Origin of the sequence: Alteromonas sp. KUL17, from assembly GCF_006538305.1 — a bacterium.
GTDB lineage: Bacteria > Pseudomonadota > Gammaproteobacteria > Enterobacterales > Alteromonadaceae > Alteromonas > Alteromonas macleodii.
The window spans coordinates 1-115,343 of record NZ_BJKJ01000015.1 but is presented as its reverse complement, the minus strand read 5'-3'; the positions used below and the strand labels follow the sequence as shown (position 1 = coordinate 115,343).

Annotated in this window: 88 protein-coding genes and 2 pseudogenes (1 of these 90 running past the window's edge); 55 read left to right on the top strand and 35 right to left on the bottom strand. The window is 42.1% G+C overall.

Annotated features, from left to right (window positions below):
• The 18 genes and pseudogenes from KUL49_RS13920 to KUL49_RS13835 all read left to right on the top strand — a co-directional run.
• On the top strand, positions 1–14 hold the end of the coding sequence (locus KUL49_RS13920) for a ParB N-terminal domain-containing protein (protein ID WP_131137694.1). Its footprint begins 1,117 nt before the window's first position; the window shows 14 of its 1,131 coding nt (coding positions 1,118–1,131); the start codon falls outside the window, past its left edge; it ends in the stop codon at positions 12–14.
• A 417-nt stretch (positions 15–431) separates the two neighbouring features.
• Positions 432–2,141 carry a cytosine permease gene (locus KUL49_RS13915; protein WP_131137693.1) on the top strand — a complete coding sequence of 570 codons (1,710 nt, stop codon included), beginning with the start codon at positions 432–434 and terminating at the stop codon, positions 2,139–2,141.
• 69 nt (positions 2,142–2,210) lie between these two features.
• Complete coding sequence (locus tag KUL49_RS13910; RefSeq protein WP_131137692.1) at positions 2,211–3,659, top strand: sulfatase-like hydrolase/transferase; 1,449 nt, start codon at positions 2,211–2,213, stop codon at positions 3,657–3,659.
• Positions 3,660–3,825: 166 nt separating this feature from the next.
• On the top strand, positions 3,826–4,791 hold the full coding sequence (locus KUL49_RS13905) for a sugar kinase (protein ID WP_131137691.1): 966 nt from the start codon (positions 3,826–3,828) through the stop codon (positions 4,789–4,791).
• A 2-nt stretch (positions 4,792–4,793) separates the two neighbouring features.
• The gene (locus tag KUL49_RS13900) at positions 4,794–5,789 is read left to right on the top strand and encodes a TRAP transporter substrate-binding protein (protein ID WP_131137690.1); all 996 of its coding nucleotides are present in this window, start codon (positions 4,794–4,796) and stop codon (positions 5,787–5,789) included.
• Positions 5,786–6,289: a TRAP transporter small permease gene (locus tag KUL49_RS13895; RefSeq protein ID WP_131137689.1), complete on the top strand. Its 504-nt coding sequence runs from the start codon at positions 5,786–5,788 to the stop codon at positions 6,287–6,289. Before KUL49_RS13900 ends, KUL49_RS13895 begins: the two co-directional genes overlap by 4 nt.
• Positions 6,286–7,577 (top strand): annotated as a pseudogene (locus KUL49_RS13890) (TRAP transporter large permease). Before KUL49_RS13895 ends, KUL49_RS13890 begins: the two are co-directional and overlap by 4 nt.
• Before the next feature lie 26 nt (positions 7,578–7,603).
• Positions 7,604–8,377 carry a glucose 1-dehydrogenase gene (locus KUL49_RS13885; RefSeq protein WP_131137688.1) on the top strand — a complete coding sequence of 258 codons (774 nt, stop codon included), beginning with the start codon at positions 7,604–7,606 and terminating at the stop codon, positions 8,375–8,377.
• A 44-nt stretch (positions 8,378–8,421) separates the two neighbouring features.
• Complete coding sequence (kduI, locus tag KUL49_RS13880; protein ID WP_131137687.1) at positions 8,422–9,252, top strand: 5-dehydro-4-deoxy-D-glucuronate isomerase; 831 nt, start codon at positions 8,422–8,424, stop codon at positions 9,250–9,252.
• Positions 9,253–9,384: 132 nt separating this feature from the next.
• Positions 9,385–10,182: a DeoR/GlpR family DNA-binding transcription regulator gene (locus tag KUL49_RS13875; protein WP_131137686.1), complete on the top strand. Its 798-nt coding sequence runs from the start codon at positions 9,385–9,387 to the stop codon at positions 10,180–10,182.
• 360 nt (positions 10,183–10,542) lie between these two features.
• A complete protein-coding gene (locus KUL49_RS13870) occupies positions 10,543–11,931 on the top strand; it encodes an FGGY-family carbohydrate kinase (RefSeq protein WP_131137685.1) in 1,389 nt (462 codons plus the stop codon).
• 164 nt (positions 11,932–12,095) lie between these two features.
• On the top strand, positions 12,096–14,288 hold the full coding sequence (locus KUL49_RS13865) for a bifunctional rhamnulose-1-phosphate aldolase/short-chain dehydrogenase (RefSeq protein ID WP_131137684.1): 2,193 nt from the start codon (positions 12,096–12,098) through the stop codon (positions 14,286–14,288).
• Between the two features lie 9 nt (positions 14,289–14,297).
• Positions 14,298–15,593 (top strand): L-rhamnose catabolism isomerase, encoded by a 1,296-nt coding sequence (gene rhaI, locus KUL49_RS13860; protein WP_131137683.1) that lies wholly within the window; start codon positions 14,298–14,300, stop codon positions 15,591–15,593.
• A gap of 117 nt (positions 15,594–15,710) precedes the next feature.
• Positions 15,711–16,856 (top strand): alpha-hydroxy acid oxidase, encoded by a 1,146-nt coding sequence (locus KUL49_RS13855; RefSeq protein ID WP_131137682.1) that lies wholly within the window; start codon positions 15,711–15,713, stop codon positions 16,854–16,856.
• 283 nt (positions 16,857–17,139) lie between these two features.
• Complete coding sequence (locus KUL49_RS13850) at positions 17,140–17,760, top strand: hypothetical protein (RefSeq protein ID WP_131137681.1); 621 nt, start codon at positions 17,140–17,142, stop codon at positions 17,758–17,760.
• A gap of 149 nt (positions 17,761–17,909) precedes the next feature.
• Positions 17,910–18,437 (top strand): RNA polymerase sigma factor, encoded by a 528-nt coding sequence (locus KUL49_RS13845; RefSeq protein WP_131137680.1) that lies wholly within the window; start codon positions 17,910–17,912, stop codon positions 18,435–18,437.
• Positions 18,438–18,489: 52 nt separating this feature from the next.
• Positions 18,490–19,509 (top strand): FecR domain-containing protein, encoded by a 1,020-nt coding sequence (locus tag KUL49_RS13840; RefSeq protein WP_131137679.1) that lies wholly within the window; start codon positions 18,490–18,492, stop codon positions 19,507–19,509.
• 72 nt (positions 19,510–19,581) lie between these two features.
• The gene (locus KUL49_RS13835) at positions 19,582–22,449 is read left to right on the top strand and encodes a TonB-dependent receptor (protein WP_165477909.1); all 2,868 of its coding nucleotides are present in this window, start codon (positions 19,582–19,584) and stop codon (positions 22,447–22,449) included.
• 44 nt (positions 22,450–22,493) lie between these two features.
• On the opposite strand, the gene KUL49_RS13830 is transcribed toward KUL49_RS13835, so the two are convergent.
• Positions 22,494–25,238, bottom strand: coding sequence for a TonB-dependent receptor (locus KUL49_RS13830; protein WP_131137677.1), 2,745 nt, complete (start codon positions 25,236–25,238; stop codon positions 22,494–22,496).
• Positions 25,239–25,249: 11 nt separating this feature from the next.
• Positions 25,250–26,317: a Ca2+-dependent phosphoinositide-specific phospholipase C gene (locus KUL49_RS13825; RefSeq protein WP_131137676.1), complete on the bottom strand. Its 1,068-nt coding sequence runs from the start codon at positions 26,315–26,317 to the stop codon at positions 25,250–25,252.
• Positions 26,318–26,514: 197 nt separating this feature from the next.
• Here KUL49_RS13825 and KUL49_RS13820 point away from each other — a divergent pair, with 197 nt between their 5' ends.
• Together KUL49_RS13820 and KUL49_RS13815 are read left to right on the top strand one after the other, a co-directional pair.
• Positions 26,515–27,498, top strand: coding sequence for a metallophosphoesterase (locus KUL49_RS13820; RefSeq protein WP_131137675.1), 984 nt, complete (start codon positions 26,515–26,517; stop codon positions 27,496–27,498).
• Positions 27,499–27,518: 20 nt separating this feature from the next.
• Positions 27,519–28,304, top strand: a complete 786-nt coding sequence (locus KUL49_RS13815; RefSeq protein ID WP_131137674.1) for a hypothetical protein — start codon at positions 27,519–27,521, stop codon at positions 28,302–28,304.
• 123 nt (positions 28,305–28,427) lie between these two features.
• Here the strand turns inward: KUL49_RS13815 and KUL49_RS13810 are convergent, their stop codons facing one another.
• The 3 genes from KUL49_RS13810 to KUL49_RS13805 form a co-directional block, all read right to left on the bottom strand.
• Entirely contained in the window at positions 28,428–28,721 is a 294-nt protein-coding gene (locus tag KUL49_RS13810) for a hypothetical protein (RefSeq protein WP_131137673.1), read from the bottom strand.
• A gap of 626 nt (positions 28,722–29,347) precedes the next feature.
• A complete protein-coding gene (locus KUL49_RS20830) occupies positions 29,348–29,524 on the bottom strand; it encodes a hypothetical protein (RefSeq protein WP_165477908.1) in 177 nt (58 codons plus the stop codon).
• A gap of 36 nt (positions 29,525–29,560) precedes the next feature.
• The gene (locus tag KUL49_RS13805; protein WP_131137672.1) at positions 29,561–30,742 is read right to left on the bottom strand and encodes a glycoside hydrolase family 105 protein; all 1,182 of its coding nucleotides are present in this window, start codon (positions 30,740–30,742) and stop codon (positions 29,561–29,563) included.
• A gap of 476 nt (positions 30,743–31,218) precedes the next feature.
• Between KUL49_RS13805 and KUL49_RS13800 the strand changes: the two genes are divergently transcribed.
• The 5 genes from KUL49_RS13800 (at position 31,219) to KUL49_RS13785 (ending at position 39,163) form a co-directional block, all read left to right on the top strand.
• Positions 31,219–32,727 (top strand): sulfatase-like hydrolase/transferase, encoded by a 1,509-nt coding sequence (locus KUL49_RS13800; protein WP_131137671.1) that lies wholly within the window; start codon positions 31,219–31,221, stop codon positions 32,725–32,727.
• Positions 32,728–32,836: 109 nt separating this feature from the next.
• Complete coding sequence (locus tag KUL49_RS20825) at positions 32,837–33,046, top strand: hypothetical protein (RefSeq protein ID WP_165477907.1); 210 nt, start codon at positions 32,837–32,839, stop codon at positions 33,044–33,046.
• Positions 33,030–34,361: a BNR-4 repeat-containing protein gene (locus tag KUL49_RS13795; RefSeq protein ID WP_165477906.1), complete on the top strand. Its 1,332-nt coding sequence runs from the start codon at positions 33,030–33,032 to the stop codon at positions 34,359–34,361. Before KUL49_RS20825 ends, KUL49_RS13795 begins: the two co-directional genes overlap by 17 nt.
• Before the next feature lie 57 nt (positions 34,362–34,418).
• Positions 34,419–37,781 (top strand): glycosyl hydrolase, encoded by a 3,363-nt coding sequence (locus KUL49_RS13790; RefSeq protein WP_131137669.1) that lies wholly within the window; start codon positions 34,419–34,421, stop codon positions 37,779–37,781.
• Positions 37,782–37,903: 122 nt separating this feature from the next.
• Positions 37,904–39,163, top strand: coding sequence for a glycoside hydrolase family 88 protein (locus KUL49_RS13785; protein WP_131137668.1), 1,260 nt, complete (start codon positions 37,904–37,906; stop codon positions 39,161–39,163).
• Between the two features lie 306 nt (positions 39,164–39,469).
• Here KUL49_RS13785 and KUL49_RS13780 read toward each other — a convergent pair whose 3' ends face one another.
• From KUL49_RS13780 to KUL49_RS13755, 7 genes are all read right to left on the bottom strand, one after another.
• On the bottom strand, positions 39,470–40,108 hold the full coding sequence (locus KUL49_RS13780) for a hypothetical protein (RefSeq protein WP_131137667.1): 639 nt from the start codon (positions 40,106–40,108) through the stop codon (positions 39,470–39,472).
• Positions 40,109–40,116: 8 nt separating this feature from the next.
• The gene (locus KUL49_RS13775) at positions 40,117–40,638 is read right to left on the bottom strand and encodes a hypothetical protein (protein WP_131137666.1); all 522 of its coding nucleotides are present in this window, start codon (positions 40,636–40,638) and stop codon (positions 40,117–40,119) included.
• Between the two features lie 98 nt (positions 40,639–40,736).
• Positions 40,737–41,123, bottom strand: a complete 387-nt coding sequence (locus KUL49_RS13770) for a hypothetical protein (RefSeq protein ID WP_131137665.1) — start codon at positions 41,121–41,123, stop codon at positions 40,737–40,739.
• Positions 41,114–41,644 (bottom strand): hypothetical protein, encoded by a 531-nt coding sequence (locus tag KUL49_RS13765; protein WP_131137664.1) that lies wholly within the window; start codon positions 41,642–41,644, stop codon positions 41,114–41,116. The genes KUL49_RS13770 and KUL49_RS13765 overlap by 10 nt, the downstream gene beginning before the upstream one ends.
• A gap of 517 nt (positions 41,645–42,161) precedes the next feature.
• Positions 42,162–42,953, bottom strand: coding sequence for a hypothetical protein (locus tag KUL49_RS21240; RefSeq protein ID WP_242633843.1), 792 nt, complete (start codon positions 42,951–42,953; stop codon positions 42,162–42,164).
• A 113-nt stretch (positions 42,954–43,066) separates the two neighbouring features.
• Entirely contained in the window at positions 43,067–43,585 is a 519-nt protein-coding gene (locus tag KUL49_RS21235; protein WP_242633842.1) for a cellulase family glycosylhydrolase, read from the bottom strand.
• A gap of 171 nt (positions 43,586–43,756) precedes the next feature.
• On the bottom strand, positions 43,757–45,259 hold the full coding sequence (locus tag KUL49_RS13755; RefSeq protein ID WP_242633841.1) for a BNR-4 repeat-containing protein: 1,503 nt from the start codon (positions 45,257–45,259) through the stop codon (positions 43,757–43,759).
• A 289-nt stretch (positions 45,260–45,548) separates the two neighbouring features.
• Here KUL49_RS13755 and KUL49_RS13750 point away from each other — a divergent pair, with 289 nt between their 5' ends.
• The 7 genes from KUL49_RS13750 (at position 45,549) to KUL49_RS13720 (ending at position 55,383) form a co-directional block, all read left to right on the top strand.
• Entirely contained in the window at positions 45,549–47,012 is a 1,464-nt protein-coding gene (locus KUL49_RS13750) for a BNR-4 repeat-containing protein (protein WP_373995659.1), read from the top strand.
• Positions 47,013–47,270: 258 nt separating this feature from the next.
• Positions 47,271–48,719, top strand: coding sequence for a BNR-4 repeat-containing protein (locus tag KUL49_RS13745; protein WP_131137663.1), 1,449 nt, complete (start codon positions 47,271–47,273; stop codon positions 48,717–48,719).
• Positions 48,720–48,790: 71 nt separating this feature from the next.
• Positions 48,791–49,654: a DUF1961 family protein gene (locus tag KUL49_RS13740; protein ID WP_131137662.1), complete on the top strand. Its 864-nt coding sequence runs from the start codon at positions 48,791–48,793 to the stop codon at positions 49,652–49,654.
• A gap of 186 nt (positions 49,655–49,840) precedes the next feature.
• A complete protein-coding gene (locus KUL49_RS13735) occupies positions 49,841–52,636 on the top strand; it encodes an alpha-L-rhamnosidase (protein WP_242633840.1) in 2,796 nt (931 codons plus the stop codon).
• Positions 52,629–52,874, top strand: a complete 246-nt coding sequence (locus KUL49_RS13730) for a hypothetical protein (RefSeq protein WP_131137660.1) — start codon at positions 52,629–52,631, stop codon at positions 52,872–52,874. The genes KUL49_RS13735 and KUL49_RS13730 overlap by 8 nt, the downstream gene beginning before the upstream one ends.
• 3 nt (positions 52,875–52,877) lie before the next feature.
• Complete coding sequence (locus KUL49_RS13725; RefSeq protein WP_131137659.1) at positions 52,878–53,873, top strand: alginate lyase family protein; 996 nt, start codon at positions 52,878–52,880, stop codon at positions 53,871–53,873.
• A 49-nt stretch (positions 53,874–53,922) separates the two neighbouring features.
• Positions 53,923–55,383 carry a tetratricopeptide repeat protein gene (locus tag KUL49_RS13720; RefSeq protein ID WP_131137658.1) on the top strand — a complete coding sequence of 487 codons (1,461 nt, stop codon included), beginning with the start codon at positions 53,923–53,925 and terminating at the stop codon, positions 55,381–55,383.
• A 250-nt stretch (positions 55,384–55,633) separates the two neighbouring features.
• Here the strand turns inward: KUL49_RS13720 and KUL49_RS13715 are convergent, their stop codons facing one another.
• The 6 genes from KUL49_RS13715 to KUL49_RS13700 all read right to left on the bottom strand — a co-directional run bounded on the left by KUL49_RS13715 (position 55,634) and on the right by KUL49_RS13700 (position 64,347).
• Complete coding sequence (locus tag KUL49_RS13715; protein ID WP_308805571.1) at positions 55,634–57,034, bottom strand: arylsulfatase; 1,401 nt, start codon at positions 57,032–57,034, stop codon at positions 55,634–55,636.
• A 54-nt stretch (positions 57,035–57,088) separates the two neighbouring features.
• Entirely contained in the window at positions 57,089–57,955 is an 867-nt protein-coding gene (locus KUL49_RS21230) for a sulfatase-like hydrolase/transferase (RefSeq protein ID WP_347400303.1), read from the bottom strand.
• Positions 57,956–57,990: 35 nt separating this feature from the next.
• The gene (locus KUL49_RS21225; protein WP_258312655.1) at positions 57,991–58,557 is read right to left on the bottom strand and encodes a sulfatase-like hydrolase/transferase; all 567 of its coding nucleotides are present in this window, start codon (positions 58,555–58,557) and stop codon (positions 57,991–57,993) included.
• 80 nt (positions 58,558–58,637) lie between these two features.
• Positions 58,638–61,733, bottom strand: coding sequence for a glycoside hydrolase family 2 TIM barrel-domain containing protein (locus KUL49_RS13705; protein WP_131137657.1), 3,096 nt, complete (start codon positions 61,731–61,733; stop codon positions 58,638–58,640).
• Positions 61,734–61,786: 53 nt separating this feature from the next.
• A complete protein-coding gene (locus KUL49_RS21220) occupies positions 61,787–62,050 on the bottom strand; it encodes a polysaccharide lyase (protein WP_258312654.1) in 264 nt (87 codons plus the stop codon).
• Positions 61,990–64,347 (bottom strand): heparin lyase I family protein, encoded by a 2,358-nt coding sequence (locus KUL49_RS13700; protein ID WP_258312653.1) that lies wholly within the window; start codon positions 64,345–64,347, stop codon positions 61,990–61,992. The genes KUL49_RS21220 and KUL49_RS13700 overlap by 61 nt, the downstream gene beginning before the upstream one ends.
• A 204-nt stretch (positions 64,348–64,551) precedes the next feature.
• Between KUL49_RS13700 and KUL49_RS13695 the strand changes: the two genes are divergently transcribed.
• The 4 genes from KUL49_RS13695 to KUL49_RS13680 all read left to right on the top strand — a co-directional run bounded on the left by KUL49_RS13695 (position 64,552) and on the right by KUL49_RS13680 (position 74,389).
• Positions 64,552–67,773 carry a glycosyl hydrolase gene (locus KUL49_RS13695; protein WP_242633839.1) on the top strand — a complete coding sequence of 1,074 codons (3,222 nt, stop codon included), beginning with the start codon at positions 64,552–64,554 and terminating at the stop codon, positions 67,771–67,773.
• On the top strand, positions 67,766–71,359 hold the full coding sequence (locus KUL49_RS13690; protein WP_131137655.1) for a glycosyl hydrolase: 3,594 nt from the start codon (positions 67,766–67,768) through the stop codon (positions 71,357–71,359). The genes KUL49_RS13695 and KUL49_RS13690 overlap by 8 nt, the downstream gene beginning before the upstream one ends.
• 1 nt (position 71,360) lies before the next feature.
• Positions 71,361–72,884 (top strand): BNR-4 repeat-containing protein, encoded by a 1,524-nt coding sequence (locus tag KUL49_RS13685; protein ID WP_131137654.1) that lies wholly within the window; start codon positions 71,361–71,363, stop codon positions 72,882–72,884.
• A 65-nt stretch (positions 72,885–72,949) separates the two neighbouring features.
• Positions 72,950–74,389: a sulfatase gene (locus KUL49_RS13680; RefSeq protein ID WP_131137653.1), complete on the top strand. Its 1,440-nt coding sequence runs from the start codon at positions 72,950–72,952 to the stop codon at positions 74,387–74,389.
• A 237-nt stretch (positions 74,390–74,626) separates the two neighbouring features.
• Here KUL49_RS13680 and KUL49_RS13675 read toward each other — a convergent pair whose 3' ends face one another.
• The 7 genes from KUL49_RS13675 to KUL49_RS13650 all read right to left on the bottom strand — a co-directional run bounded on the left by KUL49_RS13675 (position 74,627) and on the right by KUL49_RS13650 (position 82,553).
• The gene (locus KUL49_RS13675) at positions 74,627–75,412 is read right to left on the bottom strand and encodes a polysaccharide lyase (RefSeq protein ID WP_131137652.1); all 786 of its coding nucleotides are present in this window, start codon (positions 75,410–75,412) and stop codon (positions 74,627–74,629) included.
• 38 nt (positions 75,413–75,450) lie between these two features.
• Positions 75,451–76,320, bottom strand: a complete 870-nt coding sequence (locus KUL49_RS13670; protein WP_131137651.1) for a hypothetical protein — start codon at positions 76,318–76,320, stop codon at positions 75,451–75,453.
• On the bottom strand, positions 76,317–77,321 hold the full coding sequence (locus tag KUL49_RS13665; protein ID WP_131137650.1) for a hypothetical protein: 1,005 nt from the start codon (positions 77,319–77,321) through the stop codon (positions 76,317–76,319). The genes KUL49_RS13670 and KUL49_RS13665 overlap by 4 nt, the downstream gene beginning before the upstream one ends.
• Before the next feature lie 298 nt (positions 77,322–77,619).
• On the bottom strand, positions 77,620–79,242 hold the full coding sequence (locus KUL49_RS13660; protein WP_242633838.1) for a GH116 family glycosyl hydrolase: 1,623 nt from the start codon (positions 79,240–79,242) through the stop codon (positions 77,620–77,622).
• A 122-nt stretch (positions 79,243–79,364) separates the two neighbouring features.
• Complete coding sequence (locus tag KUL49_RS21215) at positions 79,365–79,970, bottom strand: alpha-L-rhamnosidase N-terminal domain-containing protein (RefSeq protein ID WP_242633837.1); 606 nt, start codon at positions 79,968–79,970, stop codon at positions 79,365–79,367.
• 121 nt (positions 79,971–80,091) lie between these two features.
• Entirely contained in the window at positions 80,092–81,252 is a 1,161-nt protein-coding gene (locus KUL49_RS13655; protein WP_131137649.1) for a DUF1501 domain-containing protein, read from the bottom strand.
• A 2-nt stretch (positions 81,253–81,254) separates the two neighbouring features.
• A complete protein-coding gene (locus tag KUL49_RS13650) occupies positions 81,255–82,553 on the bottom strand; it encodes a DUF1800 family protein (RefSeq protein WP_242633836.1) in 1,299 nt (432 codons plus the stop codon).
• A 467-nt stretch (positions 82,554–83,020) separates the two neighbouring features.
• On the opposite strand from KUL49_RS13650, the gene KUL49_RS13645 reads away from it, so the two are divergent.
• The 3 genes from KUL49_RS13645 to KUL49_RS13635 all read left to right on the top strand — a co-directional run bounded on the left by KUL49_RS13645 (position 83,021) and on the right by KUL49_RS13635 (position 88,582).
• Complete coding sequence (locus tag KUL49_RS13645; protein WP_131137647.1) at positions 83,021–86,167, top strand: TonB-dependent receptor; 3,147 nt, start codon at positions 83,021–83,023, stop codon at positions 86,165–86,167.
• Positions 86,168–86,369: 202 nt separating this feature from the next.
• Entirely contained in the window at positions 86,370–86,921 is a 552-nt protein-coding gene (locus KUL49_RS13640) for an RNA polymerase sigma factor (protein ID WP_131137646.1), read from the top strand.
• Positions 86,918–88,582, top strand: coding sequence for a LamG-like jellyroll fold domain-containing protein (locus tag KUL49_RS13635; protein ID WP_131137645.1), 1,665 nt, complete (start codon positions 86,918–86,920; stop codon positions 88,580–88,582). Before KUL49_RS13640 ends, KUL49_RS13635 begins: the two co-directional genes overlap by 4 nt.
• Before the next feature lie 1,100 nt (positions 88,583–89,682).
• On the opposite strand, the gene KUL49_RS13630 is transcribed toward KUL49_RS13635, so the two are convergent.
• Positions 89,683–90,153, bottom strand: a complete 471-nt coding sequence (locus tag KUL49_RS13630; protein ID WP_131137644.1) for a DUF4113 domain-containing protein — start codon at positions 90,151–90,153, stop codon at positions 89,683–89,685.
• A 268-nt stretch (positions 90,154–90,421) separates the two neighbouring features.
• Between KUL49_RS13630 and KUL49_RS13625 the strand changes: the two genes are divergently transcribed.
• From KUL49_RS13625 to KUL49_RS21210, 3 genes are all read left to right on the top strand, one after another.
• Positions 90,422–90,628, top strand: coding sequence for a hypothetical protein (locus tag KUL49_RS13625; RefSeq protein WP_131137643.1), 207 nt, complete (start codon positions 90,422–90,424; stop codon positions 90,626–90,628).
• Positions 90,629–90,876: 248 nt separating this feature from the next.
• Positions 90,877–91,227, top strand: coding sequence for a hypothetical protein (locus tag KUL49_RS13620; RefSeq protein WP_131137642.1), 351 nt, complete (start codon positions 90,877–90,879; stop codon positions 91,225–91,227).
• Positions 91,228–91,349: 122 nt separating this feature from the next.
• Positions 91,350–91,481 carry a hypothetical protein gene (locus KUL49_RS21210; protein ID WP_258312652.1) on the top strand — a complete coding sequence of 44 codons (132 nt, stop codon included), beginning with the start codon at positions 91,350–91,352 and terminating at the stop codon, positions 91,479–91,481.
• 39 nt (positions 91,482–91,520) lie between these two features.
• Here KUL49_RS21210 and KUL49_RS13615 read toward each other — a convergent pair whose 3' ends face one another.
• From KUL49_RS13615 to KUL49_RS13605, 3 genes are all read right to left on the bottom strand, one after another.
• Complete coding sequence (locus KUL49_RS13615) at positions 91,521–92,804, bottom strand: type II toxin-antitoxin system HipA family toxin (RefSeq protein WP_131137641.1); 1,284 nt, start codon at positions 92,802–92,804, stop codon at positions 91,521–91,523.
• Positions 92,805–92,806: 2 nt separating this feature from the next.
• Complete coding sequence (locus KUL49_RS13610; RefSeq protein WP_131137640.1) at positions 92,807–93,181, bottom strand: helix-turn-helix domain-containing protein; 375 nt, start codon at positions 93,179–93,181, stop codon at positions 92,807–92,809.
• 254 nt (positions 93,182–93,435) lie between these two features.
• Positions 93,436–93,660 (bottom strand): hypothetical protein, encoded by a 225-nt coding sequence (locus KUL49_RS13605; protein WP_131137639.1) that lies wholly within the window; start codon positions 93,658–93,660, stop codon positions 93,436–93,438.
• Between the two features lie 356 nt (positions 93,661–94,016).
• On the opposite strand from KUL49_RS13605, the gene KUL49_RS13600 reads away from it, so the two are divergent.
• Both KUL49_RS13600 and KUL49_RS13595 read left to right on the top strand, forming a co-directional pair.
• Entirely contained in the window at positions 94,017–94,322 is a 306-nt protein-coding gene (locus KUL49_RS13600; protein ID WP_131137638.1) for a hypothetical protein, read from the top strand.
• A gap of 859 nt (positions 94,323–95,181) precedes the next feature.
• Entirely contained in the window at positions 95,182–95,400 is a 219-nt protein-coding gene (locus KUL49_RS13595; protein ID WP_131137637.1) for a hypothetical protein, read from the top strand.
• A 455-nt stretch (positions 95,401–95,855) separates the two neighbouring features.
• Here KUL49_RS13595 and KUL49_RS13590 read toward each other — a convergent pair.
• Positions 95,856–96,968, bottom strand: a pseudogene (locus KUL49_RS13590) (IS3 family transposase).
• A 322-nt stretch (positions 96,969–97,290) separates the two neighbouring features.
• Positions 97,291–98,184, bottom strand: a complete 894-nt coding sequence (locus KUL49_RS13585) for a DNA replication terminus site-binding protein (RefSeq protein ID WP_131137636.1) — start codon at positions 98,182–98,184, stop codon at positions 97,291–97,293.
• Positions 98,185–98,328: 144 nt separating this feature from the next.
• Between KUL49_RS13585 and KUL49_RS13580 the strand changes: the two genes are divergently transcribed.
• On the top strand, positions 98,329–99,132 hold the full coding sequence (locus KUL49_RS13580; RefSeq protein WP_131137635.1) for a GIY-YIG nuclease family protein: 804 nt from the start codon (positions 98,329–98,331) through the stop codon (positions 99,130–99,132).
• Between the two features lie 211 nt (positions 99,133–99,343).
• Here the strand turns inward: KUL49_RS13580 and KUL49_RS13575 are convergent, their stop codons facing one another.
• The 3 genes from KUL49_RS13575 to KUL49_RS13565 form a co-directional block, all read right to left on the bottom strand.
• Positions 99,344–100,324, bottom strand: coding sequence for a hypothetical protein (locus KUL49_RS13575; protein WP_131137634.1), 981 nt, complete (start codon positions 100,322–100,324; stop codon positions 99,344–99,346).
• A gap of 186 nt (positions 100,325–100,510) precedes the next feature.
• On the bottom strand, positions 100,511–101,221 hold the full coding sequence (locus KUL49_RS13570; RefSeq protein ID WP_242633835.1) for a hypothetical protein: 711 nt from the start codon (positions 101,219–101,221) through the stop codon (positions 100,511–100,513).
• Positions 101,211–101,834, bottom strand: coding sequence for a hypothetical protein (locus tag KUL49_RS13565; protein ID WP_131137633.1), 624 nt, complete (start codon positions 101,832–101,834; stop codon positions 101,211–101,213). The genes KUL49_RS13570 and KUL49_RS13565 overlap by 11 nt, the downstream gene beginning before the upstream one ends.
• Positions 101,835–101,995: 161 nt before the next feature.
• Here KUL49_RS13565 and KUL49_RS13560 point away from each other — a divergent pair, with 161 nt between their 5' ends.
• The 6 genes from KUL49_RS13560 (at position 101,996) to KUL49_RS13535 (ending at position 110,481) form a co-directional block, all read left to right on the top strand.
• Positions 101,996–102,967, top strand: a complete 972-nt coding sequence (locus tag KUL49_RS13560; protein ID WP_131137632.1) for a tyrosine-type recombinase/integrase — start codon at positions 101,996–101,998, stop codon at positions 102,965–102,967.
• A gap of 473 nt (positions 102,968–103,440) precedes the next feature.
• Positions 103,441–106,611, top strand: coding sequence for a TonB-dependent receptor (locus tag KUL49_RS13555; RefSeq protein WP_131137631.1), 3,171 nt, complete (start codon positions 103,441–103,443; stop codon positions 106,609–106,611).
• Positions 106,612–106,768: 157 nt separating this feature from the next.
• On the top strand, positions 106,769–107,770 hold the full coding sequence (locus KUL49_RS13550) for a DUF4118 domain-containing protein (protein ID WP_131137630.1): 1,002 nt from the start codon (positions 106,769–106,771) through the stop codon (positions 107,768–107,770).
• Positions 107,767–108,459: a response regulator gene (locus KUL49_RS13545; RefSeq protein ID WP_131137629.1), complete on the top strand. Its 693-nt coding sequence runs from the start codon at positions 107,767–107,769 to the stop codon at positions 108,457–108,459. The genes KUL49_RS13550 and KUL49_RS13545 overlap by 4 nt, the downstream gene beginning before the upstream one ends.
• Positions 108,460–108,463: 4 nt before the next feature.
• The gene (locus KUL49_RS13540) at positions 108,464–109,117 is read left to right on the top strand and encodes a TrkA family potassium uptake protein (protein WP_131137628.1); all 654 of its coding nucleotides are present in this window, start codon (positions 108,464–108,466) and stop codon (positions 109,115–109,117) included.
• Complete coding sequence (locus tag KUL49_RS13535; RefSeq protein WP_131137627.1) at positions 109,117–110,481, top strand: TrkH family potassium uptake protein; 1,365 nt, start codon at positions 109,117–109,119, stop codon at positions 110,479–110,481. The genes KUL49_RS13540 and KUL49_RS13535 overlap by 1 nt, the downstream gene beginning before the upstream one ends.
• 54 nt (positions 110,482–110,535) lie before the next feature.
• On the opposite strand, the gene KUL49_RS13530 is transcribed toward KUL49_RS13535, so the two are convergent.
• Positions 110,536–111,174, bottom strand: a complete 639-nt coding sequence (locus tag KUL49_RS13530) for an RpiB/LacA/LacB family sugar-phosphate isomerase (protein ID WP_131137626.1) — start codon at positions 111,172–111,174, stop codon at positions 110,536–110,538.
• 317 nt (positions 111,175–111,491) lie between these two features.
• Between KUL49_RS13530 and KUL49_RS13525 the strand changes: the two genes are divergently transcribed.
• From KUL49_RS13525 to KUL49_RS21525, 4 genes are all read left to right on the top strand, one after another.
• A complete protein-coding gene (locus KUL49_RS13525) occupies positions 111,492–113,549 on the top strand; it encodes a cytochrome c3 family protein (RefSeq protein WP_165477905.1) in 2,058 nt (685 codons plus the stop codon).
• A gap of 63 nt (positions 113,550–113,612) precedes the next feature.
• Complete coding sequence (locus KUL49_RS13520) at positions 113,613–113,927, top strand: cupin domain-containing protein (RefSeq protein WP_131137624.1); 315 nt, start codon at positions 113,613–113,615, stop codon at positions 113,925–113,927.
• 279 nt (positions 113,928–114,206) lie between these two features.
• A complete protein-coding gene (locus KUL49_RS13515) occupies positions 114,207–115,040 on the top strand; it encodes a hypothetical protein (RefSeq protein ID WP_131137623.1) in 834 nt (277 codons plus the stop codon).
• On the top strand, positions 115,041–115,247 hold the full coding sequence (locus tag KUL49_RS21525; RefSeq protein WP_131137696.1) for a S41 family peptidase: 207 nt from the start codon (positions 115,041–115,043) through the stop codon (positions 115,245–115,247).
• Positions 115,248–115,343: the final 96 nt, after the last annotated feature.

The window sequence follows — 115,343 nt, the reverse complement described above, 5'->3', positions numbered from 1 at the left end:
CTCTCTCGAAATAGTTTCTGTTTCCGCGGGAACTTTAAGCTTTATAGACGCTATACCTCTTATAAAATAAGGGGTGTAGCGCTTTTTAATATGCTGTTTAACTGTTGTTGAACTTATAGTTTATATTTCTTTCGCGTATTCAATCCGGAAAGACTGTAACTAAATTTCCCCCCAATATTACTTTTATAGGATGCAATATATCTTTAATACTCCCTAGTTAACGCCTATGAACAAAATTCGAGCCTGCTCTTAATATAAGATTTTTCTTATTGTTGATCTTAACTTCTACCTATTGGTTGCCAACACAATTTTATAACAATTTAATTGATTGCTCATTACAATTAGGTCATAATCGCTCAAAAGTAATCATCTTTACTTCCTTTTAAGCGGCTTTAGATATATAAGCCTAGAATGAAAATAATGGAGGAAATGTGTCGAGTTCAGATGAGTTTGAAACACAACCAATAAGCCCGAATAAGTTACAGCCAGCTCGAGCATTTGCAGGGAGTTACGCAGGTGAGCATGTTGCCGGAACTGAATTTGTAATTGGAGCACTTTTTGTATCGTGGGGAGTTGGTGCTGGTGACATTCTAGTTGGTCTTCTCTTAGGTAATTTACTCGCAGTACTCACGTGGGGCTTGTTAACCGCGCCAATAGCCACCGAAACTCGTCTAACCCTATATGCCTATTTAGAAAAAATAGCAGGTAAAGGCACAATCAAATTATATAGTGTTGTTAATGGTATTCTTTTTAGTGTGCTTGCAGGAGCAATGATTACAGTATCCGCATCAGCGGTAAGAATATTGTTAGACATCCCTCCCCAGGTAGACTGGTTTCCATCTGACCTACGGTTCGTTTTAGTCGCCCTTTTTGTAGGAGCGGTTGTCGTGTTTATGGCCGTGAAAGGCTTTAAGAAGCTAGCTGCTTTTGCCGAAGTTTGTGCGCCATGGATGATTTTGATGTTTATCGTTGGAGCGTTATTTTTACTTCCTGCTCTTATCGAATCTACACCTGGAATAACAAATATCTCCTCGTTTTCAGATTTCTACACAATCGCTAATGAATCTATATGGGTAAAAACCAGTAGCGAAGTGGGCTTCTGGCATGTTGCTGCGTTTGCTTGGGTAGCGAACTTAGCGATGCATGGAGGAATGGGAGACATGACGTTATTGCGCTTCGCTCGCTATTCTCGATACGGCTTTTTCTCTGCACTAGGTATGTTTATTGGCCACTATATGGCATGGATATGTGCGGGCATCATGGGAGCCGGTGCAGCAATAATTTTGGGCACAGCTATTACTAATCTAGACCCTGGTGCAGTCGCCTATCAGGCATTGGGTACATGCGGAATCATTGCAGTTATTATCGCAGGGTGGACAACGTCTAACCCTACTATTTACCGCGCAGGATTGGCGTTCAGCTCTCTTAATCCAAAATGGAGTAGAGAGAAATCTACGATAGTCGTTGGTGTTGTAACAACCATTATCGCGTGTTTCCCTTTCGTGTTCTCTCAGCTTCTTGGTTTCGTTGGAATCATGGGTTTAATGATGGCGCCAGTAGGTGCAATTATTGTGGCTGAGCATTGGCTCTTCCCTAAAATGGGCTTAACTCGTTACTGGTCTCAATATAAAGGAAACAATACAAATTGGGCGGCTATTATCACATGGCTTACAGCACTAGGTTTAAGTTATTTACTGGAGCAGTCAGGCGTACTTCACTTGTTTTTCCTTCTAATCCCCATATGGGTTTACTCTACGGTGCTGTATTGCCTACTATCAATTGCTATGGGCGCTAAGAAAAGTTTTCCTGAAGCAGCGATTGCAGAAGCCGCGGAGTCAAACCGTAGATTGGAAGAGAAACACTTCTTGGAAAGCCTTTCCAGAGAATCAATAAAAGTCCCGAATAAGAAATTGTCGCCAATAGTTACTCTAGCTTCATTTGTAGCTATTGCCTCACTTGTCACTTGTCTGGTTATTGGCGTTATAGCTTACTTCGATAACGGAAACAGCGCTTTGCATTCCCCGTTATTAACAGCAACGATAATTTATTTTGTAACGGCTACATACGTGTATCTTGCAAATACCAATGCTGCTGAAACCGATGAAGTACCTATCGTTGAAGCACAAGCTTCTGACAATTAGTTTTCCGATGTAGGCTTTCCCCTCTGGCACCGTGAGCTAGAGGGGCTTTTTTTTTACAGGACGATTATTGTGAAAGTACCGATCTCATTTCTAATAATACTTCTGAACTGCTTCCAAGTGTGTTTAGTCAAAGCTGAAACTGACGAAGAAAGCGCTGCATCCATTGATAATCGACCTCCCAACATACTCTTTATATTAGCTGACGACCATCGTTGGGATTTGTTAAGTAGAAATTCGTCTCAAGTACAAACGCCTAATCTCGATGCTCTAGCTAATGAAGGTGTAGTGTTTGAAAACGCTTTTGTGACAACTCCGATATGCGCTTCTAGTCGAATCAGCATTTTGACAGGTTTAACTGAGCGCACTCACGATTTTACTTTCGGACGACCTCCTACGGGCAAAGAAGAATCATCAAACGTGTACCCAGCGTTATTAAAAAGAGCAGGGTACACCACAGGATTTGTCGGCAAATATGAAATAAAACTGTCGGGAGAAGATGATGAACGATTCGATTATTTCAAGCCCCTTCTTCAATCAAAAACTAATGAGTGGGAAGGAACGCAAATACCACAGACACATTACATTAGAAATCTTGCGAGTAAATTTATAAAGCAAGCATCAACAGGGGATAAGCCGTGGGTTTTGGCTGTTAATTTTTGGAATCCCCATGCACATGATACGGACAAGGAAGACCAGTTTCATTATCCACCAGAATTTGACTCTATGTACTCTGATGTTGATATAGCAAAGGCAAATATTTCTGATGACAAAGATTTTGAGACGCTCCCGGATTTTCTAAAAACTTCTATGGGAAGAATTCGCAGGGAATATCGGTTCGCAACTGAAGAAATGTATCAACGAATAGTGAAACGACATTATCGAGCTATTAGTAGCGTCGATGACGCAGTCGGCTCTTTAAACGAGCTTCTTAAGTCTCTTCACTTGGATGACAACACGATCATCATCTACACCGGGGATAACGGGTACGCATTGAATGAGCGCCAATTGGCAGGTAAGTGGTTCGGCTGGGATGAAGACCTACGAGTACCTCTTATTATCAAGGACCCTCGCAATCCAAAGCACAAGGAAATAAGCGAGTTTGCACTTAACATTGATATTGCACCTACAATACTTGATTTTGCCGGTTTACCTATTCCAGCCGGTTATCAAGGAAGCAGTTTAATACCATTGATTGGCGCAGAGGAAGTCGATGAATGGCGAGATGAGTTCTTCTTTGAGCATATGTACCAACCGAAACGTGCTCCTATTCCGCCCATGTACGGTTTACGAACAGCACACTGGAAATTTGTGAATTTCTATAAAAACGACTACGTGCAACTTTACGATTTGGAAAACGACCCGCTCGAAACTACTAATCTTGCGTATGAAGAAAAATACCAGTACTTAACTAATGGGCTTTTGCAGCGAGCAAATGTGTATATAGAAAAGTACGAAAATGCGCGAAGTGAAGAAGTTAAATCAAGAAAAAGTTTCGAGAATACTCTCCTGTCTAATTAAATCCTTAATGCTTAGGGCTCTTCCTCGTTATTACGGGGGGGGGAGCCATCACTTAATAATTTCCAACTTTCCAAAATATCAAAATAGGCCTTTGTGATTGATTTTGAGTGTTGATGATTGCTTTATGTTCATATACAATCATTTTACATTTATTTAAAGGCTCTTGATGAGTGTAACAGCCTGTAAGTTTCATTACACAGAGTTTAAGGGATGGAGAGAAAGAGAAGTGAAGTTAGCTATTATTGGCGAATGTATGATTGAGTTATCTAACAGTGATAGTGAGCTTTATAAACTCAATTATGGCGGAGATACACTTAATACCGCTATTTATCTTTCTCGCTGTGGGGGGAACGTCGAGTATGTAACGGCACTGGGCGATGACTCGTTTAGCAGTAAAATGCTTTCGCTTTGGCAAGAGGAAGGAGTCGGCGTTAAGCATGTGAAGATATTGGAAAACAGTGTGCCGGGTTTGTATTTGATTGAAAATGAGCCCAATGGCGAACGTCATTTCCACTATTGGCGTTCTAACTCCCCAGCAAAATACCTAATAGATAAATTTCCAGAAAGTTTAGACGAGATTAAAGATTACGACGCTATCTTTTTGAGCGGTATAACGCTTTCAATCTATTCTGAATCAACCCGAAAAGCACTTTATGATTTTCTCAGTGAATTCCGTGTGCGTGGCGGCATGGTTATTTTTGATAATAACTATCGGGCAAGGAACTGGTCTTCGCTGAGCGAAACCTCAAAAGCGTTTAACCAAATAATGAATCTTACAGATTTGGCTCTTCTGAGTATGGAAGATGAGGTCAGCCTACATGGAGAGCACTCAATGGAATATTGTATTGAGCGCTGGCTAAAATGCGGTGTTTCTGAAGTCATTGTTAAGAATGGCGCTAGCGGCATTCTTGCGGCTAATAAAGATGGGAAGTTTGAGTTTGACGTTCCTAACGTTGTAGAGCCTGTCGATACTACAGCAGCTGGTGACTCTTTTAACGGTGCATTTTTAGCGGCCAAGGCGAAGGGAGAAAGTCTAGAAAAATGTATCCGTGATGGTCAGTTTTGCGCAGCACAAGTGATCATGCATAAAGGAGCGATAGTTCCTAAAAGCATTTCACTCAAAGGAGCGTAAGAATGAAAATTAAACATTTGCTAAAAATTCTCCTATTGATTCCAGTTATAGCGTTACAAGGGTGCGACACTGACGCTGAAGACGAGACTTATGTTATTCGTCTTGGGCATCAGTTAGATATAAACCATCCTGTACACAAGGGACTCGTTTTTCTCAAAGAGGAACTCGAAAGAAGGTCTAATGGGTCAATGTCTATTGTCATTTATCCATCATCACAGGTCGGTGACGAAAGGGAGGTCCTTGAACTCATTCAAATAGGCAGTATGGGAATGACAAAAGTTTCGGCGAGTGCGTTAGAGAGCTTTGTGCCTGAAATGAAAGTGTTTAGCCTTCCTTACCTTTTCAATAACCAAGAACACTATTGGAATACTCTCAACGGCAACGTTGGTAAAGAGTTACTATCCGCCGGCGAACCATATCGCTTCAAAGGACTAGGCTATTTTGACGCCGGCTCTAGAAGCTTCTACACAACAAAGAAGCAAGTAGTCACGCCTGATGATCTACAAGGGCAAAAAATAAGAGTAATGAATAGCCAGACTGCTGTGTCCATGGTTAATACGATGGGCGGTGCAGCCACACCAGTAAGTTGGGGGGAACTGTATACATCGCTCCAGCAGGGGGTGGTGGATGGTGCTGAAAATAACCTCCCAAGTTTTTACTATTCAAAGCACTACGAAGTTAGTCAGTACCTTATCTTAGATGAACACACCTCAATACCTGACGTGATAATCATCGGTACCCATGTCTGGGAACAGTTAAATACTGAACAACAGAAGTGGTTGGAAGAATCGATGTTGGCTGCTACCGACTTTCAACGGGCGCTGTGGGCCGAATCAACACGAGAATCCTTAGAAGTAGTAAAGAAAGCCGGTGTGGAAGTTATTGAGGCCGACAAAAGTGTATTTCAAGAGAGTGTACTCCCCGTCTACGAATCTTTAAAAGGTAGCGATTTGGAAGCGCTTGTTAAGCAAATAAAGTCGTTAGGAGTAGAACAATGAAGACACTTTCAGGAATCATTCCTACGCTAAATAAAGCGTTGCGAGCATTATTAGCAACAATGATGGCTCTGTTAGTTTTAAATGTAACTTGGCAGGTGATAACGCGTTTCGTTTTACCTCACCCTAGTTCCTTCACGGAAGAGCTTGCCCGCTTTTTCTTGATATGGATTAGCTTGCTTGGCAGTGCCTATGCATTTCATACCCACAGCCATTTGGGGTTCGATTACTTAACTAAAAAGATGCAGAGTAACGCTGCGATTACAACGGCAAAGTTAGGATACGTGCTAGTAATCTTGTTCGCTCTGGGCGTTCTAGTCATAGGTGGAGTCAATCTTACTTACATCACATTTTTGCTAAATCAAGAATCCCCTGTACTTGGCATCCCTATGGGGTACGTTTATTTAGTAGTACCGTTAAGTGGGTTTCTGTTCATCTTATACGGGGTATGGGGATTTTTGGAATTGAAAGATCCTAACAATCTTAGGGAGCACGCGCTATGACTTCACTTGTACTTTTTGGTGTGTTTTTTATCCTACTTTTGATAAACGTTCCAATCGCAGTGAGTATCATTGTAGCGACTTTAGCGACTATGCTCTTAACGATTGATACGCTTCCTGCATTAACCACATTAGCGCAAAGGCTAGCAGTAGGAGTTGATAGTTTTGCGTTATTAGCGATTCCTTTTTTGTCTTATCTGGGTACCTGATGGGGCAAGGCGGGATCGCAGTTAGGCTGATTGAATTTGCCAAGGTGCTAGTTGGGAAGCTCCCAGGGGGGTTAGCTTTTGTAAACATTATTTCCTGTGCTCTTTTTGGTTCGATTTCGGGCTCTGCTGTTGCTGCAACATCCGCAGTCGGCGGCTTTATGATCCCTGCAATGGAGAAAGAGGGGTACAACAGACCATTTAGCACCGCCGTCACTGTTACCGCAGCAACGACAGGCATGCTAATTCCCCCTAGTAACATTCTCATCATTTATTCACTCGCTAGTGGCGGAGTATCAATAGCAGCACTGTTTATAGCTGGATATTTGCCAGGTCTATTGGTCACTGCACTTTTAATGGTAGGTGCAGGCATCTATATCAAACGGACTGGAATTGCAACGGGCAGTAATATTGAAGTTGGGAAGTTTTGGCCAAGTTTGTTTGGCGCTATCCCCTGTTTATTCTTAATCGTGCTAATCATTGGTGGGATTATAGGGGGGCTATTTACACCGACAGAGGCTGGGGCGATAGCCGTACTGTATTCCCTTTTATTGGCTCTTGGTGTGTATAAAGAGTTGTCAGTTAAAGATCTTTACCCAATTTTATTAAAAACGGTAGGTACGACAGCGATCGTCATGTTTCTAATCGGTGCCTCTGCCTCAATGTCGTGGCTAATGTCCTACGAAGAAATACCGCAAGCCATAAGTAATTCACTATTATCAGTATCCGAAAATGCCATCATTATACTACTTATAATGAACCTAATTTTGCTCGCTGTAGGCACATTTATGGATGTTACGCCAGCGGTACTGATATTTACCCCTATATTTTTACCCATTGCTGAAATGCTGAATATATCGCCTCTCCATTTTGGGATAATGATGATTCTGAATTTATCTATCGGGCTATGCACACCTCCAGTAGGAAGCGTTTTATTCGTAGGGTGCAGTATAGGAAAGGTATCTATAAGCAAGATGATGAAACCTATATTCCCTTTATACGTCGCAATGATTGTTGCACTTGCACTTACCATTATTTTTCCAGAAATCAGTGAATTTTTACCTAAGCTTCTGGGGCTCATTTAATTACAAATAAAGTTAGGAGACATGACGTGTCTGATTATTTAAGTAGACAATTTGGCTTACACGGAAAAGTTGCAGTCGTTACAGGCGCTAGTCGTGGGCTAGGGCAGGGCATTGCTCTCGCTCTTGGAGAAGCTGGTGCGACAGTAATAGCGATTGGTTCTTCAACTAAAAGTGTAGAATCGACTATTGAAATGTTATCTAAGAAAGATGTTGTATGTGCAGGTTATGGATGTGATCAATCAGATACGTCTCAAATAATCGATACTGTAAACAAGATAGTCGAGAATCATGGCCGAATTGATGTTTTAGTAAATAACGCGGGGACAATTAAGCGTTCACCAGCGCACGAGTTTTCCGATGAAGACTGGAATGAAGTAATAAATATTAACTTAAATGGCGTATTTACATTTTGCCGAGAAGCCGGCAAGCAGATGCTTAAGCAAGGTAGCGGGAAGATAATTAACATTGCATCATTACTGAGTTTCTCTGGTGGAATAACAGTACCAGCCTATGCAGCGAGTAAAGGCGGCGTGGCCCAGTTAACTAAAGCACTTGCTAATGAGTGGGCTAACAAAAACATTCAAGTTAATGCAATCGCCCCTGGCTATTTCGAAACAGACAATACTTTCAATATCCGTCAAGACAAAGAGAGGTTTGAAAGTATTAGTAGCCGAATTCCTGCGGATAAATGGGGGCAACCAGATGACCTGGCAGGTGCAGCTATTTTCCTTTCTTCAAAGGCCTCATCATATGTTAACGGGCATGTATTGCTTGTTGACGGTGGCTGGATGGCTCGCTAAAGCGAGCCCATTCAAATTTTTACCTCACGATAAAAAGGTATCGCATGAATTTTCTTTTCTCTACAAATAAACGCAGCTACCCAAGTATGACCAATGAAGAACTTAGAGAGGCTTTCTTAACTGAACCTCTTTTTGTTCCCGGTAAGCTTTCACTTACGTACACGGATGTCGACCGGGCTGTTATCGGTGGCGCGATGCCGACTGACTCACCTATTGAGCTACCTACACACAAAGAATTAGCGGCCGATTATTTTTGTGAAAGGCGAGAACTTGGCATCATTAACATTGGTGGTAACGGGGCTGTTAAAGTTGATGGCACTAACTACACAATGGCGCAAAAAGATAGTTTATACGTGTCGAGAGGGAGCCAAGAAGTTACCTTGTCATCGGATGACCCAAATGTACCTGCAAAATTCTATATGGTTTCATACCCAGCACACCGTGTAACTAAAACAGTTCATGTGCCTAAAGTTGACGCAAAACATATTGAACTTGGTTCTCAAGAAACATCGAATGAGAGAACGATCTTTCAGTCAATTCGTCCAGGAATCGTGGACAGTTGTCAGTTAGTGATGGGGATTACAGAGTTAAAAACAGGTAGCGTTTGGAATACAAAGCCACCTCACACGCATTTTCGTAGAACTGAAATATATATGTACTTCGACCTTGACCCGAGCGAACGTGTGTTTCATATGCTTGGAGAGCCTAAAGAAGTTAAAACGCTACCATTAGCACCTGAAGTTGCTATTGCTTCACCCAGCTGGTCTATTCATAGTGGAGTTGGTACGACTAACTATAGTTTCATCTGGGCTATGGGCGGTGAGAACCAAGAATTTGATGACATGGACCATATCGAAATTTCTTCTCTAAGCTAGATAATCTACTGAAAATAGCTATCAAGTATATAAATTTTATCAAAATCAATCATGAAATGAGTTTTTTGATTGATTTTGGTTGCTTTGATCCTTATATTAATGTCTATAACGCTAAATTAGGACAGATAAGTAATGCTTGAAAAGCAGCGACAGCAGTTAATTCTAGAGATACTAGAAGAGTCAACATTCGCTAGTGTTCCCGAGTTGTGTAGCCAACTCGGAGCGTCAGAAGCAACAATCAGACGAGACTTAAAGAAGCTATCAGCCCAGAAAAAGATCAAAAAAATTCGCGGTGGCGCACAAGTTGTTGATAGTGGCTCTACTTCAAACTTTTATCTTTCTGGAAACGCCTTTTTAATCGATAAAGAGAAAAACGCAGACATAAAACGCGCTATCGCTAAAACCGCATGCGAGCTTTGCAATGATGGTGAATCAATTATCATTAATGGCGGTAGTTCGACATTTATGATGGCAGAATTTTTGAGAGATAAGCGACTCAACGTACTCACCAACTCGTTTGTTCTTGCTCAGGACCTAGTGGAAAACAGCCAAAATCAGGTGACGTTACCTGGCGGCGAGGTTTACCGAAAACAGAGTATAATTTTGAGTTCGTTTGAAAATGATACAACTCAAAACTACCGCGGAACTATGATGTTTATGGGAACGCCAGGAATTAGCAAGTATGGAGTAATGGAATCTGACCCCCTCTTAATCTTGGCGGAAAAGAAGTTGCGTAAGCAAGCGGACAAGTTAGTTGTATTAGCTGACAGCAGTAAAATTGGTTTACAGAGCAATCTGGTTTTCTGCGAATTAGGTGCGGTTGACATAGTGATTACGGATAATCGCGCGGACAAAGCACAGCTTGATGAAATCAAAAGCTACGGTGTAGAAGTCATTGTTGTGGATGTGGAGACCCTCGCGGCTGCATAAGTGTTAATGCAGCGTTTGAAATTGACAACTTTGCACGCTTGATTTTGCGTCTGACCTATTCAAAAAGTTAACAGTTCTTCGAGGTCTCATGTATTTTGAGACCTCTTTCACTTTATTGTTTAATAAAAAGTTCGTTTCCTCAACAAGGGTATGCCACTCACGCAAACCCTCTATTCAATTATCATTAATCAAAAGCTTTCATTTTCAGTCACATTTTGTTATACATTGCGTTAACAATTTGGAGTATCCAAGAAATAATCAAAATTATCGATTGAATAGAGCGTTACCGTAGTTTCCTTTGCTATTCATTGGGTACTTTCGGATATCTCCTTCATTTCAAACATTGGAGTTAGCGTTAGAGTGAAAGCTGTTTTAGATATTGGTAAAACTCATATAAAACTATTGTTTGTGTCAAATCATGAGCAGGTAGCGAGTTTCAGTTGCAAAAACGCCCCTATAGCGGGCCAATACCCTCAAGCAGATGTCGACAACATATGGGACTGGATTGTCGAGACGCTAAAGTCATGCACCCACACTAAAAATGTCGAAGGGTTCGTTGTGACTACCCATGGGGCAACCGCTGCGCTTATTGATAGCAATGTTACAGATAAATCAAGAGCGCTCACGCTTCCCATCTTAGATTATGAATATCAAGGTATCGATGAATGCGCTGAGCTATACAAGTCAGAACGCCCAGTTTTCAAAGAAACTTACTCGCCTTATCTTCCAGCAGGTTTAAACCTAGCCAAGCAATTATATTGGTTACAAAGGAAGTATCCAGAGCCGTTTTCGAATGCGGATACAATCTTATTGTATCCGCAGTATTGGGCATGGAGGCTAGGTGCTGAGCTAAGCTCTGAAGTAACGTCATTGGGCTGTCACACAGACTTATGGAAGCCTATAGAGGGTGAATACTCTTCTCTTGCAAATAAGAAAGGGTGGTCTAACTTGTTTCCTCCTTTGAAGAAAGCATGGGATTGCGTCGGAAACGTGACTGATGATGTTTCTAAACAGACCGCTCTACCGACATCGTGCAAGATTTACTGTGGTATTCATGATAGTAATGCGAGCTTTTTACGATATCTGAATAGCGGCGAACAAGATGATGAGTTCACCGTCATATCTACTGGAACTTGGACTATCTTAATGCAGTCTGGTGGGACTGTAAGCTCTCTTCACAATAAAACAGATACGCTTGCCAATGTTGACATTAATGGTAACCCAGTTTCCTGTGCAAGATTCATGGGAGGGAGAGAGTACGAAAGGATATGTACAACTTTGGGCGGTAATATAAAGATGAATCCGACCGAGAGCGCAATTCAAGATGCTCTGAGTAACTTTTGGCTTGTTACTCCGGATTTTAGTGAAGGTAATGGGCCGTTTCCGGGTATTAAACCTCGCTTGCTATGTCCAGAAAAACCAAGCTCTCCGCAGGCCATTGCTACTCTTTACTGCGCACTAATGATCAATCAGCGTCTGAGTGATTTAAACGCTGAAGGTCCGATTTACATTGAAGGGGCTTTTTTAAAGAATCCTTTACTCTGTCGCCTTGTTGCTCAATTGAGACCAAACCAAACCGTATTCGCATCTTCAGACAATACCGGAACTGTACTAGGAGCGGCTGCACTTATTAAATATGGTGAAAAAGCACACAAGCTTGACCTAGAAACCGTTGAGCCTTCTTATTTCTTTGGTCTGAATGCGTATGTAAAAGAATGGCATAGGTCAATCAAAGGCGCTCAAAACTAAAAGAATTAATCAATTTAGTACACACTTCATGACACTAACAATCAAATATCAATCATAGATGATTGAAATTGATTGACAAGGATTGGAAGTGGCGTGTATTGTGGGCGTATTAATCGACGTTCACATTTGTGATACATATTCAACTAATAACTTAGGACTCGGCCATGGCTTTTAATCCCAGCGAATTCAAGCATGTTAACTATCTTTGGAACGACGAAGAGGCTAGTAAACTATCTCCAGTAGAAAATCTGGTATATCGCTCTAACATACTTGGTGACGATCAAAGAATCACAAATACTGGTGGCGGTAACACGTCAGCTAAAATCATAGAAAAAGATCCACTATCGGGTGAAGAAGTCGAGGTTCTTTGGGTAAAAGGCTCTGGTGGTGATTTAAGAACGTCAAAAGTTGAAAACTTTTCATCACTATACATGGATAAGTTAATAGCTCTTCAAGACATCTATAATTCTGCAGACGAAGTGGGTGTAAAAACCCAGATCGAAGATGACATGGTGGCTATGTATAAGCACGCTACTTTTAATCTTAATCCGCGAGCAACCTCTATTGATACGCCTTTACATGCGTTTATTCCCTTCAAGCATGTTGACCACATGCACCCTAATTCAGTCATTGCAGTTGCGGCTAGCAAAAATTGTAAGGCCTTGACCCAAGAGATTTTTGGCGACGAGTTAGTGTGGACTGAGTGGCAGCGCCCGGGCTTTGACCTTGGTCTTAAACTACAGCAGATTTGCAGAGACTACCCAGACGCGAAAGGTGTGATTCTCGCCGGTCACGGCGTGATTAACTGGGCGAACGATAGTAAAGAGTGCTATCAGTTGAGCTTAGACATCATCGAAAAAGCAGCGCGTTACATTGAGAGCCACGACAAAGGCGAAATGACCTTTGGCGGTCAAAAATACGCGAAGTTGGAAAAAGAAAAGCGCGACACAGTTCTTGCGGAAGTATTACCTTATCTACGTGGCTTGGTTTCAGGCGAGAACAAACTAATTGGCACAGTACAGGACGATGACGATGTACTTCGCTTCGTAAACAGTGAAGACGCAGCTCGTCTAGCTGATCTTGGCACATCATGTCCTGATCACTTCTTACGCACAAAGATTAAGCCTTTATATGTTGATTGGAATCCAGAAACGGATTCAATTGATACGCTTAAGACTTTATTAGAAGAGGGTGTAGCAAAATACAAAGAGGACTACAGCGCCTACTACGAAGCCTGCAAGCATGATAATTCACCGGCGCAACGTGCTTCATCACCTTCTATTTGCTTAATTCCAGGTGTTGGTATGGTCGCGTGGGGCAAGAATAAATCTGAGTCTCGTGTAACAGCTGAATTCTACAACTGTGCGATTGAGGTTATGCGCGGTGCGGAAGCGATTGATGAATATGTTGCGCTTCCACAGCAAGAAGCGTTTGATATCGAATATTGGTTGCTAGAAGAAGCAAAATTACAGCGCATGCCTAAAGAAGCGCCACTTGCAAGAGACGTAGTTGTGGTTATCGGTGCCGGTGATGGAATTGGCAAAGCTACTGCGCACCGAGTAGCTAAAGAAGGCGCCCATGTTGTATGTGCTGACCTGCGACTAGAGAATGCTAAAGCAACTGCTGAAGAATTAGAGGCCATCTACGGAAAAGGTATCGGTGTTGCGGGTACGGGGATTTCTTCGTGCGGTCCGGCAATAGCACTTGAGGTAGACATTACTAAACGTGAAACAGTAGAAGCTCTATTCAAGAATGTTGCGCTGGCATACGGCGGTATCGATAACGTTATCGTGACAGCTGGGGTTTTCATTGCAGAAGGCGCTGATTTGGCCAAAAACGATGAAGTTTTTGAGTTAAGCTTTAATGTTAACGTTAAAGGTGGTTATGTTGTTGCCTCTGAAGCTCAAAAGCTTTGGGAGAAGCAAGGGCTTAAAGGAAAAATGGTTTTAACTACAAGTGTGAATGGAGCTGTATCGAAGAAAGGTTCACTTGCTTACGATACAAGTAAGTCTGCAGCAAACCACTTAGTGCGTGAGCTTGCAGTAACACTAGCACCGCTTGTAAACGTTAACGCGCTGGCACCTGCGACTGTTGTACAGGGTAGTAGCATGTTCCCACGCGACCGCGTTATATCTTCGCTAACTAAGTATGATATTCCGTTCCAAGAGTCAGACTCCACTGAGGAACTTCGTACACGTTTGGCAGAATTCTACGCGCAGAGAACACTTACGAAGTCGCCTATTACGCCTGAGGATCAAGCAGAGGCAGCCTATCTTCTTGTATCTGGTCAGCTTAATAAAACCACAGGCCAAATTATTAGTGTAGACGGCGGTTTGCACGAAGCCTTCCTACGCTAGGAGTATATTATGTTACGTAGAATAGATTCAGCTTTAATAAGCGAAAAAAACGAAGAGCTATATAGCAACCTTAAAACTGACTATGACGCACTTGCTGAGAAGCTAGCACGTGATGGTATTGATATCGAGAAGTTCACCAAGGCTGCTGAAGACTTTCAAATTGCTGTTCCTTCGTGGGGAACTGGTACAGGCGGTACAAGGTTTGCCCGTTTTCCTTTACAGGGTGAACCTCGCAACATTTTTGAGAAACTCGAAGACTGCGCGGTGATTAATGAACTTTCTGGCTGTACAGATAGTGTGTCTCCTCACTTTCCTTGGGACAAAGTGGACGACTTCAGCGAATTGAAACAAGCGTCTGACGAATATGGGATAAAGTGGGTTTCTGTTAACTCGAATACATTCCAAGATCAGAAAGGTCAGACAGCGTCTTATAAATACGGTAGTTTAAGCAATACGCAAGAAGCATCTCGTGAGTTGGCCATTCAACACAATCTAGACTGTATTGAGTACGGTAAAGCGCTAGATGCCAAAAGTCTTACGGTGTGGGTAGGTGATGGCTCTAACCATCCTGGTCAACAGCATTTCCAACGTGCGTTTGAACGCTATTTGTCTAGCATGGAAAAAATCTATGCAGGACTTCCAGACGACTGGGAAATGCACATCGAACACAAAATGTTTGAACCAGCATTTTACTCAACAGTAATTCAAGACTGGGGCTCGAATATTCTTGCTGCTATGCACTTAGGTCCAAAGTGTAAATCACTTGTTGACCTAGGCCACCATGCACCGAATACAAACATTGAAATGATTGTTTCTCGCCTGATTCAGTTTAAGAAACTTGGCGGTTTCCATTTCAATGATAGTAAGTATGGCGATGACGATCTAGATAGTGGTTCACTGCATCCATATCAACAATTCCTAATTTTTAATGAATTAGTCGATGCTGAATATCGTCAGCAGGCAGAGTTCAATCCATCTTATATGTTGGACCAATCACATAATGTTACTGATCCTATCGAAAGCTTGATTATTTCTGCAATCGAAGTGCAACGTTCTTACGTTAAAGCACTACTAGTGGACAGAGAAGCGCTATACGGTTATCAAGAAGACAATGATGCGATGATGGCCTCGCTTGAGCTTAAGAAAGCATTTAACGTTGATGTTACGCCTATCTTGGCCATGGCTCGCTATCGTCAATCAGCGGCGATTAACCCTATCGGCGCTTACCGCTCTGTCGACTACAGAGAAAGAATGGATAAAGAACGTCCGCGTGACCCTAATGCCACTGGCTCAGGGATTGTGTAGGTAAAAATTGGTAGCCGCTTTCTACCTGTACTCTACAAAAAAGCGATTGAAGAAGAATAAAAAGAATAAGAATAATATAAGTAGCTGTTGTCAAACTATCGGAATAAGAAAACGCATATGTTATTGAGTAATTGTCATAACTATCATGATTTTAGAAAGTTAGCGCAAAAAAGGCTTCCTGGTCCTATATTCAATTATATCGACGGGGGAGCTGACGACGAGGTAACTATGCGTCGTAACTCTGAAGCCTTTCAGAGTTGCGATCTTATTCCAAACGTTCTGACTGGTGTAAAAGACATTGATTTAAGTGTTGAGGTGATGGGGCAGAAGTTGGCTCTTCCCGTTTATTTATCTCCTACGGCGCTACAACGCTTGTTTCATCACCAAGGTGAGCGCGCGACCGCGGGAGCAGCGGAAAAATTTGGAACGATGTTTGGGGTTTCTTCTCTTGGTACAGTGAGCATGGAAGAAATCGCTAAAAAATATAACACACCGCAAGTTTATCAGTTCTATTTCCACAAGGATCGTGGCTTAAACAGAGCTATGATGGAAAGAGCTAAAGAATCTAATATTGAAGTTATGATGCTAACAGTCGATTCTATCACTGGTGGCAACAGAGAGCGCGATCTACGGACAGGTTTTGCTATTCCCTTTCGACTCAACCTCAAAGGTTTATGGCAATTCGCAACACGTCCAATGTGGGGGATCAACTATGTTACCCACGAGAAATTTTCACTTCCTCAGTTGGACGCCCACATCGATATGGGAGGCGGTGCTAGCTCAATAGGTGACTATTTCACTAATATGTTGGACCCCTCGATGAATTGGAAAGATGTTGAAGAGATGGTCAGGTTCTGGGATGGCCAGTTTTGCTTGAAGGGCATAATGAGTGTCGAAGATGCAAAGCGAGCTGTGGATATCGGTTGCACAGGAATCGTTATTTCTAATCACGGTGGTCGTCAGTTAGATGGTTCGAGAAGTTCGTTTGATCATCTGGCTGAAATTGTTGACGCAGTCGGCGACAAAATAGATGTTATATTTGATAGTGGTGCTCAAAGAGGCACTCACGTTTTAAAAGCATTAGCGCTTGGAGCAAAAGCTGTTGGCTTAGGGCGTTATTATCTATTTGCTTTAGCCGCGGCGGGCCAAAAAGGTGTAGAAAGAGCGATGCAATTAATGGTTGCGGAAATCGAGCGCGATATGCGACTAATGGGCTGTTCAAAAATTAGTGACCTTAACCGCGATCATATTCGATTTAGATAAGTTCTAATATCACGTACTATTTTCGTCCCCGTCTTGATTATTCATTAGTCTTCATAGTTGTAGTTTTAAATTAACTGCGAACTAACTTAACCTGATTGGATTAACTATGAAGACTATCGCTGCATTAATTATAGCTATCTTATCTTTTCCATCTTTAGCTAGTACTTCAGAAGTACAGGATTATAGGCCTGTTTTTAAACTAAGAAACGATCTACAGTGCTGGCCAACTGAACCCGCTCAGGGGCTTAACTCTGGTAATTGCAATAGCAAATCGTCATTTCAGGTGTCACCTCCTTCTGTTTATGTAGAAAGCTATTCCGAACTAGTACGCGGAAATAGTCATTCACTCATTACTTACTGGGCTTACTACGGTAATCAAAATGGTTGTACTACTTTTGACAATGGTCACTCAGATGATTGGGAGCCAGTAACTGTGCACACTGTAAATGGCTCGATAAAGCACGTCACTTACTGGCAGCACAATGGTAGGTACACCAAACCAGTCTCAGAAATCGAAACCGATGGTAGTCACCCAGTAGTTTATGTAGGAAAGTACTCTCACGGTAATTATCACGACCAGCGTAGTAGGGCATCTTTCGACAGTTGGGCATTTGGGACGGGGAACTACTGCTACTATTGGAAAGATCCCAGAGGGCCGGGTCAAACATGGGCTCCGAGAGTTCAAGAACTTTCTAGTATTGGACAAAATAGTGTTTTCCCTGGTTCTACAAACCCAATTAACAGGGATCTTAGGCCGCATGAAAGAACGGTGTGTAGAACTGATGGAGGAAGGGTTTTAGCTGGAGTCATTGACGGAACAGAAAATACTTGTGACCGAAACCCTTCTTATTTAAAAGGTGAAAACATGATGCTCAAAGATATGTTTTATCTAGATATCTATTAATTTTCAGTGAGGTGAATTTTCTCACCTCACTTCATTTAGTCTTTGAGGCGTACAGTTAGATTTTAAAAGGTGTTCCGTGGCTTCTGAAATCATAGTGTCATACAAAAGATATATGATAATTTCATGGAATTTCAGTAAATTAACGAATAATGAAACCATCGGCAGAATTACATTGGGATGAGCTAGAAAATAACGACGTAAAAGATTTACTCACGTCGCTTAAAGCATTCATCCGAAGCTTAACAGTCGATCAAAGCCAAGCTGACGATATCTTTCAAGAGACAGTGTTAAGGACGAAGAGGAGCAAGCAGTTATCTGATTTAGAGTCTCCACTTGCCTATATGATCACTGTGTCGAAAACAGTCTTATACGATTTTCAGAAAAAAAGTTTTCCGCAGTACGTCGATATCGAAGAAGTAAGTATTCAATCTGACGACTATTCGCCAAGTAATACTTATCTTAATCAACAGAAACTGGCGTTAGTAGATAATATACTCCTAAACATGTCACCTATCAGAAGAGAAATTTTTCTGCTTCGAAGAGTAGAAGGCTTGGCGCGAGATGACATCGCAAGAAGGTTAAATGTAAGTGTTGAGGTGGTCAAAAAGCATTTAACAAGAGCGATGGTAGAAATTACTGTGAAACTTGAAGAAGCTGGATGGCTTGAGGATAACTAAAGATGAAATTCTACCTCTTGGTTTTACTGTACAGGGTTAACGGCGTAATAAGATGACATCAATAGTTATAGAGGAAGCAGCAGACTGGTTTGATCGCATTGATGAATTAAGCGAAAAAGAGCAGAGTGATTTCGCAAACTGGCTTGCTATAGAAGAAAATGAGGCTGCTTTTCGCAAGATAGCTACCGCAATGGGGCAGCCCGAGCTCGCTGCACGGTCAATCGCTCTCTCTACAAAATTCACAACAAATAAAGCGCCGCTAGCACAAAATGATCTAACTGATAATAAAAGTGCAGAGGCTAAAGTGGCTCGCAGTCGCATAGCTACTTGTTGGTCAATTGCTTCGGCAGCCTGTATTGCATGTGTGGTCGTGTTTTTTTCTTCGGGTAATGTCGATATAACGGCGAACTCTGAGGAACAACTGTCTGCCCTTGCTGACCATGAAACCAGTACTTTCACCGTTATTTCAACTTCTACAACAGAAGAAAGGTCCAACGTATTAGATGACGGCTCAATTGTTTATCAAGGTGGTGATAGTCAAATAAGTGTAGCGTTTAGCGCTGAAAAGAGAGAGGTTAACCTCACTAAAGGTCAGGCATATTTTGACGTAACGCATGCGCCACAAAGACCGTTCATTGTCGATTTAGATGAAGCAACAATCACAGTTGTAGGAACTGCTTTCGACATTGATAGGCTAAAAGGTCAGACTATTGTAAAAGTTTACGAGGGTACGGTAAGAGTTAGCGCCGACCGCGAAATTCTCTTAAATAGAGGTCAAGAAATTACGCTCGAAAACGGGGTTATTACATCAAACTCGGCATTTACGCCACAGCAGCTCCCAAGTTGGAGGATGGGGTGGTTAAGTATTGAAGACACACCTATAAACGAGGTGATAGCAAGATTGAACCGTTATTCATCACGACACGTCAACTACATTGGCGACCCAGATGTAATAATCTCAGGGCGGTTTAGTTTACGTGATATTAGTGAGTCTCTAAACTTATTATCTTCAATGCAAGAATTCTCGGTCGAACGAACGAGTTCGGATTACATAGTGAGACAAATAAAGTAGCCACTCACCATGCTTAAACACGTCTCGTGTAGATGTAGAGTAGTATTTGTTTTGTCACTATTGGTCAGTGACATGAGCTCTTTCACTTATGCATCTACCGTTGACCGTGAGAGACTAGAAAGTATAACGCTGACTTCAACATCACTGAGTCAAAGCTTAGCGTTAATTGCAGAAAAGTTCGGCGTTGGTTATATCGCATCGCCCTCCCTGATTAAAGAAGTAATGTCGCCGGCTATTTCTGGCAGATATACGCTTGAAACCGCGATACAAAAAGTGCTAGATGGAACAGGATTAACTTATAGCATTACGAGTAGTGGGGTAGTCATCCGAAAGCCTGAAAGTAAAATTGACGAAACCGTTATAGAAGAAATAAACGTTAACGGAATTCGGGGCTCACTAAACCTGTCTAGACAAGAAAAGCGCAACGAGAAACAGGTCGCAGATGTTATCGTCGCTCAAGACATTTCAAGATACCCAGACAGAAATCTTGCAGAATCGATGCAACGAATTCCAGGAATGAGCATAACGAGGGAAGCTGGTGAGGGGCGGCAGGTGGTGCTTCGAGGTCTAGACCCCGACTTTACCTTGGTAACGATTAATGGAATGCCTGTACTTTCAAACAATGACTCTCCTATGGATAGCAGGACACAGAGAGATAGAGATCGTTCCTTTGACCTCAACTTGTTTACTTCAGAACTTTTTAATCAGATTAAAGTTTTTAAAAGCTACTCTGTAGGGCAACCAAGCGGCGGCGTAGCTGGTATTGCCGCACTAACCACAGCAAAACCTTTCGATTCACCAGGACTACATTGGAACGTTTCTCATCAAATCGATACGAACCAATATGCTGAAGGTCTTTCAAACCGCTCTTCATTTACTCTGTCTTCAACCAACCAGCATTGGGGCATGTTGATTTCTGCAGCCTACGGACAAAGGTCGTATCAAGAGCAAGGCGCAAATACCTTTAGATGGAGGCCACTTGCTCCCGAAGGGGCGGATGTCTCTGCTTTAGAGCCTGAATTGGTTGACGCTTGGCAGGATCAAGAAATTAGGGTTCCAAGGGGAAATCGTTATTCCGTGTGGCGAGGAGACATGGACCGCCTAGGTATCGGGGCGACTATAGAGTATCAAACTGAGCCAAGTCACTTCACAATCGACTGGATCTACGGCCGACTCGATAGCCAACGACAAGAGAATCATCTTTACCCACGGGGTTTTCAGTCTACGCCAATAATCGAGGGCAAAACTTTTTTAACTGATGCAGAGGTTAACTCAAAGAACGAACTCGTTTACGCGAATTACCGAAATGCTCGTGTTGGAACAGAAAGCCGTCATCAGGAGGTATCAACACAGTTTCAACAAACCGTACTGAACTTTAAGCATAGACTGTCGAGCAGTCTTGTATTTGATGGCGTGCTAGGTATGCAAAGTGCTAGGTATAGAATGCCTCAGAGTATTCGAGCTTACATGAGAGGAGAAAGTGATATTTCTATTGACTACAGAGGCGATTATTACTTCCCTGATATAAAATATAGTGCGGGGTTGACTCAACCCGATATGTGGCAAATGAACGAACTCGACTCTGAGCAGTTTATCTCCACGTCTAATTTTACTTACGCGAAAGGTCAGATACAGGTAAATGCAAGCCACCGAAGTAGTTGGGAGCTGGGTTTGGAATTCGTGCAGTTTGAAAATACGGCCAAATATACGGATATTCAAAACATCCTAAAAGAACGCTGGTCATCTACACGAGAATCAGTACCCCAAAGCACAGCCTATGTTTTTGATAGTCATCAGCATTTAAATTGGTTAGCCCTTAGACCAGAAGAGGTATTCTCTTTTTACAACAAACCTTCTTCGGTGGATTCACTGTTATTGTCTTATGCTCCCGATAGAGTTATTGACAACCTGATAAAAGAAAAAAGAACGTCTTTCTTTACTCAATACTCTGTCGAAGGTCGTGATTGGACATTCGATGCGGGACTACGAGCAGAGCGTGATGCGTCTTTTATTTCTGTGTTTCAGTCTAGTCATAGAAACCGCTATGACTTAAGCAATATTGCGTTTCTTCCCTCCATACAATTTAATTACAGAAAAGGTGAGCAAGTAGTTAAAGTTGGAATGAGCAGAACGATAGGCCACCAAGAATTGGATACTTTGACAAGAAATATTCAGCTTATCGAAGACGAAAATGTATTCATTCTTCCCAATGATAGGCTTAAGCCTATAAGTGCTTACAATCTCGATCTAAGCTTCGAAGCCTATCCGGGAGAAACCGATAGATACTCAGCTAATATATTTGGTAAATGGATAAAAAACAGTTTAGCTTCCACTAGTCAACGCTTGCTTTTGAGTGATGTAGCTAGCGATTATCCTGAACTATTCTCTAGTGATTTTGACCGTGTCTACATAGATGTTGTAACTCCAACGAACCAAAGCACTTATTTTTTATATGGCGTAGAAGGGAGTGTGCAATTAGAGTGGTCACTGGGCGACTATATGTCGCGCCTTAACGTGTTTCACTTTGGGGTAGTGGCAAATGCTAGTTATACATTTGGAAATGTTCAGTACTACAACACTAATACTGGTGACCGCCTAGATAAAAAGACTGCGCCTTATCTTTCTCCGCTATTGGCCAATCTTACCGCCTATCTTGAGGGATACGCATTGAGCCTAAGGCTTTCAGCCACCTATCGCGATGAGTATATTGCAAGAGTAGATGGAGGAACCTTGGTTGATGAAAATGAGACAGGATTTCTATCAACGCTATATATGGATGCGGTAGTCGCTTATCAAATATCGGACAGTGTAGAGCTAAGGATTGAAGCAACTAACCTCACTGATGAACGAGAAATTCAGTACTCCGATTCTTCTTATCGTCCATACAATACTACGGTAAGTGGTCGTAATTACTCTCTTGCCATTTCTTATCGCTATTAAAAGCTCGAAGGGCTTATTCATATAGGCCCTTCGAGCACATTCATTTACATTGAATAAGTAAAACCTAAGTAAAAGGTTCTTCCACTTACCGTTGTGTTGTACAAACGGTCATCCGAATCGCTGTATTGCTCTTCGCGCTCATCAGAAAGGTTGATTCCTTCTAGTGTCACCTTGAGGTTATCATTTACATTATAAAATGCTGAGAAGTCCCAGTAAGTGGTGCCGTGAAAGCCCGCCTCATCTTGGTCACTGCTCGACGTTTCAACCTGCGTTAGGTAATCATCACGATAGGCTGCAGAAACGCGCATTCCCCAATTATCAGTCTCGTAATACATCGTTGCATTGTAGATATTTTCAGACAATCCATAAAAGGGGCGGTAAACCTCCACGCTTTCACCGTCGACCAAAATATTGTGTAAAGACTCGCCATCAGAATAGGTATAGTTAACAATAGCGCCAAGATTATCGAACGGTGCTGGCAGAAAATCGAAATCACGCTGGAACGCTATTTCCCAGCCTGAAAAGTCGCTTTCTGCTAGATTTTGAGGCTGTGAGAAGGTGTACAGTGTATCTGGCGTTTGTGCATTTCCATTTTCGTCTACCATGCCTTCAATTAACGAAAGCGGATATCCTGTATCACCATAGGCTATTGGAGATACATTAGTAGCGATAAAATTATCAATCTCTTTTTGGAAGTAAGTGATAGAGGCATAACCGACTTCATCAAAGTAGTACTCAACACCTGCCTCCATATTGATTGTTTCAAAAGGCTGAAGACCAGGATTACCTGCATTGATACTCAAACCACTTGAACCAAATAATGGGTCAGTATTTACCGTACCTGATACAGATAAGCTTCCCAATGTAGGTCGCGTTACGTTTTTCCCTGCGCTCGCTCTTAACACAAGGCTCTCAGTGGCATACCATGCAACATTTAGCGTGGGCAACAGTCCATCATAGTCCCTCTCTACAGTGACGTATTCACTACCATTTACTATGCCACTCGATTGAATGTCGGTATCAAAATAGCGTAAACCAAAACTAGCTCTTAGCTCAGAATCAGGCAAAAGAAAGTCATATTCATATGTTGCGTATAGCGCCATGGTCTCTTCTACCACTTCATTAGGCGCATCGCTATACATGATGTCGCGCTCAACATCGAACGCATTTAGTACAGCCCCAACGTCAGTACTTAGCCAATCTTGTTTCTTGTGAATTGAGTTTACATAAACAAATTCAGGATTAATCACATCGCTTACTTCGCCACTTTGCCATTCACTCCTTAATGCATTGCCGACTTGTTCTCTGTTGTTGCTATGTTCGAACTTTTTAAATGAGCCACCAAGTTTCAAAGAAGCGTTATCAGACAGCAAGTAATCCGCATCAAGCTTAGCGATATCAAAGCTATTTTCTACTTCGTCCTCTTGAAGGTCTATCTCGTGATAACGGAACTCATTGATATCTGTTGGATCAAAACCGTTGATGTAAGAATTGGTACCGTAAAAGCGGTCTTCTCTGAAATCTATGGTCATATCCGCGAAAGATTCTAGGTAGACTTTTGCACTATTACTTTCGTATTCACTTTCCATATGCCCGAGTAAGCCTGAAACCGTGAATGCATCGGTTACTCGCCACTGAGCGTTTAACACCAACTGTGAAATGTCTGTCGTTGCTTCTTGGTCGCGACTTTCTGAGTGCAGAGCGGTATTTTCCCACGACGAATAGATAACTTCGTTGTTTTGGTTATATTCTATTTCAGTCAAGGCAGAGCAAAAATTGCGTGCCCCTTGATAATCCGCACCTGTGCAGCCAAGTGCGGTAGAACTAGAGCCTCTGCTTTGTAAGTGAAACTCTCCGCGATCGTTATCAAGTGTGCCGTATAGCGCATCAAGACCAAGTGAAAATGCATCAGACGGTCTGTATTGGAGCGCTAACGTAGCGCCAACCCTGGTTTGTTCACTATTAAATTGGGAGTATCTACTGCCTCGTGAGAAGCGCAGGTTGCCGCTATTTACAGCATCTTGATCTGCTTGTGATAGTGAAGATATATCTGTGCCTTGGGCATTGCGAGGTCGCCAACGATAGGTGTTATAACCTTGTTCAGCCGTATCACGCTTGCTAAGTGCTAGTGAGACAAGAGCGCCGAAATCACCCCATGTGTTTGAAACTAAGGCTGCGACTCTCGGGGCTACGTCGTTTGTTAACGAATTATCGCCTGCTTGCGCACTTATTACACTTTTGAAGCCATCATAATCAAATGGCTTTGCGGTATAGAGTTTGACGGTGCCGCCTATGCCGCCTTCATCCATTTCTGCAGAATAACTCTTCTGAACGTCAATTTGATTAAATAGCTCAGATGCAAAAATGTTAAAGTCGAAAGAGCGAGATAGGTTAGTTGTACCTCTACTGTCCATTGCAGATGAGGATGTACCCAGTGCTTCCATGCCGTTTAATTGCACTTGAGTAAAATCTGCGTTTAGGCCCCGTAGAGATATTTGTCTACCTTCACCGGCTTCACGAGTTATGGTTACGCCTGGTATTCTTTGAATAGACTCGGCTAAATTGAGGCTTGGGAAGTCAGCAATATCTTCAGCAAGGATTGAATCTTGCGAACCTAGCGCGTCCTTTTTTAAATCTTTAGCTTTTATCAGCGAGCCACGAAAACCACTCACTACAATTTGTTCTATCATTTCATCTTCAGTCTGCTGTGCTTGAGCAGGAAATTGCGTCATGCAGGTGGCTGATAGGACAGCTGTAGCTAAGAGTGTTTTTTTAAAGTTAGTATGCATAGGTTTACCTTTTAATTGATTAAATTTTGATGTGTAAAAGCGTTAAATCTTTTCAAGCAATCATTCTCGAAAGACACTGAATGACTACGATTAGCGGATTGAGGAGACTGCTTATAGAAATCGCTAGAGATGAACTGAGCCCCACTGGCAAAAGCCGCATCTCTTTGCTCTCGCAAACTTTCTGTCGAAGCCGATAAATCAGCATCTGCGCGTGTTCTCACTAGAAAGCCATCTTTGACTAGCGCTTGAATTTCTTGTTGATTTTTAACTGGATCATTTCGAATGAATATTGCGGCAGCGTCGGAATTTCTGGGTACAGAGAGAAACATGCTTTTCTTTTGAAGGGTTGAACCCTGTTGAAGATATATCTCTTTTTGAGCTTCATTAGCATCGAATAAAAATAAGAACTTACCTCGAAGTGCCTCAACACTTGGCCAGCCAGCCTCCGCTATTGCTGCCCTTAACGTGTGGTAACGACCCCGAACGCGATCTGGCGTAATTAACTTACTCCCAAATAAACGCGCAATTTCATTGTCTAAGCGTTTGTAGTCTGAAAAGGAAAAAGCGACGGGGGCAGCCTTATTTACAAACGATGGCTGAGATTCTTTCGCATTCAAAAGAATGGTAATAGGGAAATGGTTAGGGTTCGCTTCTGACCATTCTAGAAGTTGCCTTCCACAAAGCTGCAGGGTCGAACAGTGCGTCATTACATCGACGTGTGGAATATGTAGAACCTTAAACCCAGGTTCTGCCAACACTTGACGTTCGCTCTTTGTAAACCAGTTGCTATTGGAAAGCGTTTCTATTTCTGGTGTGTCATATTGATGTCCATTCGGATCGTTAACCACATCAATTTCAATTTGGCGAATTCCTAAATTCAACTGTTCTTGAAGCGAGGGATGACTATAAGAAATCTTCTTTAAAAGTTCAGGAGACGTACCTGCTAAGAATTGCTCTGCCTCTGGTGGTAGCGCCTTTTTGTAGCTATTGTGAGAACCAATAATTTGATACTGGTTCAGTGATTTCGCGCAAGATATAGCGCTAAAAACCAGAGTTAAAGAAAGTAAGAAATAACGCATAGGTACACATTCAAAGACTATTTTTAAGGGTAGAGCGGTGTTGTTTGCAAAAGGGGACAGGAAATTTTTGCGAAGCGCTAAACTTCACAAAAGTGTCATACTCCAAAACGTTTTAAATTAGATTTTGTTAACCACTGTCCCCACTGGGGGCGAAGCGCAGTTATTACTATTAGTGACTTGCTGAACAGGACTGCGTTGTGGGTAAAAATGAAAAGAGAGCGAAAGAAATAAGAGCATGTGACGCTAGCATATTGAATGTAATGTCTGGCGCGTTGCTAGTTATTTGTTACTCCTTTGCACTTATTTCTACTAGTATCGTTGCCCAAAACGACATTCCGCCGGTAAAAATCGCCTTCATAGCAGATATCCATCTTCACGCACCTGAAGCCGCTGCAGCAAGGCTTCCCAAAAATGCCTTGCCAAAAGACCCTGTAAGCCACGCTCCAATATTACTGAGAAGTATGCGGGCTCAATTGGGTTCTACTCGACTGTTTAATGAAAATATTATTGTGTTTAAAGAGGCGCTTGATGATGTAGTAGAAAAAAATATCAAGTTAGTAGCGTTACCGGGGGATTTTACAGACGATGGTCAGCCAGTAAACATCCATGCATTAAAGGAAATACTAGACGAATACCGACAAAAGTACGGACTACGTTTTTTCGCTATCAACGGAAACCACGACCCAGTCAGGCCCTTCACGCAACCAGGTGGTAAACGCGACTTTATAAACCGAGAAGGTGCAGAAATCAGTGTTATGAGCCCATCACATCAAGAGTGCATGTCTGGGAGAAGTGATTTTTGCTCAGAACTACTGAAAGAGTGGGGGTATGAAGAGATTACACAATCACTATCTGAACATGGTTTTTTACCTTCGCCTGCAGACAAGTTGTACGAAACGCCATTTAATACAGCGAATTTAGATGAGCGCCACTGGCGATGGTGTGACGAGGAAGAATTTTGTGTGGACATGCCTGATATGAGCTATTTAGTAGAGCCAGTGGAAGGCCTTTGGCTCTTGGCGATAGATGCCAATGTTTACAGGCCAAAAGGTAGCTTGAAGGGCAAGCAGTTTTATGGGTCGAGCAATGCTGGCTACAATGCGCTAGTAAAGTACAAGCCAAAACTGTTGGATTGGATCAAAGATGTTGTTGTACGCGCTAAAAAGCAGAACAAAAATTAGTCAGTTTTAGCCACTTTCCTATGGCTGAATTCTCAGACCAACAAACACCAAGTATTGCTGAACTACTTGGCGAAAATTCACTGCAAATGTCACGTCAACCCAGTGAAGATACTACAGCTGTGCTAGCGGCAACAGGTTTGAAACTGCATCTTGGTGGTCACATGCATCTTTTTGATGTAAGCCAATCTTCAAGGCACGGTTTAACCAATGTTCAGGTGCCATCTTTGGCTGCTTACCAGCCTGGCTATTCAATTGTGACGATTAATACAGAGGGGCATTCACTAGTAGAGACAGTCATCGTTCGTGAGGTTAAGAATTTTTCAAAATGGTTTTCGATATACGAAAAGGAGTGGGGCTTTCTTCATAGAAGTCAGCAAGCTACTTGGGACAACAGTATTTTGTCGTCAAAAAATTATTTGGATTTCACCGACCAGCATTTACAGCAAGTGGTCAACGGTAGATATTTAAATGAGTGGCCTTCAGACTTAGTAGAGCAACTTTCGTCAAATACGGTAAAAGAGATCGTTGACCTCTGCCATTGCGCTTCAAGTTTCAAGAGTATGGAAAATAGTAGTGAGCTGAATGCGACAAACCTCGTTATAGATTTCTACAGAGCGAGAAATGCGGGAAGTTTTGCCCGTTTAGCTTTACCCCGTAACTTCTATGACCAACTTTCGCTTTGCTTAAAGAGCCAAGCTCCACAAACTTTAGACGACAGCGACGCTCTTAAAAGAGCATTGGTCTTAATAACTAACGCGATCTTGTCCTCGCGTGAGGACAAGGCTGCTATTAGTCTCGTGTTATGACTAATTTAGTCAAACAAATTAAATGCTGAGTATGAGTTGGAGGGTGAGTTTGTAGTAGGGTGACTACGTCAAACTCGCTTGGTAGTTGGACCGTCAAGTTTCCTTGATAATCCACTAATTCAGCTAATTGATAAATATAAGCGATTTAAATCGGTGGCTGCCAGGGTATAGAGTGAATGCTCGTCCTGTTTCAATCAACCGACCCTGCTCGTACAGTTTTTCTACGGTGGCTCGATAAAGTGGAAAAAATTTGCTTAAAGGTGAGCTATCAGAATTGCCCATTCCTGCATAATAACTAACATGGAACGAGCCATCCTCAAGTGAGACTAACAGCGAAGGAGTAGGAATGTTTACTTTTTTCTCTGTCCAATTTTTTATAGTACCCATTACTTTTTCGAGCGATACATCATCTTTCATTTTCTTATCCTTTTTTTATGCTTATCTATAAACAAAGTTCACCATCGTTAAACAAAGTTCACCATCGTTAAACAAAGTTCACCATCGTTAAACAAAGTTCACCATCGTTCCGAGTGAGAATTATCTCGCATTAACAGTATAAAAAATAGACATCAAAATGATTTGTGCACTTATCCGTATGCTAGTGTTCGGTGCTTTGTCATTGGGGGGCGTAACGTAATTTGGTTTACGTTACTTAGTAGGTTGTGCGACTTAAAGTAGAAAATTGAAGTTGACTGATTAACCTTGGGGTAAAGCTTGTCTATGCGAGGCGTTGAAGGCATGCTCCGAAGGTCAGTAGTAAAAACACTGTGCCTTCGGTACCTCAATAGATCAAAGCAGTTAGAGGTACTTGCTCAATTTGTGTAGATTTGAAAATGTATTGCTAGATTTATTGGTATTTTTAGTGTCTGAGCCTTCATAGCTGCGATGAACAGTGCCCCACGTAGTAGTGGTGTCTTATCTCTAGCTTTGGTAATGCCTATTAATGATGCTTATTCCTTGAACGCCATTAAGCGTTGAAACTAGCTTTGCTAGTTGAAGTTTGACTTGCAACAACGTCTCCCAATTTGCTTATATCGTTGTCTTCAACTTTTACATTTGCCGGTATTCGTCGCTTGCTGTAACGCGTTCTGGAGCTTAGATGCCTTACCGTTTGGATTTGCTGGGGTACTGCTGCAGTCTGCTGCGAGCCCCTGCCCAGCAAAAATCATAGCGCCGCATGCGGTTAATAGCCGTAACGAGGCTTTTAGATTTCTTTTCAAATTTATTTCCTGATTTTACACCAAAATAGATAAACACTATTGAGATTCTAAAAGGTCATACATTGCACTTCCAGCAAGCAAAAAGGCACCCACACCAAATAGCTGAGAGTCATTTTTTGTTACTACATCGGGCTTTTCATTGACTCCCTGTACCCACCCAAACTTTCCATCAGGATGTACGGCTGAAGAAAGTACCCCCCATCCTTTTTTTACGTTAGGTAGATATGTGTTTTTATCTAGTAAGCCGTTATTAATTCCCCATGCAATTCCATAAGTGAAAAAGGCCGTTCCACTGGTTTCTGGCTCAGCATACTTTTCTCCTGCCAGCAGAGACATAGGCCAAGCGCCATCTTGTTTTTGCAGCTCTACGATAGCTAATGTGAGCTCTTCGTAGAGCGACTCATAATAAGAACGGTATTGGTGATCGCGAGGGAGGTTTTCCAAAACATGTACAATGCCTGCGTATACCCAGCCCATTCCTCTAGACCAGAAAACTTGCTCACCAAATTTCCCCTGTTTGTCAAAATAACGAGAATCTCGGAAAAGTAATTTGGATTTCGGATCTTGCAGATAGGCGATGGTTGCTTGGAACTCTTTGTGAGCGTAATCAGCGTATTTGGGATCGCCTGTAATAGCAGAAAGTTCGAATAGTACGGGCGGCCCCATAAACAAGGCGTCAGCCCAGCACCATCTCCATTGGCAGTCGTGTACGTTATCTTTATTTCTGCCTGCGACGAACTCAAGGCTGTTGTCTGGCGCTTTCTCAATGAGCCAGTCAAACGTATCTTTTACTGGCGCAAGCGCTTCTTCGTTTTTGTGTCTGCGATAATACCAAAGGTTGGTTTGCCCAATCACATGGTCATCGGCAAAGTATTTAACTTTACCCATTTTCCAGTTGTGAGCATTACCCACGTACCCAATCCAAGTTTCGTAAAAGGGGTTATCTGATCGTTCGGCAAGTTTAGTGAGGCCTTTATAGAAGGCGCCTTGAATCCATCGTCCATACGCTTCAGAGCCAGCCCGAGCACGGCCGACATGAGTCATATGTTGAGTGCGCGCAACTTGCCAGTTCGCGACTTTTTCCATTTGTGCCATCACCTGTTCTTGTGTTGGTAACACGGCCTTAGCTTGTAATGAAATTAGTGGGATATAAGCAATAGCGAACAAGCACATTCTTATTCCGATGAACCGACTTATTTTGTGTATGTGGGTTTCCATCGTGCATCCTTTAAGTTAATTGATTTAACGAAATATAGGTAGTGAGAGGCTTAACTGTGAGCCTGATAGGTGCTCAATGTTACATTGAAGTAAATCACCAATACAATCATATTCATTCACATCTATTCTTTATTGTGCTTATATGTGTCGTAAATTTTGTGTTCAACGTATCAAAAATTATTTATGCAGATAACAAATTAGCTATTGATTTTATTGTTTTTTATGCGTTTTCTTTGACATCCTTATTGGCAGTTATGGGTATGTAAAATATTTGTTTGTAAAATAGAATAATGCTTTAATGGTCAAATTCAATCATTGTTGGGTTGTGAACTGTTTTTCATATCTGGCGAGTTTGAAACGCGAGTATGTGTACTTGCCATCTGTTAAGAGTTTGGAAAGCGTAAAGCAGTTCAATGCTCTTGATTTTCTTAAGCAGGCATCACCAATAAACACTGATTTTGGAAGGGAAAAGGAAAATGCTGGTTTACTTATTGCGACTTTTGGCGTTAAGCATACTGATTTGGAGCGGCTGCGGGAATGTAAGTGGTGAGACTGTTCCAGTAAGGGACATCACGCACGAAAGCGAAAGTATAGGCCCGAACATTCTTTTCATTTATACAGACGACCAAGCACCATGGGCTATTGGAGGCAAAAGCCCTAATGCCGTTACGCCTAACCTAAATGCGTTAGCAGAACAGGGAATGTCGTTTCCAAATGCCTATACCACCACGCCAGTTTGTAGTCCTTCCCGAGCAGGCTTACTCACTTCGCGCTATGGCTTTGAAGTGGGTATTGACGATTGGATAAATGACCACCTTAAAAGTAAGACCCTAACAGGGCATCAACTAGACTTAGGACTTTCAGCAGAACTGGATTCCTGGCCCAAAAGATTGCAAGAAAACGGCTATTACAATGGTTTGATCGGAAAGTGGCATTTAGGAAAGCAACCTGAACATCACCCTAAAAATTTCGGCTACGACGAGTTTACGGGCTTTCTAGGAGGCGGAACTTCACCCATAAACCCTCAACTTCTAGTAAATGGTGCCCCGAAGAATGAAAAGGGATTAACCGTGGACCTTCTCACTGACCATGCCATGGACTTTTTAAGTAGGAATAAACACAGGAAGTTTGCTTTATCACTGCACTATAGGGCACCTCACTATCCATTTGAGCCTGTTTCAGAGAGTGATTTAGATGCTATTAGTAAAGATGTAGATTTAATACATCCTGATTACCCGGATTTAAATACAGAAAGAGCGAAGAAATTATTACGCGGCTACTTAGCTTCTGTGAAAGGTGTAGATAGAAATGTCGGAAGATTGTTGGGTCATCTAGACGAGTTGGGGCTATCTGAAAATACTGTAGTCATCTTTACGTCTGACCATGGATACGTTATTGGACAGAACGGTATTTGGCATAAAGGCAATGGCTTTTGGCTGTTAAACACTCCACCTAAAGGCACAGGAAATATACCCAAAGGCCAGCGCCCAAATCTATATGATGCTGTGCTTAAGGTACCTCTTATTGTTCGTTGGCCTGGTAAGGTGCCTGCAGGCACAGAAAATGCCTCTACCGTATCAAATCTTGATTTCTTCCCTACGCTTATGGATATCACCAAACTGGATATACCTAGTGAAGCAGTCATTAGAGGGCAAAGTGTAATCAAAGCGTTAAAAGATGAAAACGTAGTAGTGAGTACTGACTATTTTGCCGCTTATTCAACGCTGCATCAGTCAATCACGGGTATGAGAATGTATAGCGATGGTCAATACAAATTAGTTAGAGATTTCAAAAACAACGAGCGAGACGAGTTTTATCACTTAGTTGCCGATCCTCATGAGACTCACAATCTGCTTGAGAGAGAAATGACTGCTGCTGAAAAGGTGACGTTGAAAAGGCTGGATGACACTATCAAAAAGAAAATGCTCGATTTGGACGACCCACTTACAACGAGCTTCACCCCAGTGACTTTTAAAACGCCTTAAAGCTCGGTGCTTCTCATAAGAAATTGAGCGGTCAGTTATTGACTAAACAGGGTTGCGTAGTCGATAGACCATCGGTCTTCCAATTGAACAAAATATGGAACATAGAAACATGAAAAATAAGCTGCTTTTAGCTATGGTAATTGCTCACCTATTTGGCTGCACTTCTTTTGCGAATGATAAAGAAGCTACAACACGTCAAGATACGCAGACCTCCGTACCTTCGTTGTCTCTCTACTCGACGCCAATTTTGCTGGGGAGTAGTCTTTTGGTTGATAAATCTCATACTTCAGATGGCTCAGATCGTGCGCAAAAATGGTAAACCTCTCTTTGCGGGTGTTATGGGAGCTCAAGCAGTTACTTATAAAGGTTATCAATATGTGATTTATTACACAGCAAAAGACAGGGGAGGTTACGGTGACCTTTTTGCTGAAGTTGTCGTCGCACGTAGAAAAGTAACAGGGCACGACTGGCAACACGCCACCTTGCCGGTATATCGACTAACTTCTGATGACGCACATAACCGCCAAGCCATCGAGATATCAAAAGGCGACGGCGCAATTCATATTTCCTTCGATCATCACAACTTAGATCGCATCAACTACGCACGCACTGCTTCGGGAGTCGCAGATCATCCAGAAACCCTAGATTGGAATAATGAAGTTTTTACGTTTCAGCGTAATCTCGGTTTTCCTAACGAAGCGGTAGAGCGCGTTACTTACCCAAAATTTTATTCGTTAGAAAGCGGTAATGTACTTATGTATTTTCGGGAGGGTGGGGCAGCAAAAGGTGAAATGCAGCTTGCTCTTTATGATGCCAAGAATAGTGAGTGGCAGTATATTCGCAATATATCGTCAAGTGATGGTGTCTACGTTCAAAACGTAAACGGCAATAAAGAACCTTCAACAAGAGGGCCCTATTTAGCCGGTGGTGGACCAAAATTTGATGCTAATGGTCGCATGCACATTAGCTGGGTATTTAGAGAGAGACCTGTCAACTGCAATCCTGGTAAGGTTAATGGTTTTGACTGCAACCACGGTATCTACTACACCTACAGCGATGATGAAGGCCTCACGTGGTACAACAATGCGGGCAATCTAGTAGCTGATACCCGAAAAGGCGAGGTGTTATCTGTTGAAACGCCTGGATTAGAAGCTGTCCATGTGCCTACAGCATTGAGGCCATCAAATGTTTCTCACAACTCCGTCATAGACACGAAAACAGGTGACTACCACCTTTTACTTAGTCATAACGTATCCCCAGACGGCCCAGCCCGCGTTCATCACTATGTTCGTAATACATCCGGCAACTGGCAGAAACGAGTCTCTGGTTTTACCGCTTCAAATGTGACCTTAACGTTTTTAGGAGATAGGTTGTTTGCTTTTGCTGGTAGAGAAAGTGCTGAGATTTACTATTCTGATCGAACCGATAACTTTACCGAGTGGCATGAAGTAGAAATGCCGAACGCAGGTAGTAAGTTTGGCAAAATAGAAGGAGGATATATTACATGGGATCTTAGTTTATTGAACGAGGGCAGAGCTAGTGTCATTTGGCAACATGCACCAGCCTCAATTGGTAAGCCCAGCCCTATTTATGTTTATGACTTTGAACTAGGTAAAGTCTCACGCGGTGAATAGTGGAAAATATACGGTGTCGGTGCACTTTCATCTATCAACTTAGAACTGGAGTATGCTTTGCGCAAAATACTATTGATTATTGTTGTGGCTTTTTTGTCATTCAATGTTAGTGCAGCATCTCTGAAAGAAGCTTTTGACAATCCAGGAGATGCTCACAAGCCATGGGTATTCTGGTATTGGATAAATGGAAATATCACTGAAGAAGGTATAAAGGCAGACCTCGAATCCATGGCTAATGCTGGATTGAATGGGGTAGTGTTAATGCACATTAATGAGCATCATGCCATCCCCACAGGGCCTGTAAAATTTCTCTCTGAAGATTACCAATCACTACTCGCTTTTACCTTTGAAAAAGCGTCAGAGCTAGGCTTAAAAGTGAACCTCTACAATAGCGAGGGATGGTCCGTCGCTGGTGGTCCATGGATAAGCCCTAAAGACGGAATGAAAGAGTTGTCTTGGAGTGAAAAACAAATACGAGACCGTTCTCAGTTTATCACTTTTCCCGCTCCTCACGCTCCGTTAAATTTTTATGAAGACATAGCAGTTCTTGCCTTTCCTACACCTGAAGCGCACATTGAGCCGAAATTTCATGAGCGTGTCGCCAGCGTCAACATCTCTGGTAATGCGCCGCAAAGAACGGTAGCTGCTAAAAATGCTATTGACGGTGATTGGAATACATTGGCGTATCCCAATGTTGATGATGAAACCAAACAGCGTTTTATTCAAATTGATTTTTCTGAGGAATACACTTTCCGCAACGTCTTTGTGAAATACGCTGCCTACGGCATGATGGGTAGAAATCGCCTTTTAGTTTCAGACGATGGGAAGAATTATCGGGAAGTTGCTTTTTCAAAACGTGGGCAGATTTATGACGACTTAAGCTGCTTCCAGTTTGAGCAAATTAAAGCAAAACACGCAAAAATAGTGTTCGAGCCCACTGATAATAAACTCTTGTACACGGCGATGCCAAAAGTCGATGTCGCGGTGCGTGAGGTAATTTTCGACAATAAACCGCGAATCGCGAACTGGTGTCAAAACGCAGCGCATATATTTCCCTTTCATATGCAACAGACAGAGCGCGAAGCAACGAATGCCGCAATTGAAAGTAATGCAAGTATCAACCCCGACTCCATTATTGACGTTACCCAATATCTTGACGAAAACGGTCGTCTTAACTGGACACCGCCTAATGATGATTGGACAGTAATTCGTTTTGGTATGTCGTCTACCGAAGCGGTAAATAGGCCTGGTTCTGAAGGCGGAGAAGGGCTTGAAGTTGATAAATTAAGTGAAAGGGCCCTTGATGGTCACTTTGAGCATTATATTAAAAGAATTGCAAAGCGCTCGCAGAAATACGTGGGTGACTCATTTGTATCTACTCATGCTGATAGTTGGGAAGTAGGGCGTCAAAACTGGACGCAGGGATTTGAAAAAGATTTCGAAGAGAGGCGAGGTTATCCACTCATTCGATTGCTTCCTGCCACGCTGGGATATGTTGTTAAGGACGAAACGTTCAGCGAGAGAATTCTTTGGGATTTCAGAAAGACACTGGCAGAACTCATTGCAGAGCGCTTTTACGGGGGCATGCGGCAGCGAGCGAACGAGTTAGGGTTAACATTTTCAGCCCAATCGATGAAGCCTTTCATCGATAACCTTCACGCGTTAGGCCAAGCAGATATCATTTATGCCAACAGTGCATTTCGTTCCATTAATCCGTCAGAAAATAAACCTAATCAAGAGTTTGCCTTTCTTACTGCAAAAATGGCAGCCTCGGCAGGCTCTATTTATAACAAACCTGTTCGCTCAGAATCATTCACTTCATTGCCTCAAGCGAATAGGTGGCTGAGTCACCCGCTAACTTATAAGTCGCAAGCTGATACCGATCTTGCAGCAGGGGTGACGTTGACTACACATCATCTTTTCACTCACCAACCCTGGACAACGTTAAAACCGGGTATGACGCTTGGTTACTGGGGAATACATTTTGAACGCACACAAACATGGTGGCATGAGATAAATACATGGAATGAATACTTAGCACGCTCTCACGCCTTGCTCAGTAAGGGGCAGCCGGTGCTTGACGTACTGCACCTGTTAGGCGATGACTCAGCGACGACATTTGATAGGGACTTTGCGTTTAAAGAGCTGCCCGAGGGTTATGATTTTGAATTTATCTCAACAGATGGGTTGATGAATCACGTTAACGTCAATGAGCAAGGGCAACTCGTTCTTGAGTCGGGAAGAACCTACAACATCCTATCGATATCGCCGGATGTGAGTATGCGAGTAGAGGTACTGGAGCGAATAAAATCGCTAATAGAAAAAGGGATAACGGTTGTCGGTTTATCCCCGACTTTCTCACCAAGTTTGGAAGGTTCCTTTGATACCATGAGCACTGACGAGAAAGTTCACCAACTTGTTAAAGACATTTGGGGCGCGCGATTCAATCACCAAGTGTTCGAAGACTTGGAAGCTGCATTTAACTACAAAGATATTAAACCGGATGTACTGATTTCAGCCACCGAAAACAGATTTGTTTGGCGACACCACCGTATATCGGATGAGAACACGGATGTTTATTTTATTAGTAACCTAGATCAAGAATCGGCTGAAGTAGAAGTCAACCTTAGAGCTGAAGGTCAGGTGGTTGAAATCTGGGACCCGCTTTCTGGTAAACGGTTTATTATGGATGATTACGTCGTTGAGCAAGGCCGTACACGGTTGACATTATCTTTTGAACAAGCACAGTCTTTGTTTGTTATTGTGTCAACACAAAAAAGCACTGCACAGGTGCTCAACAACAATCCTCTTCGCCATTTACAAGTGTTAGATTCACCGTGGAATGTGAGTTTTATTAGAGGAGTAAAGAAGGCTACGCCACTAGTGCTTGACGAGCTCATCGATCTATCCGCACACGAGAGTGAAGACGTAAGGTATTTTTCAGGTACGGTGCACTACAAGACCGAATTTGAACTGACGAAAGATTTACAAAAGTCTCAAAACTATTTCCTCGACTTAGGTAATGTTTTTCAATTTGCTCGCGTAAGACTGAATGGCGAAGACCTTGGACTTAGGATGTGGGCCCCTTATCACTTTGATATCAGCAATATAATACGAGATGGGAACAACCGTCTGGAGATAGAAGTGACCAACCTTTGGCCCAATCGCCTGATTGGGGACGAGCGTTTATACCCTGAAACGGCGTCTTGGAAGAAGAATGGCTATCAAGGCTTTCAATTAGAGAGTTTTCCAAGTTGGCTTTCAGGTTCGGCTTCTCAACAACCTGGGTCACGCAGCACCTTCGCTACATGGAAACATTGGAGTAAAGATGACGAATTACTTCCATCAGGCTTGCTAGGGCCTGTGAGTATTATGGTTCAAGACAAAAATGAAACACGAAATAGGGGACGAGTCGATTAATTAGAAAATAATCATAATGTGTGGTCAGAACCATTTTGACTAATAATGATTGAATTTGATGAAATGGTTTAGATTTTTGTTTATCCTACAAAGCTATATTAGCTACCGACGGTTTGTATTGAATGAACAAAAAACAACAAATGATTACCTCCATGTTAGCCGCGTGCATTATATCTGCATGTAGCGCTACGGATAAGCAAGCTAGCGCGCCGACCATAGAAGAAAAAGTGCCTAACACAGTGACTTATTCTAAAAAGATTGATTGGCCTGAAGACAACGCTAAGTTTTGCGAGGCAGCATTGGATCACGCAACTATTCAGTATGACGGATTCAGAAAAGCGTATACCGACCCTAAGAAAGTTCCTAGGTCTTTTAGCCAAGGTAAGCCAAGGCTAGAACCCATGCTAGGTTGGACTACCGGTTTTGTTGCTGGCAGTTTCTGGAATCTATACGAGCATAACCAAAATCAAAGTTGGTTAGATACGGCAAACGAGTGGACGCTCGCATTAGAAAAAAATCAATTTAACCGTAAAACCCATGATATTGGGTTTATTATCTACGACAGTTTCGGAAACGGCCTTCGCCTAACAGACAACAAAGAATACGAAACAGTAATCGTAAACGCGGCAAAAACATTAATGGAACGTTATAACCCCAAAATCGGTGTAACGTATTCTTGGAGTTGGGGAACATGGGAATTCCCAGTCATTATAGACAGCATGATGAATCTAGAATTGTTGTACCGTGCATCTGAAATTACCGGTGATCCTGTTTACCGTAACGCTGCCATCAGTCACGCAACAGTCACTATGAAGCATCACTTCCGCGATGACTACAGTTCTTTTCACTTGGTGAATTACAATAGAGATACGGGTAAACCTAATTGGAAGCAAACTTTCCAAGGCATTGCTGACGATTCGTCATGGTCACGAGGACAAGGGTGGGGTTTATATGGCTACACCATGTCATATCGATTTACTCAAGATGAAAAGTTCCTAGAGCATGCTCGAGGTATTGCTAACTATATCCTCAGCCACCCGAATATGCCCGATGATTTAGTGCCTTATTTTGATTACGATGCACCGCATCATGAAGGAACGACGTTGTACCGAGATTCATCGGCAGCTTCATTGGTTGCTAGTGCGCTACTAGAGCTATCAACGTTTGTTGAAGGTGCTGAGTCAGAGCGTTATTACGATGCCGCTATGAAAATGCTAAGGACATTATCGTCACCTGCGTATTTGGCTGATATAGGCGAAAACGGCCACTTCTTGTTAAAACAAGCAACGGGTAATTTCCCTGCAAATGATGAATTAAATTCTGCCTTAAATTACGGTGATTATTATTACCTGCAAGCGTTGAATCGCTGTAAGGCGATTTGAAACAAAGAACTTTAATTCATGCTATAACACCCGTGCTTTTTGCACGGGTTTTTAGGATCCCTACTTGATTTAATCAGCGTTTGATTAAAAGAGCTCTGTCAAAGCTGGGTTTCAATAAAGTGCTATATTACGGTCATTCATGCTGTAGAGTTTAAATGGCTGCAGTTTACGTTGTAACCTTGATCGGTTACTAATGCCGCTGCTTCTTGTTTAAATTCTGCGGTATAAACTCTGTTTTATAAATGCAGATGAAAATTGGCTACAGTCTCCAATACCTACACCGTTTAACTGCTAATCGATTTTTTCTCAAGGTTCGCTTGAAGATTCGGTTTCCTGATAATTGTTAATCGCTTCTTCACCTCCTTCTTGGGCCTGGTTACTAGGAGAGTTTATAAGCCATAGTCGATACTCTTCTAAAGGTAACTTCCCGCTTAATGCTCTCTCAGCAAGTGCCGCAGATGCGGCATAATGCATATGTAGCGGAATCTCTGTGAAATTACTCCATATCCAATGGTCAGCGCGCTTTACTAAACGGACTACCGCTTCTGTAAAGCTTTGTTCATTGTTCGCCATGACTTCTGTAACTTGGGTCAATAACCGAAAAGCACCTTCGGGATCTCTCTCTACTCTTGCGTTTGCCATTGCGATATAACTAGTATTTTGAACATGCACAGGTTGAGTAGACGCAAGCCAATCAATTGTTGTAGTCAAGTCTTTTTCTGCTTGTTTGACTGCGAGTTCAGGAACGATTTGCTCAGTGTTAAAAATTCCTTCCGACTCCATCAAAATAATGAAAGCTAAATTAGGTGCATGATTGAGATAGTGCGACATGATTTTTGCAAAAGCATCATTGATTGTGGTTTGTGGCACTGATCCTAGGGCTGCTATTTCTCTCAGCCAGGCTATTGATTGTTCAGGATCATTATTTGCCCAACCGTCAGCCACAGCGACAATTACTTCTGAGTGATGCTCAGCTGGGATATACTTCTGAAGATCATAAAATCTTCCTGAGGCGAGTGTTTAGCGTAGCGCAGAAGCAAGGCTCTCATGCCAGTTTCATACTCGGACTCTGACAGAGTCTCCTTTCGAGTTTGATACCAACTAAATGCATTTTCTGGCTCTGTTAAACTCCAATTCTTAACTAAAGATAAAGTAAGAGCACCTTTTGAAGTCAGTTTCATGCTGTCCAAAAGAACAGCTGCTTGTTGAGGATTGGACTCAATAAGCTGATATAAGTTTTCTAATATCGCTGTGTCGTCGGACTGTTCTGTTGGCGCAGCTAATGAAACGTGCTTTGATCCTATATCTTTGCCTGAATCAGTGCTGGAGTCATGTGGAGGGCCAAGAGAAAAAGCGGGACGAACTGGGTCTACCGCTTGCTGAGTGTTACTAGGTATAAAGTATAAAGTGGTTACTACTATACCAATGCAAGCGATTACTAAAGAAAGTATTAATTTTTCACGAGACCACTTCATATATTGAATGAGTAGGTTGGTAATATTCCATCCTTAATATTTACATATCGCACCCTTGGTGCATGATACGACAAGGGTGCAATGTAAGTTGGTTAGAGTTAATTAACGGTCACCCTTGCTCCACTAACGAATATGATTTGGGCGTCACTTACGAGCCCGTCAAGCACGCCTTCTTCTCCACCCTGAACGTAAGCGCCCCAACGTGATACAGACTTTAAGTTACCGCGATCCCACGAATCGTCAGCCATCTCAACGTTATCAATAAACACCTTGTAGTTGCGACCATCATCGGTCACGCGGAAGTTGAAGCTATCGCCAACATTTTTGCCTGTATCGATCTTAACCCAGTCCGACTTTCTCTGTCTGCGTTTAACGATCACCACGTCACCGTCAGCCTCTACCCAGAGCGCTACACCCCACGCCGGATCAAAAACCTCCCTCTGCGGTTGCCTTTGACTGATAAATTTTGACGTCTTTACTGCCATTGTGGGCATGAACCCCGGTAACGTGCAGAGAATGTCATAGTCTTATTATCGTTAAATCGGATACCGTCGTTTGGAGCGAAAGCTTCACTACGGCCTGCACCCTCACGAGACGTAGCCAAATTCTCGTCGCCAGGAAAAACACGAAAAACCTGTGTATTTCCATCTTTCTGATACCAACGACTACTCGTAGGGTTGTTAAAGCCAGTACTAAAAGGGTTGTGCCAGCGAAGTTTGCTATTCGACATTGGAGAGCGAGTCCCAGTACTTGTCCTCTCAACGTCTGAATTATTCACGTCAATACGAGTGCCGCGCGTATCAATTGTGCCGTTTTCTACAGCTTCCTTTAGCGCATTTCTCTCTTCGTTGGTTTGCGGACGAGAGATACCTGATGATAGAACCGACCATCTGGGATCCCAGCTTTTAAATGACTCTTGAGCGAATGCTGCCGGTGTAGTTAGGGACAAGGAAATTGCCGTTGTAACTATGGCAGTGGTATAGCCGAACATTTTTGGTGTTTTCATTTATGCTAATCTCTTTTTGCTAAACCTAGATTAAATCTGAAATACGTTAACTGACCGATTTGTTTGATACTGGTAGGGAGTTTATTTAAGAAGCGGGTATGGCCGAGCAGTTACCAAAGAGTAACAACAGGCTATCGTGACGTCAGAAAAACCATCATTATCAGCACTAAAAAACGATCAATATCAATCATATTAGCGTCAAATTAAATCATTTGAAGCTGGTTTGCAACGAATATTTAACAAAAATATAACGTTATACGCGATATATAATATTGAATCTTTATGCTGTACCAGTAGTTAGGCAATGACGAAATAGCAGCGGTTGAAAAGGAGATACTAAATTTTTTAAATCGCTTGCGTTTTAGATAATGTTTATAAGATAGTGGGTCGCATTTCATTGCCACTATCCGCTCGATTGTTTTTTGTTAAAAGCCTTACAAGCCCAATCAATCTAAGTGACAGCTTAAATTGTAACTTTCTCGCCCAAGCTGTAATAACCATGTATTTGCTACTATGCCTAATTCTTTGCAGCCGGATCTGGCTCCCGGTAAATTCCTGGCTCTATTCTTACATTCACTATCTCATCGTTTGTGGGCCATGCGAGTACAACTAGCTGCTGCCTATCAGCATCCCAGATAAAATCACTGGGTTTTGTATTGGCTTTAGATGAATATACGCGAAAACCGGTTCTCACTGGACTGTGTGTAAGAATTATGTCGTCGCCTACGTGAATGGAGAATCCATCAGGGTAGTGACGATCTGCGCCAATAAATATTCTCGATGCACCTTTACTGTTGTCGGTTTTTATATTGAGATCTAGCGTGCGGGTGGCGAAATGAAACATAAAGTTTTTAATATCACCGGCAATATACTGCGGATATGGGCGGGCAATAATATCGGTGATGTATTTTCGTTCTACCGTACCGTCGGCGTGTTTATCCGAAAAAATCGCCCAGGTCGATTCACCTCCAGGCAAGAAATTCTGATAGCTACGATTACCTAAAAACCAAGCTTTTATTGAACCCACACCCATTTGGTCGAAAATTTCTGCTGTGCGAATATAAAACTTAATGTAATGGAGTTGCTCGCGTACAGACTTATCGGTGGTAAGTAACGTGGGAAATCCCCATTCCCCCACCAGAATTGGCGCTTGAAGTAAGTCTGCTTCTTTATCAAACCGCTCCATAGTTGGTGCGATGTAGTCAATATACTCTTGGTAAATGTGTGGTGCGAAAACAATGTTTTTCCGGTTTACCCTTTTCTTTATTTCCGCATACTGATTTCTATTTATTGCTTCACCTTTGTTCATAAAAACAGTTTGAATTAGGAACAATTTTTCATCGCTGTAGGGCAGTGCGGCATCGATAATTTTTTCGTAGAGCGGAATTAAATAATCGCTAGTTAGCTCATCATAAGATTGCGTTAGCTCTTTTTTCTCGGCTCGTTTACCAAGTCATAGCCGATAACTGCATCATTGTCTTTAAATGCATCCCAAATATGTCGCCAGGCATTAATGTACTTTTCCTGCGCATTATTTTGATTGAAGTATAGGTCTGGCCATGAAAAACCTTTGGCACCATAGACCGTTAACTTAAACACGGTTTTAATTCCCGCTTCTCTTCCAAGGCGAACAGCACGTTTTAAACGCGCTAAGTATTCAGGTTGGAACGTTGAATTACCGAAAGTGCTTAATTTACCTAATTCTAATCTTACCACCTGTACATTGGCGCCCATTCGTACCATGCGCACATAATCTTCTTGTGCGAAGTTAACTTCTCCACCCGCATCGTTAGTGTTTACAACAAAGCCGCGCGGGATCATATGTCTTCCAACGTCGTCGCGCAGACCATGCTTAATGTCTTGTGCAAATACTACATTATTTGCAAACAGTGGAAGCAGCAAAGTAAATAGCAGTGTTCTCAACAGGGATTGTTTCATCATAAAAACCTCTTGTTGTTTTTATTTGTTGCACGATGGCAGAGCACAAATGAACAGGTTGTTCTCCATCTAGGTGGTGCTATCGGTAATAAAATTTACTTCTCGTCTCAAAAGATCTGTTTCTATAGTGTTCACACATCTGCTGGGCGAACTTTGAAATGAGCTAACCCACCGCTATTTCAATGAAAACACTTGTAGATACAAACTACGCATGTCGTCTGAACCTTCCGCGTCTTTCAGGTAGTAGTAGGCCTTATTATCTTTAAAAAAGACCACGGCTTTATCGAATACCGGACCTTGCTTGTGTTCGTAGATAGTAGTGAAAGCTTCTGAGTTGTCCTCAGCCTTTGCGATTACTACATGCCCATTTTTCAACCCGGTAAGATAGACATCGTCCCCGTTACTAAACAGTTGACCACCAAAGGGTACCCGAACAGTGGCAAAGCTTTTTTGCCCAGATTTACGAAATGTATGCAGATTTATCTCTTCGTTAAACTCAAGGTCTTCTACTTTACTTATGAAGTGCTCATCGCCACTGTTTGTTACTGTGAAGTCAAACCCGTGAACAATGGAAACATGGTTCTTTTTCTTTGTTTTCGCCCAATTTCCGGGCTCTTCGATTTGGATTTTCTCAGAAATAGCTAAGGGAATTTTAATCGGTTCAGCGTATGCATTTTTCCAGTCCGAGACGCCATGCGGGTCTTCGGAATACGCGTAGTAAATACCGTTTTGATATAGGTATTTGTCTGAGGTGTTTTTTGACCGGCGCTGAAACGCTATACGAAATTTACCGCCGGTGTACTTGAAGTCACCATACAAACCCCAGTTGTATTCGCTACGATGCTCTGAGGCTAAAACCTGGTTGAAATCATAATATCCATGCCATTTTTTACCGTCATAACGCGCGAAAAGCATTTTTCCATTTGCTGAAAACCCGTAACGCATTTTCATAAACAAATCTCCATCCTTTCCTGTGAAAAAAGCAGGGTAGGTAAGAAGTTTTGTTGTATCGATGTCGTCAATGCCATCGAAGGCTAAATGCTTATAGTGGTCAGCGGGTGAGTTGACGAATTGTTCCAAGGTAAACTTGTCGTCTGGCACTGAGGCTGCGCCCTCAAGAGAATAAGAGTATCGCAGATAATCTTGAGAAAAGGCTTCCACTCTACCATTGCGATGCATATCGTATAACAAGTGAATGGTGTCGTTTACGGGGCTTATCCCCACTGCAATCGTGTTATGTGTTTCGCCCAACCACCATTTGCCTTTAAACCCTGTGTGCTGGTGGGGAAACTGAATAGTTTTAAGCACACCAGTTTTCGTATTGAGGCGTGAAAGCATTACATGACGATTGTTTTTGCCGCCTTGATACCACGTCATAAACACAAAGTGTTTGTACACCTTAATACAGTCACCGTGAGGCGATAATGCATTGCCGAAGATATAATCATAACCATCTGGGTTATTTTCTGTATAAGAGCCTTTAACCTTATTCCCATTGAAAAAGAGTGCGTTGTCAGTGACAAGTAATTCAGTCTCTAACTTTACAGAAGCGTAGATATTAATACTGAAAGATATAGAACTAATAAGAAGTAGAGGAGCAAGGTTGTTCTTAACGAAAACATCCCATTTTTTAAACTTTTTGCGTGATGTACTAGCAAATTTCGGCCCTCTCTTCAAAAGCTTGTAAGCATAATAAGCTTAACGGTTTTGCGTTATTTGGATACCCTTCAGTCTTTCCTATATTGCATTAATTGTTTGTTGGTTGACTGAATTTGGTTATTAATGAGTGAAAATGGTTTTAATTAAATGTACACTGCTTGTAAGTGTATAGCGAGTAATTCCGATGAAATTAAAACTAAAAATACGTAGCGCAACGCAGCAAATTTGCGCTTTTGTAAAAGCTGTAGTTGCTCTTTCAATGTTAACAGCCTGCACCTCGAGCGATACTGTGGATGTATCTTCTGGTATGTACAAAGAGAGTGGGGTATTTCTTGAGAGCCAGACAAAAATAACGGATGGCGCGCTCCATTTTGATGGCAAGAAGCTCAATCATAAAACCTTTGAAAGCCCTTCGTCAGGGCGCGAGTACGATTATTTCTTTGGAAGAAATATCTCGGCTCATGGTGATGCCGTAAAACCTTACAAGCATTATGTTTTTATGACCTGGTACAAAGGCGGCAAGGAAGAACGCAATGTTATGCTTTCAAGGTTTAATGCCAAAACTGGCGTTGTTAAGACCATCCAGTTTCCTCATCGACACACAGGTTTTCGTGGCGATCCACTGGTAGGAGAGTCTCACAACACAATAGGTTTAGCCGTGAGCCCGTTAAATGGCACCATTCATATGGTTTACGACATGCATGCATATGTCGACGACGATGCAAGTGGCAGGTTCAAAGGACGGTTTGTTAACGACTTTTTCCGCTACTCTTATTCAGTGGTCGGTGCAGCAGATGTACCGGATGACGAATTTACATTAGAACAGTTCGTAAAAGATACCAGTGAAGTGAGTCAAGGCGCCGATGATTACAAACATTTGACCATGACAGGTAACTTAGAAGACAAAGAAAATTTCTCTGCGCTGACATACCCTAAGTTTTACAAAAGTAAAGATGGTGAACTGTTGCATTACATGCGATGGGGAGGCAACAACAATGGTGCTTATTATTTCAATAAATACGACGCCGAAAAACAAGTGTGGACTCGCTTTACGCCTTTCAATCATAAAGACCAAAAAAATCACGGTAACCCTTACAACTGGGGTTTATATGGTCAAATGAAGTATATAAACGGTAAGTTACGTGTAGGGTTTCAACAACGTAGTGCAAATAACAATGACCGTTATAAGTACCAGAATGGTGTTTACTATGCTTACTCTGATCATCCGAATGGCTTAGGTGAATGGAAAAATGTAGATGGCGAAGACATGACATGGCCTTTGGTTAACTCAGATGAAATTAAAATCTTTGAGCCTGGCGATTACATCGGCCATAAAGAGCCTAACTCTGTACACATTGTAACGGGCTTTGATTGGACGGTTACTGAAAACAACGATATTCACTTTATAACTCACGTTCGTTCTACAGATACAAAGCGAAGTGACTACCAAGAAGTCTCGATACATGCCTTCAAACCTGCCAACGCAGAAGACTTTACGATTACTACTGACTTCACCGGAGCTGATTCAATCTACACATCGGGTGATAGTATTTTCATCATCGGACTCAAAAACGGTTATCCGTTTGTAGAAAAAGCGAAAGGTGGCACGAACGATTTTGAGGTAGTTTATCAGCAAACCTCAGGCGTTAAATTTGACCATGGCACTATACACATTGAAAACGGCAAAGCGTACTACTATTTAATGGAAAAAGGCGCTGGAAATGCGCTGCCGCTTTATTTACAAGTCATTGATTTAGATGTTCAAATATAACCTAAGCGCTATGCTTATTACTACGTTGCAAAAGTTAGGTTAGAGGGTGCCATCCCTCTTACCCCTGCGGTTGCGTGTTATTTAGTTGTACGTAAAAGCCAAATTTACTTCTCGTAGCTAGAGCGAGAATATAAGAAAGCTCTGCTCGACTGTCTGTCCTCATATTTCCCTTTCAATTGTAATCAAAATATGTCAAATTGCTGCATAAATTTTACATTTATAATCAAAAAATAACGTATTTTTGCAAGAGATTCTACGATGTTGAAGCTTTCAAAATGTGCTTTTTCACTTACAGTGATTGTTGTTGCTTTATCTGGATGTGTAAGCGATAGGCATAGCTATCCTTCTCAAAATCAAACGGCCGATGCAGATACTGTTGCGTATTTTACTGACACTGGCCTCAGTAACCCTGTTTCTATTCTCCAGCACCCAGCAGGTGAACATGCTAACGGAGTCACGTACATAACATACCAAGGGGTATTAGAAGACCCTTACGTTGCTTCCTATAACCACAATACTAAAAGGTGGTCAGGGCCCATCAAAGCTGGCACAAGCGAAATGGGGAAAAACCCTTCGCGTAAAATCGACAATCACGGCAAACCTGCACTCATTATTGACGACCTTGGGTATATTCACATCGCATTTGGGGGGCATGGTGGCACACCGGAGCTTGGTGTAAATAAATTGGGTAATTATAACTATGGAAAAATGAAGCACGTGGTCTCTAAACGACCTTATGACATTACTGAGTGGGAAGAGCGCGATAACATATCACCTTTCGGCACCTATAATCAGTGGTTAAAAATGCGTAATGGCGATCTTTATCTTTTCTATCGGCACGGTGCACATCAGAGTAATTGGGTCTATCAAAAATCGACAGACAATGGAGCAAGTTTTGGTGAACCTGTTTCGGTAATGTTGACGAAAGAACGTGAAGATGGGCTGGGCGTCGACTCATGGTACGGCTATTTTAGCGAAGCCGGCGATAATACCATCGCCTTCGCATTCAACTACCATCGTTGCGGTAATTCCCACAGTAGCGGAAGTCATCTTGGGGAGCGCACCAATGGTTACTATATGCAACTAAATACAAACAGTGGTGAATGGACTAACGTTCAGGGCGAATCACTGACTATACCCTTAACCCGCGAAGCTGCTAACGATAAAGCATTAGTGTTGAATACCGACGGGAGTGACCATTGGACGAGTTATAGCAGCGTCCATTTAGATGAGTACGGGTACCCACATATCCGCTATTCTCGCGGTCCGCATATGGGCCGCAAGCATGGCGGACCTAAGAAGCCAAATTATTATCGGTGGAATGGAACCGACTGGCTAATAGGGAAAGATAATCAACTCCCTATTGGAAAGGGGGATGTTTTTGTGAGATCGGCAATGAAAATTGATGCGCTCCTTGCTAGCCGAACGAAAGACAAAAAAAGCCTCATTTCGTGGTGGAGTACTGATAACGGCGGCAATAGCTTCAAACAGGGTGACGTTGTGTTACTGAGCGAAGAGAACGGCTTTGAGGTCTCGTCCTTCATTCGCAATGCACATCCAGACGCTTTAATGCTTGTTGCTGAAAAGGCTAAAGGAACTCCCCTGAGAAAAATGTATTTAGTGGGTGAGAAAGGTCCCGTAGTTCGAAAAAGGGGCGAAGCGCATCATGCCAGCGACGCAATTTTAGACCGCTACAGAGTGCAATAATGCGGTGTCTTCGACTGTCTGATGTAATTGCGCTTAAACGTTCCATACTTAGCCAACATACGGATTTAAACATGAAAAAATTTAAAAGCTTACTACTGCCGGCTATCGGGGTAAGTATTGCATTCTGTCTTACTGCTTGCCTTCACAATTATGAGAATAATGAGAGAGCTTCTATTGGTGAACGGGCGACACTTTCCACCGCAGATAGCTCAGAGTTTGAAGAATTGCGGAGCCTTAATTGGCAACAGGTATTTTTCGATTCAGGAACGGACAACTGGCGAGAAAATTGGATAAAAGACGGCTTAATGGGAACCGTTGAAAATTCGCCCGAGGGTATGCATGTTAAGGCTGGGCCTGAGGCGGATAATCATGCGCACCACATGGTGTTATGGACTAAGCGCTCATTTGAAGGTGATGTAAAAGTCAGTTTCGAATACACCCGCACCGACAGTGCCGAATTATACGTAACCATATTGTACTTACTAGCTTCTGGGGAAGGCACAACAGAGTTTCCCACAGACATAATGGAATGGGCAGAATACCGCGATGAACCCTACATGCGTCACTATTTCGACAATATGGATACTTATCATATTAGTTATGCAGCATTTGGTTTAGGTGAAGAAGATGCGCCTGATGACTACATTCGGGCCCGCAGGTACCTTCCACTTGCCAACAATCGCCTAATGGGCACTGCACTGGAGGGCGACTACACCAACACAGGGTTCTTTAAGACCGGGGTTCCACACCAAATAACGGTTATCAAGTATGACGACACACTATGGATGAAAGTGTCTAACGAAGAGCAAACCCAACTTTATAAATGGTCGACGGCTAGCCACCCCAATATTAATAAGGGGCGTATAGGCCTTCGCCATATGTTTACGCGAAGCGCTTTGTATAAAAACGTTCAAGTGTCGGCTCTGTCTTCATAACAAACCACATTTTACAGATCATATAAGCAACCGTTCTGGAGCTGGAACTAATGTTAAAGAACGAAAACTACAGTGCTAAAAAATGTTTAATTGAGAATTAACCCTATGTTCAAGCTCCCATTATTTAAACGCCCAACTTCTTATCTGCGTGACTGGCGAACTTTTTCATTTGTATGTTTGGCAACTGTGTTATCGTTTTCTTGTGCTAATAAAGAAAAAGACATTCAAACACCAGCGCAACCTGAGCAACTCACGATCAGTGAAGGCTTTGTAGAGCCAGTTGGTTTTTATGATGCTCAGCCTTCATTTTCCTGGAAGCTTCCTGTTGATGCTGCTGTAAAAGCGCAATCGCAATATCGGATAGTCGTTGCCTCATCGCCAGACCTTTTGCCTGGCAACCCGGATTTGTGGGATAGTGGTGTCATTAATAGTGACACAACGAACTTCGTGCGTTACGAAGGTACTGAGTTAAAATCCCGACAACGGGTTTTCTGGCAGGTTAAATATTGGAATGAGCGTGGTTTCGACTCTAAATGGAGCGCAGTAGCTTCTTTTGAACTCGGATTGCTATCTAGCAGCGACTGGAACGCAAAATGGATTGAGATAGAGCAACCCGCACCGCTTATGCTGGATAAATTTGATACGCCTATCCATATTCCTCAATATTTGCGAACGACGTTTACAGCAGATAAGAGTATTAAGTCGGCACGCTTGTATATTACTGCTAAAGGGCTGTTCGAATCATTCATTAATGGCAACCGCGTTGGAAACGATGTACTGACACCCGGCTATACCCCTTATCACAAACGTATTGAAACCCTTACTTACGACGTAACAAAACTGCTTGTCTCTGGTGAAAACGCCATCGGGATTACCCTCGCTGAAGGGTGGTACGCGGGGCGGTTTGGACCAAAACGTCACTGGCACAAAAAACGGGACATCACCCCAAAAGCGCTAGCGCAGTTAGAGATTGAATATACAGACGGCACGCGCAAAGTTGTAGTGACGGATAACAATTGGCAAGCGACTCAGCAAGGCCCACTTAGGCGTTCTAGTTTGTACGATGGTGAAATGTTTGATGCTAACTTTTCGCTTAAAAACAACAACGCCAATTGGCATGAACCTCAATATGAAACAGAAAACGCTCCTGAAAAATGGCGTTCAGTACAGTCTTTAAGTATTGAGAGCGATGTTTTGCTGGAGCCCAAACGTCATTTTACCCCTAAGAATAAACAAGTGTTGACCCCCGTTTCTCTTCACAAAGTTGATGGCAAGATTATATTTGATTTAGGGCAGAACATGGTGGGTGTCGCGCGCGTTAACCTGCCGATGATTGAAGGGGAAAAACTCAAAATACGATTCGCTGAGGGTATTAACAGTGACGGTAGCCTATACACCAAAAACCTGGGAAGCGCGGCTCAGGAAGACACCTATATTGCTGCCAAAAGCGGTGTTGTTGAATGGCAACCTCAATTCACATTTCATGGTTTCCGATATGTTGAAGTGAGTGGCTTCGATGAAAAAGAAACGCCCCAACTTAATTGGGTACAAGGTATTGTTCAGTACACAGATTTTGAATTAACCGGGCAATTTACCTCGTCAGATCCCAGATTAAACCAATTACAGTCAAACATAGAATGGGGACTTAAAGGTAACTTTTTGGATATTCCCACCGATTGTCCGCAGCGTTCTGAAAGGTTGGGGTGGACCGGTGACGCGCTTGCTTTTGCACCTACATCGCTATTTATAGCTGACAGCCATGCATTTTGGAGCGCCTGGTTACAGTCGATAAGAGAAGAGCAGTTTGAGAATCATGGTATTCCTGTCGTAGTGCCTAACGAAGTGGGCGAGATTGTGCAGGCGGGTTGGTCAGACGCTGCAGTGACCATTCCGTGGGACATATATTGGCGTACGGGAGACGAACGCGTTCTTAGAGAAAACTATGAGATGATGAAGCGTTGGATCCTTTATCATCAAAGCCAACTTGAGAATGGCGTAAGCAAAATGTGGACAGTAGGGGACTGGCTGCAGCCTTATTCGACACGTGAGGATTCGCGGCGTGGCGAAACTGATCATGGGCTTATTTCGACAGCTTTTTATGCCCGCTCTCTCGATATTGTTGCACGCACAGCTAAAGTGTTGCAGAAAACAGATGACGCAAAGCATTACGCATCTCTGTTGGAAGAAGCAAAAGCGAACTTCCAAGCTTCGTTCTTCGACCAACAAGGCAATATTAAACAAGGTCAACCCACGCAAACCTCCTATTTGCTGGCCATAGGTTTTGACCTACTTTCTGATGAAATTTTGCAAGCTGCTGAAGCTCGTCTCATGAAGCAATTTGAAATTGCCGGCGGGCACCTTAGAACCGGGTTTCTAGGTACTCCTCTAATAGCGCCTGTGCTTGAAAAAATTGGCCGACAAGATATTGCATTAGAACTCTTGTTCAAAGAGTCTTACCCATCATGGTTGTTTCCAGTATCTCAGGGAGCTACCACAATGTGGGAACGATGGGATGGGTATACGCATGACAAAGGCTATGTGAAAAAGGCGGGCTCGCTAAATCACTATGCTTATGGCGCTATTGGGCAATGGATGTACGACCGGTTGGCAGGTATAACTCCGTTAAGCGCTGGTTATAAAAAAGTTCGTATTTCCCCTGTTGTGACGACTCATTTGTCACACGCTGGCGCGACATATCAATCACCTCATGGCGAAATCAAATCCTATTGGTTTTTAAACCAAGATGAATTACGCATGGAAATAACAATACCGCCGAATGTCACTGCTACAGTTGAAGTGCCGTCGGTTGTTTACGTTAAAAATACCGCTGAAACAACAAGTAAAACTCAGAAATTGAATGGCTTAATTACGGTAAATGGTTCAGCACTGGACGTTCAGTCAAAAAATAAAATGCAAATCAACAAAAACCTTGAGTTTTCGGCTGGGCATTACGTTATCAGAGTAAGTACAAACAATGAATAATCGGCATTATTTGATCAAAAATGTAGCGTTCTTTTTATTTCTTTCTTTACTTGGTTTTGTTATCGCTTCTGAGAAAAAAGGCGCAAACGAGCCACTTATTTACTTAAATGAAGAAAGGTTACTTGTATCAAAGCAAAGACTTTCAGAGGGTCATAAAGCCTATGAATCTGCTTATAAAGAATTACTCAGCCTTGCTAATACTGAACTACAAAAAGCCGTAGACCCCGTCACTAACTAAACTATGTTGCCTGCCAGTGGCGACATCCATGATTATTATACATTGGGCTCGTACTACTGGCCAGATGAAACCAAGGAAGACGGCTTGCCCTGGATTTATAAAGATGGGCAGTTTAATCCTATTTCTAATGGACCAGAAACTGATTGGCTTAGAAGAAAGTCGATGCTTAACTCATTAGAAATACTCGCTCTTGCTTTCTATTTCTCCGAAGATATCGTTTATTTAGAAAAAGCAAAAGACATCGTGGAGACCTGGTTTATCAACAATGACACAAAAATGAATCCAAACGTCGATTATGGAAAGGCAATTCCAGGTAAGTCAGCGGGCACCAACTTTTCTATCATCGATTGGACTGACATCGGCAAAGTAGCTACGGTCGCTCAGTTGTTGAAACGTACAGGGCTATGGCAGGAGAAAGAAGCATCAAAAATACGGTTATGGTTTGAGGAATACTACGTATGGTTGACAACAAGTGAGTTCGGAAAGTTAGAAGAAACAAGAAAAAACAACCACGGAACAAACTACGATTATCAAGCGATAGGTTTAATGATCTATTTAGGCAAAAAAGGTGATGCTATAGAGAAGTTGAATGCCGTAAAAACAACACGGATAGCAGCGCAAATAGAACCGGATGGAAGTCAGCCATTAGAATTAGCGAGAACTAAATCGGTTAATTACAGCGTTAATAATCTGTGGGCTTTAGCGCGAATTACTGATTTAGGCCGTCGCCATACTCCCGTTGATCTAATGGACTTCGAAAGCAAACACGGTGCAAGCATTGAGGCTGCAATGAGTTTTCTGGTGCCGTACATTTTGGGAGAAAAAATGTGGAATTGGAAACAGATTACTGGCGGCGGCGCTGAAAAGCAGCTTCAGAATCTTGCTGCGCCGAAAATCAATAAAATCGCCTTATTGCTGGGTGAGAAACCTTTAATCGACACTATTTCTGTATACGAAAAACTATCCGCGGCAGATGTAATGACGTATGCGCCCTATTAATTCCCAGATTGATCAACCAAGTCATTCACTTTAGAAAGGAAGCACTGTTATGCGCCTCAGGAAATGTTTTGCGATAGTATTAGTTACATTGGTATCTCACAGTAGTCATGGAGTAAATGTCCTAAAAGCCAATACAGAGTTTAAAAAAGGGAACCATACGCAAGCATTCTCACTTTATGAAGAAGGCGCTAAATTAGGTAACGCGCATGCGCAGTATCAACTTGGTGTGATGTACTCGAAAGGACTAGGTGTAGAGCCAAGTGCGGTTTCATCCATGATTTACTTTTCTCTGGCTGCAGAAAAGGGGTATCACAATGCGCAGCTTATTTTAGAAAAGATGAAATCGTCTTTAGACGAAGCGGAACTTTCACTTCTTATGAGGACAATAGATGAGGAAAGAACCGCTCATACTAGTTTTCAAAAGCAGTTTCTAGCTGAAATTAACCAGCATACTATTAGTCAAAAAGTAACGTTTAGCGGCGAAAGCAACCTAGAACAAAGAGTGTATTTTGAAGAATTAAGTGAGTTTCAAAACTTTGATAATGAACTTCAGAATTTCGATAGTGGCTTTGACGATTTGGAGGGTGGGGAAGTACTCGATGTTGCGATAGTGGTTAACAACCCAGGCTTTTTGGTAGTAGAAAATGATGTAGCAAGCGACGGTTCTGTGAGATACGTTCGTGTAATCCAAAAATCCGGAAACACTAAACGCTTTCTTGATGCATACAAATTGTTTCCGCTTAAACAGCCTGAGTTAGGTCAAAAACAGACCGAATTTATTCATCGCGCCTTCATGGGGGCAGCAATAGATGACCAGTTTTATTTGAATGACAATTTACCCCGCCTCTATAAAGAAACCCGTCGCGTTCTGAGAGAAGCTAAGAACAATCCGACACTTGAATCGCTTTACCAATTCGCAATGGCGATGGTCATTTTCCCTTGGATGGAGAGTGAGGATAACGAGGCAGAAAATTTGCTCAAAGATCTTGCTGAAAAAGGGCATCCGGGCGCTATGTATGAGTACGGCTTACAGTTATATATGCAGCAAAAAGATATACCTAAAGGAATAGAATGGATAACTCAGGCAAGTAAGTATGGACTTTCTAGGGCTGAATATCGTTTAGGCAAACTACTTCTCACAAGCCCTTGGATAATTCACGATGAGAAAAAAGCACTGTATTGGTTTGAGTCTGCAGCAGAGAAAGGTGATGAGGCAGCCAGCCTGCATGTTGCTAAAATAAAACTTACCGCTAATGATAAATCGCTAGTGGATGTTTCTGGCGCAATAGAGCATTTAGACGCTATCTCTAGTTCTCAGAACCTAAATCCAGAATACCACTACTTGCTTTCTATTTCTTACAGACTTCGTACAGAGCGCGACTTTAAAAAGTCTGTTGAGTTGTTAGAAAAAGCGATTTCGATGGGAATGCGGAGCAATTGGGATACGTCAGAGTGGCAGGCATTATTGGCTAAAATGCTTGAGGGAAACATAACAGTAACTGATTTTTAAAAAGGTGATCGAGTAATAATCGCTGTCTGTCTGGTAGTCTTAACTTTTGGTCAATTTAACGCTAAGTTAAGCAACTGCCAGACCATATTAATGACAGCCTCACAGCCCCATTAAAAGTCAAAATTCCAAGCATCAAACTCAGATTGGGAGCGAGAGGTTTCGAAAAGCTGCTTTGCTCTTTTCACCACGTCTGGGTGTAAATGAGCTATGTTGTTTGTTTCGGAAACATCAGTACCTAAGTGATATAACTCTAATTTTGGTGACGTTTTTTGTTTTTAAAATAAAAGCGAATTGCTTTCCAGTTAGGGTCGTTGTCAACAGTAAACCTAATTGCTTGCGTATGCTCTCCGTTTGGACGATGAAACTCCCAATACAAATAGTCGTGTTGTTCTTGTGGCCCCACACCAGTGAGTGTAGGTAAAAACGAGATCCCATCTGTTTGTAGCTCTGCGCCAGAGCCACTTAGTTCCGCTAAGGTAGGAAGCACATCCCAAAAAGCGGAAATATGGTTTGTTTGGGTTCCCGCTTTAATCTTGCCTGGCCATTTTGCTATTGTAGGCATTCGAATGCCACCCTCATACAGGTCGCGTTTATAACCCCTAAATTGCGCATTGCTATCAAAAAAGTCCAAGTCGGCACCACCTTCAAGGCTTGGCCCATTATCACTTGTAAAAATAATTAGCGTATCATTCTCCAATTCAAGGGTAGCTAGCAATGTCGCTATTTTGCCTATGGCTGTGTCAATATTGGTAATCATGGCAGCTCGCGCAGCTCTTGGGCGGCGCTGAGGCAGATAACGTGAATCAACACCGTAAGGTCTTTCCTCGAACTTATAGTTATCTATCTCCGTCTCGGGTGCTTGGAGCGCTGCATGGGGGCCGGCATACGCTAAATAAAGAAAAAATGGCGCTTGCTTTTGTTGTTCGATGTACTTTAATGCTTCATTCGTAATTCGATTTTGGGCGTAATCTTCCCTGATGTAGCTTTGGTAACTTTGAGGGTCGTTTGGGTCGACGCCATCAGGTAGCGATTGATGGGGATGCAACCACTCATTTTCTAACGGAAACTTCTTGTCATTCTTCCAGAGATGTGTGGGATAGTGGTTATGCGCTTGCTTCTGATCTAAATATCCAAAAAAATAATCAAAGCCTTGTTTTGTTGGTACTCCGTATGAATGGGGGCCGCCCAGCCCCCATTTTCCAATCAGTGCAGTGTGATACCCGGCATCTTTCATTACAGTGCCGAGCGTTGTAGTCCCTGGAAGCAATGGCATTTGACCATATTCTTTTTCATCTGTGAAATCTCCAAGTTCGTAATTGCCTCTAATTTGGTTGTGTCCCGAATGCCTCCCTGTAACAAGTGCTGCTCGAGAAGGCGCGCAAACAGTGTTTCCCGCATAATGTTGTGTAAAGGTTAAACCGTTTTTAGCCAGGTTCATCAGGTTTGGTGTACGTATCTTCCTCTGCCCGTAAGGTTCTATGTCGCCAATGCCCATATCGTCCACAATTATGTAAATGACGTTTGGCTTCCTTTCTGAAATTTTTTGGCGTTCTTGTGATTGTGAAAAACTACTAGATCCTATAAAAAGTATAGGGCCTAAAAGCATCGCGAAAGTCTTGATAGTTCTGTAGCTAAACGTTTTGTTTTTCATAATGATCCCACAGTTTTACTAATCGGTCGGACAACAGCTTAAGTCAGATAATTGTTATTTCTTGCTAAGGTGCTTTTCTGTTAGCTCAGCAGAAAAGACTTCGTCAAACTGGGGGTTTGCAGTTTTAGGTATCGGGGCGTTTATTGAATCTTGCCAATGTTGAAGTTCTGCAGAAAGCGCTTGTACTATTTTGGGGAGGTATTGAGCTAAATTAACATGTTCACCCTCATCATTTTCTAAGTCGTAAAGTTCATAGCTGTCATCCTCAAAGTAATGATGTAATTTCCACTTGCCTTTTCTCATCGTAGAGCCTGGACGCGTTCTAAACAGAGGGTCACGGGATTGATCTGCGCTAGGATTGTAGCTCTGCAAATAAATGGGAAAATGCCAAAAGAGACTGCGCTCCTCAATGGATAAATTGCTCAAAAGAAGCGGCGACAAATCAATACCATCAAGTGGATAACGGAACTCTATCTTCCCTAGTACAGAAGCTAAAGTGGGGAAAAAGTCCGCGTTTATGACGGGAATATTTACTTCTTTAGCAGGAATTTTGTTTTGCCAATGGATTAAAAGAGGAACTCGCGTTCCTCCCTCATAGTAACTGCCTTTACCACCTCGCAGAGGGTCTTGATAAGAGATCGACCTTATACCACCATTGTCCGAAGTAAAAATAATGAGAGTATCGTTACTTATGTTGAATTCTTTTAATGACGTAATTAAGCGACCAATATTTATGTCCATCAATTCAACCATAGCCGCATAGGTTGCGTGCCTTTCGTTTCTTACCTTAGGGTGGGATAAGTACTTCTGCTTAAATGTATCAATAGTTTCCAGTGGGGTATGAACGGTGTAGTAGGGCACATATGCAAAAAAAGGTTGGTCTCGTACCTCGGAAATCCAATCTATCGCTTCGGTTGTTATCCTATTCGGAAGGTATTCGCCTTTTGGTCCATCTTCTAAAAAAAGGCATGTTGTAGGGGCTGAAGTAGGACTTTGGGTGACCTTTTTAAATGGCCTGCTACATTGTGATCGAAGCCCTGGCTTTTAGCGTCTTGACCTAAATGCCATTTTCCAAAAGAGCCAGTGGTATAGCCTTGTGATTTAAACAGTTCAGCTAACGTAACAACCGAATCGTCTAAAATATCCGTATTTTTTGTTGCAATTAGTCGACGTGTTTTCGGATGACCACGATCAGACGGTGATACGGTATAAATTCCGTGTCTTGGTGTGTACTGGCCGCTCATTAGCACCGCTCTGCTAGGGGCGCAGTTTGAGGCTCCCGCGTAGGCATCCGTGAAGACCATACTCTTTGATGCAAGTGCGTCAATGTTGGGTGTTTGAAAAACATTATTGCGGTCGTTATAGCCAACATCCGCCCACCCTAAATCATCCACGACAATAAGAAGTACGTTAGGAGGACTCTCATTACAGATTGCAGCACACGGTATAAAAAGTAGGGTAAAACATAGTTTACTCAGGGTATTAGCTGCATTTAATAGTGCGTTGAATGTTTTACTAATCATAAATCAGAACCCCGGAGTCAAAAAAACGGCTACTTCAAGCTTGTACAATTAATTTAGTTTGAAGTAGCGTTTTAACAGATTTACTCAAGTGTAAATTGGTCGATGTTGGGACCGCTTTCACCGACGGTTCTAAATTCTATATGGTTGGCACCTTTTACTAGCGTAAAGCTTACGGCTTGTTCGTCCCACTTACTGTCCCAACTTCCGGTAGGTTCAAATTCAACCATGGCCGCTTTCTTATCATTTACATAGATAGCAATAGGCCGTTTTGAGCTCTCGTCGTTGTGCGTATAACGGAAAACAGCAGTGTATACGCCCTCAGCACCGTCGTTTTCGTGGTACCAATACATGGTGCCTTCTTCGCCGTTAAATGTTCCATAAGCCCCTCCGTGGACTCCATGAGCGCCGCGCACTGCAGCGGCGCCTTGACCATATTCCGCGTCTTCGCCCTGTAATGATAAGCCGCGACCTACCCACATATCGGCTGAGTTTTCATCGCCCCAGAAAAGGCCCACACCCTGTCCGAATTGTTGCTTCATTTGAAAGGCAAGTCGGCCATTGATAACCACATTCGCGTATACTGTGTCACCATTGTTCACTGCGAAAGGGGTAAGATAAGGTTTCATTTCTTCTTCATTTGGAGTGTTCACGCTATAGCGAACTTGAATTTGTTGAGACGCGATATTTGCAGTTTCAGTGATAGCAATGGTTTGGACATCAATAGCCACCTTGTTCGAGAGCCTTAACGCTTCGTCACCCACGATAGCAGCTATAGTGACAAATTCGCGAGCATCAGGATAAGCAACTTCAACAAACGCGCGGTTTTTTCCCATAAATAAATGTCTGTAATTAGATTTAACACGATTGGTGTGTTCGTAAGGAGAGCCGTTTTCAAGTGCTTTTACTTTTAATCCTTCACTAAAGTGATAATGGGTCTTATGACTCCCATAGGGGTAAAAGTTGTTATCCTTATCTACGGTTTCAGTAGTGATTACTTTCGCAGTATTGAAACCATCTTCAGCGGTGTAAGTGTCTATGCTGTGTCTTAGACCAACAGGTGAGCCAGCGGTTTTAATTTCTTTCTCTAAGACCTTTTTACCGTTCTCATAACCCACTGCGCGTATTGAGCCCGGCGTCCAGGGTACGAACCATTCTGCTTGCATCTCATCGGCTTGTTTTCCCGGTTTATCACGGCCAAGGGATTTACCATTTAGAAATAGCTCGACCTCATCGAGATTAGAATAAACCCATACTGGCACCAACGTACCTTCCTTCATCGTTGGATGTGTCCAACTAGGGAGAATATGAAGTGAAGGTTCATCTAGCCATTGGCTTCGATAAAAGTGGAAAAGGTCTTTCTTAAAGCCTGCCAAATCCAGTGCACCGCCCATAAAAGCAATGTAAGGCCAACCTCCGTGGGCTAACCCAGCTTCTCCATGGTAGTCGAAACCGGTCCAACGAAAGTGCCCCGCATGGTGAGGCAAGTCACGTGCAAGCTCCCAGTTTTTACGCGCATTAATCCGAACTGTTGCGTTATCGTAAGATGAGTTAAGGTGCTGTTTTTGATTCGACCACTCTTTGGGATCCTTCCAATCGTAAAAGAAAATTTCCTTCTCTGTGATATTAGGCAACTCGAACGTGTCTCCCTTAGGACCGTCTCTCCACCATGTTTGGGTACGATAGTATCCACGAGTTTGCCACGTGTGAGGGGCTTCCGTTGATACGAAAGGGCGATCAAACCGTCGTTCGAAGAAACTCTTGCTTTCTGACCCTCCGTTAATGCCTATTACATCTAATCCTTCTTTATTGGTAGAGCCAGAGGTAACAAGTCGAGTTGGGTCATGCTTTTTCACAGCAGCAGCAAGCTCAGTGACAATCTCACCGTGAGTCTCATTACCTACACTATAAATAATGATTGAAGGGTGATTTCTATTGCGTGTAACCCACTCGGTCAAGTCTCTCTCCCACCACTCATCGAAATGATATCGGCCGTAGTCGTGACGTGCTTTTTGTTTCCAACCGTCAAATACTTCATCCATCACCATTATGCCTAGTTCATCACAAAGCTCATAAAACATGGTGGGATAGGGGTTATGCCCGGTACGAATGGCGTTAACGCCCATTTCTTTTAGAAGGTTTAGTTTCCATCGTAGAAGCGGTTTTGTCCAAGCCCCTCCAACAGGCCCCCCCTCATAATGTTCGGCTACGCCCTGAATCTTTACGTTTTCGCCGTTTATCCAAAAGCCGGTATCTGTTTTCCATTCGATCTCACGAACGCCAAATTTCACGCTCTTTCGATCAATCTCAATGTTGTCTTTAACCAGCTTTAAGTCTAGGTCGTATAAATATGCGTTATGGGGCATCCACATCTGTGCGTTTTCTAAATCAAAAGTAAACGAATAAGAGGCGTCTTCTCCCGTTATCTCAAGAGGCGTCTTCTGAGAAAAAAGCTGTCTACCTTCTTGATCGTAAACTCGATACTGAATCGCGTAATTGTCACTGTCGCCAGGACGCGTATTTAACTGGAAGCTGGCCTCAACCTTTGTCTGTTCGCCCACTTTTGGTGTGCGGATAAATAGAGAGTTATGTTTTATGTGCGTAGAATTCAATATGGCAAGCTTTACTGGGGCAAAAATACCCCCAGGGTGATACCAACGCGTGGAAGGCTGCAGTTCATTATCAACGCGGACGCTTATAACATTGTTTTCTTTTTTCAGATATTTACTTAATTCATACTGAAAACTGATGTAGCCGTATGGACGTTTACCTAAAAAGTGGCCATTTATCCACACCTCGCTGTTCATATAAACGCCTTCAAATTGAAGCCAAACCTGCTTATCTTTCCATGCATCGTCAAAGGCAAAATGCTTTCTGTACCACGCCGTGCCCCCACCATGATATCCGCCAGACTGGCCTTGGGAACCCGCTTCACTAACACCTTCTTCGTAGATGTAGTCGTGCGGTACCTCCACGGTAGTCCACCCGCTGTCATTGAACGTAGGTTTTTTATAAATATCGTTGTCACTTAATGTGAATTTCCATCCACCGTTGAAATTTATATACTGTCTGGTGTCACTTTCGGCACGAGCGCCGGCAGCGGTCATCAGTACGGTTAGCGTAAGTAGAGCAAGCAGAAGATAGTCATGAATAAAGGGTTTTCGTGTCATGAGCAACATGTTGAGTAGTCCTTGTTAGAAATCAAATATGTTTTTACGCGCCATTTATGGGGCTATCTGGAGGCAACATCGTTGTACGATGCTTCACCTGAGTCAGTCATTCGTATTTCATCTAAATACAGGTAGTGGTCATTTTGCATACCACTAAGATCGCCGTTGAAATACATGCCCCACGATGGATAAATTCCTTTGTCGTCGTTATATCCAAATTGAATATTTTGTTTATCTAGTACCTTTTCTTCATCAACCCAAAGTTCTATAAAACCGTTTTTTTGTCTGAATAATCCACTTTTACATGTAGGACGAAATCTACCCACCGATCTAAATAGTCCGATTTTAATCCGGGTACTTCGAAATGCTCTGTGCCGTGGCCATTTCGAGTTGGACTTAGTTCATGTGGGTCCCATTTCCATGCGCCTCGCAGCCCGTCTGGGGTTAGCGTTAAACTGAATGGTGGATTTCTAGAATGTTCCTTCAGACGCTTATCTGCGCTTCCGTGTATTTGAAAAAATAGCCACGGATTAGGTTCATCACGCGTTCCTTCGCTAGGAAAAAAAACACTAAAGCCATACCACGCCTCTGCGCCCGCTACTTTCTGTGTTTTAAACCCGTGAAACATCGCCTTGCGGTCAACGTTGTCAATCTTTGTGTCGTCACCATTAAAAGCCGCAGGGTTATTATGGTCCCAAAACAGTTTAGCGGCATATTTCCCGCTTCTGACTATGCCTTCCTCAATAGAAAAGGCACGTTCGCTTTGGAGCTGATTAAACATGAAATTTTGCGGTGCTGTCTTTTTTAACCCAGGAGTAAAGCCTCGTGGGGATGCTGCATTCCAACCCTGATTTTCAAAAGATTCATAGGTAATATCCATATTACTTTCACTGACACTCGGAGCTTGAAATTTGCCATCGTGCCATAGATAGAGCCGCTGAGATGCGCCCTTTCTCAAATTCAAAATGACACCGTGATGGTTGCCCTTTTCGTCTTTGATCGGATCCATTTGCATACGCGTGTTTTCGAGCGAGAGATACACCTGTTGAATAGTCCAGTTAGTCTCGTCTGTACTGGTAACTGAAGCGAAATTCATGGTGTTATCTTCATCACGATAAGTGACCACTGCCTCAAAACTATTATTCCGTTGTGCCAGTTGAACCAAATCTATGACTGTGGATATCTGGGCACCTTCTTGGTTTTTAAGTGTGCGATTTTCGGTGTCAGGCATTGGTAGGCTGTGTACCCATTGACCCTCTTTAAATGCGGTCATTCGCCACTCTCGATAGTCTTTTGTACGAGCTTCATAGGCAACAGCAGGCGCGCCACTGCTAAGTGATATGGGAGAAGTACCAAAAGGCGTTTCCTCTCTATTTGTTGAATCGAACGCCAGCATCTTGTCGTTCGCCACGTCAATTGTGACCGGAAGCTCAATGTTCTCGCCTTGCGCGTTATATAATAGCCCGCTTGTTGTATCTAAACGCATGTAGTAGGCGTTGATACGGGCATAGGTTTCCTTATCGTGGACTTCTAAGAAGTTACATTCATGCCAGAGAAAGCTAATGGCTATCTCGGTATCTGAGATTTTAAGAGGGTTGATGTAAAATGTATCAACGTTAATAGGGTCGTCTGATTGCGGTGTTGGCCAAGTAATGATGACTGGCTCTTCAAATCGCTTTGAGCCTGCTGGCATTTTGTAATACACCCACGGGGACTTGTGGGTTCCAGCCCTCGTAAATAGGTAGATATCGCCATTCCCCATTTTGTAGCTTTTCGTGTATGACGCAAAAGGCGTTATATCATCTACGTATTCGAACTCACTAATGTCATAGGGTTTTTTAGTTACAACATGCAACATTCTGCCGCCAGCATGAGGTGTGTCTATAGAAAGCGGATTAAGCCCATCCTCTCGCTCCCCTCCATGCCCTCCATAAACTAAGTGAAGATACCCTTGCGTATCCATTTCTATGATTGGACGGCCGTGACTGTCTATTTTTCTCTCGCCTTTTGAAAGTGTGCTGTCAGCGGCTTTGATTGGCCCCTGCCATTGATGCGACTCAAGGTTATAGGCGGCAACATAGGGGTCGGTAAGATGACCTTGGTATGTAATGAATACGGTATCACCCTCAACATAGTGCCAGCCTCGGTGGGGATTACCCTGCAAGTTGTCAGTGAAATAGCCTTTGGGTAACTCATTGTCATTTTGGGGCACGGCAGGCTTAGAGCCCAGCCCTTCTTCCGGTATTGAGTAAATGTCTTCGAATGACTTTCCTTCTCTGAATGCGTCATAGATCGGTTGATAATCCGGATACTGGCCGTACATGTATTGGTCAATGCGCCAGCGCCAGTAATCAACGCTTTCAGGGTCTGATTGGTCGACCTGAGCTGCTAGCGCTTCAAATACGTTGTCTGTTTGAGAATATTTCTCAATCAATATTTTGCGCTGGGAGTAAAAATCGCTTTCCTCGGTTATGTCCATTTCTTCACTATCAGGTTTGCAAGCTGAACCTAGAATAACCACTGTAAGCACTATGGAAAGGGCGCGACCCACTTGTGTCTGGAACTGTTTGCTAAAAAAAGACTCTGCCATGTTATTCATCGTGTCATCATTCTCATCACTCATAGAGCCGCCAATAGGTTAAGAATTTACCCTTCTTTTAAACCGTATCTATGTCGTGTATATTCGGTCATATGTAATCATGATGTTACAAAAATAATCAATATGAATCAAAACTTAATTAATAAGTTGTTAGTGTGTGCTAGGCTTTTTCTCCCGAACATGTTCTTAATCAGCGTTTTGTTTTCGATCAGTGCAGTTGGAGACACATTGTCGTCTGATGCTTTTATGCAACCTGAGAATGATTATCTGCCCAAAACGTGGATGCATGCCATGAACGGTAATTTGACAAAAGAGGGCTTTTCAGAGGATTTCAAAGCACTCGAAGAAGCCGGCATCGGTGGTGCTATATTTTTTCACGTACATCGACGTAACTGGCCTTACTCTTCTCGTGGGCCGGTTAGATTCGGTACTGAAGAGTTTTATGATCACCTTGTCCACGCCGCGGCACAGGCAGATAAGCACAATATTGAGTTCGGCATTCACAACGCTGACGGATGGACATCAAGTGGTGGACCATGGGTTACGCCCGAGCAGTCAATGAAGCGGGTAACGTGGTCTGAGCAGTCTGTTTCTGGCGGAAATAGATATTTACCCTTGAAACCAGGTTTCGCAGAAGGGCTTTATAAAGATATTGCAGTAATTGCTATTCCCCAAGATGAGTATTCCAATCACAATTTATTTTCGACCGGGAGAATAAGCTCATCAGATTCGACATTAAATGCTGAAGTTTTGTCAGACAGAGACTGGGATACAGAATTTATTTTCGAGAAAAATGAAAACGATGAATATTGGGTGCAAGTTGAGCTTGATGATGTCGCTACGTTGAGAAGTTTGCAAATAGAAACACCAGATCGGCATGGGGACGCCGCACTACTTATTTCAAATGACGGTATTAACTTTAAAACGGTAGTTGAAAACCTACGTCGGCCCAGAACTGGTGCGAGAATGTGGGCGTTTAGTCCGCAACTTGTTAATGAAAGCCAAGATGGATTTACAGCCAAATATTTCAGAATTTCATTTACCAAACCTATCACAATAAAGCGTTTTGACCTGTGGTCAGTACCAAGGATAAATGATTGGCTATCTATGAATTCCATGGAACGTGGGAAGCTGAGTATGACGCCGACTATCGCAGAAGCCGCCATCGTCGCATCAAGAGATATTCGAGTTTTACATCGCGGAGCTATCCCTCCAGAGGGAATAGCAATACCCGAGGGAGACTGGCGAATTTTACGATTTGGCTATACCAGCACAGGTGCCTTTAATGTCCCTGCGACGATTGAGGGCGAAGGATTAGAAGTCGACAAGTTCGATCCTAATGCCCTGGAGCATCACTTCGATAATTACGTAGGTAAGTTGGTCAAAAAGGTGAATGAGCAAGGTATCAAGTCACTGAAAACCACAGAAATAGACAGTTATGAAGTAGGGGGCCAGAACTGGACAAAAGGAATAGAAAAAAGCTTTGAAGATAAATTTGGGTATGACTTTATCCCATGGTTACCCTTACTTACAGGACGGGTTATTGAATCGCCCGCCCACACGGGGGCTGTACTTCAAGAGTTTCGGCAGCATCTTTCTGATTTAATGGTAGAAAACTATTTTGGCGAATTCACCAAGCTTTCGAATAAACATGGCCTCGAATCTTATATAGAGCCTTACGGCTGGGGACCTTTCGACGAGTTAGCAGCAGGTGGAAAGGCAGATCGGTTAATGGGAGAGTTTTGGGTAAGAGATCAACAGTACAACGGCAGAGTGATGGCGGCTATTTCGTCAGCCCACGTCTATGGAAAGAAAGTAGTTTCAGCAGAATCCTTCACCTCAATAAGAACGGTCAATTGGTACGGCCATCCCTATTTTTATAAACACTACGGCGATGAAATGTGGGCTAGGGGCATTAATGAAACTATGTTTCACCGTTTTGCTCATCAACCCAATAATCATGTAAAACCAGGCATGACAATGGACTCCATTGGCTCCCATATAGATAGAACACAAACGTGGTGGAGCAATGGCGGTACTGAATGGTTCAAATATTTAGCTAGGGGGTCTTACTTGCTGCAGCAAGGTGTCCCAGATGCTGATTTCCTTGTGCATTTGGGAGATATAGCTCCTTTACGCGTGGGTAACGCAAACAATACATCAGTACCAGATGGATTTGGGTACGATTATGTCAATACAGACGTTCTAATTAACCGAATACGAGTAGAAAATGGCCACTTAGTGTTACCGGAGGGGACGCGATATAGGGCATTACATCTTTATAAAACTCAGTATTTACACCTAAGGACACTACGTAAAATAAAAGAGTTGGTGTCAGATGGCGCCACTGTTATTGGTGATAGGCCCGAAAAAGTCATTGGTTTAAGTGAGTGGCCGGAAAAACACGAGTTTGACACAATTGTTGATGAACTATGGGGCAACCCTTCTTCAAGTGATCGTAAGGTATTGCACTACGGGAAAGGCATAATAAGTACTTACGATCTCGAAGGAACAATAAAAGTATTGGGTTATGAGCCCGATCTGTTTATCGATGGCAAGCCTGCGCATGCATTTACACATCGCCGAATAGATAACAACGATCTCTATTATTTTTATAATGACGAACCATCATTTAAGTCTGTTGAAATAGATATTAGAGAAGGTGATGGCGTACCAGAAATTTGGCATGCTGATGAAGGAACTATAGAGAAAATAACAGATTTTGTTCGCAATGAAACGCGTCTTGTGACAACAATCCCACTGGAACCTTTTGGATCGCGTTTCGTTTTGATAAGAAGAGATGACGAACAACCACCTTACGACGGTTCAAGGAATCAACTGCTAGTCGATACTTATGCAAATAAGCATAACATATTGAGCAAGTTTGACTCCCCTTGGGAAGTTCATTTTGATCAGAAATGGGCTGGTCCAGGTGATGTCCGTTTTGACAATCTCATTGATTGGACGACGAGTGATGTATCAGGTATTAAACATTATTCCGGTAAGGCGGTGTACAAAAATACACTTGTTATCGATAAAGCGCTTATAAATCAATCGCAGCCGCTCTACCTTAGCCTTGGAGACGTTCAGCAAATTGCTGAGGTTTCTTTAAACGGTAAGTCTATCGCCACGCTGTGGAAACCCCCCTTCGTTCTAAATATTCAAGATTATGTAAAAGCGGGACACAATGAACTTGAAGTGAGCATCACAAACACGTGGGTTAATCGTTTAATAGGTGATGAAGCGCTTCCAGACACCAGCGGCTATTCAATGACGGGAGATACGGTTCCGTGGATTACTGAAAATACTCCCCCTCCGCCTAGTGAACGCGTTACTTTTACAGGGTATAACTTTTTTGAAAAGCGGCCTAAGAATCTTCAGCCCTCAGGGCTTATAGGCCCTGTGACCCTCTACACAATTCAAAAAGGAAGTAGATCAGAGCATGATTAGATTTATTTTTAGGTCTGCTAATCTGCTCTTAGTAACTCTAGCTTTGGGAACGCCTCTGCTTGCCTGGGCACACAAAACACAGAGTGAAGCAAAGCCGATTCACTTACCCGAAGCTCCCATGCCAGGGGGGTTCTACAATGCTGATGCCAAGGAGCTAGCTCAGAATTTTATGAGCCCTCCTGATGCAGTGAAGCCATGGGTATATTGGTATTGGGTAAATGATCACATAACCAAAGGTGGTATTGAAAACGACTTAGCCGCGATGCAAAAAGCGGGAATTGGTACTGCGTTAATCGGCATTATCCATCTAAATCCAAGCAATGGAAAATATGGAAAAACCAGAGCATTGAGCGATGTGTGGTGGGAGCATCTATATTTCGCTATCGAAAAAGCCGCTGACTACGACATTGACCTAGGGATCTTCAATTCACCGGGTTGGAGTCAGTCTGGAGGGCCCTGGATAACCCCTGAACAGTCTATGCGCTATTTAGATAGCAATGAATATCAGTTTAGTGACATAAATAACAAACCGCTTGAATTAACTATCCCTGAAGGTTTTCACCAGACAGTGAGTTTAATAGCATTTAAGACGCCAGAGTCTGAACTCATGTCGCACAAGGTAAAGGGCGTTCAAGCGACAGCGGCGACTTTATCTTCAGAAGAGAAAAGTATACCTGCTGATGTATCAGTGCTTGTTGATGATGATTTGAGTTCATCCTGGTCATTTCCCCAACATAGGCTAGACAAAGACAGCAGTCTGCAAATAGAGATAAGTTACAAAAATCGCCAGGAAATGAGGTCGCTTTTAATTTATCCAGAACACGCCTTCTCAGCTGAAGTTGACTTGCAGTACATGAATAATAACGGCGAATTCGAAACACTCTCGACGTTCTCAATGCAGCGACCACCAACCAGGCCTGAGCTTGGGCCTGAACACGATGCGCCAATAGCTGTGTCCTTTCCAGAAGTAGAATCAACAGATTTTCGGATTTTAATTAGTAACATAAAACGCGGAAGAGGCCCCGCTCACCTGTCGCCGGGATTGAAAGAGATAAAGCTAAGCGGTCAGTACACGTTAGAACGCTTTGTTGAAAAAAAGCTAGCCAAGGTTCATCCAACGCCTCAGCCCAAACATGATAGCTATGTATGGGAAAAGCCGGTGCCTAATCAGGATGCAGAATTGGCCATTGAAGCCGATGACGTTATTGATTTAACAAAGTTCTTTGACGGTAAAAGGCTTAACTGGGAGGCGCCCAAGGGTAATTGGACAATTGTTCACTACTTTATGCGTTCCACGGGGGCGACCAATGGACCTTCGAGTAATTCAGCAAGAGGTCCTGAAGTAGACAAGCTCAATAAGCAACTTGCGCAGTACCATTTCGATGCTTACGTTGGAAAATTACTAAGCGCTTTGCAACCCGAAAAGCGAACTGCGCTCAAGTATGTCGTGGTTGATAGTTATGAAAAAGGGGCGCAAAACTGGACAGATGACTTCAAGCAGCAGTTTAAGCATCAATATGGCTACGATCCAACCCCGTTTTTACCCGTTTACACTGGAAGAATTGTTAACAGCGCGGATCAGAGCGAGAGATTTTTATGGGATGTCAGACGCTTAGTCGCTGATAAAGTGGCGCATGCTTATGCTGCGGGCTTGAGAGAACGGGCGCACGAGCATGGCTTGAAATTATGGCTGGAGAATTATGGACACTGGGGGTTTCCTGGCGAATTCCTGCAATACGGTGGGCAAGCCGATATTGTGAGTGGCGAGTTTTGGGCTTCGGGCAATCTGGGTGCTATAGAGCTTAAAGCCGCTTCATCAGCCGCTCACATTTACGGGCATAGAACGGTCATGTCTGAGTCCTTTACCTCTGGAAGAAGTGAATCGTTTAAAAACCACCCATGGAGTTTTAAAAAGCGAGGCGATTGGTCGTTTGTCGAAGGTGTAAATCACACACTTTTGCATGTCTACATTCAGCAAGCATACGAGGACAAAAAACCGGGCGTGAATGCGTGGTTTGGTTCAGAATTTAATCGAAACAATACATGGTTCAGCTACATGGGAAGCTGGCTAGACTACGTTAAACGTTCAAATTATATGTTGCAGCAAGGACAGTATGTTGCAGATATCCTGTATTTTATTGGTGAAGATGCCCCGAAAATGACTGGTGCCGTTGAGCCAGAAGTTCCATCCGGTTATAGCTATGATTTCATCAATGCTGAAATTATTCTAAACAAGCTCAGCGTTAAAAACGGCCAGTTCGAGTTACCTAACGGTAGTGTTTATAAGCTGCTTGTACTTCCTGACGTGAGCACTATACGCCCTGAGTTGTTGAAGAAAATTTCAGAGCTCGTCAAAGCTGGAGGAAGCATATACGGACCTAAACCCAGCAGTTCTCCCAGCCTAGAGAATTTCCCACATGCAGATAATGAAGTGCAGCACTATTCAAACCTATTATGGCAGGATATAAACGGCGCCGATATCACGCACAGACACTATGGTTTGGGTAATGTCCTTTACCAAAATTCTCAGCAGACTGAATTAAAGGATATCTTAGCAAAGATAGGTTCTCCGCCAGATATGGGAAATTTGCCCGAGACCGTGATTTGGAGCCACCGACGTAGCGATACCCACGATATTTATTTTGTGGCGAATCAATCGGACGAGCCGCAAGAGATTTCTCCAAGTTTCCGCTTGCATAACCCAGATGTGATCCCTCAACTATGGGACCCAATAACGGGTGAAATTGTGCAAATTGCACGGTTTACAAAAGACGATCGAAAAATAACAGTACCCTTGTTCCTTCAGGGGCTAGGTTCAGCGTTTATCGTTTTTGAAAAAGAAAAAAGTACAGAGCGCCAGAGCAATTTCCACAACAAAAATATAAGTTTCATTCAGCGAAAAACGCCTTTTAACGAGGGTAACAGTGTTCCTGCATCTGTATGGGTAGATAGCACTATCGACGCCGATGGTGCGCTTGTAATTACATCACCGACGAACGGCGAATACGAAGTAACACTCTCAGATGGCTCAATCGAAAACGTGTCAATAAACTCTGTACCCTCTGATGTAAAGGTAAAAGGCCCATGGAATGTATCTTTTGAAGAGGAGCGGGATGTTGATACATCGCTAGTGTTGGAGCGTTTAACCTCGCTGACTGAACTCTCGCCAACTGCGCTACAGCATTATTCTGGTGAAGTTGTCTATCAAACTACGATTACTATGAAAGACGAGCAATTTAGTCAGGGTTTGCGTTGGTTTATCGATTTGGGCGAGGTAGGGGTAATAGCGCGATTATTTGTTAATGGACAAAGTTTCGGAGAGCTATGGAGTAGACCTCTTACAGCAGACGTGACAAAAGCTCTACGTGTAGGTCAGAACGAAATAAAAATCGAAGTTGCAACAACCTGGTTAAACAGGCTCGTGGGTGACTTAAAGTTTCCTGAGTCGTTCCCTGACTCAATTGAGCCTAAAGCATTCAATACGCAGATCACCTTTGAAACCAGAGTAACTAAAACAACAGAGCTTCAACACTCAGGTTTAATTGGTCCGGTGCTGCTAAAACCAATAAAGAGGGTAAAGCTGTAAAATGAGAATAGCTAATTATATATCTATCATAAGTATCTCACTTATTCTTCAAGGGTGTCTTTCTACGAGTGAGGATAAATCAGCCCCTAGCCAACCCCCGTTTTTAGAAAATGAAATAAAAATCACCGACAGTGCCTTATTTTTTGACGGTAAAAAAATGGGCAATGTACACAAATCACTAGACTCTGTGAACAACCAAGAAGGGGGGTATAACTACCAGTATGGTTCGGCTATATCTCCTCATGGTGATGCCATCAAAACATATAAGCACTACGTCTTCATGACGTGGTACAAAGGCGGAAAGTACGACCGGCACATGATGTTATCGCGCCTAAACCTTAAAAATGGTCAACTCAAACATATAGAGTTTCCTCATAGGCACACAGGTCTTGTTGGTCGATGGTGGATTGGTGAAACACACAACACCATTGCTGTTGGAATAAGCCCTAGAGATGAGTCTATTCATTTAGTGTTCGATGTGCATGCTTATAGCAAGCACTCAGATACTGGCGGGAACGGTAGTTTTGAGAAAGATTATTTTCGATACTCATACAGTGTGCCAGGCGCAGCAGCTGTGCAAGACGATGCGTTCAGTCTTGACCTATTTGTAAAGGACTCGAGTGTTCATAGTGAAGGTGAAAGCGACTATAACCACATATCGATGACGGGAGAAGAAAACCACGCTGCATTCTCCAAACTCACTTACCCCAAGTTTTTTCAAAATGGTCAAGGTGACTTGTTTTTCTATATTAGGCAGGGGACTTCGCATGACGGGAAAGGTGTTTTCAATCGATACATAGGTAATGGTATTTGGTCATCGTTTAAGAGCATAAACAAGCTTAACGTCAAAGAGGATGGGTTACCCTACACGTGGAGCAACTACGGAAACATGAAGTTTGCTAATAATACGTTAGGGTTTGCCTTTCAACGACGACTAAATAATAAGGAAGACAAGTTTCGCTATCAAAATGGCGTGTACTTTATGTATTCAGACAATCCATTGGGTTTATCTGACTGGAAAAATTACAAAGGCGAACCCATTCAACTTCCATTAATTGATGCATCTCCTGCTTTAGTTGTCGAAACCGGAGATTGGGTTAAAACACAGAAAAAAGACAGCGTACACATTGTGGGTGGTTTCGATTGGACCATTACAGATAATGGAGACGTTCACATCATTAGCCGCGTTCAAGACAAAGAAAATAACACGGTAGTCAATCTTCATCATTATAAGCCAGTTGGTTCCAAAGAATTCATTACGTCTGAAGATTTTGTTGGCGCCAACAATATTTACACGTCAGGAGACAACATTTACATCATTGGCTTGGAAAACGGACAGCCCTATATTGAACAGGCTAAAGGCGGAACAAATGGTTTTACGAGGGTGTATAGCGGTATTAAACGTTCAGCTAAATTTTCAAAAGGCGTCGTTTATATATCAGAAGGTAAGTTGTTTTTCTATTTGCTCGCCGAGGGAAGTGGTGATAAACGCACAACCTATCTTCAGGTGATAAATCTGCATTGATACAAAGCGCATTTTTGCATACGACTTAATTGAACTTAAATCGAATTTTCTGACTCGGGAGAAATATGAAAACTTTAAAGTACGCAGTCTTATTGATAGTTGTTTTGTCCGCACATAGCTGTGCTGCTCTCGCCGATAGTACAGATAAGGTTGAAAAATCTCAGCATAACTTCGTAATGATTGTTATCGATGACCTTCGTCCTGTTATTGGCGCTTATGGAGACGAAAAAGCGTATACTCCCAATATAGATGAACTGGCTAGCAAAGGAATAATGTTTAATCGTGCATATGCAAATGTACCTGTATGTGGTGCTTCAAGAGCGAGTTTGTTAACCAGTCTCAGACCGACAAGAACACGTTTTCTCAATTTCAATGCAAAAGCCGAAGAAGACGTGCCAGGCGCGAAATCGCTACCTCAAGTTTTGCGAGAATCCGGTTATAACACTATGGCCATAGGTAAAATATTTCATCACAGCAGTGATCTCGCCGATGAGAGTTGGAGTGTACGCCCTGTATCTGGAGGTTTGCCCCATGCAACAACATTAAACCCTGAATCAGAGAAGTACAAAAAGCCAAATGAGAAACGGCCTAACAATGCAAAAGGTCCGTGGTATGAATCTGCCAACGTTGCCGACGAGGACTACGGGGATGGCAAGACAAAAGTAAAAGCGTTAGCAGCACTTGATAAATTAGCAAAGCAAGACCAGCCTTTTTTTCTTAGCGTTGGTTTTATTCGCCCACATCTCCCCTTCAATGCACCAAAGCGCTACTACGATTTGCATCCTAAAAACAAATTTGAACCGTTTTATCATCGTGAAAAGCCTCGTTTTTCGCCAAACGGGTTAAAAGGGTCAGGAGAAATACAGACATATCACTTTAAAAATTATGAGTACAACAGTGATGATTTTCACGTTGCTTCACAGCGTGGTTACTATGCCTCAGTGAGCTATGTTGATGCCCTAGTTGGCGACTTAATAAAACGAATAAGCACGCTTGGTCTTGAAAAAAATACAACAGTCATTCTTTTAAGCGACCACGGTTTTAACCTTGGTGAGCATAACTTTTGGGGTAAGCACAATATGTTAAATACGGCATTGAGGGTGCCTTTGATCATTGCAGGGCCCAGTATCGCTAAAAACCAAGAAACTGATGCACTGGTAGAACTGATTGATATTTTCCCGACTATAACCGATATTGCTAATGTTAGTAACGAAAGGGACATTGCTGGAGATAGCTTTATCCATGTATTAAAGAATCCTAAGTTGGAACACAAGAATCAAATTTACAGCCGGTTTAAGGCGGGGGATTCTGTAGTGAGCAAAGAACACATCTACACGTTATACTCGACAGAAAACGAAGCTAGTGAAGAAATGCTGTTCGACTTAAACGAAGACCCTGATGAAACTAATAACATTGCGAGCGATCCGAATTACTTGGATGTTAAAAGTAATCTATACAAGTTACTCACAACGTGCATGAGAGAACTTGAGTGCCAAACTAAGTGAGAATAATACTAGTGTGCGTGATGCGAAAACAGCCTAAAGCTCGCATAAACCATGTATTGAGGAAAGGTTGGTATCGATAGAAAATTTATACAAGCTAATCGTATTTTATAAAGAGCGTTAAGTGTAATATAGTAGGTCGAGCAACATCGATTTGTATCTTGAGCAAATGAATGTGGTTGTAGTTGCAGAAAAGCGTAACAAAACAACTAAAAAGACTATTTTGTTACGCCATAAAACTTAAGGCTGATTACCACGTACCACTACGAAGTTGTCATAAAGTGCAGATACTTCACCAGTTTTTACCGCCCCTGTTAAGCTTGGCATTGAACCTAAAAAGCTAGTTCTAATGATTTTTTGAATTTTAGCCGCTGGTGGCACATTAGAACTTGTTCCGCCAAAAAATTTGAAACCTGTTTTTTTCGCAACTTCAGTTCCGTCAATATACAGCCTAGCTTGGGCATCGCTTTTGGTACTCGAGCTATTTACCTTTACATAGAGAGCTACGTCGTACCATTTATTTTTCTCAAATGTGAATTGTTCAGCTCGAATTATCTCGCCACATTCACCATCAGGCTTTCCTTGTCTGTATATATATAGTTGTGGGTGTTTATCCCTAATGCCAACTCGCGCACTCCAGCCATTTGTCGTAATGTCGCGACAGCCAGTGACTGGCTCTTCCGGTCCCAAGCCAAAAAACTTACCGCCCATGTTTGTATCATAATTGTCTTCAAGCTTAATCCTGTATTTAAATGTCGCATCAATAGCATTAGCTGAAATAGGGATTTGACCTACCATCATGGGGTGAGACCCAACCTTACCATTTGAATTAACTTTATACTGTGGATATTTGATGCGGATGTTGTTTGCGCCATTTCTAAACTGTACGTTGGGATGTGACCATTCACCGGCTGAACCTGAATTGAAGTTTTCAGTGTACAAAACGCCTGAAGCGCTTGCTGTAGTTGCCATCACTACTGTGAACAACGCGCCAATTGAGGCTATTATCCGAGTTCTCTTTTTCACTTTATGTTTCCTTATATTTTCTAACTTATTGGCGAATATCACTCTTCAGACGAAACTAACTGTCTAATGAGCAAAGCGATTTTCTTTTGTTCCAGGTTGTTTGTTTCAAAGAAAAGGTCGTCACTAAATAAGGCTATGGATTTCTTTTGTGATTCACTTAAGGCCTCATGTCCGTGTTTAAGCCATTCAAACAAAGGCTCTAATCGTTGTGTTACGGAACCAGACGGTGCGCTTCTTACTGCGAGGAAAACTTCTTCCATGGATAAAGATAGAGAGTCGGGGGAAGAAAAAATCGAATCAATCAGTGCTGTCCTGATTTTGACCGATTGGGTTTCAAAGTATGTAGAAATAGCGAGGTCGAATGCGTGGCTAGGAAGGCTAGTGTTCAATTCGTGTGAAAGTATCAATTTAACGTCGTCAGAAATACTGCTCTCCAAAAGTTCACGTATAGCACGATGTCTTACAGACTCGCTCTTTAACTTAATGGCTAAATCTACGGCTGATTCTTGGTCTAACTCTCTCTCAGACTTCGAAAGGAGATAAACAATCTCTTCTTGTTGTACTTCATTTAGCTGTTGAACATTTTGCAGCAGTTCTCTTCTTTTAGGATTGTTTGGAAGTTCCATTAACAGAGCTAAGATTAAATCTGTAGAGTATTCGTCTTCAACACGGATGTGATTTGACGTTTCGCTGTTTACCTTTTTTTCTAATGTGGTTTCGTGAGAATCATTGATAAAATGTGCAGAACGATTGACTTCATGAGCAGATTTCTGACATTGCTGAGACGTTTTATTGTTTGACATTTCTCCCTTGCTATTGTCAGGCCGATGATTAAAGTAATATTCAACGGTTAAACCTGCTAGAGTTAGAAACACTAATAACGTACCTAAAAGCTTCATTTTTTTCATACGTTGGGCATCACTTCTAGTAATTGCAGAGAGGCTAAACGTTGCTCCACTGGTAAAGATGTATCGTTAAGTACACTTTTCGCGACGTCCAGTATCGCTCGTACTTGCTTTGTCGTTAGCTTTTCTTCGCTACTGCCAACCCAATTCTTGGCGATGACATATCCTAGCTGGTGATTTTTAACGTCTTCAGACTTCAGCGATTTTAGAACAATTGAAAAAGCGTCCTCTTTAAACTCATCGGGAAAAGCGCTTATGGATAAAAGTTGAAGCTTTCTAGTCGTATCTTCTACTGCAAAAAATCTGTTCTGAATGGTATTCGAAACCAAAGACAATACTTGTCTGTTGTTTTGGTTTTTTGAAAAAGCCATGAGGCTAGATAAGAGTGTTTCAGAGAGGCTTTCGGACAATAGTCTGCTTAGTATCTTTGGTTTGACGTGATCGTCTACTGCTGAAAGAAGCTCAATGACAATCAATTTATCTTCGTCTCGGTGAGACAGCAACAAGAACTCAATTGCCTCTTCTTTTGCTCTGGAAGGCAAGCCATTTAACAGTGATATTAGGTACTTTCGGGTGTCAGATGAAAGCTCGAGATTTGTTATGCGTAAAACTACATCGTGCAGCAAATGTAGATTTTGCGCTAGGTCTATAAACTCGAAATTCTCAGGAATCTCTGCGAGTACTTCCAGTTGACCGGACCTTAATTCCGTCGTTAGGGCATGTTCCAGTTGGTTTTCAGAGTTGAACAACAATTGATGTAGCGTAACCTCTTTTATCTTTTTTACCGAATTTTTATTACTATTTTCAAAGTCAATTGAAATGTTTATCGCGGGCTTTAAACTTTGCTCCGATGAGACAATCTGCCATTCTTCACAATCAGTGTTTAAATTCTCATGCTCGTTGGGTCTTATTTTGTGAATATTAAAAGCGGCAGTAACAATCATTATTACGATTGGTATCGTCAAGTAGAAGTTAGTGAATGGAGAGATAGCCTTTAGCGACACTTTGACTCAAATTGATTTTATATGAATGTTTTAATAATGTTTGATCATTTTTAATCAAATGTAAACGCTTTAATGTGTTTGTAATGGATTTCCTGTGTTGCGGTATTTGGAAAAAGGTTACTCAATAGGGCGAAAGAAATTTGATACTACATGTAGATCTCAGCCCTACCAATGCGTTGACTATATTTGAGGTGACACACAGAAGAATATAGAAGCATCAATAGTCTGCTGCTGCAGAAGTACTGACCTAGCGATAGGGCTAGGTCAGTCAAAGTTGTGAAGTCTTTCCTAGATAGAACTAACGGGCGAGGATATCCCACTTTCCAGGCTTTACTGAGAAAATAAAATAATCATTACTTTCTTCAACAAACTTTATTCCCGGTATTTCATTCCTCTCACTACCATTACTCCATACTTCTTTTCCATTAAATAAAATCTGTGACGTTTGGGTCAGGATTTTAGGAACACCAATTTTGGCAGTCGTCTTTGCTGGCGAGTTGAGTACAATATTTAACGTGTCATTGTCGAATTCTAGCTTGAACAATATATCGCCTTTTACACTAGGTATTAATTGGCTGACTTTGGTTAGGTGTGCAAGATTTGGCATGACTTCATAACTTTTCCAAGCGACTGATGTTGGCTTCACACCAGCGATATGTTTACTCAATACAGTACTAGGAGCATTCCAGGCATGATTTTCTGTTCCTCTGGCGGGTAAGTATTCAGCTAATGTTGACAGCTCTGGATTGTCGACTTGCGGACCATAGCGCTCTTTCATTCTAGCGATAGCATCCTTATAACGCCCGGCTTTTGCCATTGCGTTATAAATCATCCATTCAAAATGAGGGCTCGCATAATGATTGGGCAATAATACGTTATCAACGATTTGCTGAAATTGAGTTGGCAACGCTAAATCAAAAAGGATGGCGACGGCATTTGCGCGATCATCCTTAAACATTTTATCGCTACTAAAATAACCGTTTTGCCAAAACTCTTTTTGAAAGGCTAAACGTATAGATTCAATACGCGCATTATAAAATGCAAGGTTCTCATCCCTATCCAGTTCGCTAGCCATTTTTCTTGCAGCCACAAGTGCACTGTAGTACAAGGCGGTTTGAATAACGTCATAATCAATGGTTTCCTGTGGTCCCCAATCAGTCCACTTCCAATCTCCAGTTCTGAACGTTGGAAGACCGTTCTGTTTAATATCCCAGAGCAGCAGGTATTTATGCACGAAAGGATATGCATATGACAATGTTTCTACGTCACCAGTATTGTAGTAATAGTGCCAAATACCTTGTTTAATAAACTGAAGGCTCTGCGCGGGGAGTTCTCGGAATCTTCCAGGACCCAAGCCAGCAAAAATGCCGGATTCGGTATCGCTAAACGCCAGCGTAACTTTGATGGCTTTCTTCAAAAGGTCTCGACCAGCTTGGTCCATAGAATAGAACAAGTAGCTTGCTTGGTCGGCGACGTCACCAATCCACAGGCCTCGTTCTCTATCGGGGGTGTCCATGAAGTTGTCTCTGGCACAAATATAAAGTGTATTTTCAGCCATTTGCCAGATTCGATTTAACCAAGCATCATCCGATTCAAAATATCCGGGAGTTTTGCCCACGCCCGTCCAGCGATATTTAAGTGCATGCACTTTTACACCTTTAGGAATGCTGAACTCAATGATTCGACCGTTGCTCCAAGAATAGCCTTCGAATTGTTGACGCCCAGATTTAGTTGTATATAGCGTTTCTATTGTGTTTAGGCGCATATTTGAAGCCACGCGAATTACTTTTCCCTTATCGGCTTCTACATCAAAGTAAGGTGTAAAATTTTTATTAAAAATCCAACTTGCACTGGATGGATGTTCCGTCCGAAATAAACGGAAATGATTCTTCAGAGAAATTAGTACAGTGCGATAAACCATAATTTACAAGAGGAGGAATTTCGCTTGGGAATAAGTCGAAAAAAGGTGGTCTAGGAGGCTGCTTAATAGGGTGAGCGTTAGGCCAGCGTTCGTCATTAAAGTGCGAAGTATACCAAGCCTCTTTAGTCCAATCTTGCATGTCGTTTCTTGCGTCGTAGTTGATACTCCACGCGGCAATACGGTAGGGACGTTTTTTTCTCTACTTTTTTATAAGCGTTATGAGTTTGGGCTTTCCAAGTTTCATCAGTCGCAATAAGCGTGTTGCCAACCTTAGCTTCAAAGATGAATCCACCTTTGTTTGAAGATATGTGTGTGCCTTTTTGACCATCATCTCCGTAATACCATGCAAGGGCAGCAATGGTATTTTTACCCTTCTTAAGATATGGACTTATATCGACCGTGTCATAATATTTGTTAGACGCAATAGGGTAGAAATCTACCCTGGGAGAGGGTTTCACCGGTGAGGGGCCGCCGGTGTAACTTCCTTCGAAGATGACGAGCTCACCATTTATCCAAAGCCAGTACTTTGTATCAGCGCTAATATAGGCAAGTGATTCCGAGGGAACCTTATCCAGTTCAACTTCTTTCCTTAGCGCGACCCATGAGTTTGGCTCAGTAAAGCGTTCTTTTACCCAAATCCATTGTGCAGTCCATGTTTTTGCTTGTACGGGGATGAAAAGGGAAAGGTTGATAGTGGCTATTAACATTAGCCAGATAAATCGTTTCATATACTTTTACCAATAAATTACTAATACAAGTAATAAGGTAATTTTTTAGAAAATTGATACCCTAATTATATCCACTTATAACATTTACGAATTTATTTTTGCTGAACCATGTTTGTTTAACTCACTGTAGATGAATCTTTTCGTCATTAAAAAGTTTGTAGTCATATAGTGAATGGTCAGGAAATATAGCCCCTGCTTGACTCAAGGTAAGTCCAAGGTGTTGTTTTAAAGCGGTAGATATCCAAGAAAACGTATTCGTCGTTGGAGCAAGGTCGCGCTTCTCGAATAGAGCGTCATCTGAAAGCCCAGGCCACGTTCCATGGACCGAGCCTCCTAAATGAGAGCCACCCGCAATAAACATACTGCTGGCTGTGCCATGATCTGTGCCGCCTGTTCCATTTTGTCGCACTGTTCTTCCAAACTCTGACGTGACTAAAACAAGGGTGTTTTTCCAGTCTTTGCCTAATTCTTTCTTTAGTTGCGCGATGCCGTCATCTAATTGCCCTAACTCCCGGGATAATCTGGCATTTTGGGCTTTATGGGTATCCCAGCCCCCCGACTCTATCATTACAAACTGAATGTTTGGTTTTGATTGCATTATGTCAGCACATTCACTGCATAATTTAGAAAAAGAGGCAGATGGGCGCTTCTTGCTATCACTCATTAAGGCACTTTTTATTTCTGTGCCAGAGGTCAGCGCTTTGGTCAGCTTTTCGTCATATTGATAAAGCGCAACGAGATCATCGGTTAAGCTGTCTATCGAATTGTCAAAATTGGATGGGTAAAAGTTGCGTCCTCGTGAAGAATCTCTAAATGCCAAAGGTGTTGACTTTGATATTGCAATGCCTTCAGTACCAAGAGTGTCCATAGCGCGACCAAGCCAACCAGATTGAAGGTTAGGAGCCCCTAAACCGCTTTCAAGATAATCTTGACCATCGAAGTGGGAGCGACCTTTATAGCCTGTAGAAGTTGCCACAATACACGATAGTTCTTTGCGCATGAATAAATCATGCACATTAATTAGCGACGGATGAAGTTTGTATTGATCATCTAATGAATAAGCGTTTTCAAGCCCAGTCACTAAATCTGGGCGAAGAGAGATGAGGTTCTTCTCAAAGGCTGGAATAATAGTATGTAGGCTGTCAACAGCGCCTCGTTGCAGTATCCATATCACACGCTTTAATGGTTTTGCCTTTTTTACTTCATTAACTGCGTACAATGTTGGAGAGTGAAGCATAATTGCACCGCTCGCTAAGAGCTTTAATAATGCACGTCTTTGCATAGCTATCTCCTCATAAACTCTGGGCTTAAAAATAAAAGAGCAAACGCACGGTCACGACTTTCTGCTCGAGACACTAGTTGTCTCGTGTGTTCAGATAGTGTTGAACCTAATAATTTGCTGGCCAGTTCAGGGATTTCAAACTGTCGGTTTATGCGCAAAGATGAGAGCCAATCTGCTCTTGCCATTAATCCATAGCCACTATTCCAGAAGTCCTCTGAGTCTTCATAACCAGCGGGACTACCTGCTTTGAAAGGTGCTTGGCCCATTTCAGCGAGACTACGGATTGCAAACCCTTCTTTAAGTGAAGTAAGGCCTATCCCTCTGCAAGTAGAGATCAGAAACTCTCTGGGAGTCTTGAATTTATCTAAGGTGTCTAACCAAGCGTGCGGATGAGTAACGAGTGCATGATAAATCGATTTGAGATCACCCTCTGTGTCTAACCAAGTTTGTTCTACATGTTTTAGTAACGCTGGTGAGGGGGTATCACTGACAACATGCTTAACTAACTTTCCGCTGATATGTTTAGCTGTTGCTGGTCGAGCTGCAATATACCTGAGCATGGCTTCACCTTGGTCTTCGTTTTCTTGAGCAAATAACCTGCCCAACAATGACTGTGAACCGGGTTCATGTCCGGCTTTTCTAAAGAAGAAAAGCCCAGCTTTTGTTTTTTCAGGGGCCTGAACACCCCACCCGGAAATACCATTTGCTAATGCGATAACATCGCTTTGGGTATATCCACCATTTACGCCTAAGGTATGCAATTCAAGTATTTCCCGTGCTAAGTTTTCGTTGAGCCCCTTTCCTTTTTTTCCCAAACGCGAGTTCTTGCCAAACGACTTTTCATTATTCAGGTATACGAGCATAACCGGATGGCGACAAACAGAAAGCAGCATGTCTGAAAAATTACCTAAGAGATTGGGAGCTATTGCCTCGCGTTCCAGTGTCGGTGAAAGCGCTGTCAGATATGCTCCCTGCGCAGTAACGCTAAAGTGATTTGAAAAGAAATCTAGCATTCTCCACATAAACGGCTGCGCGCTGCTAATTGCGTTATTGAGCGTCCCAATGGAGAGTCGCTTGTAGGTGGCTTGCCTAAACTTACGAGCCTCGTCTTTTGATTCTTCAGAGTTGTCTTTACGATATCGGTTAAGTGTCAAAGCAATTGATTGAGACGAATTCGTTTTATTTAAATGTATTGGTACTATTTGAGCGACAACATGTCCGACAGGGTCGTCAGCTGCTACTTTTAGTTCGAAAGGGGTAGCTCCTAGACCAAATCGATTCGTTGCTATTGCGGCCTTCATATTTTTACTCGTCATCACACGCGCTGGCTTATTGAATAAACAATACTACCGATAGGTAAGATCGCTAACTACATTCATTAAATTTACACACTATTTACATTGCTTTCAGGAGAAGATACAAGTCTATGGTGATACTTATTGATTATTTATGGCTGTATATGATTCCTTGGTTTTTGCTACGTGTCTAAATAAATACGATGACTTTTCTCTTCTATATGCTTGTATATACGATTTTTATTGTAATTTACAATCCAGCATTGAGGTGGCGTATGGTATTTGTATATTCTCCATTGAAATTATAAATCTTTAAGATTAAAAAAATTACGATCGAAATTGATTGTTAGTGATTTTTAATGATTGTGAGGGGTGATATTATAATTCACAATTCCTTAACATGATGTGTTGTTGGGGAAGTTGGGTTCCAAAAAAACATATTTATATTTGTTGTATTTATAGAGATTGCGTTCATGCACACCAACAAAATTAATGGCTCTCACCTAATTTTAAATAGCACGACGGCCTTTTTAATCGCCGTGAGCTCACCAACTATTATCGCTCAAGAAGTTAACGCTGCGATTAACAAGAGTATTTCTGATGACACCGAAGTAATTGAAGTAACTGGCGTGAGAGCTTCTCTTGAAAACGCGTTAAACGTGAAGAAAGAATCTTCCTCAATCGTCGATGCAATTTCTGCTACCGATATTGATGCGTTGCCCGCGCTTGACTTAGGTGAAGCACTGCAGGCTATACCGGGTATTCAACTAAACAGCGACGAAGAAGGGCGGCAAAGCACGATTAGCCTTCGAGGGCTTGGCAGTGGCTTTGTCAACACAACCGCATTCGGTCAAACATTTGCTACCCCTTCAGCAGCGAGCGAACTAAATGCTGTAGGGTCTCCTAATCCGTTTGCGGCATTTGAAGCTGGTGTATTTGATGGTGTAACGGTAATAAAAAGCCCTACAGCAGATCTACAAGAAGGGGGGATAGCGGGTGTTGTAGATATGCAACTCCAACAGGCGTTGTCTAAAAAAGATGGTAATTTCAATATTAGTGTTGGGGGGCGATACGAAGAGCTTACCGGAGAAATTGATGAAGAACTAAAGCTAGCAGGCGTTAAACATATCATTGATGACAAGTTAGCTGTTGCTTTTAAATTTGCTGGATCAGGTCAAACTTTTAGACGCGACACGTTTGATATTATTGACTATATAACAGTGGATACAGAAGAGGGCTTTGTTCGGGCAACCAATATAGACGAATATCGAGCACGGTGGGGCCTACCCGAGGATGCACAGCTAACTGCACCGGCGAGAGGGAGAAATGTCAGCGAGTTTAGTGAAGGAGATCGTCTTTCTTTCACTGGGAACATTGAATATAAGATAACGGACGACTTTAAAGTTGGAGCTCATGTTCTTTTTTCTGAGCGTAATCTTGATAACGGAACGAAGGAAGCAACGACTTTTAGCCCTGGATTCAATACCACACGACGAGACCGTGATAATTTTGACGGAAGAATCACTCTTGATTTGAACTCTGCACCGTTTGTATACGATAGAGTGTCAGATGATCCCGATTCTCCACTTGTTTATGCAGCTCCGAGATACAGCTTTGTGAACGGAAACTTGCAAACTGAAAACCGTAAAACTACGTTCAGGGAGAAGTCCGAAGGGCTTATCTTATACGCTGACTACATCACTGATGATTGGAGTTTCGACAGTAAAATTACGCATTCCGAAGCCACAAACCAATTTGCAAATGTGGGTATAAACTTTAATCATACTCAAGATTGGAGACGCCAATTTAATTTCACCGATGTAGAGGGCACTAGGAGAGATCTTATTACAGTGCCTACTGGGTTTGATGGGATTATTGACAGTGGTTACGGGAACTTGAACGATATCGTAGTACAAGGCGGCTTTGCGGTCCCTTATGTTTATAACGGATTGGTCTGGCAAGAACCTAATTTGAGTTCATCAACGGTAAGCTCTATTTCAGATGCAAACCAAGGAAGGCAACTGATTTTTGGCATAAACGGTCGTGTGCAGGACCTCGACCGAAAGGTTAGCAGTGTGGAGTTTAATAGCGCTCGCTTTCTTGACTTGGGTATAGGTGAAGTATTCAGGGCTGATGCAGTTAAATTTGGTGCTCGATTCTCACGTGAAAAGCTTAACAGCCTTGACCAACGGCAAGGTGCACCTGGTATTGATACAAGCAATATATCTGACGCATTTATAACTTCAAATGTCTTATCGGCGGTTCAGAACGAATATTTCAATGGCAACATTCCTGGAACATTTGATAATACTTCTGGATGGTTGACGATAGACAATGATCTTGCCATCGCCATTTTACAGCAGAATATTGCGCTCAATGCCTCCGAAATACCGACGGCTACATCGTTTAGTGTGGCTTCTCCTATTTTAGAGAGAAATAGAACGGGGTTTTGGGACACTCAAGATCGTAACTCGGGCTTGCCTACAAATATCGGGTTTAATTTTGGGGCTCAACAAGATATTACAGCATTTTACGTAATGTCAGATTTTTCCGGAGAATTCGGACCGGTACCCTATACTGGAAATATCGGTGTGCGTTATGTGGAAACCGACAACACCTTTGATGGTTTTGAGACACAAGTGGATGCTCAAGGACGCAATGGTATAGCGGTCTTAACTGAATTCAAAGATGATTATTCACATACGCTGCCAATGGCGAACATCGCTTTCGAGCTTTCAGACGATATTATTCTTAGAGCAGCATATTATGAAGGTATAGTTCGCCCAAACCTTCTTTCACAAAGGCCAACAGCTTCGCTTCGCGGGGGAAATAACTCGGTTAATTTGGATCTCCCAACAGCAACGGTAAGGCCTTACGACGCAACTAATTATGATGTGTCTCTAGAGTGGTATAACCGTGAAGGTAGCGCTGTTACTTTAGGATTTTTCAAAAAAGACATTACCAATTTGTTTGACGAGGAGGAAGGCTTCTGCCCGTCTTCTGGCACCAACCCAGTCATTGACCGACTATTGGGCCCAATTGAACGCGTTCCGGGAACAGGGGGCCGCGAGTTTGGCTGTATTCAGCTAACGCCGATTGTTGATGACGATGGTAATGAAAACCTACGTGAAGTAATTATTACTTCACCAATTAATACGACTGAAAAAATATCAGTCGAAGGTTTTGAACTCGCTATTCAACAAAACCTAGATTTTCTGCCTTTTCCATGGAGTGGATTTGGTGGCGTGTTCAACTATACAAACCTAAGACAGTCTGGCAGTGAGCTGGAGTTAACTCGTGTGTCGCCGGAGTCATTTAACGTAATAGGGTATTGGGAGCATAAAGGTATCAGCTTGCGGTTGGCATATAACTGGAGAGATGACCAAACTTTACGAGGTGCAAATTCCTTCTTGGGGACCAATGCCAGAACGCGGGAATCTACTGAGCGTCTTGATTTCGTAGGGTCGTATCAATTAAATGACCAGACCAAACTCTTCCTGAGAGCGTTTAACCTCACAGACGATGTTGGGGTGGAGTATTTGGGGTCCGACGAGCAAGCGTTAAGCCGATTGACATATAACGGCCGGATTTACCAGTTAGCGGTCAATTATCGATTCTAAACTATTGAGCAAATAGCCACCTACTTGTGGGTGGCTATTCTCTTGCTAACCAATTTCTCGATTAGTCTTAACCAATACTTATTAGTCATAACTGGTCATCTATTGCCATCAGTGTTAACGTTATGTGACATGAGCTGGCCTTAGAATGGAAAGACACCTAGTTACTTTTTATCGCAGTATGGGAGTCTTTAAGCGGCAGGATATGCAGTTACATAAACAAAATGCACCAGAATTTGAATTGACGTGCACATCGGACTATTTTCTTTCATTGTTCTTACCTGAAAGAGCGCGCATCTATGGCTATATATTTGCGCTTGTACAAAATCAATCCGTTGCTGATGACGTATTTCAAGATGTTTCCGTAGTACTTTGGAAAGAGATCAATTCATTCACTCCAGGAAGTAGCTTTACAAAATGGTCCAACGCAATTGTTTATAACTGCGTTCGAACGTATAGACAGAAAAATAAACGTTATTTGGTAGGCTTGGAAGATGAAACATTCGAACAACTGACAAGAATGTTTGATGATCAAGTTCAAACAGATAAAAAATGGTCGCTAGTTCAGTCCTGTCTATCTAGACTTACTGCTCACGCCTATCGTGTCTATCACGGCTTTTACATTGAGAACTTAAGCGCGGACGACATTGCAAAGCAGTCTGGTCGTTCGATATATGGCGTACGTAAATCTCTAATGTTACTTAGAAAGACATTGTTTGAATGTGTTGAGAAGAAAAGCGTTGAGGCCGATAGTTGAAAAGAACTAAACACTTTTCGGAACTCGTAGACCTTGCGGAGCAAGTAATCAATGGGGAAGCCTCTGATTCTTCACTAGAGCGCCTAAATGCGTTATTGCATGATAATGTTGACGCTCAGCGCTTTTATTTAGACTACATGCAGCTCCATACTGCACTCAAAACTGAGTCAAACCCTAGTGTAGAAGTTGTGAGAAGACGTGCTGTTTTCGATGAGGTTGTTGTGAGACCTCTACATTCCACGAATGAACAGCATCATTTTGAAAATACAGAAAAAAACAAATTCGATCTTCAGCAACGTGGCTCGAATTTAACGACGAACTCTTTTTGTTATCTATTAGCAGGCGCCCTTATTTTATTATGTATGTTAGTGGGGGGCTGGCTCTTCAACATTGTCTCAACAAGTGAATTAGTTATTGCTAAAGTTTTAAAGGGAGAGCTTGTAACTGAGGACTCTTCTAGAGAAAGTTTCAACTATTTGACACCAGGCTCATACAAAAGTCTTTCCCCGCTAAAGATAGAACTAGACTCAGGCGTTGTTTTGTCTTTCGACGCTGATTCAAGCTTTAAAGTTTTTAATGCTAGAGAAATAAAGCTAACTCAAGGATCTATTGAGGTACATCCAAGCACAAACGTTAATTTACAGATACATTCAGACGCTTTTGAAATTAATACATTCGGTGGGAGTCTAGTTCTAGACTTGATAGAAAATAAAGCGTTCATTAAAGCAAGCAAGGAAGTCAGGCTTTCTCCATCCATTTGGAAACCTCGTCATCTTTGGACATTCGATGAACGAGGAGCTACGGCATTTGACAGTGCAGGTTCTGCAACGGGCGCGTTAGGAAAAGGTATAACGAGAGTGGATGGAATAGTAGGGAAAGGAGCTCTACACTTTGACAATAGCTCGTATGCTAGGGTAGACGTAGGAAGCGGAGGTGGAATAGCGCCAGCTACGGGCACATTTTCTGTGAGTGAGGGAATAACAATTGAGGCGTTAATAATACCGGGTTATACAGGAAAAGCTCCTGACGAAGGGCGCTTTGGTGAAATTGATGAAATATTCCGAAAAGACCAGAGCGATAAAGAGCACAGAATTTTGCTCAGTTTCCAAAACGATCGAGGTAAGTCAATACTTCGCCCTGCTGGAGATTACAAAGAGTCATTGAGTTTTGGTCTGTATATTGTAGGTCAAGGGTACCATGAGCTTAAGCTTCCTTTGGACGGGAAATCTGGTAGGCCAATACTGAAAGCACTTAAAGATGGTGAGCCCCACCACATAGCAGCAACTTACAGTGTGAAAACTGGCCTTAAAGCTATTTTTATAGATGGTCAAATGTTAGCGAGCTATCAATATCCGGCGGGTTCAAAAGTTTTAAGTGGCGGGACTGGCGGAGCGAATATAGGAAACTCTCCAAATACATTAGAAAGCGATTCAGAAGCATATGCCGGAGTGATTGACGAAGTGGCATTTTACGATTTTGCTTTAACATCTTATACAATCAGAAATCACTTTGAAAATACAAAGAGTGGTCTTAGGTATTTCGGCTCTCGTCCCTTCAAAAAAGAGTTACCTTCTTCTTTATACCTTCAATTGCCTCCGTTGCAATGGATAGAAATTGACATGGATACCGGTCAGCCAATTTCCATATCAAAGCCTCAATAAATAAAAAACTAAGCTACGTTACAAATCTACTCTCTATTACTGAACACAAAACGGTAAGCAGTTGGTGTAAGGAATGTTCATTAGCATCGTAGATTTCCCATCGCTTTAAAGACAAAAAATTGGCAAGTTAAATGGGGTGAATGGGTTTTGTTTTCGAGTAAGGCATCACCATAGTAATCACGCTTCCCTAAAAAAACCACTTTCAAATTACTACGGCAACATACCCTATATTATCTTGTTAAACTTCCCGCAGCTTTGCTGCGGCGGCCGCGCGCTCCGCGCAGTTGTGCAGGTAGAACATGAGAAATTGGTGAGTGAGTAGGGGAGGTGAGTCTTTTTGTTGTGGGTGAGTCGTCCTCGTTTGTGCTTTAGTCAATGAGTCCGGGTAGGGTTCTTAAGCTGGGTAGGTGAGAAAAGGGTTTATTGGTTTAGGGTGTTTTAGGGTATGTTGCCGTAGTGGTCACCCTTATCCAGTTATCAACAAGGCTGTGGATGGTTTATTAGTTGGGTTTGCTGGTGTTTGATGAGTTATTCACTTTTTCAAAGTTAGTAGGGCGCCTGGTTACGCGCCCCCTTTATAACGCACTTTGTGTTGAATAGAACGGGTTGATTCTCAATAAGTCGGGTTTTGTTTGGACCTGTGTTCAATTTCTTTACACTTATCAATGCCAATTTTTATTAAGTGTAAATGTGGCTGACACTTTCTTTGTGTTTAGTGGGCAAATCATTGCAAATGCATTGGCACAGCTTGTGCAGAATGCTCACTTATTACTACGCTAACTTTGTAACGAGAGAATAATTATGCTATCCAATTATAGAAAAGCTGATAACGCTTTTCAGCGTTATCAGCTTAAAAACATGCGTAAAGAATGTCACGCTGCAGCTGAGAGCTTTTTAATACTAGTGACGCTTCCAGCGATTTTAGTGTTTGCTTGTTATGTTGCTTTAAGTGCCGCGGTTAATCACGAATTTTTACTAAGCTACAGCGTTGCATCGTTGACACTTACTGCGTGTTGGATTGCGAGAAAGCATTTCAGAAACGAACCGTTAAAATTACGAGAGGCCTTGCGAATTGTATTGCGTTTAGTCAAGAAAGTGTTTTAGCATACAATTTTTGGTATATCGCTCCACCTTGTTGTTGCACGCTTTGATAGATACTCTCTACGCATCGCATGCTTCTTACTGAAGCCCTTAGATGCTATTTGCATGCTACTTTTGCCGTAGCGACCGTTAATTGCATCAACAACATGCATCAGCCCGGCATTATCTTGAGAGGGTTCAAACAAGTCTCCTTGATAATGAGTTTGCGGCCTTATATCCAATAACCCTACACCGCATTTGTAAAAGCACACTCCTGGTTTGAATATTTTATCAATCAACGCTTTTATCGCGTTAGATGCAACACGCGTATCAAGTGTCGGTACCGCGAACTGGTGATACGCTGATTTCCGGTAAAACGCGGTATCATCATGCGGTGAGTTTGAAGCAAAGACGGTCATCGCACCGGCTATACTATTTTGCTTTCGTAATTTAACCATTGCCGCTTCACAATTGCCTACAATGTAACTCATTGCTGCTGGTCACGCGCTCCCCAAATGTTCTGGTGCTGTATATTTGCTGCTTGTCTGGCCTTACATCGTCCCACGCTATTCGAACTTTACCATTAAGCTCTCTGATAGTATTTTCCATCAGAATAGAAAACTGTTTGCGCATATACGTCGACGATTTTTTAGAGAGTTCATAAACACTGTGGATACCCGTAAACCCAACTTATTTAGCTGAAAAATCACTTCAAAAACGCTAGTTTCGCTATTGTTACAGTTAAGGTAATTTACCCTTATGATAAACGTTGACCAATACCCAGTTTTAAAGTCTCTCTTATGGGATATGCAAAATGTTTCTGAATTATCAGAGGCTGATGCATACCTGTATTACGAGAGCAGGTGGCGATTTGTTGATGAAGCTGAAATGTCCCAAGCTGAGCATGCACTTTTACAGAAACTGATTAAGATAGAAGGAAAGGGCGTATTTATGCCCAATGGATAAGTGATGATGTATAGAAGAGCACGGCATAACGCGATTCATAAGACATTGAATTTGTTTGTCCTTCTATCGAATCATACCGAGCGGTTCGCTCTGCGGTATCTTCATCTAGCTTTGGTAAACTGGTCAACGGTGAACTGGAGTTAATTAGAGAAATACGTGCAGACCGATACGGTGTTAGAACCGCGACAAAGGTCGACGATATACCAATAAAGCTAGAATTTATTTCTTTTAGTGATTACCGATTGAGTATGGCAGAAACCACCAGCTTACCCGTGCCGTCACTAGACCAAGACAGCTGTTATATTACTAAACTTCTCGCGCTGGCTGACAGGTATGCTTTTCCTGACAAAAAAGATTTCATCGACTTACTGACCATGCGAAGAAAGTGGAGAGTACCAAGCCAAAAAGCATGGGCTGTGGTAAAACGGCATAATGGTGAAGCCCCTTTCAAAACTCTTCACAAACAATTGAACATGTTCTTAGCTAACCCCGAGCCAATATTATCTGCTGCAGCGAAGTTAGATATAACTGACGCAGCAACGCTAGAAAATCTGCACCAGGGTGCAAGTGGGTGGTTGAAATTACATTTATGCAAATAATGTGAAAAGGCTTTACTAAGATTAAAGGTCGCACCATACCCTCATAAATTTGGCAACATCTATACTCATTTAATTAGAGCCTTCGCTATGTGACAAACAACAATTACTGGAGGGTTCGAGCTATGAGTGGTAATTACATTGAAGGTAACTACGTGTTTTGTCGCTTCAGACGCAAGAAAAACAGTACAGAGATGTTAGATGCTCATGATTATGGGTATAAAGCATGGCGTATCCCTATAAAGCGTAAGGGCTAGTAGGGTATCGCATTAGTGGGGGCCGGATAGCCCGCATTTTTATATTCTCACTTTGGACAACACGCCTTCAGCTATCAGATCCCCAGTCTCTTTGTCGAAGTCTTCAGAAGCATCAGCAAAGGTTTTACTCAAAGCAGTTTCAACTTCTTCGTTAATTGATTCAATGTAACCCAATGCCAGCTCATCATTTAAGAACGTCTTAGCTGCATGTGATTTCCAATGTCTCATTTGGATGTCAGCCCAGATGTAATGATTATTTTTAGACATTACCTTCATGGCCATCCGCAGTTCCTTGCGTCTGAATTGATTTCTGAATGGATGCGCTGAAATTACGTCGTAAAGCGGCGTAAGCCAATGGCCAGTATGGTCAAGGTAAACACTGAAGTTCTTTGCATGGCCATCAATGCCCATCAACAGCCAAAATACGTATTGCGCAAGAAAGAACTGATACATGTCATTTTCGCTATCAGTACTAAAGCGAAGTAGATTGGCTATCTCACTCGCACCCGGCCCCCCATTTGCTTCATACTTTGACTGGCCAGCTCTACCAAGTGCTTGGCACATGTCTTCTTGAGTAAGTCGATATATTAGGCCGTCTTCACCTTGTTGCCTATCAAACCGTTCAACCACCAGCGCTTTTTGGTCACCGAAAGTGCTTATATCTGCTTGAGCAACGTTGAATCCCAGGTAACGCATAAATCTCAGGCAGAACCATTCATTATCTACACTGTTTGTTAGCTTTAGCCCGTTTTCTAAATCATGTATTGGCAGTTTGAATATATGGGTTGTTGGAGTGGTACCTAGAGGGCGATGCCATTTTCCTTCATGAAGTGTCAGCGCGGTTTTCTCTTGTGCACCTGCAAGGGATATTCTGAATACGTCATCATCATCCATACCCAGTGTTTTACGTCTTACTGTATTCCTAAGGTGCGCTTCGATATCGGCATGACTCATTGCCTCAAGCTTCAATTCGTCTATCCCATCGACGGGTTCCGGTGTCAAAGAAAGAGAGCCAACGCAATCACGGCCAATCTCACTCAACAAATCCATTGTGTCTGTAGAGTAGGCGCCAACACGGTCAACAATTAACTTACGAATCTCTATGTCGTCCGGCAGTAGGTTGTCGAAGTAAAAGCGCACCAGGTCACCGGTGTGTCTCTTTTTGGTAAGCGGCATCGATAGACTAATTGGGTGTGCGTATTCTGCGGATAGCCACTCATCGTCGTAAGTAAATGCATGCGTGGCACCAGAGCGCTCGAATGTACCTACGTGCCGGCCATTGATGCCCACTGAGAGATTGTTAGTTTTTCTCCTCTTAGCCATAACTATTCCTTAGCTTTATTCTTACTAACAACCACCGGCGTTCTCATTGGCTTACTGACAAACTTACCTGATTCCACTCTTCTTAATGGGCTTTTACCGTCTATTGGCGCGTTCTTGGGAATACGCTGTCCACCAGCTACTGGTGCTGTCCCATCTGTTTTATGAGTGTTTTGGTTTGTCATATCGACATTGATATTGAGAACGTTTAGAACCATCAGCACAGTACCAAATGACACGCTGGTGGGGTCATTCTCTAATCTCGATACAAAGCGCTGGTCTTTACCAATTTTAGTGGCCAAGTCTGTTTGAGACCACCCTAGCGCCTTGCGTGTAGATGCTATGTAGTGACCTACGTCTTTTGGGGTCTTAATTCTCATTGTTAACTCAATATATTCCATAAGAAGTATATTTATAAATATACCTTATATTGCATATTTTTCAATATTCTCTAAAAGGAATATTGCTTTTTTATTCCATATAAAGAATATTTGAGAACGCGGCAAGAAAGAAAGGGCGTTACCTCCACACCGTTATTAAGCGGTTCTGGAGGTAAACAAAGTGAAACGTTGTGATACAACTGAGAGGCAAGGGGGAATATAGCACCTGTTATCGGAGGTGCTTAAGGCCGGGTTTAGGAATTTGATACTGCTATAAGTTCATTTCTAATCGCGATAAGCAGTTCTTCAGCCTGAATGTTTTGACCTGCGATAATACCCACCAACGTTAACAAATCATCATTGGGCTCGCCACTGCGTACTGAATCGATTACTGCTCTAGCGGCCGCTGGTGGAATTTGCTTACGCGCTTCATTAAGTTGGCTTACCAATTGGTTAACTTGATTAAGTTGCATTGACATAGACCAAAACGTTGGCTTACTGCAACTGTCTGTTATACTTTTTGTAAGTACTAGCTGGCTCGTTCTTACTAATCGTGGCATTTAGGCTTTAAGGTGGTGGCATTAATGGGTATATCAGTAAACCTAGATTATTTTTGGTGGTTGTTGGCTGCTTTGAGCATAACAGCGGCTGTAATTTTCTCGCTGATTTTTTGTAATAGAAAGGCTCTACAGAGATTAGGGCAACGGTTCTTAGAAGATTAACTCAACAAACGGCTCCTAACTTGGAGCCGTTTTTGTATCAACAATTCCCTCAAATTTGCCAAATTTTGTAGGTGCGCAACGCTATCTCCATCATCAATTATGGAGATTGGGAAATGAAAACAGATTATTGTCTGATGTCGGAATACAGAGACATGGTTGAAAAGGTATCGGCAGTTTATGGGGAGAAGTCCAAAGCTTGTATTAACAACTACATTGATTCTACGCTGATAGAGGAGGTTAGGAAGTGGAAGGTGATATCTGCGTTGTTTCTTTTCTTTGGTATTTTGTTACTTCCTATTCTGTTAGGTCTCCCCTTAATTTTGGGCGGTATAACTCTTTACATTCTGATACCAAAGAAAATGGAGAGTCTGATCGAGCAGTACAGAGTCTTGGTGAAAAACGACAACACCCTAAAATGATCAATAACGCTACCGTTTACTAAACTTCTCTATCTGAAGTCTTGAATCGTTTTGGATCCACTTTAGTTTCTAAAGAGCTAGCCTTACTTGCTTCAGAGATAAGGCTAGCTTTGGAGTGAATTTTGAGAGTAATCACCGAAATCATTCTTCCTCAAGATTAAAACTATCCATAAGGGAATCCAGAGAAATGAAAAGGTCAGCCCCAAAATAAAAGTGTCGTTTAAATGACTTTTTGGCTGAGCAACTGACGGTCTACCGCTATCGCTACTAGACCATCAATCATTATTTAGGTGCTACTTACTATTTTTTAGCACTCTTTCAATGCTTATGAATAATACCAGAAATTAGACCCACCAATCGTAGCTCTTCTATATTAGAAAATTTTTTCTATCGTCACTCCTCTACTCCCCCCGTTACTGGACGTCCGGGAACGCTTGTTTGTGTGCAGTGTTTTATGAATATCGCAGAAATTTAGAATGAAATAATGTGGGTTATTATCCGGTACGTAATTCATTACATTAGCCTGAGTATTTTGAAGCGAAGTGGATTAAAGCAAAACATTGAATACTGCTCTAGAACTACTACAAGAACCCTGATCTTCACTAAATATTTGGCATTTTGCTCCATACGACAATATTTTTGCCGTATGGGGTTCTAATGGAGAGCTTCAGTATTAGATGAGCCTGCAAATACCCCATATGACATTTTTTTGGACATCTGGGGGCTTTGTCTGCTCAGAAAGGCATGAGCGGGAAAAGCGAGTCCCCATATGTATTTTTTTTGCTTTTTGGGGGATTTCCCTCAAATTTTGAGATTTAAAATGCTCAGTTACTATCAAGTATCAAAATAGGAGTATTTTATGAAACAGAATTCAAAGAATGTTATTCCACATGAACCTACTAAGCTTGCTCTTTCAAAAGGAGAAGTTGAGCTTTTAGAAACTGCTTTCAAAAAGTTGAGGAGGAATAGACATCTCACTCCCGTACAAAGAAAAATGAAGTCCCTCAGAATAGGTGCAAACGCGAGGAGAATATATCAGCAAGTTTTGATAGCGAATGGTGTCAGGTTTAAAGTCTAGAATAAGGCATTCTGGTTATCGAGATAAGTCACATAACTTATCGATAATCATTATTGTGATAATATTTACCGTCATAGCTTTCACTGGCTTAACTTAGTTTTGCCTTAATTTCTTGCTGGAAACCAGTCATGCAGTAGATTACGAAAAAGTACAAGGAACGCTGGCAGGGTATAAAATTGCAAGCGGCCTAATGACACTATTCTGGGGCAACTTATATAACTCGCAAGTTCAAAAGTAGCAGCTCATATACTTTATTCTTTGATATGCCAGCGTTGGTATTTCTACTTTTTGGGGCTAGGCAATTCGTTGTCTGGCTTACGCAGTATATTGCTGAAAAAGTAATCCCCGATGATTGAAAGGCCTGTTCAAAATGAACCAGTTTGATTACGAGCAAACAAGGTTATAAGTAACCTTTCCCCTGAACTAGCACCACTCTTTCGATGAGATTTTTCATGTTATGCTGCCTGTTTAGCATACTCAAAAGACAGCAGGTAATTCAGAGAGCTATGTGGCCGAACCTGGTTTTAATGCTCACTCCATAGCTCTACTTCTTATATTGCCTCGTCCATTGTTTTAAACCAATTCTGATTCAGATATTCGTTTCTGAGCTTACCATTAAGGCTTTCCACGAAGGAATTTTGGGTCGGTTTACCAGGCTTGATAAAGCCAAGTTCAACACCCGTTTCCTTGCTCCATAAGAACATCGCCTTACTGGTAAATTCTGTTCCGTTGTCGCAAATAACCTTTGCTGGTTTTCCCCGTTGCTCAATGAGCTGACTCAGGAAGCGTGCACCTGACGACCGCTGAAGGAGACAGAAACTAGTTGGCCGACCGTTTGGCGAGAGTAATCGTCTAACACGTTCAGTACCCTTAAGCGCCTGCCGTTGCTAAGTTTTCAGATACGAAATCCATAGACCAGCGTTGCTCTGGTGCTTTTGGTATCTCAAACGGTTATCTTGGTTGAGTCAGCTTCTTGCGTTTCCTTGTCCTTATCTGTAACGCCTCTTCGGTATAACGCCGGTAGGTATGCTTGCAGTTCACAACAAGCCCTTCGCCTTTGAGTAAGCCATGCAGCATCAAATAACCATACTGAGCACGCTGTGATGCTAATTCTTTCAACCGTGCGCGCTAAGCGCTATTAGGTTTTGTCTTATGGCAATATCTGAATGCGGTTTGGCTTGACACCAGCAAGCTTGCAGGCAACCCGTTCTCTAAGCTTACACGTATCAATAAGGTGACGGGTGACAGGCTTTCTTGCTGCTGGCGTTGCCACTTTTTTGGAAGCACATCCTTCATCGCTTATACTCTAATAGCCTGTCAGCCAAAATCTTTTTCAGCTTGTTGTTCTCAGACTCAAGCTCTTTTAAGCGCTTGGCTTCGTTGACCTCCTGGCCCACATACTTGCTGTGCCAATCATAAAAAGTCCCTGACGAAATACCCATCTCACGGAAGATATCGCCCATCTTTGCGCCAGCTTCATGCTGCTTGACGGCCTTGGAAATTTGTTTTTCACTGTAGCGCTTTTCATTTTGAGGTCTGCATTGTCTCCAGTTTATTGGAAATCTCATCAATATCATGGTGCTATTTTTTTGGGGGGAAGGTCATTAATATTCAAAATTTAATTGCTTCGTATGGCTCTTTTTTTGCCATTTGGGGGACGGCCGCATCGCCTCTTTAATACTGCCCAAGCTTACGGGGGCGCCAAAAGTATTTTTTTTGCCATTTGGGGTTTTGATAAAATGTTGGAGGACCTTCTAGATTACTAGGAGGTACGATTTTTAGTATTAACAGTATTTATTTAGCAGCGCATGAACGCTGTAATAACAAAAAGTGATATGACAATAGAGTAAGATCACACGCGGAAAACACGGCAAGAATTTGATGCGTTTATTATTTAATATTTCGCTTATAGAGATTCATTCGTCGATTAATCAAAACCCAACCATCCCCTACATTTTCTTTAATTTTCACGTGCCGAGGCGCAATAAAACTACTAAGGTGGGTATGGTATTTGGGGCGAGAGAAAAAGACATAAGGTAAACTCGCAGCATATCCCTTTGCTTTTTCTGCATCCTCTAATCGAATGGATGATTCAGGCCGCAGCTTTATCCGGCGTTTAACCGCAAATTCTGCGTTTTGATGTGCATCTAGTAACGACTTGTCGTGTTCAAGCTTCTCTAGCCAACTTTGACGAGAATAAGACAAGGGAACGGTGTGAACCCCTTTATCTATTTTCTGTTTCAACTCTTCGAGCGTATAAGCTTTATGAAGTGGGCGTGAAACCCAATTGAAATTTACGCGGTGAACATCTTCTTTAAATGCATAGATGGTGCGATAAGCCGACGTTGTGATTAAATAATTGAATCGGTCATGCACGTTCTGCCACTTTTCGTAGGCATCATCACTGCTTTTTACTACTGCCGCTCTAAATGCTTTCTTCTCATTATTGATCTTTTCAATGCAAGCAATAATCTCTCGTTTGTTTTTGATTGCTACTACGAAGCCAGGGTGTTTTTGTACGAACCGGCGTGACTTTTGTGGCGTTTCATCGAATACGTACATGTCCTTATAAGCATCAATAATTTTTAAAATCGCTTCTTGGCCAGTAAACATATCAACATTAATGCTTGAGTAGCCGTGCTCAATAAGTTCCTCTTCTTGTTCTTTAAGTACAGGCTCAATGGCGTAGTAATATGTTGAAGCCGGGCAGGCGCTATCGAGGAGCAGTTCTTCTAGCTCTTTCAGAAACGCTTCAATATTACTCATGTGGAATTGTAGAAACATTTATTAACCATAGTGCTGTTTACTTATACAGCAATTTTAAGCCTATTTACCCACCAGCTCAAATCTATTCCGGTTTATGGGGTAGTGGCAGTGTGTTATAAGGATGGCTGAATTGTAATATTAAATAATAGGTAAATTAGGAACATGGATGTACTCAAGCTTTTAGAGCTAGACCCAGTAGATGTGAAAGGCCACTTAGCCGTATGGAACGGAATTGAAAACCCATTAGAAACATTTTTCGACGGGCGATTTGAGCAATGGCAGCAAGCTCAAACTAAGCGCAATTTCGGTCGAAACTATATCGTTTCGCTTATCAAGTTGCCCGGGGTTTGCCAGTGGCTATTTGTCGGCGTTTATCTATCAAAAGGCATTTCATCGTCGAGCAGTGATGGAAAATGTCATTACTATGACACTGAGCTTACTAACATAGGCGAGAGCCTTATCGGGAGGCTGGTAGTTCACTTTAAACGTACAGGGCGTAATTCGTATCCCACCGGTGAAACCCTTTCTGGTAGAGCAACGATTCACTCTATTCTACCAGAGCCAATGGCATTCCAAGATTTCTCCGACTTCAAGCATGTGTGCCTATCCCGAAGTGAACTAGAAATGCTATATCGACACCAATACCCCTCATGGAAGACTGCGCTTTCATCTGTGTCTGGCGTCTATCTAATTAGTGATAGATTAACAGGAAAGCAATATGTGGGTAGTGCCTATGGGGCTGGTGGTTTTTGGAATCGCTGGTCAGCCTATGCCAATGGCCACCATGGAGGCAACAAGCTCTTGCGGTTACTATTCAATGAAACTGGAGAAGGGGGCTTTAGCCAGTTTCAATACTCTATCCTTGAAGTCTGCGACATTGATCTGTCTAGAGAGTCAGTGATTGAAATAGAGAATAGATGGAAAAGAAAATTACTTTCTAAAGAGTTTGGTTGGAACGATAATTAAACTTTTCAATATTATGTATTCTGTATTAATTTAATATTTCACGCATGATAAGTGTAATTATCATGCGTGAATGAAAGGCGCTGGTATTTAACTAAAGTAGCTCATATATAATCTGATTGTCAGCAAAAGACAAGGAGCGGACGTCGAACGCATAGAACATTCGAAAAATTCGTGACAGTTATTTTGTCAACTGGTTTGTCTTGTCATGAAGCTATATTTCGTAACCCACAAACTTGGATTCAACGTGAATACCTTTCCAGCCATTACGCATTAAGTTCTGCAAGGTACTAATAATAAGCGATATTCCAAAATTGATAATGTCGTAGATGTCATCATTGGAGTCACAATCAATGATGTGAGAAACATTATACCCTCCATGGACAAAAGAGCTTCGTAAATCATTTAACTCTCGAAGTTTCCTTTTTAGACTCTTCTGTTGGCGCTCTTCTATGTTTAGTAAAAAATTAACTTTCTCACTGATATCAGTAAAACCTCGACCTGCGTTTGTACCGAAAATAGCCTCTAGCGCATGAAAAATCCAAGTTACTGTAATTATGTCATAGTCACTCATACGTGCAATATGCAAAAGTGAAAATATCGCTTTTTCGATAGAGTTTGAGGCAACGATCTTAGTTTCAATTCCTAACGAGCGATACCAGTCAAAGCTAGTTTTAATACTTACGAAATCAACAAAAGGTACTTGCCTAGTAAATACGTTTTCCAATGCGCACTCAAATGTAAAGCTTGAAAGTTTCATTGGTCTGTAATCATCATCCCTTTCAAGTTTCGCATTAAAAAAATTAATTATCCCAGGTGCTGCCAAATTACAAATGATAAATAGATCTAATAAATATCGGCGGAGGTATGCTTGAATCTTACCAGCATCAACATCAGAACTAAGAGATAAATTTATTGGGATAGTTATCTCTTTAAGAGGGGAAATTTTTTTATATAACGTATCACCTACTACAATATGATAAGGACCATTGGTGTCCTCACTTTGGATAAATATTTCTTCAAGTTGAGTCCAGTCCATTGATATGTTGAAGGTGATACCTTCCCAGACGAATTGATCATTTCGGTAAACTTCACAAAGCTCTCTGATAGCTGCGAGATGTTTAGAATAAGTATCACCTTCGACTTCATTGTGCCTTGGAGACCAATCTATCAATAAACTACTACTATATTCCACTATACTTCCTTTACTTCATAACAGCTTATTATTGATATTTTATAGTAACACTCATTTCTAACGAAAAACCAGATTCTGTCTTTAAGATAAAATATATATGATGTTTTCTTTACGTAGATAACGGTCTACCAAAGTTAGTTCCGTTCTGTTATCTAAAATCTCAGATTAAGTCGGGATTAACCCAATTTAGCTTTTGAAAACTTTTTTTAAAATAAAAACATTACCAATAGACATTAGCTTTCTATCCCAAACTTTTACATCAATGTCACCATTATAACGAATAAAGTGAGGCTTATATCTGACCTGTACTATCATTGAATTTCGAAAACTATCACGAATTGATTCTACTTTTTTCATAAATAGACGGTCTCGGTCTTCCACCCTATTCTTATCGCATGTCACATTTATTGCGACCATTGGTATAAACTTGTTATTTGCAAGAATGTTATTTATCGTTTCTTCTGGTGAATTGAATAGCAGTGTCTCCAACTCTATATCCATCAGTTGCTCCGTTGCTTTGTCTAACGCCTTTTCAATTCTATTATTGTTGGTTGCGCTGCTTCTGACTGCCTTGCACTCAATAAAAGTGGCGTGTCTCTTACTGAATAAACCTATATCAATGCGCCCCTTTGACCCTTTTTCATATCTTGTTGCTGTCATTTCGGATACTGGCCAAAAGACAGCTTTGTCATTTCGGTGTAGATTGTAGGCTGCTTGCATGATGAGTGGCGTTAGGGACACTTCTTTGGCAGCTGTCGGTAAGCACAGTTCTGGCACGAAGGGAACAGATTCTCTGTATTCGCAAATTTGTCGGCATACTTCATCCATTAGGTCACGTAGTGAAGCTAGCATGTTATTGGGTGCGAATATTCTCCAATAGTTTTCTTCAATCAACACTTGCACTCCTTGCTATGGATTTTACTACGATATTATATAAATCAGACTGGTTAAGCGCTTCTTGTCGAGGGTTGCCGGTGCGCTTCTTTGTTTGCTTTGCTGCTCTCCAGCCTTCATCGAAAGCCAGTTCGATAATTAACGATAAGCGCTCTCTGTCGTAGTTTTTCAGTCTTTTGGTAAAGCTGTCGAGCATCAACTCGGTGCTATCAAAGTTTCCTTCGCCTAACCGCTGCTTAGCCAGGTCCACATCGTGTTCATATTCGCGATAGTCCGGTGACAATAAAAAGTCTATCGCCTCTTCCAATGTGTCGGCGCCCACCTGCGCTTTAAACTTATCAAGCATATTAAGAGAATGTGATTTTAATTGAAGATTTTTTATTCCTCTTTTTTCTCTGTGTTTGTGCGCTCTAAATCTATTTTGAAGCTTTTTAATGGCATCTTGAGTAATTATTTCTCTAAGGCAATCATAAGTCTTTTTAGGCTCTAAAAAATCAATATCTTCATCGTTTATAATTTCTTTTTCGTCACTTATAAAATCGTCGCTTTTTAAAGATGAAATGAATTTATCAAAATTCTTTTCTATATATTCCTGCCAAGTTTTATCGTTGCTCACTACCCTGCCCTGCGCTTTCGTTACTTATAACGCTTTTATATCACGACTATAACCACCCTACTACTGCTATTCTATGCAAGCGTTATATGTAACGCTTTATTTGTTCTTCGTGCTGTGCTATTTTATTATTATAGATAATTAGCATTATATGTATTAATAACATGGCAAATGAGATTGCATTAGCTCAAAGCGACTTTTCACTGAATGAAGAACATCGAGCGCTGGTGGTTCAAAATCTCACTGAACTGAAAGAATCGGTGTGGGAAACGATGTCGTTGAATACGCGTAAGGCATATCAATCTGATTTCAATCAATACCTCAAGTTTTGTCGTGCACATGCATTGCCGGCACTGGCAAGTGATTGGAAAATTACTAAGATTGCATGCCAGGCGTTCTTCGATGAACTTATGGCGTCTGAGCTTAAACATCACACCATCAAACGAAAGCTCGCGTCGGTGCGCTTTTTCATTGGCGTAAGCGAGTTACCCGACCCATGGAAGCACTCCAAGCTTTTCAGTCGTTATGTGAATGGGAGGCTTAAAGAAAAACCAGCGGCGCAAAAGCAAGCAAAGCCATTAAAGTTAAATGATGTGCGCGTAGCAAATCGCGTGTTAAATGTGGACTCGTTATTGGGCCTACGCGATGCGGTGCTGGTTAATGTTGCACTCGATACACTTTTTCGCGCATCCAATATTTTGGCCATCACAGTCAGCCATATCGATTGGCAGGCAAAGACAATTTTTGCTCCACGCTCCAAAACGGATCAATCAGGTGAAGGCCACTACGGGTATCTATCTGACGAGACCGCAGCGTTGCTTACAAGGTGGCTAGATAAAGCCAAAATTACTGATGGTTTTGTATTTCGCAAGCTCTCTCCCAAGCAAACAGTTCAGAAAGAGCCTATGCAATACCAAGCATTATTGAAAAGGTATGAGGCAATAGGTATAGCCATAAACACCGAAGGTAAATTTACCTGCCACAGCACGCGCACTGGTGGTGTTCTTACACTCATGGAAGCTGATGTACCTATGGCGGAAATTGTGCTTTCAGGGAATTGGAAAAGTGAAGCTATGGCCATCCGCTACGCTAATCAATATCAGGCGGGTAAAACTGGTATGGCGAAAGTGAGATAAAGAGAATCAATAAGTTTGTGAAGTAACTCCATCCGTTTCCATAATTTATTGCCCTTTACAATTAAAATGATGGAAACGTCACTTTGCTCAATCAACGAAGTCTTTGAGCATTGATTAAATACGAGCCTAACCTTAGAAAACATCAAGCACATAGCGACCCCACCTGACTGAAATTGATTAATATTAAATTATACTTAAGTCTAAGTTAGTTTAACTGGTTGACTCATAACACACTGTTTTAATAGCAATAAAAATAATCACAAAGATACTTATATAAGTTAATTTAAATAAAGATATAAACTAACAACTCATTTATATTCAATATTAGACTAATGAATAGTCAATTTTTTTGATAAAAAATGATGACAAATGACTTGTTTTGATTGTTTCATGTGGTTACTATGGTTTCACAAATCTTTAACAAGGTTTTTAAGAGAGACACACCTAAATCACACAACGAAGAGAATGGGTCGATGCAGAACACAAGATCAAACATAAATAGAAAGCTGTTAGGGAATACGGCGGCACTATTATTAACCATTAGCTCTCCCACACTACTTGCTCAGGAAGTTAATACCGCAGTAAATAACGCTCAACAGAAAGTAGATAATAAATCCCAAGACGAAGACGTTGAGGTCATTGAAGTTTCTGGTGTTAGAGCTTCTCTGGAAAATGCGCTTAATACCAAACGTAATGCCGCATCTATCGTAGATGCCATCTCTGCTACTGATATCGACGCACTTCCAGCGCTCGATTTTGGTGAGGCACTTCAAGCAATCCCGGGCGTACAACTTAATTCAGATGAGGAAGGCAGACAAAGTACTATAAGCCTTCGCGGATTAGGCAGCGGTTTTGTTAAAACGACCGCCATGGGGCAGACATTTGCAACTCCCTCAGGTGCAAGCAACATTAATGCTGTCGGTGAACCAAACCCATTCGCAGCGTTTGAAGCTAGTATTTTTGATGGAGTTACGGTCGTCAAAAGCCCAACAGCTGATCTTCAGGCCGGTGGTATCGCAGGTATTGTAGATCAAAAGTTACAACAGGCTCTTTCAAAGAAAGATGGTTCAGCTTCTGTGAGTTTAGGTGGTCGTTATGAAGACTTAACAGGTAACGTTGATCCTAACTTTAGAATTTCCGGAGTTAAACACCTTATCGACAACAAACTAGGTGTCGCTTTTAAACTTGCAGGGTCAGGACAAACATTTCGACGTGACACCTTTGATATTATCGACTATACCTCAGTGGACACTGTAGACGGCGACGTTCGTGCAACTAACATCGCAGAATATCGCGAAAAATGGGGCTTAGAAGAAGATGCTCAACTTACAGCACCCGCGCGAGGCCGTAACGTTAGTGAATATAGCGATGGTGACAGAATTTCTTTTTCTGGAAATATCGAATACCGGGTAAGCGAAAATTTTAAGCTTGGTGCTCATTTACTCTTTTCAGAACGTGATTTAGCTGACGGCACCAAAGAAGCAACGACCATGAGTCCAGGCTTTAATACTCGCCGTCGTGACAGAGACAATTATGATGCGCGTGTAACACTTGATATGGACGCAGCACCGTTCGCCTATGATAGAGCCGCCGATGAAGAAGGTGCTCCACTGGTATACGCCGTCAATTCATACGATTATACCAACGGTACTTTACAAACTGAAAACCGTAAAACAACCTTCAGAGAGAAGACAGAAGGCATTATTCTCTACGGCGATTACTTCACTGAAAATTGGGCATTTGATGGTAAAATTACTCACTCTAAAGCAAGTAACCAATTTCAAAATGTCGGCTTTACCTTCCTTCACGATCAAGATTGGCGCGACAGCTTTAATTTTACAGATGCTGACGGCAGAAGAAATGGGGTTGAAAGCGTTCCAACTGGCTTTAATGGCTCTATAAATTCTGGAAACGGAAACTTAGATAATATTGTGGTGCAGGGTCAATTTGACCAGCCTTATGTTTATAACGATTTGGTGTGGCAAGTTCCAAACCTTAATGCATCAGCTGTTAATTCTGTCTCTGATGCTAACCAAGGCCGCAGGCTCGCATTCAGAATTACTGGTCGAGTTAGAGACTTATCGCGTGATGTAAGCAGTGCTGAATTCAACGCTGAACGATTTGTTGATTTCGGCTTGGGAGATAAGCTTAATTTTGAATCGATTAAATTCGGCGGAAGATTCTCTAGGGAGTCACTGGAGAGTATCGACCAAAGACAGGGGATGGCTGGTGTCGATACGAGCAATATTTCTGACGCGTTTTTAACATCAAACATTTTATCTTCAGAACAAAATGATTACTTTGGTGGAAACATCCCTGGTACCTTTGACAATACCTCTGGTTGGTTGACAATTGATAACGCTCTCGCGCTACAGATGTTACAAGATGGCATTGAAACTGATGTCAATAATATACCAACAGCTACTAGCTTTACGACTCCTTATCCAGACCTAATGCGCAATAGAACAGGCTTTTGGGATCAACAAGATAGAAATACTGGATTACCTATCAATCTTGGTTTTAATTTCGGAGCCGAGCAAGATATTTTAGCGATGTACGTAATGTCAGATTTCGGCGGCGAGATAGGTTCTATTCCCTATCGAGGTAACATCGGTGTTCGCCATATTCAAACAGACAACACCTTTGATGGCTTTGAAACACAAGTTGACGAACAAGGTCGTAACGGTATAGCTGCACCCGTTACTTTTGAAGACGACTACCAGCATACGCTTCCTATGGCAAACATAACGTTTGAGTTACATGATGATGTGTTACTTAGAGCAGCTTACTACGAAGGTATTGTACGCCCCAACTTACTCGCTCAACGTCCAACAGCTGCTCTACGCGGTGGTAACCAAACTGTGCGACTGGATCTTCCTACCGCAACAGTAAGGCCATATGAAGCAATCAACTATGATGTTTCACTAGAGTGGTATAACCGCGAAGGAAGCGCTATTTCGATTGGCTATTTTAAAAAGGAAATTTCAAACCTGTTTGATCAAGAGGACGGTTTCTGCCCAGACCCAGGTACTAACCCCATCGTAGATAGGTTACTGGGAGATATAGAGCGTACCCCGGGAACTAACGGCCGCGAATTCGGTTGTATTCAAACGACTCCGATAATAGACGATGATGGTAACGAAAACTTGAGAGAAGTTATCATAAATTCTCCTATCAATGTTTCTGACACAATCGAAGTAGAAGGTTACGAAGTAGCGATTCAGCAAAAACTAGACTTCTTGCCGTACCCTTGGAATGGCTTTGGCGGTGTATTTAACTATACAAGCTTAGACCAAGAAGGTAGCGAAATTGAATTAACGCGTGTCTCGCCAGAATCGTTTAACGTGATCACATACTGGGAAAACGACGGTATCAGTTTACGTCTTTCCTATAACTGGCGAGATGACCAAACTCTTAGAGGCGCAAACTCGTTTTTGGGTACCAATGCACGTACGAGAAAAGCAATTGGTCGTTTAGACTTTGTTGGTTCTTATGCTCTTAATGAGAAAACAAAACTTTTCTTACGCGCTTTCAACCTAACGGATGAAGTAGGCGAAGAATACCTAGGAACAGACGAACGCGCAATTAGCCGCCTAACCTACACAGGTCGTATTTATCAATTAGCGGTCAACTATAGATTCTAATTGATATAATATTGACGGGCGAGTGCGCAACGCACTCGCCTTTTCTTTGTTGCTTATACCACTCAATTCTATTTTTTACGCAATTTTTACGCGTGTTTTCTTATAAGCCTTGATACATTTCTGTAAGAAGTTTTATTTCTAGCAGGCGCATCACCGAATGAGAGATAGCACAATAACAGTTGGCATAATGGGAGTTTTTGTACTGGTATGTTTGCTGTTGAGGAATTTATTCTTACCTATTGGAGGAACATTGCTCATACTCCAATTAGGTGCTGTTACCTGCACAATTCTTTTTGCGCGCGTAAATGGGTTAATTGCAGCCTTGATAGGCGCTTTTAGTTTTAATTTTTTGTTTACAGAGCCATTTTACTCCGTCCGTATGACAGAGTTTGATGATGTGATAAATATAGCGACCTTTCTCGTAGTTGCTATTCTTACCAGTGAATTTACGGCATTTTACAAAAGACAGCAAACCGCTCTTCGCAAAGCACAACTCCAAGCAAACGTATTGCGGTCTGTTTCTCACGATTTACGCACCCCTTTATCTACAATAATTGGCTCCATGGAAACCTTAGATACCTACTATTACTCGCTTCCCGAAGACGATAAACGAGAGTTGATCAGAGGGGCTATTGTAGAAAGCAGGAGATTACATTCATATATTGAAAATATTTTGCAAGCTACGAAGATTCAAAACGATCTGCTTATAGCAGGGCGAGAAGAAGTGTCAGTAAAATTGCTGATTGAGAATGTATTGATACGCTTCAGCAACCCTCGTATCGTAACTAGCTATTCAGGGCACGTGCGCCAAATTTATGCAAGCGGGCCACTTTTAGAACAAGCTATTTTCAACGTCATTGATAACGCACTCAAATTTAGCGAACAAGACGTGCTTGTAAAAGTTGTAAGCGATTCGAAAAGCACGACTATTGCTGTGGAGGACAGTGGTATTGGTTTAAAAGATGGCGACACAGAACGCCCGTTTATGCTTTTTTCGTCCTCGAGAGATGGTGATGTCGGTACTGGGGGAATTGGTTTAGGACTAAACGTCGCAAGAGGTATAGCTGAGGCACACAAAGGTAAGCTAGTACTCGAAAGCTTAACTCCAGGCTGTCGTGCAATTATTTCCATTCCCAACCTAAGTGCAAAATCGTCATGAACAAAATCCTCATTGTTGAAGATGACGCTAACATTCGCAGAATGGTGTGCATTGCTCTAAGAGCAGAGGGGTTTAAGCCCCTCGAGACATCTAATGTGAGGGATGGGCTCATCACGGCGCTTCAACAAAAACCTGAATTGATAATATTAGATCTAGGTCTTCCTGATGGTGACGGTAAAGAAATTCTAGCTAGAATTAGAAGTACAAGTAGCGTACCCGTTCTAATCTTATCTGCCAGAAACTCAGAGAATGACAAAGTGGACATGTTGATGGCAGGAGCTAACGACTACGTTAGCAAGCCCTTTAGTATAAAAGAGTTGATTGCACGCATTCGAGTTCTCCTTAGGGATATTACCCCCATCATTCCAACCGCGGAACGGCGTAGAAAAATCCAAGACCTTACAATTGACCTTGATAGAGGATTAATGTCATTAGGCGACATAGACATTTCTCTCACACCAAAAGAGCTACAACTAATTGATCTCTTAACAAGAGAAGTCGGGGCTTTCGTCAAACAACAAACACTAATCCGCGCGATTTGGGGTAACTATAACAGCGAAGACACGCATTACATCAGAATTCTCGTTAGTCACGTAAGAAAAAAGATTTCTGCGCTAAATTCAAACTGTTTCTCGATCGAGACTTCTGCAGGGAGCGGATATCGCTTCTTCGTCAGTCACACGGAGTAAATAAATGGCACATTTCACGGTAATTGGATTAGGAAGATTTGGAATAACCGCAAGTATCGAACTAATACATATGGGGCATACCGTTACTGGTATAGATAAAGATGAGAAACTTGCCGAACAGTACTCAGGTGAGCTCACTCAAGCACTCATATGTGACGTTACAGATGAGAGAGCCCTAAAAGAACTTAACCTCTGTCAAAGTGAAGCCGTACTCGTAGCCATCGGAGAAGATATGCAGGCCAGCCTGCTATGCACTCTTCACCTTAAAAACTTGGGCGTTAAGGAAATTTGGGTTAAAGCTAATACTTCAGCCCACCATACGATCCTCTCTAAACTAGGAGTAACTCGAATTATTCATCCCGAAGAGGAGATGGGCGCACGAGTTGCACAGGCTTTAAACTATCCAATGGTAAGTGACTATTTGAGTATAGGTCATGGTAGTTATATTGTAGACATACACCTTCCCTCTCCTTTTCAACCAATGACAATTGACTCGCTCATAAAAGGGTTCGAGAACTCAATACACTGTTTGATGGTGAAGCGAGGACAAGAGGTCATGAAATCCCCACCGTCATCTTATATTGTTCGCGAGTGCGATACGTTAATTTTGTTCGGCCCCAAAGAGGCTTTAGTTCGAATTGCCCCAAGGTTAAAATAATGACACGCTGGAATTTGCAACGTCGTCCTTTATCGCGAAAAGCAAAAAGCGCCTATAAAGTTCAAGCAGCCCCACCACTTATACTGTCTCTGAGCTTTTTGGCTGTGATAATCATAGGAACGTTATTGCTCTTACTACCAGGTATGACTACACAACCAATCACGTTCGCAGACAGTCTTTTCACAGCGACATCTGCAGTTACGGTGACAGGACTTGTAGTTGTAGACACAGGGACAGCCTTTACCACCTTGGGGCTTACAGTAATTGCTCTGTTAATTCAAATAGGTGGGCTTGGTTTAATGACCTTTGCGGTAGTCACGCTAATTGCGCTTGGCGGAAGAATAAGCTTTTTGCAACAGTCGGCTATTAAAGAAGCATTTAACCAAACAGATTTATCAACACTAGCCTCTACGGCGAGGTCGGTTCTAATTTTTGCGTTTATCATTGAAATGATTGGCTTTACTATCTTGGCTTTATTCTGGCTTCAGAGTAAACCACCTGCAGAAGCACTTTTTCACGCATTTTTTTACACAATCTCAGCCTTCAACAACGCTGGGTTTGCGTTAAGCTCAGATAGTCTCTCATTTTATGTGGGTAACCCGGTAGTAAACCTCACTATTACCGGTTTGTTTATCATAGGAGGTTTGGGCTTCTCAGTTTGGATAGATCTTATTAAAAAGCGTACGTGGCAAAAATTGTCTGTTTACAGTAAATTAATGATAAGTAGCACTATTGTCGTAAACGCAATAGCGCTACTGCTTATTTATTCTATCGAAAAAGACAACCCTAATACCCTTGCTAATTTACACACCGCTTCGCAATGGTGGGCATCTTGGTTTCAGGCTGTAACCCCCCGCACGGCTGGATTCAATACTGTGGATGTAAGTGCATTAGAGAATGCAACTACTTGGCTTACGTTACTATTGATGTTCATCGGTGGAGGCTCTATGAGTACCGCCAGCGGCATTAAGCTTGTCACCTTTATTGTTCTTATTATGTCGGCCTACAGTTATCTACGACGCGATCCTTCTCCAGCAATATTTGGTTGCGCGTTATCAAGTGAAACGAGAGGAAAAGCATTGGCGCTTACGTTAATATCCTCTGTAATCGCATGGCTTTCTATATTTATTTTATCGATAACAGAAAATGCGGCGTTTATAGATATTATTTTTGAGGCTATATCGGCTTTAGGTACCGTAGGATTATCACGCGGTTTAACCGGAGAGTTATCTGATGCTGGAGGCCTTGTTATCATATTTCTGATGTTTATTGGCCGATTGGGTCCACTGACCATTGCGTATTTTCTTGCTAGCCCTCGTCAGAAAAAAATCAAGTATCCAAGTAGTACGCTACCCGTTGGATAAGAATAAAAACAGTGTAAGGCGTATTGTCCACGCCTTACACTGCCTACAGTTGACTTACGATACGAGCGTTTTGATGTATGAATTGATAGATTCGTCTTTGCCATTTTCAAACAAGCACTTTTGAAAGCGCTCACCAGACACTGCAACTTTTACCAATTCCTGATCAATTTTCTTCAATGTATCGACATAGTCGTCGCATGCCAATGCCGCTTTTAGCTCTGACAGGATACCTGCATTGCGCACTTGAGGCTCGCGTCTTTCAACCGGATAACCAGCTCCGCGCTCGCCAGTAAAAGCCTTTTCGAAAATATAACGGGCGTTCAGCTCAGCTCCCCAACCAAAACCTTTCGCAAAAGGAAGCGCTAACGCATTACCGTTATTTACTTGGTTAAACAAAAAGGCATCAGAAGGGTCGATACAATAACCACAGAAAACACCAGGTTGCGCATTCAAAGACATCATGGCGCCCTGCCCGGTACCGCAGCCAGCGATAACGAAGTCTACAGCGCCAGAGTTCAAAAGAACGCCGGCCATAATCCCAAGGTGTACGTAAGTTAAGTGATGATCGGTTTCACTTTCCATACCTACATTATGAACACTATGTCCTAGCGAGTCGGCCACAGACGTCAATTCTTTAAGAATTACAGGGTTCTTCGCCGCTTGGCTATTTTCCATCATTAAGGCAATCTTCATGACTACTCCTGAATAAAGTTGAATTTCAAACTGATGATATCATCTTTATCTGTCATTAATAAGCATATTAAGTTAAATCGTAATCTCATTCGTTTTTGAATTTACCTTATTTCGCGCTTTATATACGTGACAAGAGAATGAAAGTTAATCGAATGTTAGCGATCGTACTTCTACCGTGATATTTTATGATTGTATTTTATTGATTTTGGCTTTCTTAATTAATGTTACGACTGTGCTTTTTACTCACTCTCATAAGTATTTCATTCAGTTCTTTTGCGAACGAGGCGAACCAGTGTGGTGCTTGTCATGAGAAGGAGTTGACCCATTGGCTCGAATCAGACCACAGCAAAGCGATGGCTATTGCCTCAGAAAACACGGTTTTAGGCGATTTTAATGGCACAACGTTTAAACACTTCAATCAAAAAGCCACATTCTTTAAAAAAGACGAAAAGTTTTTTATAAAGTTTCAAGAAGATGAAACAGAATCAAGAGTTTACGAAGTCAGCTATGTGTTCGGGCACTTCCCTCTTCAGGAATACCTTATCAAAACTGAACGGGGAAAAATGCAGGTCTTTCCATTTGCATGGGACTCAAGAGATAAGTCGAACGGCGGTCAAAAATGGTACCCAATATATCCCGATGAGGAGATAAGCAGGCAGGACAGGCTGCATTGGCTTCAACCTTTGCAAAACTGGAATGGTATGTGTGCCGACTGCCACTCATCAGGATTAAAAAGAAACTACGACAGTGAAAAAGACACATTCAATACGGTATGGAATGAGATAAACGTTTCTTGTCAATCTTGCCATGGTCACGTTGACGACAATCATTATGCTGGTAACCGCTCCTCTCACACGGTTCTTTCTGAGAGCGAACAGCAAGATATTGGCAACTGGCTGTTAGGTAAAGACAAAAAGATAGCCACATGGGAAGGCCCAAAGCGCGACAATAGTTTCATGGAACGCTGTTTTGCGTGCCATTCACTTCGCACGCCACTCACAGACGGTATCACACCATTTGAACCTTTCTTGTCACAATTTAAACCCGCTTTGCTGACTACCCCGCAATATCATGTTGATGGCCAGATAAAGGATGAAGTGTATGTCTACGGCTCGTTTTTACAAAGTAAAATGTTTGAGGCCGGCGTGAACTGTAACGACTGTCACAACCCGCATACTGCGAAAGTGAAAGTTGAAGGAAATGGCCTCTGTTTACAGTGCCACAAAGCAACAGCATATGATGACGTCGAGCATCATAAGCACGAACCCAATAGTCAGGGCTCACAATGTGTAAATTGTCATATGCCTACGAATACTTATATGGGCGTTGATAAACGAAGAGATCATAGTTTCAAGGTTCCAGCACCGCACCTTACTGAGAAGTTTGGCACGCCTAACGCCTGTAATAGCTGCCACGAAGACAAAAGCCTGCAATGGGCGCAAGACAAAATCGACGAGTGGCATGGCCCGTCAGCGCCTTTACACCCTGCTGAAATGCAATATATGTTATTGCTAAGTGGCGACACCTTGACACTCATTAGGCATTTTTCCTTAGCGAAAAACAAAGCATTACCTGATATAAAACGAGCGACTGTCGTTTCACTGCTCCCAGCTTCGGTTCAGACTCTAGCGTTTAAGTATGCAAAAATGCTGGCCAATGACGAGAGCCCGCTAGTTCGTCTAGCATTTTCCAATATTTCATTTCTTGTCGATAAACATAGACGCATTGACCTTCTAAGAACGCTTTTGGCGGATGAATATAAAGCGGTTAGAGTCTCGGCTGCTGAACAGCTAATAGCTTCGGGGGAAGTAGCTATTATTTCCGGCAAAGTATTAGACGAGTTATACGAAGCATCTGGACAGAGCCTCTGGCGTGGTGAAGGAAACTTAAACGCTAGTCTGATTCAAGCTAATCAAGGTAACTTTGAAAAAGCAAAAGGTTTTCTTAAGGCAGGTATATCCCGAGATCCATTCTTTGAGCCTAATTACATAAACCTAGCAAATTTATACCGCTCTTTGGGAGATAGCGCTTTAGAGGCAGCAACACTTGAGAAAGGCCTAAATGCCAATCAACACTCACCGTTAATGCACTACGCAGAAGGAATGCGCTTAATACGCAGCCAAGATTTGAATACTGCAATAACACACTTTACCACTGCCACCGATATCGAGCCTACAAACAGCAACTATCTGTATATTTTGGCCTTAGCGCTAGACAAAGCAGGTAATACCAAACGAGCTATTGAGTTGCTAAAAGCACGAAGCCCTAGTGCGGAAGGTCGATACGAATTGCTACAACTCGGATTGGCTTTATCCCAAAAAATGGGGCTCAACGGTGAATTTACATACTTTAGAAAAGAACTAGAGAAAATTTAGCGTCCGTAGATGCGCAGAAATCACGTAATTGATTGTTAAAACACTTTTAGAAGGAAAACTGAAATGTCTGAAAAGTTAGGTGTTGTAGAAGATATGGGTGGCGGTATCAAGCGTCAGATACTCGCATACAATGACGATGCTATGGCCGTGAAAGTATGGTTTGAAAAAGGCGCAGAAGGTTACGCCCACAGCCATCGTCATACACAAATTGTTTACTGCGAAGAAGGTGAATTTAACTTCGTCATTGACGGTAAACTCAAGATATTGAAGGCAGGAGATAGCTGCGTGATCGATCCACATGTTGAGCACGGCACCACAACAGAAACCGGTGGGATCCTTATTGACATGTTTAGCCCAATGCGGGAAGACTTTTTATAAAAAGCAATTAAGAAGTGAAAATTACGTCTTGAAGTAAGGGCCTTCAGTGATGAAGTAGAGTGGTCATTGGAGGTCTTTTCGATTCAAAGATAGCGTTAATCGTCATAAACGTTACTCGGTTTTGCAGTTATTTATTGTGTTCTTCGATAGTGGCTTCTATTCGAATAGTTACTTTTGTGGGTAATATTGAGCTTACATATCTGCTTATGATTTAGCTTAGAATTTATAAGATAGTCGACAGAATACGTGTTTTACAAACAACATAATTAGTTGGCTATCATGCGCAAAACATTCATTCTCTTTTTTGGGCTTATCATTGCTACTTTAATTCTTGATACGATTCATGAGTTCTCTGCTATCACTTGGCAACACAGGGTGGAAGAAGACCTTAAGGTTATTTATAAAAATATTGAGGTTATCCATCCTGGCCTATCGGAAATTGAGGTAGCTAGTTGGCACGAAGAGGGTTATTTAGTTGCAAAGAAAAAATTAGCAGAGATTGATAACATAAAAGACGCTACTGCCGTCGTAAAGTATTATATTAACGGTTTTAAAGACATACACGTAAACTCTGGTCATTATAAGTATTGTATTGGGTGTTTTGTCTCAAACAAATTTTCCTTTAGATTTTGGCAAATAGGCCCTGAAAATCCATCGTGGGCAGGTTATCAACTGGATAATACTTATACAGTTAAGTATGTCAGTCCATCTTGGGATAAAAAATTGCCTGCTGTTGGTGATAAGCTAGCCTCTTGCGATGGGCTTAGCGTCAAAACAATATGGGAGTCACGTATATTACCTTATGTGAACCATAACACTCATTCAGTCAATTCTACCCAAAAAGTAATAAATTTGTTTTCGATGAGATTTCCATCAATTTTTCCGCTCTTGAATTCTCAAAAATGGAAGACCTGTGTTTTTACTAGTGAATCAGACAAAAAAAGCACTTCTTACGATATCAAATGGGCATCATTTGACGCAGAGAATTCTAAGGGCTTACTCATTAATGAAAATATGAATTCACAAGTAGTTAATGTTCAGAGCAACGGTATAATATATATAGCTATACCCTCATTCAGTTTTAATGAAAAGAAAAGCAAATTTTCAAGATAGATTTTAAAACGACTGCAATCAATAGAAGAAAGAGAAGCAACAGTAATCGATTTGAGGTTCAATACCGGAGGATCAAGCACTAGAGTCTTTGAAATAATAGAGTCATTAGTTCCAAATCATCTACGTTCTTCCACTACTGTTGAGCAAATATCTTACAATAGATTTCGTATTACGGATGAACTAATTGATGTTTTAGATAAAAGCTAAAGGAAATGCTATTAGCCAAGAGCAAATTGTTAATGATCAAGTTATGCTAGAACGCTTAGTGAATGTTTCAAAAAAAAGCTTTAGCTGGAAATCTCT

Coding starts and splice junctions, on each gene's coding strand:
- KUL49_RS13700 (WP_258312653.1), bottom strand. CDS start 64,347: ATGAGTGATGAGAATGATGACACGATGAATAACATGGCAGAGTCTTTT.
- KUL49_RS13580 (WP_131137635.1), top strand. CDS start 98,329: ATGGATGTACTCAAGCTTTTAGAGCTAGACCCAGTAGATGTGAAAGGC.
- KUL49_RS13520 (WP_131137624.1), top strand. CDS start 113,613: ATGTCTGAAAAGTTAGGTGTTGTAGAAGATATGGGTGGCGGTATCAAG.
- KUL49_RS13655 (WP_131137649.1), bottom strand. CDS start 81,252: ATGCAAAGACGTGCATTATTAAAGCTCTTAGCGAGCGGTGCAATTATG.
- KUL49_RS13515 (WP_131137623.1), top strand. CDS start 114,207: ATGCGCAAAACATTCATTCTCTTTTTTGGGCTTATCATTGCTACTTTA.
- KUL49_RS13800 (WP_131137671.1), top strand. CDS start 31,219: ATGCTGGTTTACTTATTGCGACTTTTGGCGTTAAGCATACTGATTTGG.
- KUL49_RS13555 (WP_131137631.1), top strand. CDS start 103,441: ATGCAGAACACAAGATCAAACATAAATAGAAAGCTGTTAGGGAATACG.
- KUL49_RS13875 (WP_131137686.1), top strand. CDS start 9,385: ATGCTTGAAAAGCAGCGACAGCAGTTAATTCTAGAGATACTAGAAGAG.
- KUL49_RS20825 (WP_165477907.1), top strand. CDS start 32,837: ATGAAAAATAAGCTGCTTTTAGCTATGGTAATTGCTCACCTATTTGGC.
- KUL49_RS13835 (WP_165477909.1), top strand. CDS start 19,582: ATGAGCTCTTTCACTTATGCATCTACCGTTGACCGTGAGAGACTAGAA.
- kduI (WP_131137687.1), top strand. CDS start 8,422: ATGAATTTTCTTTTCTCTACAAATAAACGCAGCTACCCAAGTATGACC.
- KUL49_RS13595 (WP_131137637.1), top strand. CDS start 95,182: ATGAAACAGAATTCAAAGAATGTTATTCCACATGAACCTACTAAGCTT.
- KUL49_RS21235 (WP_242633842.1), bottom strand. CDS start 43,585: ATGATGAAACAATCCCTGTTGAGAACACTGCTATTTACTTTGCTGCTT.
- KUL49_RS13630 (WP_131137644.1), bottom strand. CDS start 90,153: ATGAGTTACATTGTAGGCAATTGTGAAGCGGCAATGGTTAAATTACGA.
- KUL49_RS13535 (WP_131137627.1), top strand. CDS start 109,117: ATGACACGCTGGAATTTGCAACGTCGTCCTTTATCGCGAAAAGCAAAA.
- KUL49_RS13905 (WP_131137691.1), top strand. CDS start 3,826: ATGAGTGTAACAGCCTGTAAGTTTCATTACACAGAGTTTAAGGGATGG.
- KUL49_RS13560 (WP_131137632.1), top strand. CDS start 101,996: ATGGCAAATGAGATTGCATTAGCTCAAAGCGACTTTTCACTGAATGAA.
- KUL49_RS13895 (WP_131137689.1), top strand. CDS start 5,786: ATGAAGACACTTTCAGGAATCATTCCTACGCTAAATAAAGCGTTGCGA.
- KUL49_RS13650 (WP_242633836.1), bottom strand. CDS start 82,553: ATGAAGGCCGCAATAGCAACGAATCGATTTGGTCTAGGAGCTACCCCT.
- KUL49_RS13785 (WP_131137668.1), top strand. CDS start 37,904: ATGAACAAAAAACAACAAATGATTACCTCCATGTTAGCCGCGTGCATT.
- KUL49_RS13845 (WP_131137680.1), top strand. CDS start 17,910: ATGAAACCATCGGCAGAATTACATTGGGATGAGCTAGAAAATAACGAC.
- rhaI (WP_131137683.1), top strand. CDS start 14,298: ATGTTACGTAGAATAGATTCAGCTTTAATAAGCGAAAAAAACGAAGAG.
- KUL49_RS13690 (WP_131137655.1), top strand. CDS start 67,766: ATGATTAGATTTATTTTTAGGTCTGCTAATCTGCTCTTAGTAACTCTA.
- KUL49_RS13805 (WP_131137672.1), bottom strand. CDS start 30,742: ATGGAAACCCACATACACAAAATAAGTCGGTTCATCGGAATAAGAATG.
- KUL49_RS13640 (WP_131137646.1), top strand. CDS start 86,370: ATGCAGTTACATAAACAAAATGCACCAGAATTTGAATTGACGTGCACA.
- KUL49_RS13645 (WP_131137647.1), top strand. CDS start 83,021: ATGCACACCAACAAAATTAATGGCTCTCACCTAATTTTAAATAGCACG.
- KUL49_RS13900 (WP_131137690.1), top strand. CDS start 4,794: ATGAAAATTAAACATTTGCTAAAAATTCTCCTATTGATTCCAGTTATA.
- KUL49_RS13600 (WP_131137638.1), top strand. CDS start 94,017: ATGAAAACAGATTATTGTCTGATGTCGGAATACAGAGACATGGTTGAA.
- KUL49_RS13855 (WP_131137682.1), top strand. CDS start 15,711: ATGTTATTGAGTAATTGTCATAACTATCATGATTTTAGAAAGTTAGCG.
- KUL49_RS13720 (WP_131137658.1), top strand. CDS start 53,923: ATGCGCCTCAGGAAATGTTTTGCGATAGTATTAGTTACATTGGTATCT.
- KUL49_RS13745 (WP_131137663.1), top strand. CDS start 47,271: ATGTTGAAGCTTTCAAAATGTGCTTTTTCACTTACAGTGATTGTTGTT.
- KUL49_RS13545 (WP_131137629.1), top strand. CDS start 107,767: ATGAACAAAATCCTCATTGTTGAAGATGACGCTAACATTCGCAGAATG.
- KUL49_RS13840 (WP_131137679.1), top strand. CDS start 18,490: ATGACATCAATAGTTATAGAGGAAGCAGCAGACTGGTTTGATCGCATT.
- KUL49_RS13680 (WP_131137653.1), top strand. CDS start 72,950: ATGAAAACTTTAAAGTACGCAGTCTTATTGATAGTTGTTTTGTCCGCA.
- KUL49_RS13825 (WP_131137676.1), bottom strand. CDS start 26,317: ATGCGTTATTTCTTACTTTCTTTAACTCTGGTTTTTAGCGCTATATCT.
- KUL49_RS13730 (WP_131137660.1), top strand. CDS start 52,629: ATGAATAATCGGCATTATTTGATCAAAAATGTAGCGTTCTTTTTATTT.
- KUL49_RS13605 (WP_131137639.1), bottom strand. CDS start 93,660: ATGTCAATGCAACTTAATCAAGTTAACCAATTGGTAAGCCAACTTAAT.
- KUL49_RS13540 (WP_131137628.1), top strand. CDS start 108,464: ATGGCACATTTCACGGTAATTGGATTAGGAAGATTTGGAATAACCGCA.
- KUL49_RS13775 (WP_131137666.1), bottom strand. CDS start 40,638: ATGAAGTGGTCTCGTGAAAAATTAATACTTTCTTTAGTAATCGCTTGC.
- KUL49_RS13670 (WP_131137651.1), bottom strand. CDS start 76,320: ATGAAAAAAATGAAGCTTTTAGGTACGTTATTAGTGTTTCTAACTCTA.
- KUL49_RS13705 (WP_131137657.1), bottom strand. CDS start 61,733: ATGTTGCTCATGACACGAAAACCCTTTATTCATGACTATCTTCTGCTT.
- KUL49_RS21210 (WP_258312652.1), top strand. CDS start 91,350: ATGAGTGGTAATTACATTGAAGGTAACTACGTGTTTTGTCGCTTCAGA.
- KUL49_RS13865 (WP_131137684.1), top strand. CDS start 12,096: ATGGCTTTTAATCCCAGCGAATTCAAGCATGTTAACTATCTTTGGAAC.
- KUL49_RS13725 (WP_131137659.1), top strand. CDS start 52,878: ATGTTGCCTGCCAGTGGCGACATCCATGATTATTATACATTGGGCTCG.
- KUL49_RS13810 (WP_131137673.1), bottom strand. CDS start 28,721: ATGAAAGATGATGTATCGCTCGAAAAAGTAATGGGTACTATAAAAAAT.
- KUL49_RS21240 (WP_242633843.1), bottom strand. CDS start 42,953: ATGAACAAAGGTGAAGCAATAAATAGAAATCAGTATGCGGAAATAAAG.
- KUL49_RS13585 (WP_131137636.1), bottom strand. CDS start 98,184: ATGTTTCTACAATTCCACATGAGTAATATTGAAGCGTTTCTGAAAGAG.
- KUL49_RS13660 (WP_242633838.1), bottom strand. CDS start 79,242: ATGGTTTATCGCACTGTACTAATTTCTCTGAAGAATCATTTCCGTTTA.
- KUL49_RS13740 (WP_131137662.1), top strand. CDS start 48,791: ATGAAAAAATTTAAAAGCTTACTACTGCCGGCTATCGGGGTAAGTATT.
- KUL49_RS13765 (WP_131137664.1), bottom strand. CDS start 41,644: ATGAAAACACCAAAAATGTTCGGCTATACCACTGCCATAGTTACAACG.
- KUL49_RS21225 (WP_258312655.1), bottom strand. CDS start 58,557: ATGATTAGTAAAACATTCAACGCACTATTAAATGCAGCTAATACCCTG.
- KUL49_RS21215 (WP_242633837.1), bottom strand. CDS start 79,970: ATGAAACGATTTATCTGGCTAATGTTAATAGCCACTATCAACCTTTCC.
- KUL49_RS13615 (WP_131137641.1), bottom strand. CDS start 92,804: ATGGCTAAGAGGAGAAAAACTAACAATCTCTCAGTGGGCATCAATGGC.
- KUL49_RS13610 (WP_131137640.1), bottom strand. CDS start 93,181: ATGAGAATTAAGACCCCAAAAGACGTAGGTCACTACATAGCATCTACA.
- KUL49_RS13550 (WP_131137630.1), top strand. CDS start 106,769: ATGAGAGATAGCACAATAACAGTTGGCATAATGGGAGTTTTTGTACTG.
- KUL49_RS13620 (WP_131137642.1), top strand. CDS start 90,877: ATGGCAGAAACCACCAGCTTACCCGTGCCGTCACTAGACCAAGACAGC.
- KUL49_RS13750 (WP_373995659.1), top strand. CDS start 45,549: ATGTACAAAGAGAGTGGGGTATTTCTTGAGAGCCAGACAAAAATAACG.
- KUL49_RS13530 (WP_131137626.1), bottom strand. CDS start 111,174: ATGAAGATTGCCTTAATGATGGAAAATAGCCAAGCGGCGAAGAACCCT.
- KUL49_RS13815 (WP_131137674.1), top strand. CDS start 27,519: ATGGCTGAATTCTCAGACCAACAAACACCAAGTATTGCTGAACTACTT.
- KUL49_RS13625 (WP_131137643.1), top strand. CDS start 90,422: ATGATAAACGTTGACCAATACCCAGTTTTAAAGTCTCTCTTATGGGAT.
- KUL49_RS13715 (WP_308805571.1), bottom strand. CDS start 57,034: ATGAAAAACAAAACGTTTAGCTACAGAACTATCAAGACTTTCGCGATG.
- KUL49_RS13830 (WP_131137677.1), bottom strand. CDS start 25,238: ATGCATACTAACTTTAAAAAAACACTCTTAGCTACAGCTGTCCTATCA.
- KUL49_RS13770 (WP_131137665.1), bottom strand. CDS start 41,123: ATGGCAGTAAAGACGTCAAAATTTATCAGTCAAAGGCAACCGCAGAGG.
- KUL49_RS13685 (WP_131137654.1), top strand. CDS start 71,361: ATGAGAATAGCTAATTATATATCTATCATAAGTATCTCACTTATTCTT.